Here is a 110894-nt window from a genome sequence, read left to right as displayed (position 1 = left end):
ACTCTGGGCTTTCGCTGGGGGTCGGTTCGCGCTGGGCCGTTGCGGGGTGGTCTCGATACGCAGGGACTTCGCAAGCTCGTCCCTGCTACTCGACCAGCGAACCCACCGCTGGTCGAGTAGTCGGGCTTGGCGAGGAACGAGCCTGAGCCCGACGTATCGAGACCACTCTGGGCCGTCGCTGGGGGTTGGTCCGCGCGGAGCTGTTGCCGGGTGGTCTCGATACGCAGGGACTTCGCAAGCTCGTCCCTGCTACTCGACCAGCGAACCCACCGCTGGTCGAGTGCCTCCACGAGCGTTAGCGAGGGGAGGTGTATCGAGACCACTCTGGGCTTTCGCTGGGAGCCGGCTCGCGCTGGGCCGTTGCCGGGTGGTCTCGATACGCAGCACGACGCTCGTTCCTCGCGCGTGCTGCTACTCGACCAGCGGGAGGTCTCGCCGCTTGACCACGAAAACTCTTCGCAGCGCTCGGGGCGGGCCGACGGCGTCCTGTGGACACCCGACCGACGGTGCGGAGGGGGCCGTCTAGGCTCGCTGGCATGCCTGACAGCCCGAGTGTCCGCGACGTCCTCCACGCCGCGGTCGGGGCGGTCGGGGGCACGGAGCGACCCGGGCAGGTGGCGATGGCGGAGGCGGTCGCGGAGTCGCTGGAGTCCGGGCGCCACCTCCTCGTGCAGGCCGGGACCGGCACCGGCAAGTCGCTCGGGTACCTCGTGCCGTCGCTGCTGCACCGCAAGCGTGTCGTGGTCTCCACGGCCACGCTGGGCCTGCAGCACCAGCTCGTGCAGCGCGACCTTCCCGCCCTGGTGAAGGGTGCGCACGAGGTGCTCGGCACCACACCCAGCTACGCCGTCGTCAAGGGACGCTCGAACTACGCATGCCTGCACCGGGTGCGCGAGGGGGTGCCCGACGACCAGGGCACGCTCGTCGACGTCCCGGAGGGGACGCTCGGTGCCGAGGTGCTCGAGCTGCGCGAGTGGGCCGAGGAGCTCGCCACCCAGCGGGGGAACGGCGACGGGTCGCACGGCGACCGCGAGTCGGCACCCTCGCACACCGACCGTGCGTGGCGGCAGGTCAGTGTCACGCACCGCGAGTGCCTCGGTGCCACGCGGTGCCCGCACGCTGCCGAGTGCTTCGTCGAACTCGCGCGGGAGGCCGCGTCGACGGCCGACGTCGTGGTCACCAACCATGCGCTCCTCGCCATCGACGCCATCGACGGCGTGCCCATGCTCCCGGAGTACGACGCGGTCGTCGTCGACGAGGCGCACGAACTGGCCGCCCGGGTCACCCAGGCAGCGACCGCCGACCTCGACCCGGCCATCGTCGAACGTGCCGCGCGGCGCGGACGGCCCTACACCGACGGCGAGACCGACGACCTCAGCGACGCGGGCGACGCGCTCGCGGCCGCGCTGGCCGGCGTCCAGCCAGGGCGGATCGACCACGTCGTCGACGAGCTGCACGAGGCGCTGGCGCGCGTGCGCGACGCCGCACGCGCCTGCCTGTCGGCGTTCCCTCGCGAGAAGGCGGAGGTCGAGGGTGATGCCGCACGGCAGCAGGCCAAGGCCGGACTGGAGGAGATCCGCCTGGTCGCCGACCGGATGGCGTCCCTGCGCGAGACCGAGGTGCTGTGGATGTCGGACGCTCGCGGACCGGTGCTGCACGTGGCACCCATCGACGTCTCGGGCAGCCTGCGCGACAAGCTGTTCGAGGAGAAGACCGTCGTCCTCACCAGCGCCACGCTGACCGTCGGCGGCGGGTTCGAGCCCGTGGCCGCGTCTGTCGGCCTGTGGCGCGACGATGCTGACCGGTGGACCGGGCTCGACGTCGGCTCGCCGTTCGACTACCGACGTCAGGGCATCCTCTACGTCGCGAAGCACCTGCCTCCGCCTGGACGCGACGGCATCACCGACGCGCAGCTCGACGAGATCGCCGACCTCCTCGAGGCCGCCGGTGGCCGGACCCTCGGGCTGTTCTCCTCACGTCGCGCCGCGGAGGCCGCGGCCGAGGGCGTCCGCACGCGCCTGCCGGGGCGGGAGATCCTCTGCCAGGGCGATGCGCACCTGTCGGAGCTGACGCGCCGGTTCGCCGCCGAGGAGGAGACCAGCCTGTTCGGCACGTTGTCGCTGTGGCAGGGCATCGACCTGCCGGGCGACACCTGTCGGCTGGTTGTCATCGACCGGGTGCCGTTCCCTCGCCCCGACGACCCGCTGATGAGCGCCCGTCAGCGACTGGTCGAGAAGCGGGGCGGCAACGGGTTCATGAGCGTCGCCGCGTCGCATGCAGCGCTGCTCCTCGCCCAGGGTGCGGGACGGCTGATCCGGCGCACCGACGACCGCGGCGTGGTCGCGATCCTCGACCCACGCATCGTCACCGCCAGGTACGGCAGCTTCCTGGCTGCGTCGCTGCCGCCGCTGTGGCGCACGACCGACCGTGCTGCCGTGCTCGGCGCGCTGCAGCGGCTCGACACCTGAGGGCCCCGAGAGCACGCAGACCCCGCACCTCACGGCGCGGGGTCTGCGGGTCGGGCGACGGCGACCAAAGGACAGGGTTCAGAGACGACGCAGGACCGTCGTGACCTTGCCCAGGATCGTGGCGTGGGTGCCGTCGATGGGGGAGTAGTCGTCGTTGTGCGGGAGCAGCCAGACCTGGCCGTCCTTGCGCTGGAACGTCTTGACAGTGGCCTCGCCGTCGAGCATGGCGGCCACGATCTCGCCGTTCTCGGCGACCGGCTGCTGTCGGACGACCACGTAGTCGCCGTCGCAGATCGCGGCGTCGACCATCGAGTCGCCGCGCACCTCGAGCAGGAACAGCGTGCCGTCACCGACGAGCGTGCGGGGGAGCGGGAAGATCTCCTCGACCTGCTCCTCGGCGAGGATCGGCCCGCCGGCGGCGATCCGCCCGACCATGGGCACGTACGTGGCCTCGGGGCGCTGGTCGCCGAATCCCGTCTCGTCGACGAGGGAGTCGTCGGCCGAGCTGAGCGTCCGTCGGGCCTTGACGACCTCGGGCAGGAAGATCTCGATCGCGCGGGGACGGTTGGGGTCGCGCTTGACGTAGCCGAGGCGCTCCAGCACCCGCAGCTGGTGCGCCACGGACGACGTGCTGGCCAGTCCGACGGCGCCGCCGATCTCACGCATGCTCGGCGGGTAGCCGCGCTGCTCGATCTGGTCGCGCATGAAGTGGAGGATCTTCTGCTGGCGTCCGGTGAGACCGGTCATCTCGTCGACCGGTCCGTCGGGGAGCTCGCGCACGGAGTTGCGTGAGCCCTTCGGGCGGCCGCGGCGCGGGGCCTCGCTGGACGGGTCGACAGCGTCGTCGGCTGGGTCGTCGGCTGGGGTGTCGTCGCTCATGGGGACCACGCTAGACCTCGGGAAGGACGTTTACAAACACATGTTCGACAGCGTGTCGCCGTTCGAACAAGACCCTCCACGGGGCTCCTCGCGGGTGCGCTCGAGCTTGAAAACGGTGGCAGGGACGGGTGTCATCGGTCACGATCGAACATTTCTTCGCATGACTTCTGCCTGGAATCGCAGTGGTGACCGGGCAGAGATCGACATCCTGTTCGACAGGGGGCTGCTTTTGTCGGCACCTTCCCCTACAGTCGTACACGTGTTCGATCGAACATCTGTTCGCCGGATTCGCTGAGCAACCGCCCGCGGAGGACCGACGTTCGAATGACATCGGCAGGCGTTCGATCGACACACCAGACCTCGCACGATCCTCTTCCTTCCCCGGAGGCCCCCATGAGCACCATCTCGATCACCACGTACGACCGTCGCAGCCTGCGTCGTCCCGCCGTTGCCGCTCCTGTCCGGCTGACCCGCCGTGGTCGCCTGGTGCTGGTGCTCGCGGTCATCGCCGCGCTCGCCGTGGGTGCGGTCGTGCTCGGCTCCTCCACGGTCGCCACCGACGAGGCCGGCGCCGTGCCCGCCACGCGCGTCGTCACCGTCCAGGAGGGGCAGACCCTCTGGCAGATCGCCGCCGAGGCCAACCCCGAGGGCGACGTGCGCGACACGGTCGACGACATCATGCGCATGAACTCCCTGCCGAGCGCCGGTGACCTGCAGCTCGGCTCCGACCTGGCGGTCCCGGTCTACCAGTGACCCGGCCGTCCGGCCCCGCGCGTCGGGCACCATGGGGGCATGGCTCCCGGACCTGACGCGCACCCCCTGGTCGTCCACGTCGTCGCAGATGCGACCGACCGCGACGGCGGGCACGTGCTGGAGCGGCTCGAGGAGCTCGGCGCCGAGATCGACTGGCTCGACCGCGACGACCTTCCGCCGCACTGGGACGCCAACGGCGTCGACCTGCTGCTCCTGCTCGGTTCGGAGCGCTCCGCGCACGACCCGCGGTGGGAGTCGGTCGTCGAGCAGGAGTCCGACATGGTCCGCGTCGCCGTCGGCACCGGGACGCCCGTGATGGCGATCTGCTACGGCGCCCAGCTCGCGGCACGAGCCCTCGGCGGCACGTCGTACCGCGGCGACGGAGCCGAGGCCGGCTGGAAGCGCATCGACACGATCGACGAGGTGCTCTGCCCGGAGGGCCCGTGGGCGCAGTTCCACCAGGACGTGCTGGCCCCGCCGCCGACCTCGACCGTCCTCGGCCACTCCTGGTTCGGGCCGCAGTGCTTCGTGGACGAGGCCTTCGGCGGGCGGGTCATCGCCTGGCAGTTCCACCCCGAGGTCACGACGGCGACGTTCGCCCGCTGGGTCGACGAGGACGCCGCGCTCGTGCGCGCGGAGGGCTCGTCGCCGGCCGAGCTCAAGCGCCAGGCGCTCGCCAATGCCGTGCGGAGCCGTCAGGCCGCGCACGACCTCGTCGACGCGGCGCTGGCGTACCTGCGCGTCCGGACCTCCTAGGCGTCCGGGTCAGGACGTCGTGACGTTGAACAGCCAGGCCACGCCGAACTTGTCGTTCAGCAGGCCGAACTCGTCGCCCCATGGCGCGGGCGCCAGCGGCACCACGACCTCGGCGCCGTCGCTGAGCGCGGTGAAGTAGTCGCGTAGGCGCTCGTCGTCGCCCGTGAGCGCGATGTTGATGGCGGTGCCCATCGCGGGGTCGTCGCCACCCGGTGGCGTGTCGGAGGCCATGATGTCCAGCCCGGCGTCGGACACGAGGTGGCCGTGCATGACCAGGTCGGCCCGCTCGGGGTCGTCGCTCATGCCGTAGTCGCCGAAGGTGGCGATCGTCAGCTCGCCTCCGAGGACGGAGTGGTAGAACTCCAGCGCCGCGCGCGACTGGTCGCGGAAGTTGAGGTACGGGTTCAGGCGGATCGTCATGGACCCATCCTGCTCGCTCCTGTTCCGAGATGGAACAGAACGGCTGGATCCGCTGACGAGACGTCCCGCGACACGCGCTCCGGGGCGCCGTGCAGGAGGAGTCGTAGCGCCCTGACCTGCGCAAATGCGACCCCTGCGAATTTGTCGGAGCAGATCGGTTGACTGGCTTGCACGACCTTGTGCCGAGGCGTACCGTAGCCACTACATCTAGTGATTACACCGATGTAGTTCTCCACATCTAGTCCCACAGAGAACGATGAGTTACCCACAGGAATGACGGGGAATCCACCGGGAATCCCCAGATCCGTCCCCAGGTCGGTCGGCCCCGACCGACCCGATCAGCCCACCGAGAGGAGAGCACGATGAACTGTCCCTTCTGCAAGGACGGCGACACCCGCGTGCTCGACTCGCGCGTGGCCGACGACGGCGGCGCCATCCGCCGACGGCGCGTCTGTGGGAACTGCCAGAAGCGGTTCACGACCATCGAGCAGATGCAGCTCACCGTGCTCAAGCGCTCCGGCGCCACCGAGCCGTTCAACCGCGAGAAGGCCGTCGCGGGTGTCCGCAAGGCGTGCAAGGGTCGCCCCGTCTCCGACGACGACCTCGCACGTCTCGGCCAGCAGGTCGAGGACGCGCTGCGCGAGAGCGGGGCGGCGGAGATCGCCGCCGACGAGGTGGGGCTGGCCATCCTCGAGCCGCTCAAGTGTCTCGACGAGGTCGCCTACCTGCGGTTCGCGAGCGTGTACAAGGCGTTCGACTCCGTCGACGACTTCGCGACCGAGATCGCCGAGCTCATGGCTCGCGCGGCCGACGGGGAGCTCGCCGAGCACACGGCCCACCGTGACGAGCCCCGTGAGCACGACAGCACCACGCAGCACCCCTGAACCACTGCTCGTCCCGCGGGACGAGCGGACGCACCACAGCAGCACGGCCTGAGCCTCGGGCCCACCTTTTACACACCCTCAGCGAGACCACAGGAGCAATCTCATGACGGAGACGGTCGACGGATCGACGAGCCGGGCACAGTCCGGGCGCGCGCGTGCACGGAAGGCCAAGGGCCTGTCCATCGAGCGCGTGTACACCACCGAGGGCGTGCACCCCTACGACGCCGTGACGTGGGAGCGTCGCGACGTCGTGCAGACCAACTGGAAGACCGGCGAGACCGTCTTCGAGCAGCGTGGCGTGGAGTTCCCCGACTTCTGGAGCGTGAACGCGTCCACCATCGTCACCACCAAGTACTTCCGTGGTGCCGTCGGCTCGCCCGAGCGTGAGCAGAGCCTGCGCCAGCTGCTCGACCGCGTCGTGCTCACCTACACGAAGGCGGGCAAGGAGCACGGCTACTTCGCCACCGACGCCGACGCCGAGGTCTTCGAGCACGAGCTGACCCACATGCTCCTGCACCAGGTCTTCAGCTTCAACAGCCCCGTCTGGTTCAACGTCGGCACGTCGAGCCCGCAGCAGGTCAGCGCCTGCTTCATCCTCGCCGTCGACGACTCGATGGACTCGATCCTCAACTGGTACCGCGAGGAGGGTCTGATCTTCAAGGGTGGGTCGGGCGCCGGCCTCAACCTCTCGCGCATCCGTTCGTCCAAGGAGCTGCTCCGCTCCTCCGGCGGCACCGCGTCCGGTCCGGTCTCCTTCATGCGCGGCGCCGACGCGTCCGCCGGCACCATCAAGTCCGGCGGCGCCACGCGTCGTGCGGCCAAGATGGTCGTCCTCGACGTCGACCACCCGGACATCGTCGAGTTCGTCGAGACCAAGGAGCGCGAGGAGGAGAAGATCCGCGTGCTCCGCGACGCGGGCTTCGACATGGACCTCGGTGGCGAGGACATCACCAGCGTCCAGTACCAGAACGCCAACAACTCGATCCGCGTCGACGACGCGTTCATGCGTGCCGTCGAGGAGGGCACCTCCTACGGCCTGCGCGCCCGCACGAGCGGCGAGGTCATCGAGGAGATCGACGCGAAGGAGCTGTGGGGCAAGGTCGCGAAGGCCGCGTGGGCCTGCGCCGACCCGGGCATCCAGTACGACTCGACGATCAACGACTGGCACACGACGCCGGAGACGGGCCGCATCACCGCGTCCAACCCGTGCTCGGAGTACATGCACCTCGACAACTCCAGCTGCAACCTCGCCAGCCTGAACCTGCTCAAGTTCCTCTCCGAGGACGGCACGACGTTCGACGTCGAGCGGTTCGTCAAGAGCGTCGAGCTGATCATCACGGCGATGGACATCTCGATCTGCTTCGCCGACTTCCCGACCGAGGCGATCGGCGAGACCACGAAGGCCTACCGTCAGCTCGGCATCGGCTACGCCAACCTCGGCGCGATGCTGATGGCCTCGGGCCTGGCGTACGACTCCGACGGCGGCCGTGCGCTGGCCGCGTCGATCACGTCGCTGATGACCGGCGTGTCCTACCGTCGCTCGGCCGAGCTGGCCGGTGTCGTCGGCGCGTACGACGGCTACCAGCAGAACGCCGCCCCGCACACGCGGGTCATGCGCAAGCACCTCGCCGCCAACGACGACATCCGCACGATGCACTCGATGGACATCGCCGTGCAGCGTGAGGCCACCAAGCAGTGGGCCGACAACCTGAAGATCGGCGAGAAGAACGGCTGGCGCAACGCCCAGGCGTCCGTACTCGCCCCGACCGGCACCATCGGCTTCATGATGGACTGCGACACGACGGGCATCGAGCCCGACTTCTCGCTGGTCAAGTTCAAGAAGCTCGTCGGTGGCGGCTCGATGCAGGTCGTCAACCAGACGGTCCCGGTCGCGCTCAAGAAGCTCGGCTACACGGGCGAGACCATCGAGGCGATCATGGAGTACATCGCCGAGAAGGGTCACGTCGTCGACGCCCCCGGCCTGAAGACCGAGCACTACGAGGTCTTCGACTGCGCCGTCGGTGACCGCGCGATCAAGCCGATGGGCCACGTGCGGATGATGGCAGCGGCCCAGCCGTTCCTGTCCGGCGCGATCTCCAAGACGGTCAACATGCCGGAGACGTCCACGGTCGAGGAGATCGCCGACGTCTACTTCCAGGGTTGGAAGCTCGGCCTGAAGGCGCTCGCCGTCTACCGCGACAACTGCAAGGTCGGCCAGCCGCTGTCCTCGCAGAAGAGCCAGGACGACAAGACGTCGGCCAGCGCGACCGCCGAGGCGACCCCCGAGGTCAAGACGGTCGTCGTCGAGAAGCCGATCCGTCGCCGTCTGCCGAAGTCGCGTCAGTCGATCACGACGTCGTTCAGCGTCGGCGGCGCCGAGGGCTACATGACTTCGGGCGCCCACGAGAACGGCGAGCTGGGCGAGCTGTTCCTGAAGCTCGGCAAGCAGGGCTCGACCCTGGCCGGCGTGATGGACGCCTTCTCGATCGCGGTCTCGATCGGCCTGCAGTACGGCGTGCCGCTGGAGACGTTCGTGCAGAAGTTCACGAACCTCAAGTTCGAGCCGGCGGGTCTGACGGACGACTCCGACGTCCGCATGGCGCAGTCGATCATGGACTACGTCTTCCGCCGTCTGGCGCTGGACTACATCGACTACGAGACGCGGTCGGCGCTGGGCATCCACTCGGCCGAGGAGCGTCAGCGCTACCTCGACACGGGCAGCCACCAGCCGATCAGCAAGGGTTCGACGGCTGCAGAGCTTGTCGAGACCCAGCCGGAGACCCTGAAGGAGGCCGCGACCGCCGAGGCCGCGACCACCGCCGAGGTCCCCGCGGACGTCTCCGCGGAGCAGGCTCAGGCCGACACGGCCAAGCCCGCCCCGAAGGCGGCGCACACGTCGGCCGAGCTCCTCGAGGTCATCACCGGCTCCGCCGTCGACTCGCCCCTGTGCATGACCTGCGGCACCAAGATGCGTCCCGCCGGCTCCTGCCACGTCTGCGAGGGCTGCGGCAGCACCAGCGGCTGCAGCTGACAGTGTTCCGCATTCCTGGCGGGTACCGAGCTATGGGCTCGGTGCCCGCCAGGTCTTGCTTGCAGCCGTTCGGAGGCGGCGAGGCAAAGACGTTCCACGTCAATGCACCACCGAGCGCAGGTTCGGGTGTCAGCCCGTCGCTTGAAAGCGCTCGAAACGAACGGCGAGGCGCTCCGCGTCGGGCCGGTCACCGTGGTTCTTCGGAAGTTTGATGTGACGCCCGTCCATGTGCTGAAGTCCGTACTTCAGCATGGGCCCGTCTACTTCTTCGAGGACCGACGGATTGATCCTGACCTCGAAGTCAGGAGAGACGCCGAGAATGTCACTGTCGTAGGCCGCGTGGTGGATCTTGCACAACGCGAGGCCGTTTTGGACGACCGGTTCGCCGGAGTCCTCCGAATCTCCGATGATGTGCGCTGCGTCCAAGAGCCGGCCGTGGCGCAGAGCGCACACGGCGCACTGGGTTTCGTAGGCGCGGAGTACACGGCCGCGGAACTCGGCTTGGTGCAGGCGCTGCCTCGTGACGCGCGAGATGTAACGGCGTTCGGCTTCCGTCGGGTTGGATGGGTCCGCCAGGAACCGGATGCTCTCATCGAGAGCGAGCAGGAAGTAGCGCTCCTCGATGACGTCAGCTGCCACGTAGACGGGGAAGATCGGAACGTAGATCTTCGGCTCGATCTTCCGCAGGAGGATGATCGGACTACCGAGCTCGTAGGCGCGACGCAGCTTCCTGTTATCGCCGTCGGTCCCGCCTGCGCGGTAGTCGTATCGGAAAAGACTGCCGTCGAGCTCCGCATCTGCATAGGGGCCCGTCGGCGACGACATGACCGTGAGCGTCGCTTCCATCTCTTTCGGGTTCCGGATCCCCCGCGAGTAGTCGATGAGCTTCCAGCTCATATCGGCGACCGGAAGCGCGCTCAATTGCTCTCGGGTCACAGTCCCGGTCTCGGCAGCGGTACGCGCCAATGCGTCCATGATCAGGCGCCGCAGCTCGAGTTCCGCGGATTCTTCGCTCATCGGATGATCATCGCGCAGAGCCGCCGGCGCCGACGCAGAACGTGGGACTTCAGCTATTGGAACGCATGACGTCGCAGCCGCGCGCTGGCACTATGAGCGAAAACCATCGAGCTACCGGAAGGCGCGGGGGAGTCGCAGATGCAGGACAAGATCGAGGCGCACGAGCAACCGTTCCGAAGGATCTTTTCGAGCGACTTCGAGTTCGAGATCCCGGACTATCAGCGGCCGTATCGGTGGGGCAAGGAGCAGGCGCTTCAGCTTCTCGAGGACCTCCAGGAGTGCCTCGAGCGTGGAGACGGCGATGACCCGTACTTCCTCGGCTCGCTGGTACTCGTACGTCGGGAGGGCGCGAAGTACGACGTCATCGACGGGCAGCAGCGCCTGACGACCACGACCATCCTCTTCGCGGTGCTGCGCGATCTCGCTACCGGGAGGTTGAAGGACGATTTGGCAGACCGGGTCCTCGAACCGGGCAGCGAGCTCGACGACATCGAGCCCAGCCCCCGACTGAGACTGAGAGAGCAGGACGCTGTCTTCTTTCGCCAGTACGTGCAGTCGTCGGACCAGATTGAGCTGCTGATCGGTCTCAGCGACAACGCCGCGGAGAGCGAGTCGCAGCGCGCCATCCGGGACAATGCGAGGGCGCTCCGGTCCCGGCTGCTCGACTGGTCGCCCGAGAAGCGCAAATCTCTTGCGACGTTGATGAGCTCGCGTACATATCTGGTTGTCGTCATCACGCCCACCCTGGACAGTGCCTACCGCATCTTCAGCGTAATGAACGCACGAGGCCTGGACCTGACGCCGGCGGACATCTTCAAGTCGACGATCATCGGCGGGCTGTCGCCCGCGGACCGGTCCGGGTACTCGGCGAGGTGGGAAGAATCGGAGGAAGCGCTGGGTAGCGGGAACTTCACCGAGCTCTTCCGCGACATCCGGACGATCGAGTCGGAGGAACGTGCGAAGCGCGAGCTGCTCGAGGAGTTTCCGAAACAGGTCCTGGACTCGTACAAGAACTCTGCCCGAGAGAAGGACTTCGTCGACGACTTGCTCCTCCCGTACGCGCGAGCCTTCGAGCACACGATGGAGCGGGACTTCGGCCCGGGCGACGAGTGGATCCCGGTGAACCGGTGGCTGAAGCGTCTCGCGATGATCGACAACAAGGACTGGCGGCCGTGCGCGTTGTGGGGCCTGGTGCATCACGCCGACGATGCGGCCTTCCTGACGGCCTTCCTCGAGCTTCTGGAACGTCTTGCAGCCAGCATCCTCCTTCGCGAGGCTTACGCGACTCCCCGCATCGGTCGATATCTCGAGCTCCTCAAGCAGCTCAAGCGTGGCGACGGCTTGTCGGCCAAGGCCTTCGAGCTGACTCCCGAGGAGAAGCGGCAATCGCTGGAAGCTTTGAACGGTGAGATCTACCAGATGCAGCCACGACGATCCCGTTACGTCCTGCTGCGTCTCGACGAGCTGGTGGCGCGAGACCCGGGGGTGACCTACAACCACCGAATCATCTCGATCGAGCACGTGCTACCGCAAACGCCGGACGCGGCCAGCCGATGGATGCAGGACTTCACGGAAGAAGAGCGCAAGAAGCACACGCACCGCCTGGGCAATCTCGTGCTGTTGAACCATCGCAAGAACAGTCAGGCGAACAACTACGACTTCGACGTCAAGAAATCCAAGTACTTCACCATGAACGACGGTTCGGCTGTCTTTGCGCTGACGACGCAAGTCGTGAGCGCTCCCATGTGGACTCCCGACATCGTTGAGAAACGCCAGAGGAACCTCGTTGATCTGCTAGCTAGCGAGTGGCGACTGCGCTGATGATCACGCGGCCTGATCCCGACTCCCGATGCAGCGAGAGGCAGCGCCTGACCGCCGAAAGCGCCGGAGCGATTGACGAGGCACGTTTGGTCCGCGTCGACCGCCACTAGCGCGCCAGCGATGTTCCATTGTTCGACGCTCTGGGGTGGAGCTGGCGACAACTTGCAGAGGGGAGGCGCTCCCCACGCCACGGCAGAGGTCGGTCGCCGCCCTCAGGGACTCGACGCTCCAGGACGCGGCTCTGCTGCCGGGGTTCGACGGTGTCGACGCGACTTACGAAGCGGTGGACGAGTCCGAACCCGCCCTTCTGTAGATGTCACGGCTCGAGCCCCTCTGGCGCAAGGCCCTCCTTCGACAACCACCGAAGGCCTGCAGAGAGCGCCTTGGACTTTGCGTGGAGTTCCTTCACAAGTGCGGCGTCCTTGTCCGTCACTCCGCGATGACGGGCCTTCTCCCGCTCCACTTCGCCATGCATCGTCGCGAGGGCCTGCCAGTGGCGCAGATCGACGAGTCTCCCCGAGTCGTCGCGCAGACCGATCTCCCGCTTGGCTCGAGCCAGGGCCAGCTGCCTGATGACTTCTGTTTGGAATTCCGCGAGAGACGACTCCCGTGCAAGCACCCCGGCAGCAGCCGCCATACCTCCCGCCGAGACCAGCGTTCCAGACAGCACGAGCCCTCCGACCATCCCGCCCGGCCCGAAAGCGGCAAGCGCTGTCGTGAGAGCGGCCGCACCTGCGAGCGCGCCACCACCGAGCGCGATGCCCACGCCGGGTATCGCCATGACGGCGATGCCGGCACCGATCAGGCCGACTCGCTTCCAGGTCTCTGAGGGCGCGACCGCGGACCGAGCCGACCGGATGGACTCCGCGATGTGCCTGCCGTGCGAAGTGGACCGTCCGAGCTCGGACCAGATCCGCGGCACCGTCCTCAGAGAGGCATCCTCGGTGTCGATCTCGTACGGCGCGATGAGATTCGAGGTGGCGCAGGTGACGACGGCGGAGAGTTGCTCGGAACGGACCGATTCGGCGTCACCGTTTGCGCCGAAGAACGCCGTGCGCCAGACATCCGAACGCGTGTCGATCAGCGCTGCCGGGATCGACTTGTGGTGGCTTCGCCGTTTGGCGATGAGCATCTCCCGCACCTGGCTCTCGACGTCGATTCGAGCAGCTTGGTATCGGGGACGGACAGATCCCTTGAGCTCGTCCCCCGTCATGGAGCTGAACCTCAGGGCGAACAGCACCTGGAGCTCTGCAGCGTTGGGGCGGGTATCGATCGCGGAGCCACTCGACAGGGGACCGGTATCGGGCTTCTCCAGCGAGTCCGAGAGCGCCGCGCGGACCACGTCGTTCCGCAGGTACTGGTGCACACCGTGGGTGGCCGTTGGAAGCTTGACGACGAGGTCGAGCGCCTCAGGGTGGGCAGCGCCGCTCAGACCACCCACCCCGACGAGGTCGGTCGAGCCGATCATGTTGACCCAGGCGCCGACGCGACCGAATGGGAACTTCTCGCCCAGCAGCTGTGCGCCGTCGAGTGCGCGGAACTTGGGGAGTCCGAGGGGGCTTCCCAACGTCAGCAGGCGCGAGACGTGGATCCTGTCGGGAAGGTGGTTCATCAGATCGATGGCGATCACCGATCCGAGGCTGTGAGCGACGATGACGACCTCGTGCTCGTCCTTCAGGACGGTGATGAGTCGATTGCGGATCGCGATGCGGGAGGGCTCCGACTTCAGGTAGTGCTTGGCATCCGCCACGGCGTTGATGCCGATGTCGCCCCCGAGCGGGAAGCGCAGGACCTGGCGCGGCAGTGACGGCAGAAGGCGCTCCAGCCGAGCGATCTCCCGGAAGTAGGCGGTGCGATGGACCGCAGCGTTCTCGGGATCGTGCCTTGTCTTGTGCTTGATCGGGCGGACGTCAGCCGGGGTCGTGCGCAGCAGGTCGACGTATGACGGTGTGAGCACTCGTGACACAGGCAGATTCGGACCCAGTGCCGCCGACAGATCCTCGTGGAAGTCGCTTCTGAGGTTCCGTTCACCCACGCCGTGCAGGTAGATCACCGAGACCACGATCCGTACCTCGCCTTCGCTTCTACCCTTGTTGCGGCTGGAACCGTGTCGCGGTCGCAGCAGGACGGAACGATAACCCGCGTCGTGCCGACATTCTTCGGTTTCACGTGGCTCGGCTCTTGGGCGTGACGACATCTTGCACACCCGGAAGTTCAGAATGACTCGATCGAGCCATGCTCGCCGGCGAAAATACCACTGGAGTGGCCCTTCCTCCGTCTAGGGTCGTGCACGTGAGCGGGGGAATCGACACGGCAGAGACAGCAGTCCGGACCCCTGGCACCGATGTGCCGGACATCGGTCAGATCGTCACAGTGCGCGGGTCCAACTGGGCGGTCGTCGACGTGCAGCAGCAGGGCCTGGGACGGAGCACCGCCGACGATGCCGCCGCGCAACTCCAGCACGCCGTGACCCTCCAATCCGTGCAGGAGGACCGCCTCGGACACGAACTGCGAGTCGTGTGGGAGCTGGAGCAGGGCAGAAGTGCGCTCGCGCACAGAGGGCTCCCCGAGAAGATCGACGCCGGCAAGTTCGACGACCCGAACCGCCTCGCAGCCTTCATCGACGCTCTGCGGTGGGGTGCGATCACGAGTGCCGACGACGGCACCGTCCAAGCCCCGTTCCGCAGCGGAGCCAACGTCGAGCCCTACCAGCTCACGCCGCTCAAGCGAGCTTTGGCCAGCCCGCGTGCGAATCTCTTGCTGGCCGACGACGTAGGTCTGGGCAAGACCATCGAGGCAGGCCTGGTGATCCAAGAGCTCCTCCTGCGGCACCGCGCGCGCACGGTGATCGTGGTGTGTCCTGCCGGCTTGGTCTTCAAATGGCAGGACGAGATGCAGGAGAAGTTCGGGCTCGACTTCACCGTCGTCAACTCGGACACGATGAAGGCAGTACGCCGATCCCACGGCGTGCACGCGAACCCGTTCACTCTCTTCCCACGGATCATCGTCTCGATGGCCTGGTTGCCGGGACAGCGTGCCCAGCGCCAGTTGCGGGATGCGTTCGCCGGCAGCACCCATCGGTTCGCCTTCGACATCCTCGTCGTCGATGAGGCACACCACGTTGCCCCGAGCAGTCCCGTGCGCGCAGACAAGGTAGGGCAGGAGCGTCGCGGCTACGCGGTCGATTCGCAGCGCACCCGCGCCGTCCGCGAGATCGCAGAGCGCTCAGAACACCGACTCTTCCTCAGCGCCACCCCGCACAACGGATACACGGAGTCCTTCACGGCTCTGCTCGAGATGATCGATCCGCAGCGTTTCGTCCGTGGCAACAAGATCGACCCGGCTGCCCTTGAGGAGGTCGCTGTCCGCCGCCTCAAACGAGACCTCAAAATGGCGAAGGGCTTTGTCGATCGCAAGGTCAGGCAGCTGCCCTACACTTCGGCCGCTGATGAGTCGACGGCATACGACCGACTGCTCGCCTTCACCCAGCGTCGGGACAAGTCGGTCGCGGCAGGCGGCGGGAACAGGTCGGCCCGCGACATGGCGACGCTGCTGCTGAAGAAGCGCTTCTTCTCCTCACCGGTGGCGTTCGCCCGCACTGTCGATGTCTACCGCGACACCCGGACCAGAGGGCTGGACGTCGACTTCGATCTCGACTACGAGGAGATCTTCGGCCCGGACACCGACGAGCTCGAGGAGGGCAAGTCCGACCAGCCTGAGCTGGACGCCCTCCGCGAAGCAAAGAACTCGCTGCCGCCGCTCACGGACGCTGACATCGAGGACCTCGACTGGTTCAGCGACTGGGGTCACCGCTTCGAAGGCCGACCCGACTCCCGTCTCAAAGCACTGCTCACCTACATCGAGGGCACCCTTCGTTCGCACGGCGACTGGAACAACGAGCGCCTGGTGGTCTTCACCGAGTACGTCGACACTCTCCGCTGGATCCGTGACATCCTCCGCCAACATGGTTTCGAAGACGAGCGCATCGAGATCATCGAAGGCAGCACAGATGCTGAGACCCGTGAACTCATCCGCGCTCGATTCAACGAGAGCCCGACCAAGACCCCCGTCCGGATCCTCTTGGCGACCGATGCAGCAGGAGAGGGGATCGACCTCCAGAACCACTGCCACCGACTTGTCAACTTCGACATCCCCTTCAACCCGAACCGCCTCGAGCAGCGGATCGGCCGCGTAGACCGGTATGGGCAGACCAAAGCCCCTGACATTCGCCACTTCGCGCCGGTCATCGGAGGCGACACGGCCCTCAGCAAGGACGTCGATCTGCTCGCGCGAGTCGCGCTCAAGATCGACCAGATCATGCGAGACCTGGGCTCGGCGAATGAGATCATCGCCCCCGATCTGCAGCGGCAGTTCGGCGGCCATGTGATCAAGAGCCGTCGAGCCCAGGCGGAGAAGGACCCGATCGCCGGCATGATGAGCGGCGAGAAGGTGCTCAACGCCGAGTTGGCCCGCCTGGAGCAGAACCTCGCCGAGAGTCGTGAGCGGCTTCACCTGCGCCCCGAGAACCTCCAGCGCGTCGTCGAGACTGCGTTCGAGCTCAACCACCTCCCGCCGCTCAAACTGGTCGGTTCTGAAGACACCGACGTGCCCGTGTTCCAGCTGCCGAACCTCGACAACTCCTGGGAGCAGGTCACGCGAGGCCTCTACGCACGGCTCGATCAGAATAAGCCCCGGCCGATCGCGTTCGATCCCAAAGTGCTGACCCAGGACGCGAACGTTGTCTACATGCACCTCGGATCGCCGCTCCTCCAGCGCGCCACTCGACGGCTCCGCTCAGCGCTGTGGGGCGGTGACCGCTCATTGGAGCGGGTTACCGCGACGGTCGTCCCGGGGCTCGAGGAGTCGTACGCCGTCGCGGTCACCCGACTCGTTCTGGTCGGTCGCGCCGGCCTGCGTCTGCATGAGGAGGTGTTCCTAGCAGGCACGCGGCTCGCCCGCCGACAAGCGGTGGGCGAACAGCGTGCGGAGGAGCTCTTGGAGTCGGCACTCGACCACGCAGATCTCGAGACTGTTCCGGCGCATATCGCGGCGCAGATCGCGGCCGCCTGGAACACCGCTGGAGACCAAGGACTCCGTGCCCGCGTCCAGCAGGCGGTCGAGGACCGCGCCCAGCGGCGCCGGAGGGAGGTCGAAGGCCACCTCGCCGAACGCAAGGCAACAGACCGGTCCCGCGTGAACGAGATTTTCGACCGGTTCGAGCAGACCCTGCGTGACGCGCTCCGGGAGGCGGAAGCGCTCGAAGGCGATCCCCAGCTCGGCCTCTTCGACGACGAGCGTCGCCAGAGTGAACGCGACCTTCGAGAGATCCGGCGGCGCATCGACGCGCTGGACGAGGAACGGGAGCGCGAACTCGCTGCCGTCGAGGCCCGCTACGACGACATCCGCACCTGGGAGTTCCCCGCAGCAGTGATCTTCGCCCTCGCCGCGCGCGACTTGGAGAACGGATTGGCGATTCGATGAGGCAGCGCACGAGCAAGAGCTCCGACGTCCACAGCGACTGGCTCGCCCAGGTCGACGTCGACGGGCCGTTCCTCGCCTACCCCGTGCTCAAGGACATGTGGCCGAACGGGGTGGATCGCCTTGGAGACACCGACGACCGCCTGGTCACGTTCAAGCAGGCCTACGCTCAGTGGCAGCGGTCCTTCGATCGGTACGTCGAGCAACCCAAGACTCCGGAGTCGAAGAGCACCTACGACTCGGTTCGCCGCGCCTGGATCGACGTGGTGCTCGACGACATCGCCGAGTGGGACGAGTTGCGCACGGAATCGGACGTGACGGTTCGATCACCTGGCGAGCAGATCACAGTAACAGCGACTGGCGCGCTTGAGGGCCGGGACGGCAACCCCGCGGCACTACTCCTGATCTGCGAGCCGACGTCCGGGCTGCGCGACGCCGGCCTCGACGGATGGGCAGCCAACGACATCGACCGTCTCGCGATCTTGCTGCGAAAGGCAGAGGTCGAGGTCGGCATCGTCACCGATGGCCAGTGGTGGGCGTTGGTCTGGGCGAAGGAAGGCAAGCCGACCGGTTCGGGCATGGTGAACGCGATGACATGGGCCGAGGAGCCCTTGCTGCGCGACGCCTTCTTCACCTTGATCAACCAGCGGCGCTTTCGCGCCACCGACGCCGAACAGCGCCTGACCCGACTCTTCGAGCGGAGTGAGCTTGAGGCGGAGGAGATCACCGAGGCTCTGGGCACCCAGGTCCGCCGCTCCGTAGAACTGTTGGTCCAGGCTTTCTCCGAGGCTCGGCTCAAGGCAGCTAAGGCCGGTGACCCTGATCCGCTCACCGAGAAGCCCGACGACATCTATCAAGCCGCCGTCACGGTGATGATGCGCATCGTGTTCCTACTCTTCGCCGAGGAACGCGACATGCTCCCAACCGAGCAGCTCTATTGGGACTCCTACGCCATCAGAGACCTCCTCGACGACCTCTGTGCCCAGGCCGCAGGCGGAGAGGAGCACCTCGACGAGACCTTCGATGCGTGGCACCGACTCCTTGCCGTCAGCCAAGCGCTGCACGGGGGAGTCAACTACGACGAGATGCGCATGCCCGCCTACGGTGGCTCGCTCCTGGACCCGGAGCGCTTCCCATGGCTGCACGCCACTGACGCCCACGGGCTCCGCCTCAAGGTCTCCGACCGCGTCATGCTGCACGTGCTCAAGTCCGTCCAGACCGTCATCGCCAAGGGCGAACGACGCCGGATCTCCTTCCGCGAGATCGACGTCGAGCAGATCGGTTACATCTACGAGGGCCTCCTCGGGTACTCCTGTGCCGAGGTGACTGACGACATCATCCTCGGTCTCGTCGGCAAGGACGGTGCAGAGCCGGAGATTCCGCTCAGCACCATCAACGACCTCTACGACGAGCACGATGGTGACTCCAAGAAGCTCGCCACTGCCTTGGCTGCCTGGGTCAAGGAGCAGCAGCCAGCCGCAACCGGCAAGACCGCCACAGCGTTGGCCAAGCTCGTCGAGAAGGAGCCGACCGGCGAGGAGCGCGCTGAGCTAGTGCGGCTACTGACGCCAGTGGCCGACGGGGACACCGATCTGCTGGACACCTTGGTGAGCTGGGGCAACCTGATCCGCCGCGACCTGCGCAACATCCCACTCGTCTTCCCGCGCGGCGGCCTCGTCGTGATCGAGACGCCGTCAAGGAAGAACGCAGGAGCGCACTACACGCCGCGCTCGCTGGCGGAAGAGGTCGTCCTCCATGCGCTGCGGCCCCTCGTCTACGAGCCGGGACCGTTGCAGACCAACGACGAGGCCAAATGGCGACTTAAGACGTCGTCGGCGATCCTCGACCTCAAGGTCGCCGACATCGCCGCTGGCTCCGGCGCATTCTTGGTAGCCGCGGCGCGATACCTCTCGGAACGTCTCATCGAGGCGTGGATCGCTGAAGGCATGCTCGACGAGGCTGCTTCGGCAGACGCAGAGGAACTCGGCCGCCGCGCGATGAGAGAGGTGATCGCCCGCTGTCTCTACGGCGCCGACATCAACCCGATGGCGGTCGAGATGTGCAAACTCTCGCTGTGGTTGATCTCCATGGACAAGACCAAGCCCTTCTCCTTCGTGGACGACAAGATCTTCTGCGGCAACTCACTGCTTGGCCTGACCTCTCTCGACCAGCTGCGCTACCTCCACGTCGCCCCAACACCGTCGACGATGCAGCAGCAACTCCTGGTCGACATTGATGCCAAGATCGCTACGGCCAACCAGGTGCGGCACGACCTAGCCAGCCCGGTCGACCAGATGGACCCGATGCGCTCGTCTCGTGCAAAAGCACGGCTGCTGGGGCAGTTTCACCAGCTGACGGCCGATCTGCGACTAGTTGCAGACGGCATCGTCGCCGCTGGTTTGCCGCTTGGCGGAAAGTTGGGAAGACAGCTTGACGACTCGTTCACGACACTGTCGTGGAACCTCCAGCAGGCTTTCCCTCCCGACGGGTCCTCTGGTGACCGAACGAGACTGCTAGAGCGAGTATCTTCAGGGCTCAGGCCGGCCGTGGAGACTGACTATGAGCGGTGGGAGCCCCTCCATTGGGTGCTGGAGGCGCCAGACGTAATGGTCGAGTACGGGGGGTTCGATGCTGTTATCGGGAACCCGCCATTCCTGGGTGGCAAGAAGATCACTGGGGCGATGGGCGTTCCGATGCGTGAATGGTTCGTGCACCAGCTCGCCGGTGGTGTCACTGGCAACGCGGATCTTGTTTCCTACTTCATTCTGCGTGCTTCCGGACTGCTCACATCCGCCGGGGTCCTCGGACTCATCGCTACTAACTCAGTAGCGCAGGGAGACTCGCGGAAGGTCGGTCTTGACCAACTGGTGGCGCGCGAGTTCCAGATCTTCAGGGCAGTGCAGAGCAAGCCGTGGCCATCCGAAAGTGCAAGTCTGGAGTACGCGGCGATCTGGGGTACCTATGGCGATGTGTCGCCACACGCTGAGCGAGTTGCCGATGGCGTTGCGGTGCCCCACATCTCAGCCCTGCTTGAGGGTTCAGCGGGGGTGGAGTCGATGCCGCGGAAACTGGTTGCGCAGACTGGTGTCGCATATCAGGGTTGCGTGATCGTCGGCAAGGGATTCATCGTTGACCTTGAAACCGCACGCGCATGGACCGACCAAGACGCAGGTGTTGCTGCGGTTGTCCGGCCCTTCCTGACGGGCGACGACATCAGCTCTCGTCCCGACTTGTCCGCCTCTCGGGCGGTGATCGACTTCAACGACCGAAGTGAAGAGCAAGCTCGGGCGTTTGGTGTGCCGTTCGCACGTGTTGAGGAGTTGGTGAGGCCGGAGCGCGCCAAGGTCAACCGGAAAGCGCACCGTGAGCGATGGTGGCAGTTCGGTGACAAACGACCAGCGCTGAGGCAGGCCATTGCAGGCATGCAAACAGTCTTGGTAATCGCCAGGACGAGCAGTAACGTAATGCCGGTTCGAGTCTCGGCAGACGTGGTTTTCGGCGACTCGTTGAACGTTTTTGCAACCGACAGCTACGCGGACCAGGCTGCGCTCTCGTCGTCACTCCATCAGCTCTGGGCGATCACTTACGGCGGGACTTTGGAGACAAGGATTCGCTACGTGCCGTCCGATGTATTCGAGACATTTCCCGCGCCATGTGCTACTGAGCGGCTGATGGCCGTCGGCGCGGAGTTCGAAAAGCGCCGGCGCGAGATGATGATCCGTCGCGAACTTTCGCTCACCGCTCTCTACAACCTAGTCCATTCTCCATCGGTCCAGGGCGACGCGGATGTCGATCTGCTTCGTGACATGCATGTCCAGCTTGATCTGGCAACGCTGGCGGCCTACGGGTGGGACGATGTCTCGCCGAATCCTGGCTTCCATACGTACCGTCAGTTGCAGCGCTGGACGGTTTCTCCAGATTCACGCGCGGAAATCCTTGGGCGCTTGCTCGGGTTGAACCATGAACGCGCGCGCGCCGAGGGCCAAGACGTGCCCGGCCGCAGTTCATCGAGTGGACAGGACACACTTTTCGCATGACCGTCAGCGCATCCACCACAGTGCGGTCCGACCTCGTGGCGCTCATCGAACAGGAGCTTCTTGGTCCGCGGAACGGCCCCGAGGAGGAGATCAAGGGGACTCCGCGTGCGGCGTACATGGTCGGTGCTCTCGCGCCGGTCACTATCGACCCGACGCTGGCGGTTGCGGCCGGTCGTGACGAAGGCGCGGATCCCGCCGAATCGGGGCTGGCCGTTACTGACTTGGATCTGATCACCAACGGCCAGTCGGGCGTGCCGGTTCCCACGGATGAGGATCCGGCCGAAGAGGACGAGGAGCGAGATGAGGGCGCGAAGGGCGCGTTGACGCACCCCTCGTCGATGGGGCTCCGATTCCAGGTCCCACGCGAATGCGGAGTCCTCAGTGTGACTGGGTCGTGGGGCCGGTATGGGTCGTTCCGTCAGGAGAACGAGGATGGTCGCAAGGTTCAGTTCTCCCGACGGATCCCGTTCGAGCGCACCGTTGAGATCGATGTACGCGACCACGCGGAGCACGTCGTACTCCCGCCGATGACCCTCGACTCAGATGTCACGCTTCGCGTCGAGCTCTACCCACGCGCCGATCGCACGATCGTCGAGCTTGCGCTCTCGAACGACCGGGTGACGGCACTGGACGCGCCGCCGGGGGACTGGCTCTTCCAAACCAAGCTGAAGGTCGAGGCCAACAGTGGCGACGCGGTGTTCCTCCCGACGCGGGACGTCCTTGCCGACGGCTATGACGAGGTCGACCCCGAGCGTCAGCGGCTCGACCTGCAGTATCGGCATCGCCTGGAGTTCGCGATCGGCCGCACCGCATCGGTGAACTGGGCCGAAGGATTCGATGCCGACGGTGAGTCCCTGCGCCGTGCCACGTCTGTCCAAACGACGTGGCTGCCCACAGCGGACGTTGCACAGACCGTTGCGGGCAGTGCCGGGAAGGCCGAGACGGCTATGCGGGTTCTCATGGAGCTTGATCTGGCCAGCGTGGATGAGGCGTTCATGCCGCTCATCGACGGCTACCGAGAATGGCTCGACAAACAGTCTGCGCTCGCTGAGCACTTGCCCAGCCACCTGACCGAGATCGCTGATGAAGCGATTGCGGAGGCGGGTTTGGTCGTCACCCGGCTCGAGTCTGGGCTTGAGCTTCTCAAGACGAACTCTCAAGCGCTCGAGGCGTTCCGCTTCATGAATCGCACGATGCGTGACCAGCGGATGCGTTACCAGGTCGCCGCCAAGCGCTCGGAGCGGGCGACGTTGACGATCGAGGACGCCGTCGCCGAAGTGGAGAAGGCTGGCGACGCCGCAGCGTCGTGGCGTCCGTTCCAGCTCGCGTTCATCCTGCTCCAATTGCCGGCGCTCACCGATCCGACCGATGGCTTCCGCAGCGGTCCCGCCGCCAACGTGGAGCTGTTGTTCTTCCCAACCGGTGGCGGCAAGACCGAGGCGTACCTCGGCCTTGCGGCCTTCGCCTTCGCGATCCGCCGCCTTCAGGGCGTCGTCGAGACCGACGACGGACCACTGGATGGTGGCGACGGCGTCGCGGTCCTCATGCGCTACACGCTCCGGCTTCTCACCTCCCAACAGTTCCAACGTGCGGCGGCGCTCGTCTGCGCAGCGGAGCTGATGCGTCAGGCCGATCCGGCCACATGGGGGGAACGCCCGTTCAGCATCGGCTTGTGGGTGGGCTCAGCGGTCAGTCCCAAGCGCTACACCGACGCGAAGCAGCAGGTCGAGACCGCTCGGCAGGACACCGGCAAGACGCATGGGCTGACGGTGCTCCAACTTCAGCGCTGTCCATGGTGCGGATCCAAGATCGACCCGAAGCGCGACCTGCGCACCGTCGGAGCCACCGAGCGGATCGAGGTTCGCTGTGGTGACCGCAAGGGTCACTGCCCGTTCTCGCTCGACGGTGACGCCGGGCCTCTGCCGATCACGACAGTCGACGACGAGCTCTACCGAAACCCGCCCTCGTTCCTCCTCGCGACCGTGGACAAGTTCGCCCGGCTCGCCCGCGAGGGTGAAGCAGCCAGCCTCTTCGGCTACGTCTCTGAATACTGCCCTCGCCACGGGTACCGGCACCCGGACTCACGCGGAAGCTGCACGGGCAAGTCCCACAACCACAAGGACGAGGGCGGCAGGGCCTACCCGCCTGTCCAGGTCGCGAAGGTGGGCCGCCTGCGGCCGCCGGATCTGATCATCCAAGACGAGCTGCACCTCATCACGGGTGCGCTCGGCACGGCCGTCGGCGTCTTCGAGAACGCCGTCGACGTCCTCTCCTCCTACGAGCGGGACGGCACGACCGTTCGCCCCCTCGTGGTTGCATCCACGGCGACAGTGCGCAACGCCCTCAACCAGGTCACCGCGCTCTACGGTCGGGGAGTCGCGGTGTTCCCGCCACAGGTGCTCGACGTTCGCGACACATTCTTCTCCAAGGAGAAGGCGGTGTCGGACGAGGATCCTGGGCGCAAGTACCTCGGCGTGTGTGCCCACGGCATCCGGCTGACGCTGGCCGAGATCCGTATGTCCGAGGTGCTTCTCCTCGCCGGCCAGAAGCTTCTCGATCAACACGGCGATGCGGCGGACCCGTACATGACGACGGTCGGCTACTTCTCCGCGACCCGTGAGCTGGCAGGTATGCGGCGCTACCTCGATGACGACGTCACCACCCGCGTCGCCGGCAACACCGAACCGTTCCCTCGCCGTACGACCGACTGGACCCGGCTGTCGATCGGTGAGCTCACCGCACGGATCTCGGCAGAGGAGATCGCCAAGACGCTCGACCACCTCGCGGTGCCCTTCGGCGACCGCTGGACCACTCGCGGAAAGGCCGCCAACGGCAAGGCATACCAAGCAGCGATCGAGGCCAAGCAGGCACCACCGAAGTCCCCGCCGCGCCCCTACGACGTCGTACTCGCGACATCGATGCTCCAGGTCGGGGTCGACGTTCCACGGCTTGGCCTGATGCTGGTCGTGGGGCAACCGAAGAACACCGCCGAATACATCCAGGCGTCCTCTCGCGTCGGCCGCGATGCCCGCAAGCCTGGCCTCGTGGTGTCGTTGGCGAACTGGTCGCGCCCTCGCGACATGTCCCACTTCGAGTCGTTCCGGCACTACCACGACACGTTCTACGCCCAGGTCGAAGCCTTGAGCGTCACGCCGTTCTCGGACACCGCCATGGAGCGCGGATTGATGGGCATGCTGGTCAGCGCGATACGGGTTGCGGACGAAGGACAGCCCGCGTCACTGTCGCCGGCGGATGGTGCCGGTGAGGTCCTCAGCAAGCTTCCCGCAGCCCAGAAGCTCATCGATAGGTTGATCGCACGCGCAGCGCCCGCGGCACCTGATTCACAGACGCTCGAGCGGATGCGCCAGAAGCTGCTCCAACGCGTTGACCGGTGGTACGACAAGGCCAAGGAGTACGGCGGTGCGCTCGTCTACGAGCGTCCGCGGAAGGGCCATGTCGAGTGGCCGCTTCTGATCAGCCCTGAGACGACCGTGCCGACACCGGCCGATCGCGTGTTCGTCGTAGCCAACTCCATGCGCGAGGTGCAGCCGGAGTTCAACCTCTTGGTCAGCCCCGCCCCAGCCAATCTCGCGTTCAAAGAGCCGGCCACAGCTCCAGACTGGGACTTCCCGAAGGGAGATGACGCATGAGCGAGACATCTCTTGACGCCGACGCCTCCGATCAGGGTCTTGCGCCCGTGACGATCGGTCTCGCCGAACTTGATCCCATCGCCGACGTCGAGGCCAAGGTCACCAAGAACCGAAGCAAGGTCGGCTCCGTCCGACCGTCTGCCCTGCTCTACACCTCGGGCGTCGGAGCCACTGTCGATCTGCCCCACCTGTCCGTGATGCCACATGGCCTGGACGCTTGGCGGCGCTATTACGACCGCCGAGCCGGCGGCGCGGACGTCATCGTCGAGCCCCGTCTCCTCGATCTGGTCCAGGCATACCTCGGCGACCAGGTCACCCAGCTGCGCAAGGCGCCCTGGGCGCCCGAAGCGCCAGGCGGGTTCGGTGACGAGGCGATCGACCTCGGGATCCCGGCGCGCATCTTCCCGCAGTGGCTTCGCTGCACCGGGTGCAACCTGCTCGCGCCGGTGAGCCACCCGATCTTCGAGTTCAAGAACGTTCTTAAGTACCGACCCGACCAGGCGACGTTCGTCCACAAGGACTGCAAGGGCTGGAGCCCCGGCACAAGCAAATCGAAGACAAGGAAGGGACGTGAGCAGGCCGCAGTGCCTGCGCGCTACCTGATCGCTTGCATCAACGGGCACCTCGACGAGTTCCCGTACGCCGCCTGGGTCCACCGTGGTGGCTCCTGCCCGAACGCCAAGGTCCCGCAACTCCGGATGCGGGAGTGGAAGAGCAACCTCGGCCCGGATGTTCAGATCATCTGTCTGTCTTGCGATGCTCGGCGCGGGATGCTGGAGGCCACTGGGCCCAAGGCAGCAGACAAGTTGCCTCGGTGTCGCGGCCGGCATCCACATCTCGACGCGTTCTACCAGTGCGACCAGCCGGGCAAGCTGATGATGCTTGGTGCGGCCAACCAGTGGTTCGCCTCCACGGTCGGTCTTCTCGCGCTTCCTCGCGAGGAGGTGGCCACCGTGGCCGATCTGCTCCCAATTCTCCAATCGCTGCCGCCAGAGGTACTCGCCGCGGCAACCGGGAAGGACGCGCTCGCTGGATTCCGCGGATGGGCTGGCAGCGTCACGCAGAGCGACCTGTTCGGGAACGCCACCGACGACGTCCTGTGGGAAGCGATTCAGGCGCTCAAGGGCGCTGGTGCCCCGCCTCCGACGGCCGCGGCGAGCACTGACCCGACCGACATCTTGATTCCGGAATGGCTGGTACTCACCGATGAGGAGAAGTACACGAAGCACTCGGGTGCTGCGGACTTCCGCGCCGTCCGCCGGAATGTCCCCGCCTCCCTGAAGCCCGTCGTCCGGGAGGTCGTTGCGGTCGAGAAGCTCAAGAAGGTCAATGCCTTCCTCGGATTCACTCGGATCGACGCCCTCGACCGCATCGAGGACAGCAGGAGCCGCGTCGCACCCCTGGGCCGCGACGGCCGACCTACATGGGTCCCAGCAACCGAGGACCGTGGAGAGGGCTTCTTCATGCAATTCGACGAAGCAGCAGTCGTCGCCTGGGAAGAGCGAATTCTCGACCTCGACATCTGGGAAACCTACCGACGCGCCCACGAGCTCAACTTCAAGCGACGGACCAGCAAGACGGCAGACAGCATCGATCCCGACAGCCGATTCCCCGCGCCGCGGTACTGGGCCCTCCACACCCTGTCCCACCTGCTTATCCGCGAGGCGGCCATGTCGAGTGGCTACGGATCGGCCAGTCTCACCGAGCGCATCTATGCATGGCGCGAGGACGGCGAGCGGCCAGCTGCTGCGGGACTGCTCATCAGCACAACCGCGTCCGACAGCGAAGGGACACTGGGCGGGTTGGTCGACTTGTCGAGGCCCGAGCGGCTCGGCCCCCTCGTCCACGATGCCGTCCGGCGGGGAGGGCGGTGCTCCAGTGACCCGGTCTGTTCCCACCGACGCCCCCGAGGCAAGGAGGATTTCCTCCACGGCGCGGCATGCCACTTCTGTCTGTTCGTCAGCGAGACCAGCTGCGAGCGGATCAACCGCTTCCTCGACCGACGCATGCTACTCGACCTCCTGGTCGATCCAGACATCGCCACACCCTCGCTGTTGCAGCCGATCCTTGGAGCCTGAGCCGTGTCGCCTGTCGCCCGGTTGGGCGAGATGCTGGCGCCCGCCGAGGCTCAAGCCATCGCGGCCACCCTGCGTCAGCAGGGCCTCCCGCACCTCGCGGCTCAGCGTGCCTTCGCGGTGAACCGACGCGAGGTCAAGTTGCTGCTCGTGGCACTGATCAAGGAGGCCGGGGGCGCCGAACTAGCAGCAGCTGTCCTTGACGGGATCGCCGCCGTTCCCCGCAGACCGGGCCCCGAACCGGTATGGACCGCCCCGACCGTGCCGGGATTGGGGGGCCGAACGACGCTCGCCGTCGCCGATCTGATCAACAGGGCGACGGCGACCGTGTACGCTGCGACCTACTCGGCCGGCGCAGGATCGGACTATGTCCAGGCTTTAGCACACGCCATCGATCGCGGGGTCGCCGTCACCGTCATCGTCGACCGAGGGATGCAGGAGACGAACGGTGGGGCGGTTCCCAAAGCGCTCCGCGGCGCGAGAGTCTGGGCCTACGCGCCCGCGGCCGAGGGGGAGTGGATGCCACGTCAACATGCGAAGCTCGTGGTGGTCGACCGAACCGCAGCGCTCGTTACTAGCGCCAACTTCTCGAACGCCGCTGCCAAGCTCAACCTCGAGTGCGGGCTCCTCAGTCACGACGTGAACGTAGCCGAGAGCGTCGTGCAACAGCTGGAGACGCTTCATGACCACGGTGCGCTCGTCGACTACTGACGACCCGCGTTCGGACCGGGGGGACGCATGCTCGAGGATGTAGGCATGCGTTCGGTGGGCCTCTTCGCCGGTATCGGCGGTTTCGAACTCGGTCTGCAGCGTGCCGGGATCGTTCCAGACTTGCTCTGCGAGTACTGGACGCCCGCGTCTGAGATCCTGAGGGCGCGATTCGACGCCGATGTCGTGGGCGACATCCGTGAACTTCGTTCTATCCCGAAGGTCGACGTCGTCACGGCAGGGTTTCCTTGCACTGATCTGAGCCAGGTTGGACGCACAGCCGGAATCGAAGGTTCTGAGTCCGGGCTGGTGAGGGAAGCGTTCCGACTCATCGAGAATGCGGCGTCGACGTGGGTGGTGCTCGAGAACGTCCCGAACATGTTGAGCCTTCGCGGCGGTTCTGCGATGACGTACATCGCTGACTGGTTTGAGGAGCGCGGCTGGAACTGGGCCTACCGGACCGTCGACTCGCAACACTTCGGACTTCGGCAGCGACGACGCCGGGTGTTCCTCGTCGCTTCGCGAAGCGAAGATCCGCGAGCTGTGCTTTTCGCTGAGGATGCCGGTCCCACCACTGCTCGAGCCAACCACTCCGCTTATGGCTTCTCCTGGACGGAGGGCAACCGTGGTGTCGGCTGGGGTGACGGAGTCACCCCGACCCTCAAGGGGGGATCGAAGGTCGGCATCGCCTCACCCCCGGCGATCTGGCGTATCGACGGCGAACCCGGCCGTGCGATCATTCGCCCCAGCGTCCGCGCGGGGGAGAGGCTGCAGGGCTTCCGGGCAGGTTGGACGGAAGGTTCGAAGGACGGTGTGCGATGGAAGATGGTCGGCAACGCCGTCTCGGTACCTGTTGCGGCATGGATCGGGCGAGGCCTGACCTCGCCCGGCGATCCGCTGGACGTCGACAGACGAGCCCTCCGTCCGGGCGATCGGTGGCCGTCTGCAGCCGCGTCGATCGGCGGCGTCCGGGAAAGCTGGAGTCTGAGCGATCGGCCCATTCACGCAAAGCCGCCGTCGACACTGTCAGGGCTCATCGACCGACACGGCGGGACGCCCTTGTCCTTTGGAGCCACCAAAGGGTTCTACAGCCGTCTGCATGCAAGCTCGCTCCGAGTCCGCGATGATTTCGAGACGGCGCTCGTCGACCACCTCGAATCCTTCCAGTGCTGACGGCGCTGCGTCGATCGCGACGAGCGCAAGATCGGGGGGCGTGAGTTGACGGACTCGTGGGCCTCTTCCCCGGCTGTACGCCAATCGATGCAAGGCAATCGCGGTCGAGACACGAAGCCTGAGATCGCTGTGCGACGCCGCGTGCACGCGGCGGGCCTTCGTTACCGCGTTGACTTCAGGCCTCTTCCGAGGTTGAACCGCCGAGCGGACCTCGTCTTCACCCGCCGCCGCATCGCGGTGTTCATCGATGGTTGCTTCTGGCACGGATGTCCCGAGCATCACACGATCGCCAAGTCGAATCGATCGTTCTGGGCGGAGAAAGCCAGGCGCAACCGCGAGCGTGATCGTGAGACCGATCAGATTCTTCGCAGCGAGAGCTGCTGTGTCCTTCGGTTCTGGGAGCACGAGAACCCGGCAGAGGTTGCATCACAAATCGTCGAGGTGGTCCGGTCTGCGTCGGAGTGAAGTTCTGGCGCCATCACTCAGGCGGCATGGGCCGTTCCAGTGAGGTGCCGCCGACGATCAAGTTTCTGGAGAAGACGAAGGAAGCACTGACGGGTCGGAGAACAACCTGCGCCTCGCGAACGACAGGCGCAGGACATCTTGATGAAGCGGTCGACGAGGAAGAACCCCACGATGGCAGCCAAGTTCGCAGAGCTCGCGCAGGGTTCCGCCGACGAGCCTGGCCTTCTCTGACTCGAGACTCCGAGGGTGCCGGGCGTGCTCGACGGCGCCTGCTGGGTCGGTGCGCCGCACCGACCCAGCAGGCTTCGTGCCGTCACCGACGCGACGACGCCGGTGCGCGGTGGCCGAGCCCTCAGACGACCGCGCGGACGATCTCGTCCGCACCGACGACGACGCGTCCTGCCTCCTGCGCACGGCGGAGCGCTGCGAGCACGGGCGTCGTGAGGGCGTCGGTGCGCCGCCGCCATCCGAAGAGCAGCAGCGTCTCCTTGAGCAGCTCGTCCTCGGTCATGCCGTGGGCGTCACGGCACAGGGCGACGATGGCGTTGACGATCTCGGTGGGGTGGATGTCGGCGATGGGTCGCGGGTCGTCGAGCGTCGCCGTCCGGAAGGTGGTCCACGACGCGCGGTCGACGCCCATCGGCCACACGAAGCCCTCGTCGTCGCGCATCTCCCGCGGGATGCAGCGCACGATGGCCTCGATCCTCGCCGCGTTGAGCCGTGTCAGGTCGAAGGCGCCCGCGGCCAGGCGAGCCGCTCGCTCGGACGACACCGGCCCTTCTTGCTCGGCGATCCCGCGGAGCACCTGTGCGACCTTCTGTGCGGCCTGGTGGCCAGGGAGTGCGTCGAGCGTGGACCTGGGGCCGGCCTTGCGCGGCGCCCATGGACGGAAGGGTTCGGCGCCGGGAAGCTGCTGGTCGCCCAGGAAGCTCGACGGAGTCGCCGAGGCGAACGTGTGCGACGCCGGACTCGGATCTGTCACGACGCTCGCGGCTGCCGATACTGCAGGCTCAGACCGCTGCGGGACGCCCTGCTGCGGATGGTCCTGCTCGACGTCGGCAGACGTCGAGGGCGCCGGCTGCGAGACATCGGGGACGCGCCGCGGGGCGGTGCGCGCCGTGTCGACCTCGTTGACGAGCCTGCGCACCACCGACCCCCGGTCCTCCAGCCACTCGGGCATCCAGACCCGCTGCACCGACCGCCAGCCCATGAGGTTCTCGAGGACCGACACGGGCAGGCCGTCGCGGTCACCGACGGTGCGGCGCGCAGCCCACCCCTCCCCGTCGAGGAGCACCGCCACCAGGGGTGAGTCGGGCGCCGACGGGTGCGCCAGCGCGAGGTCGATCTTGAAGTCGGAGAGACCGAGGTCCGTCGTCACGACCAGACCCGCCTCCCGGCACGCCTCAGCGATCTCGTCGCGGTGGCGATCGACCACGGCGCGGTGGGACGTCTGGTCGGCTCCCGAGGTCCTGGCAGCGGCAGCGTGCATGTACGCGGCGAGGTGCTTGATGCCGATCGAGCCCGTCGCGTCGACACGCAGCTCGCTCGGGTCGAACGACGTGAAGATGACCACCTGGGTGCGGGCGCGCGTGATGGCGACGTTCAGCCGACGCTCGCCGCCCCGGTTCGTCAGAGGACCGAAGTTCAGGGGCAGCACGCCCTTGTCGTTGCGGCTGAAGGCCGTGGAGAACAGGATCACGTCCCGCTCGTCGCCCTGGACATTCTCCAGGTTCTTCACGAAGAGGCCTTCGCCGTTGGTGCCGTCCATCGCCTCGAGGATGCGGGCGTCGTCGAGGTCGCGGAGCATCGACTCCACGAGCGTGCGTTGCGGCATGTTGAAGGTCACGACGCCGACCGACGGGACCCGGCCCGGCGAGGCCGCGAAGCGACGACGGATCTCCGTGACGATGGCCTCGGCCTCGACCCGGTTCGTGCCTTTGTCCCGACCGGGCGTGCGCACGAAGGTGCCGTCGAGCTTCACGAGGCTCACGCCCGCCACGGGGCGGCCTTCGGCGTCCAGGCCCGGGTCGGGCGCGGGGAACGAGGAGAGCCGGCTCTCGTAGTAGTGCTCGTTGCTGAAGGCGATGAGGGACTCGTCCTTGCTCCGGTAGTGCCAGGTGAGGGCGCGGCGACCGACTCCCGCCTGGGCGACCTCGGTGAGGATGCTCTCCTCGTCGGGCTGCACCAGGAGGTCGTCGACCGTGGCGGTGTCATCCGTGCCGGGTTCCGCGAAGGAGGTGGGTGGCATCTGCTTGCTGTCGCCGACCACGACGGCAGAGGTGGCGCGTCCCATGGCGCCCACCGCGTCCGCCACGCGGATCTGCGACGCCTCGTCGAACACCACGAGGTCGAACGTGATCGACCCGACGGGGAAGAAGCGCGCGATGGAGTCCGGGCTGACCAGCACGCACGGCATCACCTGGGTGACCAGGTCCCCGTACGTGGCGAGCAGCTCGCGCACCTTCATGCCTCCCCGGCGTCGCTCCAGCTGGCGACGGAGCTCACCGACCTGGCCCTTCTCCGAACCGGACCGGAACGGTCGAGCCGCGAGGACGTCTGCCGCGACGGACCGCTGGAGGTGGGTGCGCAGGTCCACCATCGAGGACGCGAAGCGATGCACCGACGTGCCGTGCGCCTCGGCGTCGAAGCCGTCGAGACCGGAGGCCAGCATGCGCTCCTGGGTCGAGGCCAGCGCCAGACCCTTCTCCAGGGACGCCACGGCGGACGTGCTGCCGACGCGACCCTCGAGCACGGCGTCGAAGGCCTGGTCGAGGTGCAGCTCGCGCAGCACGGCGGCCGCCGAGACGAAGGCGAGCCACCGGTCCAGCGACCTCTCGGCCTGGGCCGGGTTCGAGCGCGTCGCGACGCCCGTGGTCCAGACCGGGACGAACGCAGCGTCGTCCAGCCAGTCGTGCACGTCGCGGTCGCTCGAGCCGGACGCCGACACCAGGTCGCGCGCCGCGGTCTCGAGAGCGCGCAGGGCGCTGCTCTCCTTGTCGCTCAGCACGAGGTCCGCGTCGAGGAGCGCACGCAGCGTCTGCCCGAACGGGGTGACCACTCCGTCGGGGCCAGGAGCGATGAAGGCCGCCTGCACCTGCAACCACTGCAGCTGGTGCTCCACCGCGTCGAGCGACGCGTCCTGGTAGGGGTTCCACCCAACGACGGGGCGGGTGCCGGTGACTCCGGAGCGCTCGGGGGCGACGGCGTCCGCGCCGGCCCTGATGCCGACGAGCTGCTCGAGCAGGGCAGGGGCCTCCTTGGGCTTCACGGGGGCCTTCAGGTGCTGGTCGAGCGGGGCGAGGGCAGCGAGCACCCGCTTCCTGCGACCGAAGAAGCCGGTCGCGGCGGCTGCGACCACGGCATCTCGAACGTCCTCGACCGGCAGGTCCAGTGCCGCGGGTGCGACTCGTTCCAGCGCCGGCGGGTTGGTGCCCGCCAGCGCGCTGAGCGTGCTGACGTAGGCGTCGCGACGCTCGACCCAGGAACGCGTACGGACCTCGTCGAGCTCGGCCGCCGTGACCGCGGGTCCGTGCACGAGGCTGACGAGTCCCGCCAGGTCCTCGAGGGTCCGCGCCTGGTCGACAGCATCCCGCAGCGGTCCGGCAGGGGGCAGCTCGGCCACGGCACGGTCGAGGTCGGCGGCAGCGGCCAGGACGCCGCGGCGATCGTCGACGGCACGGCGCACGAAGCCCCAGGGATGGTGCTGCTGCGGACGAGCGAGGTCTGCGGTGTCCTCGAGGTAACGGAGCGAGCCGCGGAGTCGCGCCAACGACTCGGCCTCGAGGCTCGTGAGCTCCTCGGAGGTGATCGGCAGCGCCGGCAGGTCATCGGGGTAGGCCAGGAGCTGCGTGCGTGCCGAGTAGTAGGAGAGGCCGGCCGTGTTCTTCTCGTGCAGCCGCGTCGCGTACCGCTGGAGTGCCCGCCTGGAGCTGCTCACCGACTCCTGCTCGGCCGTGAGGCCCTGCCGGTCGAGCTCGAGGTGCAGGTCGAGTGCCTGCTTGATCTGGTCGCGGACGACGGCAGGCTTGCTCGACTTGTCGTGCAGGTCGAGCGAGAACGGACCCATGCCCACGGACTCGAGGCGCGAGGACACGACGTCGAGAGCAGCCCGCTTCTCGGCCACGAACAGGACCCGCTTGCCGGAGGCGATGGCGCGGGCCAGCAGGTTGGTGATCGTCTGGGACTTGCCGGTCCCGGGCGGTCCCTCGAGCACGAAGGTGTGGCCCGCGACCGCGGCGGCGACCGCCTCGAGCTGTGAGGCGTCGGCGGGGATGGGGCAGCTGGCGTCGAGCTCGTCGAGGTCGGCCATCGACGCCTCGCCGTGCGGGTCCTCGAACTCACCCGTCGGGTTCTCGACGAGGTGGCGGACGAGCGGAGCGTCCATCAACCCTTCCCAGTCGTCGTCCAGGTCCTTCCACAGGCGGAACTTGGCGAACTGCAGGACGGCGACGTCCGCCGACTCCTCCACGCGGTAGGGCAGGTCCTTCTCGATGATCACCTCCCGGACGGCCTCGAAGGTCGCGGCGAGGTCGATGCCGTGCTCGTCCTCCGTGGGGTTCTCCAGTCCCGGGATCCTGATGCCGTCCACCTGGCGGAGCTTCTCGATGAGGCAGTAGTTGGGCGTGCTGGCACCGGACTCGTCGAGCTGGAGACGGTACAGACCGCGGCGGGACCCGGGCACGAGGAGCACCGGCAGCAGGATGAGCGGCGACTTGAGCGGGCGGTCGTCGAGCTGCCAGTGCAGCGACCCGAGCGCAAGGTACAGGTTGTTCGCGCCGGTCTCCTCCTCGATGGTCCGCGCCTTGTAGGCCAGGTTCCGCATCCTGCGGAGGTAGGTGTCGAGGGTCTGGCCCGTGCGGACGTCGGTGAAGAGACGCTTCGTGTCGAGGTACTCCTTGAGCTGCGACGCGGGAAGGTCGGCGCCGAAGCGCACACCCTGCGCCTCGCTCGTCGCGGGGACCGCGTCGCCGGGGAGCAGGGTCACCGCCTGACCTGCGCTCAGCAGGTCCTCGACGTGGCCGATGCTGCCCGGTGCGACGGCGAGCTGGATCGCCGACCGCTCGGTGAAGTTGATCAGCTTGTTCCGCAGGCTGAGGTCGAGCAGCGCGTTCTTCCACGACTGGACCCGAGGTGGGACGGATGCGACGACCGCACCCGTGCGCTCGTCCACCTGCGGTGTCGTCGACACCACGTGGTGCCCCGAGTGCTCGGTCGGGACGTACTCGACCAGCGTGGCGGCGCCAGAGCTCTCGACCCGGTGGGCGGGGAGGGGGAGCACCTGGCTCTGGGCGCGCACGACCCGCACGTCCACGACCCCCTCGAAGCGGGAGAGGTCGCCCGAGAGGTAGCGGCCGCGCGTGACCTGGTGGACGTCGTCGTCGACGTCGGCGGAGTCAGAGCCGCCGGTTACGCTGGTGGTCTCGAGGACGCGCAGGCGACCGCTGTCGACGGCATTCACCGCGCTCTCGAGCGCCTCGACGGACGCGAAGCCCAGCTCCTCCGTGCGCCAGTAGCCGAGGAAGGCGTGGCCCTCGACGATGAACAGCACGGGGTGGAGGCCTGCGTGCTCGATGGCGGCGGCCAGCACGACCGAGGTGTCGAGGCAGGTGCCGACCCTGCCGTCCAGGACCTCCTCGGGAGTGCGGACCTTCTGGCCTGCGGACCAGCTGGCTGGAGGATTGCTGTAGGTGATGCCCCGCTCGCGGGCCTCGTCCCAGATCGCGCGCACGATCGCGTCGACGCGTTCGGGCCCGGCCTGGTATCCCTGCGTGGAGCCCGAGCCGGTGGTCCTCTCGAGTCGTGTTCGGACGGCGTCGAGGAAGGCTCCGACGCTGGGGTCGTTCGGTTGCACGAAGGCGGCCAGGGTCTCCGTCGCGAGAGGGTTCAGGACGGCACGGCCGTCCGCGGCCCGGGAGAAGATGGTCCTCCAGGTCCGCGCCGACCCGAGCAGCACGTCCTGCCGGTGGCTGGTCACGATGTCCTGCTGGTGGACCTCCACCACCAGCTGAGCCGTGACGTCCTCGGCGACCTGGCTCATCGCTGCCACGTCGACCTGCAGCTGCACGGGATCGACCGTTGCGCTGCCGTCCGCGTCCGGCTCGAGCTCGGTGGCGAACGGGTGCGTCAGAGCCACGCCGCGGTCCTCGAGCCGGACGTGCAGGACCGCCGGCGCGTCGTGCCCGATGTCGTCCACCCGGACGGTGTGCACGAACGGGATCCGGTTGTAGACGAGCGCGTAGCTGGCCCACTCGTTCGCCTGGACGGTGATGGACAGGGTCATGAAGTTTCTCCCGATCTTGGCTGCCCTGAGACTAAAGGTCCTCGTCGGACGGGGTGTCGGATCCGAGAATGTCGCTTCAGATTCGGGCCTGTCGTCCTAGATCAGCTTTCGATGGTTTCAACGTGCCAGCTTCGGGATGTGAGGTTTGTGCCGTAGACGAACTCCCTCCTGAGCGCGCTCTCGTGCGGCACCCCCAACGCGTCGCCGCAAGCCTGCCCCAGCAGCACGCCGGCGGCACGGTCCCGCTGTACCTCATCCATCTCGCCTCCCGTGGTGCGACGTCATCATCGCTGTGCGCGGTGGGACGGACGTCTGACGTCGCCTAGTTCGTCTGAGTCATCTTCCCAGGATCGTCCGACGCGTGACGCGATCCGACCTAGCGTCGAGGATCGACGAAGGAGAACACGATGAAGCGACGCGCAAGCGCCCTGGTCCTCGCCACGGCCCTCTCGATCGGGACGCTGGGTGCCGTCGCGGCCCCGGCCGAGGCCGCCACGACCTACAAGAACTGCACCGAGCTGAACAAGGTCTACAAGCACGGCGTCGGCCTGCCGGGCGCGCGCGACAAGGTGCGCGGCAAGACGAAGCCGGTCACGAACTTCACGAAGAACAAGGCCGTCTACAACGCCAACAAGAAGTCCGACCGCGACAAGGACGGCATCGCCTGCGAGAAGCGGTGACGCCGTCGGTGGGACGGAGTAGAACGGACGCATGAGTCGCGTCCGCATGCACAACATCTCGATCTCCCTCGACGGATTCGCAGCGGGGGAGCCGCAGGCGCTCGAGACGCCGATGGGTCACGCCGGGCAACGTCTGCACACCTGGATGTTCGACACCGCCTTCGGCGCCGCGATGATGGGCCGCGCCGGCGGGTCGGACGGGGTCGACCAGGCGTTCGCGCAGCGCTTCGCCGACGGGATCGGCGTCGAGATCATGGGGGCGGGCAAGTTCGGGCCGCCCGGCTGGCAGGACGACCCCGACTGGCGCGGATGGTGGGGTGAGACGCCGCCGTTCGGCATGCCGGTGCTCGTACTCACCCACCGCCCCCGCGAGCCCCTCGTCCTCGACGACACGACGTTTCACTTCCTCGACGCCGCTCCAGTCGAGGCTCTGGAGAAGGCTCAGGAGATGGCCGGCGGCCTCGACGTGCGCATCGGCGGAGGTGCCGACGTGGCGCGCCAGTTCTTGGCCGAGCGGCTCGTCGACGTCGCGCACGTCGTGCAGGTTCCGATCGTGCTCGGTCGTGGAGCGCGCCTGTGGGACGGGCTCGCAGGGCTCGAGGACGACTACGACATCGAGGTCGTGTCGTCGCCGTCGGGCGTCGTGCACCTGACCCTGCAGCGCAGGGCGTGAGTCAGTCGCAGTAGTCGCAGAGGCCGGTGGCGGGGAGCGCCGTGAAGCACGTCGGACAGACCTTCACCGGCTTCGTCTCGACGGCAGCGCGTGCCCTGCCGGGGCGGGTCGACGTCGTGCTCGAGCTCGCGCGGCGCACCTTGGCGGGCCGCGGCACGCCACCGTCGGCGGGTAGGTCGGTGGCGAGAGCGCGATAGCAGAGCAGCCGGTCCTCGGCCGCTCGCGTCTCGACGTCGCGCACGACGTCACCGGTCGTCGCCAGCACGGCCCGTGCGTAGACGTCGCCGACCGTGCCGTCACGCTGGACCGCGAGCGACGTGAGCGGCGGGTCACCTGCGCGTGCGGCAGCCAGGGCGGTGATCTCCATGAAGTCGCCGAGCCACGTGCGGCGCGACGTCGGACTCTCCACACGGGTGCGCACGAGGACCTGGTCGGCCAGGTCGCTGACGGTGATCACGGCGCCGTAGCGGCTCGCTGTCTCGCGGAGGATGTCGAGTGCTGCGGGGGTCCACCGGGCGAACTGGGGGAGGAGCTTGGCCACGTCTCACAACGTTAGACGACCGGTCCACGGCGTCGTCCTGGCGGATCGCTCAGAGCGCCCTCCGCACGCGGATGGGCCCCTTGGCCGTCGACGGATCGACGACATGCCCGCCCTGGGTGATCTCCACGGTTCCGTCGGCGACGAGCCGTCGCGCTGCCCGTCTCGCGGGTTCCATCAGCTCGCGCCAGCCGTCGGGGTCGACACGCCGGGCCGCCTCCGACGGGCAGATCGTGGCGCCGCCGGCCCGCGCGTCGAGGAGGTCCACGATGGCCGCCTCCAGCTCCTGGTCGGTGCGCGTCACACCGCGCTTGCGGCAGGCCTGCGAGCAGTAGCGCACCTGGTCCCAGTCGCGCTCCCACTTCTTGCGCCACTCGATCCGACGTCCGCACGACGCGCAGACCTTCGGCTCGGGGGACATGTCTCCAGTCTCGGGCCAACTCGACGATCCTGCCCGGCGCAGGCTGCCTGCTCGTGGCTGCGTTCGGCGATGTCGTCACGCCGCGGGAGCGAGCGGTCGTCCAGGCCGCGTGGACGCCGTTCGTGCCCTTCGGTGTGCCGGTGGGCGCGGTGGTGTGACCGCCAAGTCGACAACAGTTCCTAGGAGAGCAGTAACCACGCCGCGTGCACGTCGTTGGCAGTGCTACACGCGCTCCGGTTCCGACGGAGCGCACGTTCGGGGGAACGATAGACATGCGTCGACGCATCATGTCCACATCCATCGGAGCGGCCGCCTTGGCGCTGGCTGCTCTCACCGTCCCGGCGCAGGCCGGCGCCGACGACCAGGCTCGTCTGCAGCCGTTCCTGGCCGACCAGCTGTCGACCTTGAAGGGCGGCGCCGCCACGACCGTGCTGGTCCACGGCCGCACCTTGGTCGACGCCGAGCGAGCGGTACGCGACTCCGGTCTGGAGCGCGCCGGCAGCTTCGACAAGATCGGCGTGGTGATCGCCAGCGGAACGCGCAGCGAGATCGAGGCTGCCCGATCGGCCGAGGGCGTCACCTATCTCGAGGGCGACCAGCCCATCGAGTACCACCAGGAGACCTCGAACATCGCCACGCGTGGTGCCGAGGCCGCCGCGACGCTCACGGGAGCGGACGGCACGGCCCTGACGGGTCGCGGCGTCAGCGTCGCCGTGATCGACTCCGGCGTCGATCCGACGCACCCGTACCTGAAGGGCGCGACGGTCGCGAACCTGAAGTCGGTGTGCTCGCCGCTCGACGAGACCGGCTGCCAGGTCCTGCGGGTGCCCAACGCGCTCGACACGGACACGACGTCGCTCGGCGGCCACGGGACGCACGTCGCGGGCATCGCGGTCGGTCGGCCCACGACGTTGACGAGCGGGGAGAAGCTGCAGGGCGCGGCGCCGGGCGCGAGCCTGGTGTCGCTGTCGACGGGCGCGGGGATCCTCATCCTCGGCGCGGACGCGTCGCTGAACTGGGTCCTGGAGAACCACGCGAAGCCGTGCGGCGACGGGGTGTCGGCGGCCGAGTGCCCGCCGATCAAGGTCACGAACAACTCCTACGGGCCGTCGGGTGGTGGAGCTTTCGACCCGGAGTCGGCGACCGTGAAGCTTCAGCGTGCGCTGGCTGCGGAGGGTGTCGTGACGGTGTGGGCGGCCGGCAACGACGGTGGTGACGGCAGCGAGAGCCTGACGAACCCGCCCGGTCAGGACCCGACGGGCGGCATCATCTCCGTCGCGTCCTACTACGACCTCGACACCGGCACCCGCGACGGCCGGGTCTCGTCGTTCTCCAGCCGCGGTGCGGCAACGGACCGGTCCACGTGGCCGGACGTGTCGGCGCCGGGGGAGGACATCACGTCCTCGTGCCGTCCGTACCTCGTGATCTGCGCGACGGGTCTGGACCCGAAGGACGGGCCTGGTCCGCTCGACGTGGGCACGTTCAACACGATCAGCGGCACGTCGATGGCCGCGCCGCACGTGGCGGGTATCGTCGCGCAGCTGTTCCAGGCTGACCCGACGGCGACGCCAGCCGAAGTGGAGGCGGCGTTGACGTCGACGGCGTACAAGTACACCGACGGCAGTGCCTACGTCGACGGCTCGTCGTTCGACAAGGGTCACGGTCTGGTCGACGTCGTGGCTGCGGTCTCGGCCCTGCGCTGAGCCGGACCGGCGAGGTCCCGGGACACCCCTGGCGGGTCCCGGGACCTCGCCGTCTCTCGGTCAGCGTCGCGGTGAGACGAGCACCGGAGCGGCCTCGGCGACTTCGAGCGGAGTCGCTGTACCGGCGGCGGTGAGTGGCTGGCCGAGGGGTGTCCACGCTCCACCGTCGACGCGGTACCGGACGGTGTAGGTGGTGTCGACGCGGATGCTGACCCGCTCGGCGGTGCGCTGGTAGGTGTGCGTGACGTCCTTCGCCGGGTAGGGCCGACCGGGTCGCGTGGTGGTCCGGCTCGTCCCGTCCCCGTGGTGCCAGGTGTAGCCGGTGGGCGTCGCCTCGACGTCGATGTCGTGCCCGAGCAGGGTGATGCTCTCGCGCACCGGCCGCGGGTCGGTGTGCAGGATCGTCGGCACGTTCACGAGAGTCCGCCCGCCCGGCTGGACGGTGACCCGCAGCGCCGGCATCGGGATCTCGCTGACCGCCCGCCGCACATCACCCTCGGTCAGCTCCGGCTCCTCCTGCGGCGCGACCTCGTCGGGCTCGGAAGCAACGGTGCCGCGGGCTCCGCAGCGGAAAGTTCTCTCGAAGCGTCGTTCTTGAACGTCGCCGGAGTCAAAGAAACACCTTGTCTGCGCGCGGGGTGCGGCTGCTCCGGTGAAGGCACTCTCCGAGGAACGCGTTTGATGACTTCGGCGCGACTCTCCGCCAGAAGACCAGTCGCGTGCCGTCAGACTGAGATTCGGGTTGAGGCCGTCGGGCAAGACATCGACGTCGCTACCAGCGGCTGCGGGCCACACCAAGATGCTGATCATCATCGACGACGCGAGAAAGTTCATGATTTGACTCTGTAAAGGTCGGTGATGGTGAACGGTGCATTGGGGGTCATCTCGAAGGCGACGGTTGACCTCTCGCCTCCAAGCAAGACGAGGTCGAACTTGACGTCGGTGGCTACATCGTAACGCGAAACCACCATCGAACGGATTTTCCAGGTCGGGCCTTCGGGACGCTCGCTGGGCTTCAGGTCTCCGATTGAATCCGCAAAGCGGGTGCATGCGTCGCACTGACGGCTCAGCTGACGCAGTGTCTTCTCGTCGCCAGTGATGGCTGCGTAGTTGAATGCGTCGACCCAGTACGAAGCGAAGGCCACGGCGCCTTCGTCTGTTGATTCTCGCGCCTGGGAAGGAAAAGTTGGCGGAGCAGGTAGTTGCGAGGAACTCGGAGTGGGTTCGACTTCAGGCTCACGGACTTCCGATGTTTTGCTGCAAGCCAGGAGCGGCAGGAGCAGCGCTACCGCGCCGACGGTCAAGGCTTCTCTCATGTTGGATCCCCCGATCTGACGCGTCAGAAGTTAGCGAAATCCCGACGCCGGGTGAAGTCTCGATCCACAACGCTCGGATGTCCGTCCGAAAGCGCATACGTGAGCGATCGCTCTCGACGACTCTGAGCTGAACTGGCGAGCACAACCCAGGTTAGAGGTAGGCAGCACTCGAAAAGAGTCGTCCTTGACGCGCCTTACCTACCTCCCGCTGGCCTGATGCGCGCGTTACCTACCTCCTGCCGACCTAATGCGCGCCTCAGCTACCTCGCGCCGGTCCGGTGCGCGCCTTGTCTACCCCGCAAGCACTGCGGGGCCGGCTGCCCTCGCGCTGACCGATCGGCTGGAGCCGCAGGGTGCTGTGGACGGGGTCGCGACTCGTGTCCGCCCCTACGGCTAGGTTCGTCGTGTGGCGTTGACGATCCATCGGGCGGAGCGGGCCGACGTGCTCGCGGAGGGGCTCGCGGGGCTGCTGGCCGAGCCGCCCGAGGACCCCTTCGAGCGCGACCTCGTCGTGGTCGCGGCAGCCGGGGTGGAGCGGTGGCTCGCCCAGACCCTCAGCCACCGGCTCGGCACGGCCCCCGGACACGAAGACGGCATCTGCGCGGGCGTCTCCTTCGTGCGGCCCCTCCACCTGCTCACCGAGCTCACCGAGAAGGAACGCGACGACCCCTGGGCGCCGCGGCGTCTCGCCTGGGCAGTCCTCGACGTCATCGAGCAGCACCTCGACGAGCCCTGGCTCGCGATCGTCGCCCGACACGTCGGCCACGGCCTCGAACCGGGGGAGGAGGCCCTGCGGCGCAGTCGGCGCTACCCGACCGCCAAGCGCATCGCCGCCCTCCTGCACGGCTACGCCGTCCAACGACCCTGGATGGTGCAGGCCTGGACGGCCGGCGACGACGTCGACGGAGTCGGCTCGCCCCTCGTCCACGAGGTCCGCTGGCAGGCCGAGATCTGGCGGCGCGTCCACACCCTCCTCGACGGCCACCCCTCGCCCGACCTCCGCCTCGCCGACACCGCCGCGGCCCTCCGTCAGCGCACCCTCGACCCCGACCTGCCCCAACGACTCTCCTTCTTCGGGCACACCCGCATGCCGCACGCCGAGCTCGACGTCGTCGGCGCGCTCGCCCACACCCGCGACGTGCACCTCTGGCTGCCCCACCCCTCACGCAGCCGATGGGACGACGTGGCCGCCACCACCACCGACGCCCCGCGACAGCCGGCCCGTCGCGACACCGTCGACGCCCCCGACACCGGCAACACCCTCCTCGCCGCGTGCGCACGAGACGTCACCGAGCTCGAACGCAGCCTCCTCGCGTTGCCCGGCGAGGCGACCACGGTCCATCTGCCCGCTCCGGAGCGCCCCCCGACCCTGCTCGGTCAGCTCCAGGCCGACCTCGCCGCCGACCGCGACGGCCCGGCCGACGACATCCGCACCCTCGACCCACTCGACCGGTCCGTGCAGGTGCACGCCTGCCACGGTCCCGCCCGACAGGTCGACGTGCTGCGCGAGGTCGTCGTCGGCCTCCTCGCCGACGACCCCACCCTCGAGCCGCGCGACGTGCTCGTCATGTGCCCCGACGTCGAGACCTTCGCGCCGCTCGTCGAAGCCGCGTTCGGGCTCGACGACGTGCCCGACGTCGACCACCCCGGCCACCGGCTCCGCGTCCGCCTCGCCGACCGCGCCACCGGCGCCACCAACCCCGTCGCCGACGTCCTGCAGAAGGTCGTCGCCATCGCGGCAGCACGTCGCACCACCGCCACCGAGGTGCGCGACCTCCTCAGCCTCGCACCCGTCCGACGACGCTTCGCGCTCACCGACGACGACCTCGAGCAGGTCGACGAGTGGACCGTGCAGACCGCCATCCGCTGGGGCGTCGACGCCGACGCCCGCGCAGCCTGGCAGCTCGGCGGACTCGCCCAGAACACCTGGCGTACCGGCCTCGAGCGCCTCGCGCTCGGCGTCGTCACCGACGGTCACGACGACCCGGACGCCCAGGACGACACCCACACCGGCAACCGGCTCGGCGGGGTCCTGCCGCTCGACGACCTCGGCAGCACCGGCGTCGACCTCGTCGGCCGTTTCACCGAGGCCGTCGAACGACTCGCCGCGGTGCTCGAGTCGTCTCGCCCGCAGCCCGTCGACGACTGGGTCGAGCTGCTCACCACCGCCGTCCAGACGCTCACCGACGTGCCCGCCCGCGACGCGTGGCAGCGCGAGCAGGTCCTCCGCGTCCTCGCCGACCTCACCCGCGCCGACACCGGCCCCGTCGCCCGCGGCACCCTCACCGTCGTCGAGGTCGCGGCGTTCCTCACCGACGCGTTCGCCCCGCGCCCGACCCGCACCAGCTTCCGCACCGGGTCCCTCACCGTCTGCACGATGGTGCCGATGCGCTCCGTGCCGCACCGCGTCGTCTGCCTCCTCGGGCTCGACTCCGGCGCCTTCCCGCGCACGCCCACCCCGCTCGGCGACGACGTGCTCGCACGCACCCCGCTGGTCGGGGAGCGCGATGCGGCAGGGGAGGACCGGCAGCTGTTCCTCGACGCCGTCCTGTCCGCCACCGAGCACCTCGTCATCACCTACACCGGCGCCAGCGAGCACACCGGGCGCTCGCTCCCGCCGGCCACCCCGGTCGGGGAGCTGCTCGACCAGCTCGCGCGCACCGTCCCCACCGCCGACGTCCGCAGCCAGGTGCTCGTGCAGCACCCGCTGCAGGCGTTCGACACAAGCTCGTTCATCCCCGGCGCCCTGGTCCCGGGCTCCGCCTTCAGCTTCGACACCGCCGCCTACGCCGGTGCCCGTGCCACCGTCCGACCGCAGGTCCCGGAACCGCCGTTCCTCCCGGCCGCGTTGCCCGGCGACGCCGACCCGATCACCACGCTCGACACCCTGCGCGACCTGGTCCGCCACCCCGTGCGCTCGTTCGTCACCGGCCGGCTCGACGTGCGTCTGCCCTACGAGGACGAGCCCATCGACGACAGCGTCCCGCTCGGGCTCGACCACCTCGAGCGGTGGAAGGTCAAGGACCGCGTGCTCGCCGCCGTGCTGGCCGGCGTGCCCGGTCACGACGCCGAGGCCGACGAACGCCGCCGCGGGCTCCTGCCGCCCGGTCCGCTCGGCGACGCCGAGCTCGCGCGGGTGCGCCCGGAGGTCGGCACCCTCTTCGCCCTCGCCGCACCCCTGCGCACCGACACCGCCCGCAGCGTCGACGTCGACGTCGAGCTCGGCGACGGCCGCCGCGTGATCGGCACCGTCGCCGGCGTCCACCCGCACCACGCACTGCGCGTCACCGCGTCGACTGTCCAAGGACGTCAGCTCCTCGAAGCCTGGGTCGACGTCCTCGCCCTCGCCGCGGCAGGCCAGGGTCGACCCGCGCACCTCGTCGGTCGCGTGCCGAGCGGCTACCGGAAGGCACCAGGCGTCATCACCCTCGCCGCACCGTCGCAGGACGAGGCACGCTCGGTCCTCGCCGAGCTGCTCGACCTCCATGCGATCGGTCGCACCACGTTCCTGCCGTTGCCGGTGAAGACCTCCCAGGCCTACGCCGACCTCGCGCGGCGCACCCGCCCCGAGATCGCGCTCGCCAAGGCCGAGCGCGAGTGGGTCGGCAGCCGCGACGTGCCCGGCGAGGTCGCCGACGCCTACCACCGCCTCGTCCTCGGCCCCGACGCGCCGATCGCCGACCTCGTCGAGCGCGGCTTCGAGCAGCACGCGGCCACGCTCTGGTTCCCGCTGCTCGACCGGATGGAGGTCGACGCATGAGCGCCGACGCACCGGTCGTCGAGTTCGACATCGCCGACCCGCTGCCCACCGGCACCACCCTGCTCGAGGCCAGCGCCGGCACCGGCAAGACGTGGGCGATCGCGGCCCTCGTCACCCGGCTCGTGGCCGAGGGGGTCGCCACGCTCGACCAGCTGCTCGTCGTCACCTTCGGCCGGGCGGCCAGCGCCGAGCTCAAGGACCGCGTGCGCGAGCGGCTCGTGCAGGCCGACGCCGTCCTCGCTGCCGGGCACGGCGACGAGCGTGACCCCCTGCAACGGCTTCTCCTCGACGTCGACGACACCGAGCGCACCGCCCGTCGTCGGCGCCTGCGTGCGGCGGTCGCGCGGTTCGACGAGGCCACCATCACCACGACCCACGGGTTCTGCCAGGCGGTGCTGCGCAGCCTCGGCACCACCGGCGACGTCGAGCCCGGGTCGGTCCTCGTGGAGGACGACACCGACATCGTCGACCAGGTGGTCTCCGACCTCTACCTGCGAGCCGTCGGTCGAGGTCAGACCCCGCCGTTCGACCACCAGGAGGCGGCCGTGCTCGGTCGGCGCGCGGTCGAGGACCCGTCGGCGCACCTGCTGCCCACCGACGCCGAGCCCGGGTCCGCGCCCGACCTGCGTCGACGGTTCGCGTCGGCCGTCCGCGACGAGTCGGCGAGACGCCGCCTGGCGGCCCGCACCCTCTCCTACGACGACCTGCTCCAACGTCTCGCCGAGGCGCTCGAGCCCGACGACTCACCGGCCCGCACGGTCATGCGCGACCGCTGGCGGGTCGTGCTCGTCGACGAGTTCCAGGACACCGACCCCGTCCAGTGGCGCATCTTGGAGCGCGCCTTCGTCGGCCACGCCACGATGGTGCTGGTCGGCGACCCGAAGCAGGCCATCTACGGGTTCCGCGGCGGCGATGTCGACACCTACCTGCGCGCCGCCGCGCAGGCCGACACCCGACGCACCCTCACCGTCAACCATCGCAGCGACGCCCCCCTGGTGAGCGCCGTCGACGCCGTGCTCCGGGGCGCCGCGCTCGGCGACCCCGCGATCGTCGTCCGTCCGGCAAGCGCCTCGCTCGACGGGTCACGGCTCCACGACCCCCGCGGCGACGCCCCCTTCCGGCTGCGGGCCCACCTGCGCAGCGACGCCGGCTCCGACGACGACGCCCTGCGCATCGGCGACGTCAGGCCGCGGGTCGCGCGCGACGTCGCCGCCGACGTCGCCGCGCCCGCCGTGCGCACCGGTGGCGCGGACGTGCTGCAGAGCCGGGCGGGCCAGGACTGGGTCACGCTGCTGACCGCCATGGAGGCGCCGCACCGCAGCGGCTACACCCGCGCCGCCGCGCTCGGACCGTTCCTCGGCCTCACGGCCACCGAGCTCGCGGCCGACGACGGCGACGCCCTCACCGACCGCGTCTCCTCCCGGCTGCGCGACCTCACCGACCTGCAGCGCGAGCGCGGCACCGCCGGCATGGTCGAGGCCCTCACCGCCGACGCCTCCGTGGTCGAGCGACTGCTGCGCCACCAGGGCGGTCGACGTCGACTCACCGACCTCGAGCACGTCGGCCAGGTGCTGGCGATCGCCGCACGCGAGCACGGACTCGGCCTGTCCGGCCTGCGACGGTGGCTGCTCGACCGGCGCAGCGAGACCTCCCCGGCCGCCGACCGCACCCATCGCCTCGACACCGACGCCGACGCCGTGCAGATCGTCACCACGTTCGTCAGCAAGGGTCTGCACTCCTGGACCACGCACGCCCGCCGCTCCGACGTCGAGCGCGCGGGGGAGTCGTTGCGGCTGCTGTACGTCGCGCTCACCCGCGCGCAGTCGCGGCTGGTCGTGCACTGGTCACCCACCTTCAACGCGCGGCACGGCGCCCTGCACCGCCTGCTGTTCCGGCCCGACCCGACACGGCCCGAGGTGCCCGACGTGCAGGCCGTGCCGTCGGACCACGACGCCGTCGCGCGCCTCCGTGCGTGGCAGGAGCGTGGCGGGCCGGTCGTCGAGCAGATGGTCACGGGCGACGCCGAGCTGGCACCCGCGGCCGGAGAGGCGGAACGACTCGAGGTCCGTCACCTGCGTCGCGACGTCGACACCGTCTGGACCCGCACCTCCTACACCTCGCTCGTCCGGCGTGACGAGGGACCCAGTGTCTCGAGCGAGCCGGAGCCGACCGCCGCGGACGACGAGGTCGACGTGGTCGCCGACGTCGCCGCCAGCCCGGTGCTGGGCCCGTCGCCATGGGCCGAGCTCGCCGGCGGAGCGGCGCTCGGCACGCTCGTGCACGGCGTGCTCGAGCACGTCGACGTCGGCGCCGACGACCTCGACGCGGAGGTCCGCCGGCGGGTGGAGGAGGAGCTGGCGTCGCGTCCGCTCGCCGTCGACGTCGACGTGCTCGCACCGGCGCTCGTCGGTGCCCTCAGCACGCCGCTCGGGCCGCTCGCTGACGACCTCACGCTGGCGGAGGCGCTCGGCCGACGCCCGTTCCGGGAGATGGAGTTCGAGCTGCCGCTCGCCGGCGGCGACTCGGTCCGGGCGGCAGGTCGCACCGGCACGCTCGCCGACGTCGCCGACCTCATGGAGGCGCACCTGCCGTCGGGCGACCCGCTGCGGCCCTTCGCGGCAGAGCTGCGCGACGCCAGCCTGCGCGGACGCACCCTGCGCGGCTACCTCACCGGCTCGATCGACCTGCTCCTGAGGCTCGACGGCGACCGTACGCTCGTCGTCGACCACAAGACCAACCGGCTCGAGAGCGGCGCGCTCGTCGAGGCCGGCGGCGGCCTGGAGGCGTACGCACCCGAGCGTCTGGCCGACGCCATGCTGCACACGACCTACCCGCTGCAGGCCCTGCTGTACGCCGTGGCGCAGCACCGGTTCCTGCGGTGGCGGCTGCGCGGGTACGACCCCGACGTGCACCTGGCCGGGGTGCTCTACCTGTTCGTGCGAGGCATGACCGGCCCTGATGGACCACGCGGTGCCGACGGGAGCCCGTTCGGCGTGTTCGCGTGGCGGCCCCCGTCGGCGCTGGTGCTCGACCTCAGTGCGCTGCTCGACGGCAGCCCGACCGACGGAGGTCCGCGATGAGCGACACGTCTGCGCCGCCCGCGGTCGAGGTGTCGGCGGGCGACCCGTTCGACCGTCAGGTCGTCCAGGGTCTCGACGTCGAGAGCGACGCGATCCTGGCCGTCCTCAACCGGGCAGGTGTCCTGGCCGCCGCCGACGTCCACGTCACCCGCACCGTCGCCCGACTGGCGGACGAGGACGACGAGGCGGTGCTGCTCGCCCTGGCCCTCGCCGTCCGAGGAGTCCGCCTCGGGTCGTCGTGCGTCGACCTCGGCGGCGTGCTCGACGACCTGCGCCTCGAGGCGCCCGACGTCGAGTGGCCGACGTACGTCGACGACCTCGACGCCTGGTGGGTCCGCGTCGACGCCAGCCCGCTGGCGTCCGGGCGCGACCGTGTCCTCGTCGTCGAGCGTCCCTTGCTGCACCTGGTGCGCTACCACGCACTCGAGGTGTCGCTGTGCCGACGGCTGGGGGAGCGGCTCGCCCTGCGACCCCCGCCCGTCGACCGGGCCGCCCTCGACGCCGACCTGCGACGTCTGTTCGGCGACCCCGGGTTCGCCGAGCAGCGGGCGGCCGCGGCCCGCGCCGCGCACTCGTGGACGACGGTGCTCACGGGCGGCCCAGGGTCGGGCAAGACCACCACCATCGCGCGACTCCTGGCGGCGCTCGCGAGCCAGCACGCCGCGACGGGGCACGACCGACCCCTGGCCGTCGGACTGGCTGCACCGACCGGCAAGGCCGCGGCCCGGATGCGTGAGGCCGTCGCCGCCGCGTCGACCAATCCGGTGTTCACCGAGGCGGAGCGCGACTGGCTGCGCACGCTGCCGGCGGGCACGGTGCACCGGCTGCTCGGCTCGCGGCCCGACCATCGGACGGCCTTCCGGCACCACGCGGGGCAGAAGCTGCCCTACGACGTCGTGGTCGTCGACGAGACGTCCATGGTCTCGTTGCTGCTCATGGAGCGGCTCGTGCAGGCCGTGCCGTCCGGCTGTCGGCTGGTGCTCGTCGGTGACGCCGAGCAGCTCGCCTCCGTCGAGGCCGGCGCGGTGCTGCGCGACGTGGTGGAAGGCCTCGGCGGCGACGACAGTCCCGTCGTCACGCACCTGCAGCAGTCGCACCGCTTCGACGGTGGCATCGGGGCCCTCGCCTCGGCGGTGGTCGAGGGCGACGCGGACCGCGTGCTCGACCTCCTGGCCGAGGGGGTCGACGGGGTGTCACTGCGGCACCCCGACGAGGTCGAGGATGTCGTGTCCGGACGTCCCGCACAGCAGGCCCGTGCCGTGGCCCGCGCCGCAGCCGAGGGCGACGTGCCCACCGCGCTGGCGGCCCTCGGCGAGCACCGGCTGCTCTGCGCGCACCGTGACGGTCCGTACGGCGTGAGCCACTGGAACGAGCGGCTGGAGCGGGAGGTGCGCATCTTCCCGGACCCGGCCCGGCCCTGGTGCGTCGGCCGCCCCGTCCTCGTCACCCGCAACGACGCCTCGCTCCGGGTCAACAACGGCGACGTCGGCGTCACCCTCGACAACGGCCACCGGCTCGTCGTGCACCTGGACTCCACGACGACCGTCTCCTCGACGCGACTCTCGTCGGTGCAGAGCGCCTACGCCAGCACCGTCCACCGCAGCCAGGGCAGCGAGTTCGACCACGTCACCCTGCTGCTGCCCGACGAGGACTCGCTCGTGCTCAGCCGCGAGCTGCTGTACACCGCGATCACCCGCGCACGCACCAGCCTGACGATCGTCGCCACCCCCGAGGTCCTCCGGCGCGCCGTCGAGCGCCGCACCGCCCGCGCCAGCGGCGTCGCCCGTCGCCTCGCCGCGATCGTCGCTCCGTGAGGGCAGGGTCCGACACGCCCCACTTCGTCCTGGGATGCAGGTCGCAGCGAGCCCTGACAGGCTGGTCGTCACGGACCACGAGTCGGGAGGAACCCCATGAAGAAGATCGTCTACGCGCTGGCGTTCGGCATCGGCTACGTGCTCGGCGCCCGAGCCGGCCGCGAGCGGTACGAGCAGCTGCGTGACGCGGCGGAGCGCTTCCAGTCCGATCCGCGCGTGCAGGACGCGGTGCACAAGGCCGAGGCGTTCGCCGAGGACGCCGTGCACGCCGTCCGCGACGAGGACAAGCGCCACGAGGTCGTCGACTCGCTGAAGGGGACGGTCGGCACCGTCCGCGCCCAGGCCACCGGCGCGGCCGAGGCGGTCAAGGAGACCGTCGAGGACGCCACGGACGGAGACCTGTCCAGCACCGTCGAGAGCGTCAAGGACACCGCGAAGGACCTGAAGGACGAGGCCGTCTCCAAGGCCGAGGACGTCAAGGACGCCGCCGACGAGGGCGGGCTGTCCGAGGCGGTCGACACGGCCAAGGACGCCGCGAAGGACGTCAAGGACGAGGCGGCCGAGCAGGCCGGAGAGGTGCGCGAGAAGGTCGCCGAGGCCGCGCCGCGCTCGAGCGACGAGGACGCGATCGCCGACGCCGTCGGATCGGCCCAGCAGGGCGCCAAGCACGTGCGCGACGAGTCGGCCGAGGCGGTCGAGCGCGTGGCGCAGAAGGCCCAGGGCGCTGCCGACGAGACCGGCACGCCTGCGGCGCTCGAGGACCCCGACGCGCACATCCCCGAGGTCGAGGACGAGATCGTCCACACCTCAGGTCCTGACGACCAGCGCTGATCCTCAGCGAGGAAGGCCCCGCACGGACCCACGTCCGCGCGGGGCCTTCGCGCGTCGTGTCGCCGACTCAGGTCGACGGCTGACCGAGCCGCGCGCGGACCTGGTCGAGCACCCGCGGCGGGAACTCGTGGGTGCGGCGACAGCGCTCCACCAGGTAGAGGATCTTGTTGAGTCGGGGGCCCGGCAGCTCGACGCCGCGCGACTCCAGGGCCGGTCGCAGGACGTTGCGGTCGAACGCGCCGTCGCTGCGCTCAGGCTCCTCGCGCCAGCGCGCGAACGCCTCCTTCAGCTGCGCGTGCCCGACCACGCCGTGCTCCGGCGACAGGGCCACCGCGATCGCCGCCACGAGCCAGGCGTCGTCGTGCTGCAGCGCGTCGACGTCGAGCTGGACGGTGCCGGTGCCCGCCGGCGCCAGCGTCGGCGGGTCGAAGTCGACGACGAGGTCGATGCTGAGGTCGGGGAAGCGCAGGCTCACGCGCGTGCCGGGCGCCGTGAGCGACATCCGCTGACCAGGGACGGGTGTCGACGCGTCGCCGTCCGGTGTCACGACCTCCACGACCACGCCGTTCGCGCGCTGCCCGCGGTGGAGCACGGGATGTCCGGCGCCGGCCTGCACGACCACCGCGGGGTCGCTGAGGTAGGGGAGTCGGACGAACACGTACGTCGAGCCGGCGATCTCCTCGACGGCCACGGACCTCTGCTCGGGCAGCGTCATCCGTCGCGCGAGCACCAGCTTCCCGCCGGGGTCCACGACCGTACGACCCGACGACTCGGGTCCGACCGACCAGCCGATGCGCAGCACGCTTCCGTCCCTCCTGTCTCGACGACGACGATCATGCCAGCACCCGGCGGACACGCCTGACCGCTCAATGCATTGCACACGATGTAATTGTGTGCAATGATAGTGCCGAGGGTGCGGCACGGGCCGCCCCGATCCCCGACTCCCAGGAGGAACCATGGACGCGATCTACACCGCCGAGGCACTCGCGACGGGCGGCGGCCGCGACGGCGGGCACGTCGTGACGAGCGACGGTCGCCTCGACCTGCACACGGCACTGCCTACCAGCATGGGCGGCAACGGCGAGGGCACGAACCCCGAGCAGCTCTTCGCGTCCGGCTACGCCGCCTGCTTCCACGGCGCCTTCCAGCTCGTCGCCCGTCAGGCCAAGGCCGACGTGAGCGACTCGAGCGTCGGCGCGAAGGTCGACATCGGCTCCAACGGCAAGGGCGGCTTCGACCTCGCCGTCACGCTCGAGGTGACCGTCCCGACCCTGCCGCACGACGAGGCGCAGGCCCTGGCCGACAAGGCGCACGAGGTGTGCCCGTACTCCAACGCCACGCGCGGCAACATCGACGTCCAGATCGTCGTCGTCGACGACTGAGAGACCCGCACGCCACGTCCTGGCCGGGGCGTGTCGTGCCCTGGGAAAGAGCCGCGGTGGAACATGTTCCACCGCGGCTCGCCTGTTCCTGGCGCCTCGTCCGACGATGGCAGCATGACCACGCTCACCTCCCTCGCCACGAACCTGTTGATTCTCGTCGCCTTCGTCGGCGTGGTCCTCGTGGGACTGCGCGTCGCCCAGAGCATCTTCGGCACCGGCTCCAAGAAGGCCGCGGCCACCGAGGCCGCGGCGCGTCTCGTCGCGTACCCGACCGGCTCGGCCGCGGTGCTCCGCCGGCGGTTCGTCAAGGCGCTCACCGGCCAGCACGTGGTGATGCCGAGCGGCGACCGGGTGGCGTTCAGCGAGCTCGTCGTGCGGGTCTCGCCGGAGGACCTCGAGCGGCTCGACCCCGACGGCGACATCGACCGGCTCGGCGAGGACGCGGCGAAGCTGTACCTGACGCACGCCGAGCGCGAGGGCTGGAGCACGCCCGAGGAGGTGCGCGTGGAGGTCGAGGTCGACCCCGCGCTGCGACCCGGCTGGGTGCCTCCGGCCCGGGGCAGTCGCACGGGCGCCTCCGTGCGACGTCCGCTCGAGTCGTCCGCTCGACCCGAGCGGCAGCCCGTCGTCCCCGACTGGGACGTCGTCGCCGACCTCACGCCCACCGCGTCGACCGCTCCGGCCGCGCCGACGCCGCTGCCCGCGCGGACCGACGTGCCTGCCGCGCAGGAGACGATGGCCTTCCCCGTCCTCGTGCCGGCCGACGCCACCCCGACCGTCGCCGGCGCACGCGACCTGTTCCTGCACCGAGGCGCCCACAGCGTCCGCGTGCCGCGCGACGGCGTCACCGTCCTCGGACGGCTGCCCGAGAGCCCGTTGCCGCTGGAGGAGCCGGAGATCTCCTACCGTCACGCCGAGCTGCGGCTGCTCGGCGGCTCGTGGCAGGTGCGCGACGCCGGAAGCACCAACGGCACCTCGGTCGACGGCGAGCGCATCGGCGACACGTGGGTGACGGTGCGTGACGGTGCCGTCCTCGCGCTCGCCGGGATCAAGGTCGCCGTCGGCTCCGACACGCACGGCACGGTGGCCGTGTCAGGCGTTTCGCGTCGGCCGTGACAATGGTGCCCATGGCCGACCAGCGTGACCGTCGCTCCCGACGGTGGAGGAGGCGTCGCACGACGTCGACGCCTGGCCCTGCCACGACACCACGGCCCGACGGGGCGTCGACCGCGCCCGTCCCACTCGCCCCAGCCATCAGCACAGCGGCCGGCACGATGCCGGTCGGCGGGTCCGACGGCCGCGACACGGTCGAGCCGCAGGTCGACGCGTCACGCTTCGAGCTGCAAGGCCGGATCGGTGCCGGGAACCACGGGGTGGTGTTCCGCGCACTCGACCGTCATCTCGGCCGCCAGGTCGCCATCAAGCGGTTCTCGCACTTCCTGGCCGACGACCCGCGGGCGATGCGGCGCATCACGCGCGAGGTCGAGACGCTCGCCCGGGTCTCGCACCCCAACGTCGTCACGGTGCACGATCTCGTCCGGATGCCCGACGGTGACGGCGAGGTGACTCCGCACCTCGTCATGGAGCTCGTCGAGGGCACCTCTCTGCGCGACCTGCTCGCGCTGCGCGGTCCCAGCCCACGCTCGGTGGTCGTGGTCGCCGGCGTGCTCGACGGGCTCGCAGCCTGTCACCGCGCCGGGATCCTGCACCTCGACATCAAGCCGGCCAACGTGCTCGTGACCGACTCCGGCGGCATCAAGATCGTCGACTTCGGCATCGCGCGGGCGGCCTCCGAGTACAGCGGGGTGGAGGCGATGGCGCGCGCCCTGCGGTCGGCTGCCGACGACGTCACCGGGTCGGCGGCGTCCGCGGTTCCGGCCCCGACGAGCGCCCCGGACGCTGCGGTGAGCCCGCCCGTGCGGTCGGTCGCGACGCCACCTGTCGTCCTCGCGCCGCCCGCAGCCGCGGCCGCCCCTCTCGTCCGGCCGTTGAGCCGTCCCGCCGACCTCGGCGACCGACCCGACGCCGTCGCCCGTGCCGCGACCCCCGACCACACGTCGGAGCCTGCGACTCCCGCGCAGGGCCCCGCCGTCACGCGCTGGACGCGGCTCGTCTCTCTGCTGCTCGGTCTCGGCATCAGTGCCGTGGTCCTCACCGTCGTGCCGATGCTGGCGTGGGCGAGCCTCGAGCTGGCGCCCGCTCGCGTGCGCCCGGAGGCGATGGACCAGATGTCCGCCGACGCGTGGTGGATGCTCTCGGTGGGCCTGGCCCTCGTGCTCCTGCTCGTGCGCCGCCGTCGCTTCTTCCGCCACCTGGCGGGCCCGGAGGTCGGGAGCCCGCTGCCGGACGGTCCGCTCGCGCCGACGGTCGGCCGCGGCGTCCGCATGGCGCTCGGGGCGGCGCTCGTCGGCACGCTGCCGCTGCTGGTGCCCTGGTACGTCCTGGGTCTGCTCGCCGGGCTGACTGCCGCCGGCGCACCCGCGCCGGGCGACCCGTTCGCGGACGTCTGGACGACGGCATGGGTGCTGGCTCCGCTGGTCGCGGTCGTGCTCGGTCTCCGCGGCATCCTCGGCATGCGTCCGCGGCTCGGGGCCCTGGCGTTCTCGTTCCTGCTGCTCGTGGCGGCCGGGGGAGCGGCGGCGTTCTTCCTGCTCGCGGGGCCCTACGTCCTCTGACCGAGCTCAGCGGGCCAGGAGGCGGCGGGCGCCGGTGGGCCACCAGGTGCCGGCGTTCGGGCCGCCCTCGCACTGACCGTCGGACTCGCCGGGCCGCTTGACCCACAGGTAGGCGTCGAGGCCGTTGCGGTCGACGATCGTCGGCGTGTGCCCGAGGCGCGCGGCCGGCGGGTTGCACCAGACGCCCGGCGTCACGGGCTTGGCCGCGCCGTTGCGCGAGGTGTCGACGACGTACCGCTTGCCCTTGACGCCGAGCTTCGCGAGCTCGGCCACGACGGCGGCGCCGTAGGTGCGCTCCTCGCTCGTCGGCCGGAAGTTGGAGGTGTTGGTGGCCAGGCCACGCGCGTCGCGGACACCGGCCGACACCAGGCGCTTCGCCATGTCCTGCGGCGTGATCCACCGGCTGTGCCCGGCGTCGATGTAGACCCAGACACCTGCCCGCGTCAGGCTCCGCGTCGCGTACCGCAGCAGTGCGGTGCGATCGCCCTGGCCGGAGCACGCGCCGAGCAGGGCGAGGGCGTCGGGCTCCAGCACGACCATCGCGTACCGGCCGCGCAGCCCCTTGGCGACCTGGTCGACCCAGGCCTTGTACTGGGTCGGGTTGAGGCCGCCGGCGGAGTGCTGCCCGCAGTCGCGTCCGGTGATCGCGTAGACCGCGAGCAACGGGGTGCGCTTCGCGCGACGCGCCCGGTCGGCGTACTCGGCGGCGACCGACGCCACCTTGGAGGCCGGGTACCCCTCGGTCAGCCAGAAGGCCTGCGCGCGCGACCCGATGGGCGCATAGCGCTTGTCCTTCACCGCCGCGCGCGCCGACGCCGTCGTGGGGTCGACGTAGACCGCGCGGGTCAGGCGCGGGTCCTTGGCCGCCTCGGCCGGGGCGGTGGCAGCGAGCACGGACAGCACGAGGCACACCAGCGTCAGCACCGACACCGGCGGCCCGACGCGTCGCACGGCTCCCACCACTCGGCCGATCCTACGGCCGCCGGGTCGTGCGCGCCGACTTTGCGCCGAACCCGACCCGTTCAGACCCGTGCCACGCCGTCGAAGCCGTCGCGCGGCGCTGACAGCCCGAAGATCTTCGCGATCGTCGGAGCGACGTCGATCGTCGCGGCGCGCTCGCTGAGCACCGCCGGTCGGACGGCGCCGCCGGTGAGGAAGAACGGGATGGCCTCCGTCGCCGGGTGGCCGTGGTTGCCCGGGATCGGGTTGGAGTACAGGTCGGGGTCGGAGAAGCGGTAGCCCGACTTGCAGTAGACGACGAGGTCGCCCGCCTTGGCGCCGAGGCGCAGCTGCGCCGTCGTACGGACGCTGAGCACGCCCGGCGTCGCCAGCGCCACCCGCGTGGCCTCGGCCAGCGCACGGGACCGGTCGGCGCTGCGGCCGAGGTAGCTGATCACGTCGGCGCCGCCGTTGTCGGCGATCGCGACCTGGCCCTCGAGCAGGGCGTTGCCCTGGAAGGCGCGGGTCAGGCTGATGAGCCGGTCGGGGTCGCTCCAGTCCATGGAGTGGTCCGCCAGCACGACGACGGTCGTGGACGACCAGGTGCTGCGGGTGCGCAGCCAGGAGACGAACGAGCGGATCTGCGCGTCGGTGGAGGTGAGCGCCGTGCGGCGCAGCACCTGCAGGTTGGAGCCCGTGAGGTCGCTGTGCCCGAAGCGGTCGATGTCGCCGAAGTTCGCGAACACGAGGTGCGGGTCGGCCTCGGAGATCATCGTGCGCAGCGCGCTCATCGTGAACACGTCGAGGGCGTGGTTGGTCACCGGCAGCAGCGGGAACGGCTCCCAGCGGTAGGTCGCCCGCGTGCCGAACACGCTGTAGAGGTAGTCCTTGCTGAGCACCGAGCCGGTGGTGAGCCCGCGCTCGCGCAGGCGCTCGAGCATGGTGGGGAAGACGATGTCGGTCGGCTCGCCGCACGTGCGCACCTCCTGCCGCGCACGGTCGTAGATCGAGTTCGCCGGGACGCCGCTGCGGTCCGGACGCACGCCGGTCATCATCATCACGTGGTTGGGGATGGTCTCCGCGATCGGCATGGATCGGGCCTGCGGGAACCACCGGCCAGCAGCGCGCAGCGCGTGCAGGTTCGGGGTCGACTCGGGCGTGATCTCGTCAGGTCGGCAGCCGTCGATGACCAGCACGTACACGCGCTTGGACGTGACGGGCGCGGCCGAGGCCCACGGGGCGCCGGCAGCGCCGGAGAGGACGACGGCACCACCGGTGGCGGCGGCCGCGCGCAGCACGGTCCGTCGGTCGAGCTGGGGGGCGCTCATGCGCTGGCTCCTGTCGTGGGCTGGCTGACCTTGCGGACCTTCTGGGCCGAGGCCGGGACCTCGTAGGACGTCGACCAGCTGGCGGTCGCGGCGCGGTCGGCGCGGCTGCTGATGACGTACCAGTCCATCTGCACGCGAGCCGGTGTCACGTCCAGGACCGAGAAGCCGTGGTTGTCGAAGTCGAGGTGCTTGACGTGACGGTTCGCCGTCTTGATCGCCTCCTCGACCCCCACCGACGCGGTGCGCGGGGGTGCCCCGAGGATGTCCTTGAGGTTGTTGCTGGTCACCGACGTGCAGACGAGCTCGGTGCCGACGGTCGTGCTGAACGGGTAGGTGCCGGGGTTCGTCGGCAGGTCGCAGGCCCACGCCGAGTGGATGTCGCCGGTCAGGAAGACCGTGTCGGTGATGTTCTGGTCGGCGAGGTGCTCGAGCACCTGCCGACGCTCGACCGTGTAGCCGTCCCACTGGTCGGTGTTGTACTGCACGCCCTCCGCGGGCAGCAGCCCGATGGAGTCCTGGAGGCCGTCGCGCACGCGGTTCGGCAGCGGCGGGACCAGCACGGGGGAGATCATCACCGGGTTGCCCACGAGCTTCCACTGCGAGGCGGTCGTGCTGAGCCCGCGCTTCAGCCAGGCGATCTGGTCGTCGCCGGCGATCTTGCGGCCGGCGTCGTCGCGCGACGGCACCTGGGTGAATGCGCCTCCCGGGGCGGTGCGGTAGCTGCGCAGGTCGAGCATCGAGAGCTCGGCGAGCCGGCCGAACGTGAACCGGCGGTAGATCTGCGTGCCGTCGCCGAGCCGGGCCGTGCCGCTCAGCCGCACGGGCATCCACTCGTCGTAGGCGCGGTAGGCCGCGGCCCGACGGGCCGCCCAGGAGCCCTCCGTGGCGGGGTCGTGGTTCTCCGCGCCCTGGAGCCAGGCGTCGTTGGCCGACTCGTGGTCGTCCCACGTGCAGATGAACGGGACGGAGCGGTGCAGGGTCTGCAGGTCCGGGTCGGTCTTGTAGAGCGCGTGCCGACGGCGGTAGTCCGAGAGCGACACGATCTCGTGCGTCGGGTCGGCCTGGCGCACGACGACGTTCTTCTGGCCCATGGCGTACTCGCCGGTGCCGTACTCGTAGATGTAGTCGCCGAGGTGCAGGACGACGTCGACCTGCTGCTGCGCGAGGTGGCGGTAGGCGCTGAAGTAGCCGGCCTCGTAGTTGGCGCAGGACACGACGCCGAAGCGCATCCGCGCGGGTGCGGCGTTCGTCGCCGGCGCGGTGCGGGTACGGCCGGTCGTTGAACGCTCCCGCTGGTAGGAGAAGCGGTAGTAGTACGTCGTGCCGGGGGCGAGCCCGGTCACGTCGACCTTGACGGTGTGGTCCTCGGCGGCGCTCGTCGTCGCGGTGCCTCGACGCACCACGCGCCGGAAGGCACGGTCGAGGGCGACGACCCACGAGACCTCGGCACGCGGTCCGCGGCCGGAGCCGGGCGTGGCGCTCGCGGTGGGGGTCACCCGCGTCCACAGGACGACGGCGGTGGGCAGGGGGTCGCCGGAGGCCACCCCGTGGCGGAAGAAGGTCACGGTCATCTCAACGACGCACCCTGGCAGAGGTCCCTGTCCTGGAGGTGAACAGTCGGCGACCGGCCGACGCGTCGATCGCCGCCGTCGGTTGCTAGCGTCGCCGGGTGAGCCAGCACGCGTACGCCGCGCACGAGCGGGAGGTCGTCCACCGGGTCATCGCGGAACGTCGCGACATGCGGCACTTCGCCGGCGGCGAGGTCCCGGCCGACGTGCTGGCGCGGCTGCTGGAGGCCGCCCACCGGGCGCCGAGCGTGGGACTCATGCAGCCGTGGCGCTTCGTCCGGGTCACCGACGGCGCGCTCCGGCAGCGTCTGCACGCGCACGTCGACGCCGAGCGTCGGCTGACCGCGGAGGCGATGGGGGAGCGGGCCGAGGAGTTCATGCGGCTGAAGGTCGAGGGCGTCCTCGACTGCGCCGAGCTGCTGGTGGTCGCGCTGCCCGACGGACGAGAGGAGCACGTGTTCGGCCGACGCACCATGCCGCACATGGACCTCGCCTCGGCGGCGTGCGCCATCCAGAACCTCTGGCTGGCGGCGCGGGCCGAGGGCTACGGCATGGGCTGGGTGTCGATGTTCGACCCCGCCGTCGTCGCGCGCGAGCTCGCGATGCCCGACGGTGCGGAGCCGGTCGCGCTGCTGTGCCTCGGGCCGGTCGAGGCCTTCTACGAGCGCCCGATGCTCGAGGAGGAGCACTGGACCAGCCCCCGCCCGCTGACGGACCTGGTCGCGGAGAACCACTGGCCCGCCGAGCGGTGACGCCCAGACCCTTGACCTGTCGTTGACGGTCGGTTCTCATGGAGGAGCCGTCCGACGCCCTCCTCACCGGCGCGGGCGAGGGAGGATGACCTTCTCTCGGGACGGGCGGCGGGGCCGGGTCGCTTCCCCTGGGCCGGTCCTGCCGCCTCTCACCGGACGTCCGACGGCGACGTCGTCGCCAGCGCGTGACCTCCGTCAGTCCTGCGGAGTGGGGTCGGCGCCGAACCAGCCGCTCGGTGCAGGTCGGGTGTTGTGCCAGATGTGCTTGGGCTCGCGGTAGTCCTCGAGCCCGGCGAGGCCCAGCTCGCGGCCGATGCCGCTCTGCTTGAAGCCGCCCCACTCCGCCTGCGGCACGTACGGGTGGTAGTCGTTGATCCAGACCGTGCCGTGGCGCAACCGCGACGCGACCCGCTCGGCGCGACCGGCGTCCTGCGTCCAGACGGCCCCGGCGAGACCGTAGATCGTGTCGTTGGCGATCGAGACGGCCGCGTCCTCGAGCGCGTCGGCGTCCTCGCCCGTGAACCGCTCGACGGTCAGGACCGGCCCGAAGCTCTCGTCCTGCACGCAGGACATGTCGGCCGAGCACTCGTCGAGGATGGTGGGCAGGTAGTAGAAGCCGTCCGCGAGGTCCGGGTCGTCGGGCCGGGCCCCGCCCACGCGCAGCACGGCCCCCTCCGCGACGCCGGCCGCGACGTACGCCTCGACCTTCTCGCGGTGGGCTGCGCTGATCAGCGGGCCGGTCTCCGCACGCTCGTCGTCGGGTCCGCCCAGCCGGATGCGTGCAGCGCGGGCGACCAGCTCGTCGACGAACCGGTCGTGGATCGAGTCCTCGACGACGAGCCGTGTGCCGGCCGAGCAGACCTGGCCGGAGTCGAGGAAGACCGCCGTGAGCGCGTTGTCGACCGCCGCCTCCCAGTCGGCGTCCGCGAAGACGACGTTCGGGTTCTTGCCGCCGAGCTCGAGGGCGACCTTCTTGACGGTCGGCGCGGCCGCGGCCATGATCCGTCGACCGGTCACGAGGCCACCGGTGAACGACACGAGGTCGACCTCGGGAGCCTCGGTGAGCGTCGGGCCCACGCGGTCCCCGGCACCGAGGACGAGGTTGGCGACGCCGTCGGGCAGGCCGAGGTCGGCGAGGGTCCGCACCAGCCAGATCGCCGTCGACGGGGTCAGCTCGCTCGGCTTGAGCACGAACGTGCAGCCCGTCGCGAGCGCCGGAGCGACCTTCCACGACGTCTGCAGCAGAGGGAAGTTCCACGGGGTGATGAGCGTGCAGACGCCGACCGGCTCGTGCACGACGCGGCTCGCCACGTGCGGCTGCCCGGTGTCGACCACGCGGCCGGCGTCCGCCTGTGCCAGGCCGGCGAAGTGCCGGAACACGCCCACGACGTCGTCCATGTCGATGCGGGCCTCCACCATGCGCTTGCCGGTGTCGAGGGCCTCCAGCCGTGCGACGTCCCCCTTCTCCGCCTCGAGCCGGTCGGCGAGACGGCGGAGCAGTGCGGCGCGCTCCGGTGCGGGCGTCCGGGGCCAGGGGCCGTCGTCGAAGGCACGTCGGGCGGCGCGGACGGCGTCGGCCGCATCGGCGGAGGTCGCCTCGGCGACGGTGGTCACGGTGCGGCCGTCGGCGGGACAGCGGATCGTGCGGCTCTCGCCGTCCGACGCGTCGCGCCACCGGCCGTCGATGAACAGGGTGGTCAACGGGTCCTCCTGGGTCGGTCGGTCCCTCGACCCAACCGGTTCTCGAAGACGTCCGCAATCCAGCCCCGCACGGGCCGGCCACCGCCCGCGACGTCGGACGTCCGCCCCTTCGCCCCCACCTCGATGTTGACCTGTGATGTAACTCACCGTCACACTGGGCGGGCGCGACCGAGGGTGTCGCGCAGAGGGGGTCCCACCATGTCTCAGTCCGTCCTGTCCCGACGACGTCCGTCGCGGGGGCGTCGTGTCCTGCTCGCCCTCGCCGCCACGCTCGGCGCGGGCCTCGTCGCCGCGCCACCCGCGTCGGCCGACGACTTCTACACCCCGCCCGCGGACACGTCAGGTGCGCCGGGCACGGTCCTGCGCAGCGAGCCGTCGGTGTTCTACCTCGACCCGCTCAAGGCGCTGCGGGCTCCGGCCGACGTCACCCGCGTGATGTATACCAGCGCCAACGCCCAGGGCCCGACGGTCGTGACGGGCACGATCCTGAAGCCCAAGGCAGCCTGGTTCGGCGCGGGGGAGCGTCCGGTCGTCGCGTACGCCGTGGGCACGCAGGGCATGGCCGACCGGTGCGCGCCCTCGAAGCAGCTCGCCGCCGGCACGGAGTACGAAGGGGCGTTCATCAAGGGCCTCCTCGCCCGCGGCTACACGGTGGCCGTCACCGACTACGAGGGTCTCGGGACCCCCGGCGTGCACCCGTACGTCGACCCGCGCTCCCTCGGGCGCAACGTCCTCGACTCGGTGCGTGCCGCGCAGCGCCTCGGCATCGTCACGAGCACGGCGCCCGTCCTCGTGTCGGGCTACTCCGAGGGGGGCAACGCCGCCGCCGGTGCCCTCGAGCTGGCGTCGTCCTACGCGCCGGAGCTCAAGCTGAAGGGCGGCTACGCCGGTGCGGTGCCCGCCGACCTCTCGCGCGTGGCCCCGAAGCTCGACGGCTCGCCGTACGCGGCGTTCCTCGGCTACGCCGTCGCGGCGCTCGACGACGCCGAGCCGCAGCTGCGGATCCGCGACCTGCTGAACGAGCGAGGACAGCAGTTCCTCGACCGCGTCCAGGACTCGTGCCTCATCGACGGGGTCGCATCCTTCGCCTTCACGCAGACCTCGACCCTGACGAAGGACGGCCGTCCGATCGCCGACTACCTGAGCCGACCCGACATCGCCGCTGCGCTCGCCGAGCGACGTCTCGGCACGGTCCGCCCGACGGTGCCGAGCCTCGTCGCGCACTCGGCGCTCGACGACGTCGTCGACTACGCGCAGGACCGCGACATGGCGCGGTCATGGTGCTCGCAGGGCGCGAAGGTCCGCTTCCAGACACTGGTGACGCCGACCCACGTCGGCGGGGCCGTCGCCGGGTTCCCGAGTGCGTTCGCGTTCCTCGAGGGCCGGGTGGCCGGCACGCCGTTCGTCTCGACCTGCGGCACCTTCTAGCGCAGCGCGGCACCGCGTCCCGCGAGGGCGCGCACGGCCTCGACGCCCCGCTCGACCACGACGTCGAGCGGGGCGTCGACGTCGATCGCGGTGCCGAGCTCGTCGGGCTCGAGCGGCTCGAGCGTGGCGAGCTGGCTGCGCAGCAGGCTGGGGGGCATGAAGTGCTCGCGCTCCTCCATGCGTCGGTGCAGCACCTCGGGCTCGGCCACCAGGTGCAGGAAGCCGACGGTCCCTGCCGGCAGGCCACCGCGGAGCAGGTCGCGGTAGGTGCGGCGCAGCGCCGAGCACCCGAGGAGCGTCGAGGTGCCGGCACGCTCCCTGCTGGCGAGCACCTCGGCGAGCTCCTCGAGCCAGGGGCGGCGGTCGTCGTCGGTCAGCGGCGTCCCCGCGGCCATCTTCGCGATGTTCGCCGCCGGGTGGTGCTCGTCGCCCTCGACGTACGGGACACCCAGCCGTTCGGCCACCCGCGACCCGACGGCCGACTTGCCGGTGCCCGAGACGCCCATCACGACGACCTGCAGCGCGCCGTTCATCGTCGGCCCCCGCACGCCCTAGAGTCCTCCTCATGCCGACGGCGCACGAGGAGGTCCTGGCCGACCTCGGTCCACGCATCGTGGACGGTCTTCTCGCCCCGGGCGAGGCGCTGACGCTCGAGGCGATCCGCGCGGACTACGAGGTCTCGCGCACCGTCGCGCGCGAGGTCGTGCAGGTGCTCGCGTCGATGGGGCTGGTCGAGAGTCGTCGTCGTACGGGCGTGACCGTGCTGCCCGAGGAACGATGGGACCACTACGCACCGTCCGTCATCCGCTGGCGCCTCGCCGGGCCCGGTCGCGGACGTCTGCTGCACCAGCTGGCCCAGCTGCGGGCGGCGGTCGAGCCGACGAGCGCGGCGCTGTCGGCCGCCCACGCGACGCCCGAGACGCGGCGTCGACTCCTGCGCCTCGCCGACGACCTCGAGCGCACCGGGGCCGGTGGCGACCTGCAGGCCTTCCTCGAGCTCGACGTGACCTTCCACCGGCTCCTCCTGGACGGCACCGGCAACCCGATGTTCCGCGCGCTCGGCGACGTCGTGGAGGAGGTGCTGCGCGGGCGCACCGACCACGACCTCATGCCCTCCGAGCCCGCGCCCGAGGCCCGACGTCTGCACGCGGAGGTCGCTCGCGCGGTGGCTGCAGGGGAGGCCGAGGCAGCGCGCGCGGCGATGCACGCGATCTGCGTCGAGGTCGTCGGTCAGCTCCGACCGGACTGAGCCACTCATGCGACCAGAGGGTAGGCGACGGCGGCGAGCGCGAGGGCGCTGAGTCCCAGCGTCGTCTCCATGACGGTCCAGGTCCGCAGCGTCGTGCGGACGTCCAGGCCGAAGAACCGGCTGACGAGCCAGAAGCCGGAGTCGTTGACGTGCGAGAGCACCGTCGCGCCGGCAGCGACCGCCGTGACGAGCAGCGCGACCTGCACGTCGGAGAGGTCGGCGGTCTGCGCGGCGACGAGGCCGGACGCGGTGGTGAGGGCCACCGTCGCTGATCCCTGCGCCACGCGCAGCGCCGCCGCGAGCAGGAACGCCTGCAGCAGCAGCGGGACGCCCAGCCCGCCGAGGGAGTCGGTGAGCGCCGCGCCGACGCCGCTGGTGCGCAGGACGCCGCCGAGCATGCCGCCCGCGCCCGTGATGAGGATGACCGAGCAGACCGGTCCGAGCGAGGCGTCGAGGAGCGCTCCTGACTCGGCGAGGGAGCGGCCGCGTCGTCCCAGGGTCCCGATGGCCAGCAGCAGCGTGAGCAGCAGGGCCACCGGCGTCGTCCCGACGAGCACGAGGGCGTCGACCCAGGCCTGGCCCTCGGCGAGGGTGCCTCCGGCCACGAGGGTGGTCAGCACCGTGTTGAGCCCGATGAGGACGAGGGGGACGAGCAGGATCGAGAGCACGAGCGCGACCGGCGGCGGCGTCGAGTCGGGTCCGCCGTCCTGCTCCTCGCCCAGCAGGAGCGTCGGGACGTCGACGTGCACCCGCGCCCCGACCCACCGCGAGAACAGGTACACGCCGACGTACCAGGCGACGACCGCGATGGGCAGGTTGACCAGCAGGACGACGCCGAGGTCGCCGCCCATGACCGTGCCGGCGGCGACGGGTCCGGGGTGCGGCGGCAGGAGCGCGTGGGTCGCGGCGAAGGCGCCGGCGGCGGGTAGCGCGTAGACCAGCACCGACCCGCCGAACCGGCGGGCCACCGTGAGCACGATGGGCAGGAAGACCACGAGGCCCGCGTCGAAGAAGATCGGCAGCCCGAAGAGGAAGGCCGCGACGCCGAGGGCGAGCGGCGCGCGGCGTTCGCCGAAGCGCGACACGAGGGTGTCGGCGAGCACCTGGGCCCCGCCGGATGCCTCGAGGAGGCGGCCGATCATCACGCCGAAGCCGACGAGCAGGGCCACCGACGCCAGCGTCGAGCCGAACCCCGACGTGAGCGCGGTGGGCACGTCGACGAGCGGGATGCCGGTGGCGACGGCCGTGAGCAGGCTGACCAGGACGAGCGCGATGAAGGCGTGCAGCTTGACGCGGATGATGAGGACGAGCAGCAGGACGACGGCGGCCAGCGCGATGGCCAGCAGGACGCCGGTCCCGTGCACGGGGTCGATGGGATCCACGGGGACTCCGGACGTGAGGGGACGACGGCCACCCGAGCGGGGCGACACAGGACGTGAGGCAGGTCACGCGAGCGTGCCACGAAAGGTAGTACCAAGGCAAGTCGGCAGGGCCCCCGGCTCGCGGCGACCCGTCAGCGGCGCAGTCGCACCAGCTCGACCAGCTCGGCGTCGGTCAGCTCCGTCAGCGCGCTCTCGCCCGCGTTCACGACGGCGTCGGCGAGCGCCCGCTTCGACGCGATCAGCTCGGCCACGGACTCCTCGATGGTGCCCTCGGCGATGATGCGGTGCACCTGCACCGGCTTGGTCTGCCCGATGCGGTGGGCCCGGTCGGTGGCCTGGTCCTCGACGGCGGGGTTCCACCAGCGGTCGTAGTGGATCACGTGGTCGGCGCGGGTCAGCGTGAGGCCGGTGCCTCCGGCCTTCAGCGACAGCACGAAGACCGGGACCTCGCCCGCCTGGAAGCGCGCGACCATCTGCTCGCGCGTCGGCACGGGGACGCCGCCGTGCAGGAACTGCACGGGGATGCGCCGCTCGGTCAGGTGCCGGGTGAGCAGGTGTCCCATCTGCGCGTACTGCGTGAACACGAGGGCGGCGCCGTCGCTGGCGACGATCTCGTCGAGCAGCTCGTCGAGCATGTCGAGCTTCCCGGAGCGGCCCGTCAGCGTGGCCCGCGGCTCGCGCAGGAGCTGCGCAGGGTGGTTGCAGACCTGCTTCAGCTGCGTGAGCAGCCGGACTACGAGCCCGCGGCGCTGCATGCCCTCGCTGGACTCGATCTCCGTCATCGTCTCGCGCACGACGGCCTCGTAGAGGCCGACCTGCTCCCGCGTCAGGTGCACCCGGTAGTCGGTCTCGGTCTTCGGGGGCAGCTCGGGCGCGATGCCCGGGTCGCTCTTGCGACGCCGGAGCAGGAACGGGCGGACGAGACGCGACAGCTCGCCGGCGCGGTCGCGGTCCTGGCCTCGCTCGATCGGTCGCGACCACTGGCGCCGGAACTCCTCGAGCCCGCCGAGCAGCCCCGGGGTGGTCCAGTCCAGGATCGACCACAGCTCGGTCAGGCCGTTCTCCACGGGCGTGCCCGTCAGGGCGAGGCGGACCGGCGTGGGGATCGAGCGCAGGGCCTTGGCAGCCGCGGACCGGACGTTCTTGACGTATTGCGCCTCGTCGGCGACGACGACGCCCCAGCCGGTCTCGACGTCGGCGAGGTCGACGGCGTCCCGGCGCAGCGTGGCGTAGGTCGTGACGACGAAGCCCTCGGTCACACCGACCAGGCTGCGCCCGGTGCCGTGGTGGCGTCGGACCGGGACGCCCGGCGCGAACCGCTCGATCTCGCGGACCCAGTTGCCCACGACGGACGCGGGGCAGACGACGAGCGTGGGGGCCACGGGGCGTCCGGCCGCGCGCGCCTGGTCCTCGAGGTGGAGGTGCAGCGCGATGAGCATGACGGTCTTGCCCAGGCCCATGTCGTCGGCGAGGATGCCGCCCAGGCCGAGGTCGACGAGCTGGGCCATCCAGCGCAGGCCGTCGCGCTGGTACTCGCGCAGGGTCCCGTGCAACGTGCTCGGCGAGCCGGCGGCGCACGTCGTCGAGCCAGCCCTCGGTGGAGACCTCGGTGCGCACGTCGTCGATCTCGATCTCGCCGGACACGGCGGCGCGCAGGGCCTCGACCGCGGTGAGCTCGTGCGTGCGTCGCTCGAGCAGGGCCTGGGTGCGGGCCGGGTCGACCAGCACCCAGCGCTCGCGCAGGCGCACCAGGCCGTGCTGGGCCTCGGCCAGCACGTCGAGCTCCTCGGCCGTGAGCGTCTCGTCGCCGAGGGCGAGGTTCCAGTCGAAGCGGAACACCTGCGAGCGGCCGAACGCGCGGGGCCGGTCGTGCGGCATCGCGTCGCCGACCCGGCGGACGGTGGGGCGCGAGTCGAGCGAGCGGACCAGTCCGTCGGGCCACAGCACCTCGACCCGGTAGGAGCGCAGCAGGCTGGAGACGCGGGTGCGGCCGAGCTCGCCGACCTCCTCGGCCGTGAGGGGTACCGAACCCTGGTCGAGCCGGCCGAGCATGCGCGTGAGGGTCGGCCAGGCCGCGGCGGCGGTGCTGACCAGCGTCCGCACCCCGGGTCGTGCGCCCGCGCCGAAGTGGTGGTCGTCGCGACGCCACAGGTCGGCGACGTCGACGGCCGACCAGGACGCGTCGAGCGGCTTGACCTTCAGGCGCACGTCGGCCACGTGGCCCTCTGCGTCGGCGGACTGCCGGAAGGTGACCACCAGCTGTCCGCTGAACGTGCGCGGCCGGACCGGTGCCTGCTCCACGAGCGGTGGCGCCACCGCGCCGCTCGGGCGGCTGCGGCGACGCATGCCCTGCGGGTCCGGCACCGCGTCGTCCTGGGGCTGCGTGGCGACGGCGGGCGCGTCGACCGCGAGCGCCGCGAGGAACCCCCGGACCTTCGCCTGGCCCGACGCTGCGTCGGAACCGACGGAGCGCGCGGCGTCCTGCAGCTGGGACGCCGAGGACGAGTCGGGCGCGGCCAGCCGCCCCGTGGCCATGAGCCGCAGTGCGAGGATCGCGGGCGTGGCCCAGGCCCGGACCGACGGGTCCGCGTTCATCGTGCGGATGCCCTGGCTCAACGGACCGATGGCGTCGTTCGCCGTCACCTCGTGCTCCCCGTCGGGGGCGGTGAAGACGAACCGCGAGGCGGCGGGGTCCTCGGCGACCACGAAGTCGACCGGGTGGCGCAGCAGCACGCGCAGGTCGGTGGTCGTGGGCATCCCTCTAGTGTCCCTCACGCGGTCGGGCGACGGCGCAGGGGCCCGTGCGCGTTCAGTCGACCTGGAGCTCGCCCATGCGACCCCAGCCGTCGACGGGGATCGTGTGGCTGATGATCTGCGGCGTCGACGTGAGCAGCGGACGCATCGCCTCGAGGCCGTCGGCGAAGTGCTGGCTCGAGACGTGCGCCTCGGCGGCATCGTCCTGGAAGCCCTCGACCAGGACGAACGTGTTCTCCTCCTCCAGGCTGCGCGACCACTCGAAGAACAGGTTGCCCTCCTCGGCGCGCGTGGCCTCGGTGAACGGGCGGACGGCCTCCGGCCACCGCTCGACGGCCTCGGGGCGCACGGAGAACTTGACGTTGATCAGGATCATGGGGGTCCCTTCCGGTGGTGGTGTCGCGCCCCTCGGCGCGACGCGCCGCCGCCCGAGGTCAGGGCGGTGGGCTCGTGGGGGCTCGGACTCAGGCGTTCGCGTCGGGCGTGCCCGGCTGCTCGGCGGCGCGCGCCTCGGCCACCTGACGGTGGACGTCGTCCATGTCGAGGTCGCGGACCGCCTGGATCACCTGGTCGAGCGCCGGCGCGGGCAGCGCGCCGGGCTGGCTGAAGACGAGCACGCCGTCGCGGAACGCCATGAGCGTCGGGATCGACGTGATGCCGGCGGCTCCGGCGAGCTGCTGCTCGGCCTCGGTGTCGATCTTGCCGAAGGTCACGTCGGGGTTCTGCTCGCTCGCGGCGTCGTAGACGGGTGCGAACTGCCGGCACGGACCGCACCACGACGCCCACCAGTCCACGAGGGTGATGCCCTCGCCGGTGACGGCTTCCTCGAAGCTCTGGGCGGTGAGGTCGATGGTCGACATGGGGTTCCTTCCGGAGACGTCGTGGGTCGTACCCCAGCGTGAACGACGCGTCGCTCGCCCGCATTCCCTGTGATCCACGTCCCGTCGCGTCATGGATCGCGGGTCGTGGTCTCTGCGTACCTGTCGAGGAGCGGCATCACAGGGGATCGGGAGGTGCGATGAAGTACGACAAGCCAGTCTGGCAGCTGATGTACGAGTGCGCCGACGCGATGCCCGACCCGTTCGGCTACGAGCACGTCCACCGGTGGTTCGCCCGACGCTACCCCGAGGTGAGCCAGGCCACCATCCGCGCGCACCTGGTGGGCCTGTGCGAGGGCGGTCGGCCCAAGCAGCCGCAGTTCGCGGTGAGGTCGTCGCTGTTCCGGCGTGTCGCCCGCGGTCTGTACGAGGTGATCCCGCCCGAGGAACGCAAGCTGGACCCCGACCTGCCCGAGGACCCGGCCGACCTGCTGCCCCCCGCTGCACCCGTCGACCGGGCCCGTCGCGAGGCGAGGCTCGCCAGGTCGGCCTTCACCGAGGCGACCGTCGTCCAGGCGCGGCCCGAGCCCGACGTCGAGGCGCGGCACGACGCTCCGGGGCCCTCGGCGCGGTTGGCGACCTTCGAGGACATCGTCGAGCGAGCGGGGCTCGCCGGGCCTCGCCTGGAGGTCCGCGACCCGACCGCCGAGTCCGCCGACGTGCTGCTGCTCGCCGGTGCGGGGGAGCGGGTGCTCGTGCCGGCCCCCGCCCGCGAGGTCTACCGCGCGGACCGCTTCCAGGCCGCCCGACTCCGTGCGCAGGCACGAGGCGCGACGTGGTTCGTGCTCTCGGCCGAGCATGGGCTGCTCGAGCCAGGGGAGTGGGTCTCGCCCGACTCGCGCGACCTCGCCGACCTCGCCCCGGTCTACCGCGGCGTCTGGGCGCAGTGGGTCCTGGTGCGTCTGGAGTCCCTCGACGGGCCGGTGGCCGGCAGGCGGGTGCACCTCGTCGCTCCCCAGGCGTACGTCGGACCCCTCGCCGCGGTGCTCCAGGACGCCGGTGCGGAGGTGACGGTCGGCGGCGACGAGCCACGTCCCGTGCCCGTCGTCGCCGAGCCTCGGGTCGCTGTCGAGGAGGCCGTGCCCGTGCCCGTGGTCGAGACCGAGGCCGAGGTCGAGGAGGAGCCCGTGACGCCCCCGGAGCGTCGCGCCGAGCAGGCACCTCTGGCACAGGCAGGTCCGATGCAGGATGGTCCCGGCGACGCCGTGCTGGCGGCGGTCGAGCATCTCGCCAGCGCCGAGCACGCCGTGCGGCCCCAGGACCTCGACGCGATCCAGGAGGTCGCGGGGGTGTTCGCCTGGCACGTCGACGCCGAGGGCGCCCGGGTGCTCAACCGCAGCCTGATGCTGCCTGTCGGCGCCGGCGTGCTGCACGTGGGCCACGCGGGAGCCGTGGGCCGCACCGACGACGTCGTCACGACGGTGCGCCACCTCGTGCAGACCGTCCAGCTGCACGGGCGGTCGCGTTCGTCGACCTTCCGTGCCGCGCTGGCCACGATCCTGCAGGAGCCGCTACGAGCACACGGCCTGGACGACCCGGTGGTCGCCGACTGGATGCAGCAGCACCTGCGGGTCGTCACCTGGCCGATGCACGACCGCGAGGCGATCCGCGAGCTCGCCCAGCACGTCGTGGAGCAGCTCGAGCCGCCGTTGAACGTCGACCACCTCCGTGCCGGCGAGGTGCGTCGACGTCTCGGCGAGCTACGCCGCGCCGTCCGCTGAGCCGCCGCCGAAGACTACCGTCGGGTAGGGGTGTCGGACCGCCGAACATGAGACTAGCCTCATGAACATGGACGATCTGACCTTCGACTTCCGCCCCTCCGACGTCGCTGCCGCGTCCGCCCGGTTCCCCGGGCGTCCGCTGGGCGTCCTGGACCGACCGGTCGCCACGGACGCGACGCAGGCGGTCCGCGAGCGGGGCACCGACTTCGCCCAGCACGCCTGGGACGAGTCCGGTCACCTCTGAGACCTGACCCGGTGCGGTCGCCGCGTGTCCCTCACGCGCCGGCGACGTGACACGGCCCCGCGAAGCATGCGCTCCGCGGGGCCGTGTCGTCGGTGCTGAGGTCAGTCCAGCGGACGGATGTTCGCCGCCTGCAGGCCCTTCTGGCCCTGCTCGACGTCGAACTCGACCTTCTGGTTCTCGTTGAGCGAGCGGTAGCCGCTCGTCTGGATCGCGCTGAAGTGGGCGAAGACGTCCTCGCTGCCGTCGTCGGGCGCGATGAAGCCGAAGCCCTTGTCGGCGTTGAACCACTTGACCGTTCCGGTTGCCATCTTTCCTACTACTCCTTCGGGTGCGTCCACGACCGTCGTGGACGCGTCGTCCGTCGTTTCACCCGCTGAGCAGAGCGCCCGGTGTGCGGTCCCCGAGCTGCCGGCACGGTTAAATCCAACGGCAACGACACCAGCCTAGGACACGGTCGCGACGCGGGCCGAACGCCGTCTCGGCGCGTCGGAGGCCCGACCCGACGAGGGCGACTAGCGGGGCTGTCCGTACAGCGCGACGGAGTAGTAGCGGTCGTTGCTGTCGCGCCACGCGCCCACGCCGATGCGGCGGAACGCGGCGTTCATCTGGTTGGCGCGGTGACCGCCGGAGGTCATCCAGTTGACCTTGGAGCACGAGGACGAGCAGACCTTGTCGGTGGAACGGCCGACGACGCTGCGACCGTCCGGGTAGCCGAACGCCAGGTTCTCGCCGATGCTGCGCAGGCCGCACTTCTTCATGATCGCCTGCAGCGACGCGGACGAGCGGTGGACGAGCGCCTTCTCCTGCGTGGCGAGGTGCTTGGCCCAGGAGTCGGCGTAGCCGTCCATGCAGCTGTTGAGCGCGAGCTTGGGGCGGTCGAACTTCGCCCGGACCCCGTTGGTCTGCTCGAGGATCTGCTGGGAGTACACGCTGACCCGCACCACGGCGTGGGCGGAGCCTCCCGTGAGGCTCACGAGGAGCGCGGTGAGGACGACGGCGATGGTGGTACGCATGCTGCTCCTGGTGACGGGGACCGAACCTGGTCAGTCTCACACCTTTAGGTCCCGGGCACTAGGTCCTCACCTGAGATCGGCCGAAGAACTAGTTCGTTAGTACTAGTCACCGGTGAAGTCAAGACTGTCGTCGTCCTCAGGAAACGTTTAGGTTGGCCCGAGCCTCGTGTCGGACGAGCCCACCGGCCCGCCGATGCGACAGGGGGCCGACCGGCCCCCGAGACATCAGTTGTTCCTAGGGGGGACCACGTGAAGCGTGTCACGTCATGCGTGCTCGGGATCGGGCTCGCGTCATCGCTCGGACTCACGTTCGCAGCACCGACCACGGCGGCCGAGGCGCCGCCGCAGCAGGGGGTCGACCGCGTCCAGAAGGACCACGACCTGCCGAACCCGCTCGAGGACAAGCGTCGGGAGCTGCGCGAGCAGGCCGTCGCGTCCGTCGTGAGCGGTGAGGCGAAGCCCGTCACCCGCAACGGCAGCACCGTCGTCAAGGTCGGCGAGGCAGCCGCACCGGCCGACGCCGCGACGCTCGCGAGCCCGAAGGCGTCGCGCGGCGCGAAGGAGCGCGCCGCGAGGGGCAAGCGCAAGGACCAGTACGTCGAGCTGTCGCAGGAGCGCGCCGACAAGGTCTTCGTCATCCTCGCCGAGTTCGGCGACGAGCGGCACCCCGACTACCCGGACGCCGACACCGATCCGTCGACGCCCGGACCCGAGAAGTTCGACGGTCCGCAGCACAACCAGATCGAGGAGCCGGACCGGACGAAGGACAACTCGACCGTCTGGCAGCCCGACTACGACCGTCAGCACTACCAGGACCTCTACTTCAAGGAGGGCAAGGGCGCCGAGTCGGTCAAGACGTACTACGAGACGCAGTCGTCGGGTCGCTACACGGTCGACGGAACCGTCTCGGACTGGGTGAAGGTGAAGTACAACACCGCCCGCTACGGCCGCGACGACGCCTCGACGTGGAACCTGATCCAGGACGCCACGACCCAGTGGGTGGCCGACCAGCGCAAGGCGGGCCGCACCGACGCGCAGATCAAGCAGCAGCTCGCCGAGTACGACGTCTACGACCGCTACGACTACGACGGCGACGGCGACTTCAACGAGCCCGACGGCTACATCGACCACTTCCAGATCGTCCACGCCGGGCACGGCGAGGAGGACGGCGACGCGACCTACGGCGAGGACGCCATCTGGTCGCACCGCTGGTACGCCTTCCTCACCGACCAGGGCGTCACGGGACCGTCGCAGAACCGCCTCGGCGGCACGCAGATCGGCGACACCGGGCTCTGGATCGGCGACTACACCGTCCAGCCGGAGAACGGCGGTCTCTCCGTCTTCGTCCACGAGTACGGTCACGACCTCGGCCTGCCCGACGCGTACAGCACGGCGGGCGGCGACAACAGCAACGAGTACTGGACGCTCATGGCGCAGTCGCGACTCAACGCCAAGGGCGAGGCCCTCGGCGAGCGCGCGGGCGACCTGGGCGCGTGGGAGAAGCTGCAGCTCGGCTGGCTCGACTACGAGGTCGTCGGGGCCAAGGAGAAGCGGACGCTCGAGCTCGGGCCCCAGGAGTACAACACCGCGAAGGCGCAGGGAGCCGTCGTGGTGCTCCCGAAGAAGGAGGTCACCCGTGACCTGGGTGCACCGGCAGCGGGCTCGAAGCAGTTCCACTCCGGCTCCGGTGACGACCTCGCCACCACGATGACGACGAAGGTCGACATCCCGGCGGGCGCGAGCGACGCGACGCTGACGGCGAAGGTCAGGTACGAGATCGAGGAGGGCTACGACTACGCGTACGTCCAGGCCTCGACCGACGGCGGCTCGACGTGGACCGCGCTCGACGGGACCGTCGGGGGCACGCCCATCGGCGAGGACACGTCCGGTCGCCCGGGCATCGACGGTGAGCAGAAGACGTGGACCGACCTCTCGGTGCCGCTCGACGCCTACGCAGGTGAGAGCGTCCAGCTGCGGTTCCTGTACAAGACCGACGGCGGTCTCGCGCTGCCCGGCCTGTTCCTCGACGACGTCGCGGTGACCGCCGGCGGTTCGACGCTGACGTCGGACGGTGCGGAGGACGGTGCGGGTGCCTGGACCCTCGACGGGTTCAGCGTCGTGGGATCGTCGACGACGGACCTCTACGACAACTTCTACGTCATGGGGCACCGCTCGTACGTCTCCTACGACCGGTACCTGCGGACGGGGCCGTACAACTTCGGCTTCGCGAGCACGCGCCCCGACTGGGTCGAGCACTACGCCTACCAGCAGGGTCTGTTGATCTCCTACTGGGACACGTCGCAGGCCGACAACAACACCATCACCCACCCGGGCGAGGGTCGGAACCTGCCGATCGATGCCCGGCCCCGACCGATCATCGACCGGACGACGGGCAAGCCGTTCCGCGCCCGCGTGCAGGTCTACGACGCGCCGTTCTCGACGCGCAGGGCCGACTCGATGACGCTGCACACCGACGGCAAGCCCACGTACGTCCGTGGACAGGCCGCCGCTCCGCTCTTCGACGACACGAAGAAGTACTTCTACGCGGAGGCGCCGCAGCACGGCGTGAAGCTGCCCGGTGCGGGGGTCAAGGTCCGGGTGCTGTCGGAGAAGGGGGCGTCGGTGAAGGTCCGGTTCAACTGACCTGACCTGACCGGCCGGACCGGGGTCCCGAGCAGACGGGGCGCGCACCACGAAGGTGCGCGCCCCGTCGTCGTGGACCGGCTCAGCGGGCGTGCAGCGCCTCGTCGATGGCGCCGGGTGCGCCGCCGAACTCGTCGGCGACCTCGCCCGCGACGTCGTCCTGGTCGGTGACGACGTGACCGTCCTCGTCGAGCCCGGCGTCGGCGTCGCGCAGGGCCCGGTGGGCGGTGGACAGGACGACCGCGGCGCCCAGCACGGCAACCGCCGCGACGGCGAACGGCACGTGCACCGACCAGGCCTGCACCATCCGGCCGGCGGCGAACGGCGCGAGGCCGCCGCCGATGAAGCGGACGAAGCCGTACGCGGCGGACGCCACGGGACGCTCGACCGGCGAGATGGTCATGACGGCCTGCGTCATGAGCGTGTTGTTGATGCCGATGAAGATGCCCGCCGCGATGACGCAGCCGACCATGAGCCGCTGGTCGGTGGGGTCGGTCGCCATCAGCGCGAGGTCGATGGCGAAGAGGGTGAAGGCGGCGTAGAGCGAGACCGACGTGCCGAAGCGCTGCTGCAGCCACGGGGCGGCGACCACCGAGAAGAACGCGACCAGGACGCCCCAGGCGAAGAAGACCCAGCCGAGCTGGGTGATGGACAGCGCCATCGGGAACGGGGCGTACCCGAGCATCGTGAAGAAGCCCCAGTTGTAGAGCAGGGCGGCCACGCTCATCGTCGCCAGGCCGCGGTGGCGCAGCGCCTTGAGCGGGGCGCTGATCGGCGTCGCGTGCGTGGGCTTCGGCGTGGACGGCAGCAGGAGCACCGTCGCGACGAGCGCGATCGACATGAGGACGGCGACGCCGTAGAACGGGCCGCGCCAGCTGATGTTGCCCAGGGTGCCGCCGACCAGGGGGCCGGCTGCGATGCCGAGGCCGAGCGCCGCCTCGTAGAGGATGATCGCCCCGGCGAACCCGCCCCGCGCGCTCGAGACGATGGCGGCGAGCGAGGTGGCGATGAACAGGGCGTTGCCCAGTCCCCAGCCGGCGCGGAAGGCGACGATGCCCTCGATGCTGCCGCTCGACCCCGCGAGCGCCGAGAAGACCACGATGATGGCCAGACCGACCACGAGCGTGCGCTTGGCGCCGAAGCGGCTGGAGACCGCGTTGGTCACGAGCATGGCGACCGCGGTGACCACGAGGTAGCTGGTGAAGAGCAGCGTCACCTCGCTCTCGGTGGCGTCGAGCTGCTCCTTCAGGGCGGGCAGGATGGGGTCGACGAGACCGATCCCCATGAAGGAGATCACGCAGGCGAAGGCGACCGCGTAGACGGCCTTCGGCTGTCCGAGCAGGCTTGCTCGGGCGGAGCCGTGGCCGCCGGTGTCGGGTGTCTGGTCAGTGGGGCTGGTCATGGTCCTCCTGGGTCAGCTCGACGAGCGCGTCGACGGCGTGGCCGAGGGCGTCGAGTCGGTCGGGTGAGAGGCGGCCGAGTCGGGCGGCGATCAGGGCGTCCTGGCTCCGGCGTCGTTCCGCGAGGGCGGAGCGTCCGGCGTCGGTGATCGCGACGAGGGTCGCTCGGCGGTCGCTGGGGTCGCTCGTGCGGCTGACGAGGCCGGTGGCCTCGAGCCGCTGGACGAGTCCGGTCATCGCGGGCTGGCCGACGGCCTCGAGCCGGGTCAGGTCCGAGACGCGGCTCGGACCGTGCCGGTCGAGCGCGGACAGCGTCCCTGCCGCCGTGCGGCTCAGGCCTCGCGTGGCCGAGTCGCGGGACACGACCGCGACCAGCTCCCGCAGGGCCTGGGACAGGCGCGCGACATCAGGTTGCTGCATGCAACCAACTATATCAGCACCTGATGTATTGCGCTGAGCCCGCACTCCCACTCCACGAAACGCGGGGAGTGGGAGCAGCGGGCGGCTCAGGCCGCGGCGCGGCGGAGGGTGAGGCGGCCGGCGGCGAGACCGGCGACGACCACCGCGAGCGTCCAGAGCACGCCGGCGACCGGCAGGGAGAGGACGAGCAGGAGGCACCCGAGGAGGCCCGCCGCCGCGAGCACCCGCAGGACGGTCCCGTCGAGCGTGAGTGCCGCAGCGTTGGTGAGGGCGTAGTAGACCAGCACGCAGCCGCTCGAGGCAGCCACGGCCTCCGCCGCGTCGACGAACGGGAGTGCGGCCACGACGACGACCGCCACCGCGACCTGGGCGGCCGCGGGCACGCCGCGCGACGACTCGCGCGCGAGCGCCCGCGGGAGGTGACGGTCGCGGCTCATGGCCAGGGTGGTGCGGCTGACCCCGCCGAGCAGCGACAGCAGCGCGCCGCCCGCCGCGACCACGGCCGTGACGGCCACGGCGGTGGTGAGCGCGGGGTGACCCAGCGTGTCGACCGCGTCGGCGACGGCCCGGTCGCTGGCGTCGGCGACGTCCGGGGGCAGCGCGTGGGCGACGGCCGCAGCGGCGACCACGTAGAGGGCCGTGACCACCGCGAAGGAGACGGCGACGGCGCGCGGGATGGTGCGCGCCGGGTCGCGCACCTCCTCGCCGAGCGTCGCGAGGCGGGCGTAGCCGGCGAAGGCGAAGAAGAGCAGCGCGGCGGCCTGGGGGACCGCCTGCAGGTCGATGGCGTGGCCGACGCCGTCCTCGCGCGGCGTCCCGCCCAGGACGAGGAGCGACGACGCCCCGACCACCAGCACGACCAGCACCGCCGACACGGTGAGCGCATCAGCCGAGCGGCGGGCGCCGGCGAGGTCGACGGCCGTCAGCACGGCGACCGCGACGACCGCGAGCGTGGTCGCGTGACCAGGCGCCAGGTGAGCCCCCACCGCCAGCGCCATCGCCGCGCACGATGCGGTCTTCCCGACCACGAACACCCAGCCCGCGAGGTGCCCCCAGGCAGGCCCGAGCCGCTCCCGCGCGAACACGTAGGTGCCGCCCGCGGCGGGGTAGCGGGTCGCGAGGCGGGCCGACGCCAGGGCGTTGAGCCCCGCGACGAGCGCCGCGAGCAGCACCGCCCACACGACGAAGACGCCGGTGCGACCGACGGCCGGGCCGAGCGCGACGAACACGCCGGCCCCCAGCATCGACCCGGCCCCGAGGCCGGTCGCTCGGACGGGTCCGAGGACGCGGGCGAGTGCCACCGTCAGAGGGCGTAGTCGACGACGAGCGGTGCGTGGTCGGAGAACCGCTCCGCGTAGGTCGCGGCACGGTCGACGCGGGCGGCGCTGACCGAGGCGGCCAGCTCGGGCGTGGCGAGCTGGTAGTCGATCCGCCAGCCGGTGTCGTTGTCGAACGCCTGGCCCCGCCACGACCACCAGGTGTACGGGCCGTCGACCTCGCCGGCGTGCACCCGCGCGACGTCGACCCAGCCGAGCTCGTCGCGCACGCGGTCGAGGTACGCGCGCTCCTCTGGGAGGAACCCCGCCTTCTTGAGGTTGCCCTTCCAGTTCTTGATGTCGAGCTCGGTGTGGCCGATGTTGAAGTCGCCGGTGACCACCGCGTGGTCGGCGTGGTCGCGCAGCTCGCCGAGGCGCACCAGCAGCTGGTCGAGGAAGCGGTACTTCTCGTCCTGGCTCGGCGTGCCGACGCCGCCGGAGTGGACGTAGGCCGACACGGCCGTGAGGAGACTGCCGTCGGGCAGCACGATGTCGGACTCGACCCAGCGGCCGGCGTCGTCGAAGGACGGGTCGCCGTGCCCGACGCGGTGCGCCTTGGGCTCGGTGCGGCTGAGCACCGCGACACCCGCGCGGCCCTTGGCGGCCGCCTCGGTGTGCACGACGTGGTAGCCGGTCTCGGCCATCAGCTCGTGCACGAGCGCGTCGGGCGCGCGGACCTCCTGCAGGGTGACGACGTCGGCGTCGGCAGCCTCGAGCCAGGGACCCATGCCGCGTCGGAGGGCGGCGCGGATGCCGTTGACGTTGACCGTGGCGATGCGGAGCACGCGAGCAGCCTACGAGCCGGCACCGACATCGGTCGCAGCCGGTCGGGGCTCGTGGGGCGCCCCGACGACGTCGATGATCCACGCCAGCTCCCAGGCCCGCTCGTGCCAGGCCGCGTAGCGTCCGCTCACGCCGCCGTGGCCCGCGTTCATCTCGGTCTTGAGCAGGGCGGGGACCTCGCCGGTCGACCGCTCGCGCAGCCGGGCGACCCACTTCGCGGGCTCCACGTAGAGCACGCGCGTGTCGTTCAGGCTGGTGACCGCGAGCACCGGCGGGTAGGCGACCTCGCCGACGTTCTCGTAGGGCGTGTACGACTTCATGTAGGCGTAGACGTCGGGGTCGTGCAGCGGGTCGCCCCACTCGTCCCACTCGATGACGGTCAGCGGCAGGCTCGGGTCGAGGATCGTCGTGAGGGCGTCCACGAACGGGACCTCCGCCACGACGGCGCCGAACGCCTCGGGCGCCAGGTTCAGGGCGGCGCCGACGAGGAGCCCGCCGGCGCTGCCGCCCTCCGCGACGAGCCGCTCGGGCGACGTCCAGCCCTCTGCCACGAGGTGACGTGCCGCGGCGACGAAGTCGGAGAAGGTGTTCTTCTTGTGGGTCAGCTTGCCGTGGTCGTACCAGGCGCGACCGAGCTCGCCGCCGCCGCGGACGTGCGCGATGGCGAACACGAAGCCGCGGTCGAGCAACGACAGCCGCGGCACGGACATGCCGGGGTCGATGCTGATCTCGTAGGAGCCGTACCCGTAGAGCAGGGCGGGGGCGGAGCCGTCGCGCGGGGTGTCGGCACGGGCCACGAGCGAGATCGGCACCAGCGTGCCGTCGTCGGCGGTGGCCCACGTGCGGTGCTGCACGTAGTCGGCGGGGTCGTAGCCGCCGAGCACCGTCTGCTGCTTGCGCACGACCAGCTCGCCCGTCTCGACGACGAGGTCGAGCACCGTGCTGGGCGTGACGAGCGACCCCATCCCCAGGCGGATCACGGGCTGGTCCCACTCGGCGTTCGCGCCCACCCCCGCGGTGAACAGCTCCTCGCCGAAGTCGATCTCGCGCGGCTCGCCGAGACCGTCGTCGTCGATGCTCGCGATGGCGACACGCGTCAGCGCCTCGCGACGGTAGGAGAGCAGGAGCGACCGCGCGAAGACGTCGATGCCCTCCAGGCGTGTGCCCGGGCGGTGCGCCACGACCGTCTCGAGCGCCTCGCGCAGCGGTCGATCGACCGGTGCGGCGTCGACGGGAAGCGCACCGAGCTCGAAGTCCTCCGCGCCGTCGTTGTGCAGCACCAGGAACAGGTCGCGTCCGGCGACCACCGCGTGCTCGAGCGAGTACTCGACGCCGTCGCGCCGCGGCACCACGACACTGAAGTCGCCGGTCGGGTCGTCGGCCTCGAGGACGAGCACCTCGCTCGTGATCTTCGACGACGCACCGATCACGAGGTAGCGCTCGGACTGGGTGCGCCCGACCCCGGTGAAGAACCGCTCGTCGGTCTCCTCGTGCACGAGCACGTCGTCGGCGTCGGAGCCCAGCCGGTGCCGCCAGACGCGGTGCGGGCGCCACGCGTCGTCGACGGTCGTGTAGAAGAGGTGGCTGCCGTCGGTGGACCACGTGACGCCGCCGCTCGTGCCGGCTATCTCGTCGGCGAGCAGCTCGCCGGTGCGTAGGCCCTTGACGCGGATCGTGTAGCGCTCGTCGCCCACCACGTCGGTCGACCACGCGAGCAGGCTGCCGTCGTCGCTCAGCGAGAACCCGCCGAGGGAGAAGAAGTCATGCCCTTCGGCCTCGACGTTCGAGTCGAGCAGGACCTCCTCGCCGGGCACGGGCTCGCCCGGCACGAGCGTCGGCGGGTCCCAGTCGTCGGGGGAGGAGACCGCGGTGCGGCACCGGATGGCGTACTGGCTGCCCTCGACGGTGCGCGAGTAGTACCACCAGCCGCCGTGCCGCACGGGCACGGAGAGGTCGGTCTCGAGGGTCCGCGAGCGGATCTCCTCGAACAGCCGGCCGCGCAGGTCGGCGAGGTGCGCCGTCCGGGCCTCCGCGTACGCGTTCTCGGCCTCGAGGTGCGCCAGGGTGCGTGGGTCGTCCTTGTCGCGGAGCCACTCGTACGGGTCCTCGACCTCGTCGCCGTGGTGGCGGCGGACGACCGGGTGCTGAGGGGCGACGGGCGGTTCGTGCGTCGACGTCATGCGGTGACGCTATCGCCCGGCACCCAGGCCCTCGTCGCTCGACCGCTCCGCAGCGATCGGCGCGGCCAGCTCGTCGGGTCGGCGCGGGCGCGTGGGCCCGGTGTGACCGGGGGTGAGGGCGTCGTCGTCGGCCGCGAAGGTGTGCACGGGCCCGGGGCCGGTGAGTCGGGTCTCGAAGCGGACCGTCACCCGGCCGAGGCCCGCGCCCCACACCCAGCCGTCGCCGTGGTCGCGGTGGTGGACGTCGGCACCGGGGCTCCAGGCCGGGCTGGGGTCGGGGGAGCGGAGCGCGGGTGTGGCGTCGGGCTCGGGACCGGCGGACGGCTCGTCCGCGGTCTGCGTGTCGGGGTCTGGCTCGGGCTCGGCGAAGAGGTCGTCCTGCACCCAGTCGGCGAGCCCGCTGACCCCGACGCCGACCAGGCGCAGGCCCCCGGACAGGTCCGTGGCGGCGAGCAGGCCCTGCGCGCTCGCGGCGAGCAGCGTGGGCGAGTCGGTGGGGCCCGCGAGGGTCGTGGAGCGGGTGTGGGTCTCGAAGTCGTGGTAGCGGATCTTCAGGGTGACGGTGCGGCCGGACAGCCCCGCGCTGCGCAGCCGTCCGCCGACCCGCCGTGCCATCGTGTCGACGACCCCCTCGAGCCGGGCGCGGTCGGTGACGTCATCGGGAAAGGTGTCCTCGACGCTGATCGACTTCGCCTCGCGCTCCGCGACGACAGGACGGTCGTCGTCGGCGCGGGCGAGGCGGGCGAGGGAGCGCCCCGACGCCGATCCCAGCAGCCGGACCAGCTCGTCCTCGTCGCGCTCGCGCAGCTCGCCGACCGTGCCGACGCCGATCCGACGCAGCCGCTCGGCCGTGGCGGGACCGACGCCCGGGATCGCCCGTACCTGCATCGGTTCCAGCAGCGCGAGCTCGGTGCCGGGGGCCACGACGAACACGCCGTCGGGCTTGCGCAGCTCGCTGGCGATCTTCGCCATGAGCTTGGAGGACGCGACGCCGACCGACGCCGTGAGGCCCTCGGTGATCTCGGTGATGTCGCGGCGCAGCGTCTCGACACGCTCGAGGACGGCGTCGGGGGAGAGGTCGTCGTCGGCGCCGGCCGCGAGGTCGACGTAGGCCTCGTCGAGCGAGAGCGGCTCGACGAGCGGCGACTCCTCGCGCAGGCGTCGCATGACGAGGGTGCTCGCCTCGCGGTAGGCGTCGAAGCGACCCGAGAGGAACGCCGCGTGGGGGCACCGCGCCCGGGCCTCCGCCATGCGCATCGCCGAGCGGACGCCGTGCACGCGTGCCTCGTAGGAGCAGGTGGAGACCACGCCGCGCTGGCCGATGCCGCCGACGATCACCGGCCGACCGCGCAGCGACGGCTTGTCGCGCTGCTCCACCGAGGCGAAGAAGGCGTCGAGGTCGAGGTGGAGAACCGACGCCGTGGACCGCATGGCCCCATTCTGCTGCGGACCGCCGACGGTCGCTGCGTCCACACCCTGGGTCGCCGGGGGCGTCCCCGCCTGCCGTCCGTCCACAGGCGGAGGACGAGCGCCGCCACACGCCGTCCGCGAGCAGCAGGTTGGGTCCATGACCTCCCAGCCCGTGTACACGGCCCACGACGTGGCCGACCTCTTCAACCTCCTGCCCGCCGCGCTCGGCTTCGCCCCGCACGAGTCGATCTGCGCGATCGCGACGAGCGGGCCTCGACAGCGTCTCGGCTTCACGATGCGCGTGGACCTGCCGGACCAGGACGACCACGTGCAGCACGTGGGCCGCTTCGTGGCCGGACACCTGCGCGCCCAGGGCGCCGACGGCGCCATCGTGCTCGTCGTCTCGACCCGGGTCGAGCGAGCCGCCCAGGCAGCGCGCGCGGTCGAGGGCGCGCTCGGCGCGATCCGACCCGTCGTCGTCGCCTGGACCGACACCACGCGCTACTGGACCGCGTCGGACGACGATGAGACCGGGACGCCGCTCGACCTCAGCCCGCACCACCCGGCGGTGCTCGAGGCCGTCGTCGCGGGCCAGGAGGTGCTGCCCGACCGCACGGTGCTGGAGGACCGCTGGCGCCCCTGCGACGGGCCGGGCTCGACGTGGCTCGTGACCCAGGTGGTCCAGGTCGAGCGGGAGCTGGTGGAGCAGGCGTGGCGCGAGCCGATCGACCTCGCCGTCACCGGGTTGCAGGAGGTGCAGGACGTCGTGCGCACCGCCGAGGACTCCGGGGTCGACGCGGTGGAGGCTCGGTCGTTGCTGCGCCTCGGTGTCTGGCTGACCCTGGGGGCGGTCCGCGACGGGCTCTGGCCGACGCTCGAGGACGCAGGTCCCGAGCGGCTCGTCACGTGGCGCGAGCTGGCCCGGCGCTCGCCCGGTGTCTACGCCGCCGTGCCGTACACGGTGGCCGGCTACCTCGCGTACCTGCGGGGCGACGGCGCGCAGGCCGCCATGGGGTTCGACAGGGCCACGAGCGCGGACCCGGGCTACGCGATGGCAGCGACCCTCGGCGACGCGCTCCGCCTCGGCACGCACCCTCGGCGGCTGCGGGAGATCGTCCGTGCGGCCTACGCGGGTGCGGGCTCGCTGCGATGACGCGCACGGGACGAGCGTCGCCCCTAGGGTGAACGCATGGGTCAGGACGTCGACGACAGGACCTTCACGCGTGAGGACCGGACGCGCTACCGGGAGAAGGTACGACGCTGCCTCGACGTGTTCGCCCGGATGCTCTCCGAGCACGACTTCTCCGTGGGCGAGCCGCAGATCGGCGTCGAGATCGAGCTGAACCTCGTCGACGACGCCGGCGACCCTGCGATGAGGAACGCCGAGGCGCTGGAGGCGATCGCCGACGAGGCGTTCCAGACCGAGCTCGGGCTGTTCAACATCGAGATCAACGTCCCCCCGCAGCCGGCCAGTGGTGACGGCTTCGCCGTGCTGGAGCGGACGGTCCGCCGCGACCTCAACGAGGCGCAGGGGAAGGCGGCACGCGCCGAGGCCGGACTGCTGATGGTCGGGGTGCTGCCGACGCTGCGCTCGGAGCACCTCGGTCAGGAGTCGCTGTCGCCGAACCCGCGCTACCACCTGCTGTCGGACCAGATCCTCTCGGCGCGTGGTGAGGACATCGCGATCGTCATCGACGGGGTCGACCGGCTGGAGACCACGGCCGACACGATCGTGCCCGAGGCGGCCTGCACGAGCACGCAGCTGCACCTGCAGGTCGAGCCCGACGACTTCGCGGCCACGTGGAACGCCGCGCAGGCCATCGCCGGCGTCCAGGTGGCCGTGGGCGCCAACTCCCCGTTCCTCCTCGGCCGTCAGCTCTGGCACGAGACGCGGATCCCGTTGTTCGAGCAGGCGACCGACACGCGCAGCGAGGAGCTGAAGGCTCAGGGCGTCCGGCCGCGGGTCTTCTTCGGCGAGCGGTGGATCACCTCGGTCTTCGACCTCTTCGAGGAGAACGTCCGGTACTTCCCGGCGCTGCTGCCGATCGTGGAGGACGAGGACCCGGTGGCCGAGCTCGAGGCCGGGCGCGTCCCGTCGCTCGCCGAGCTGCTGCTGCACAACGGGACCGTCTACCGGTGGAACCGGCCGATCTACGACGTGAGCGACGGTCGTCCGCACCTGCGGGTGGAGAACCGACTGCTGCCCGCCGGTCCGACGGTGGTCGACACGGTCGCCAACGCGGCCCTGTTCTACGGCCTCGTCCAGGTGATGCGCCAGAGCGAGCGTCCGGTCTGGTCGCAGCTCTCGTTCAAGGCGGCCGAGGAGAACTTCCACCAGGCGGCGCGGGTGGGCATCGAGGCCGACCAGTACTGGCCGTCGGTCGGCACCGTCTCCGTCCGCGAGCTGGTGCTGCGTCACCTCCTGCCGCTCGCGCACGAGGGTCTCGCCCAGATGGGCGTCGACGCGGCGGTCTCCGACCGGCTGCTCGACGTCGTGGAGCAGCGGTGCGTCCGCGGCGCCAACGGCGCGACCTGGCTGGTCTCGGCCGTCGAGCAGGAGCTGGGGCGGACGGGTGACCGCACCGAGGCGCTGCGTGCCGTCACCCGGCGCTACGCGGAGCTCATGCACACCAACGAGCCGGTGCACACCTGGCCGCTCGACTGAGGTCGCAGGGCGCGCGGACCATCCAGGGGGTCCGACCACGCCGGTTGTGTCCCGTGGCACACTGGGTCACGCAGAGGTTGACCGCAGGCCTCTTTGGTGCGCCCTCAGACAGGTCAGGGAGGTGAGTCCTCGGTGAGTTCCGTCATCGGACGCAGGTGTCAGATCCTGCCGTCCCGCCACGCCGGAACCGTCGTCGACCCCCTCGCCGAGACCGTCCGGGGTAGCGCGCAGCACGATCGTCCAGCCCACCCGCGAGATCAGAAGAGCCCGTGACGAAGACTTCCAAGAAGACCGCCGCCCCCGCTCCCGCGAAGAAGGCGCCGGTCAAGAAGACGGCCGCCAAGAAGGCGCCGGCCAAGAAGGCCGCGGCGAAGAAGACTGCCGACGCGCCCGTCGACATCGCCGACGCGCTCGACGTGCCGGAGGGCGGTCAGGCCGCGAAGGTCGACGCCCAGGGCAAGAAGGTCCTGCCGGACATCTCCGACGAGGAGTTCGTCAAGGACCTCAAGAACGACCCGACGCTGAAGGAGGACGAGGAGTCCAGCTTCACGCTGTCGGCCGCCGACGAGTCCGACGAGCCGGTGCAGCAGGTGCTCGTCGCCGGCGCCACGGCCGACCCGGTCAAGGACTACCTCAAGCAGATCGGCAAGGTCTCCCTGCTCACCGCCGGTGAGGAGGTCGAGCTCGCCAAGCGGATCGAGGCCGGCCTGTTCGCCGAGGAGAAGCTCGGCAAGGGCGGCCGCATCTCCGAGAAGACGCGCGAGGAGCTCGACTGGATCGTCGTCGACGGTCGTCGGGCGAAGAACCACCTGCTCGAGGCCAACCTGCGTCTGGTCGTCTCGCTCGCGAAGCGCTACACCGGCCGCGGCATGCTCTTCCTCGACCTGATCCAGGAGGGCAACCTGGGTCTGATCCGTGCGGTCGAGAAGTTCGACTACACCAAGGGCTTCAAGTTCTCCACGTACGCGACGTGGTGGATCCGCCAGGCGATCACCCGCGCCATGGCCGACCAGGCCCGCACGATCCGCATCCCGGTGCACATGGTCGAGGTCATCAACAAGCTGGCCCGCGTGCAGCGCCAGATGCTGCAGGACCTGGGCCGCGAGCCCACCCCGGAGGAGCTGGCGCTCGAGCTGGACATGACGCCGGAGAAGGTCGTCGAGGTCCAGAAGTACGGGCGCGAGCCGATCTCGCTGCACACGCCCCTCGGCGAGGACGGCGACAGCGAGTTCGGTGACCTCATCGAGGACTCCGAGGCGATCGTCCCGGCCGACGCCGTGTCGTTCACGCTGCTGCAGGAGCAGCTGCACGCGGTGCTCGACACGCTCAGCGAGCGCGAGTCGGGCGTCGTCTCGATGCGCTTCGGCTTGACCGACGGCCAGCCGAAGACCCTCGACGAGATCGGCAAGGTCTACGGCGTCACGCGTGAGCGCATCCGCCAGATCGAGTCCAAGACGATGAGCAAGCTGCGCCACCCGTCCCGCTCGCAGGTGCTGCGCGACTACCTGGACTGAGCCCACAGCCCGACACGACGACGGCCCGCCCCGAGATCCTCGAGGCGGGCCGTGGTCGTGTATCAGCCGAAGGTCGGACCCTGTCCGTGCGGCGCGGTCAGGCCGGCGGCTCGACTCCCAGCTCGTCCTTCGGGAGGTCGGTGAGTCGACGGATCTCGTCCTTCGGCACGTCCAGGCACCGGCTCCGGACCGAGAGGTTCATGGCTGCGGACCCGTACTGGGCGCGCAGCCGCAACCCGTCCTTGCGGCCCTCGAGGGTGTCGCCGGCGACCTGCTCGACGCTCCAGCCCTGCGCCTCGGCCTGCTCGCGGACGACGGCACCGTACTGCGACGGCGGGACGTTGCTCTGGGTCACGGCGATCTCTGCCACGTACTGCGTGCCGTTGGGACTGGGTTCCATGCCGCAGATCACCCAGCGGCCCGCGCCGGTGCTGGTGTAGCCGAGCACCTCCACGCCTCGACCGATGGCGTCGAACGTCTCCTGCGCGGCGCTGCGGGTCTGCGCGGCCACGCGCTCGGCGTCCGCCGGGTCGTCGGCCCCGCCGCCACCACCGCCACACCCGAACAGGCTGGCCATCATCACGACTCCCACCACGATCCTCGAACGTCTCATCCCGGCCTCTCAGTCGAAGGGGTTCAGCCAGCTGCCGGCGTCCTTCGCCCGGTCCCAGGCCCAGCCTGCCCCGTCGGCGACGCGTTCGCCCGTCCACTCGACACCGTTCCACACCTGCTCACCGCCCGAGGCGAGGCTCGTCCCGACCAGGAGCGTGTCGAGGGGCTGCGTGTTTCCGAGGGTGCGGCCCTCCACCTCGTCGGGCGTGCGGCCGGCGACCACGTCTGCCATCGCGTCGAGCGACGTCGAGCCCTCGTTGAAGTACGACGAGTGGTTCTCGAGCAGGTCCTGGACACGGTACGACCCGGGATCGACCTCGAAGCGGTGAGCCCCGAAGTCGGCCTGCGCCGGGTCGTGCCCCAGCGCGCCGATGCCCGGCGCGCCCAGCAGGGTCACCGGGTCGTAGTCCGCGGAGCCGACGAACAGGTGGCCCTCCGGCATCAGGTCGGTCGCGGTCTGGGCGGAGCCGGTGCCGGGGCTGCCGATGAGGACCATGTCGTCGACCTGGAGGTCGTTGTCGGTGGCGGCGTGCGAGACGGTGGTCGAGCCGTAGCTGTGTCCGATGGCCGTGAAGTGGGCATCCTCGCCGGGTGGACGGTGGTCGCTCGCGCGCAGCCCGTCGACGAAGTCCGCGAACCTCTCGCCGCCGTCCGTGGCCTTGCCCTGGCCGGCCACCTGGACGAAGTCCCAGGGGTCGTCGGTGAGGCCCTCGGCGCTGCTGGGTGCGTCGTAGTCGATCCAGGTGATCGCGGCGACGGTCCGATCACCGTTCTTGTCGTCGGCCAGGTCCATGAGCCGCTCCATGGAGCTGACGTTCGAGCCGAGCGACGTCGCCTCGTTGGTGAGGCCGGGCACGAACGAGGTGACGTCGTCCGCGGTGTCGGGGTTGCCGAGGCTCATGGCGACGCCACCGTCGCCGTTGAACGCGTCGGGCCGGTACACCAGCAGGAACGCCTGGTCCTCACCTGTCTCGGGGTCGACACGATCGGCGTTCTCCTCCAGCACGGAGCGCGCGTCCTCGGCATTCATCAGCTGCTGGCGCTCGAGCTCCGTCAGCTGGCCGTCGTCGCGACGTTGGGTGAGGTAGTCGATGTCGCTCAGCATCGACGTCCGGTTGGCCTCGTCGCGGACCTCGCTCGGGACGCCTCCCGCGTTGCCGACGAGCTGAGGGGAGTGCATGACCAGCGCGGCGACCTGGTCGGGGCTCAACCCTCTCCACCAGTCGGCGACGGCCTCCGGGTCGCCGGCGTCCACGCGCTGCTGCAGCTGGTCGGCCAGCGCGTCGGCGTCGGGACGGTTCGGGTCCGACGCCGCGCTCGCGCCCTCAGCGACGGTGTCCACGCCCTGGAGTCCCGTGATCACGGTCTGCTCGGCCGACTCCTGGTCGCGGTTCCAGGCGTCGACGTCGGCCTGGAGGGCCGTGGCCTCGCGCTCGAGGTTGGCCGACCTCTGGACGAGCGCCTCCTGCGCGGTGGCGTCGTCCCTGTCCGACGCGGCGACATCGGCGTCGTAGGTGTCGATGCGGCCGTTGAGGTTCGAGACCTGCTCGAGCAGGTCGAGCCTCCGCGACCTGAGGGTCTGGACGGTGTCGTCGAAGGCGTCGAGCACGGTCACGGCCCGTACGAATGCCGCCGAGGCGGAGTCGAGGCGACCGGACAAGGCGGTGAACTCGTTGCGGGCGGCCTCGGACGCGTCGCCCGACCACGATGACGGAGTGCCCTGCCCGGCGAGCGACTCCTGGGCGTCACTGACGCTCTCACCCGTCGCACGCACCCCGTTGGTGACGGCGGCGACCGCCGAGGACTCCGTGCGCAAGGGGTCGGGCTGACTGACTCGCACCAGGGCCACGTCAGTCACCTCCCGTCGGGCTGGGCGACGGCGTGGGCGACGGGCCGGGCGAGGGCTGTGGCGTGGCGGGCGCCGAGTCGGCCGGGGGAGCGGGGGTGGGGCTCGGACCCGCCGAGGGCGTCGGCATCGGCGGCGGACCGCCGTCGGGGTCGATGCTGCTGTCGCGGTACGACCACGGCATCAGCGACCTGATGCGCTGGTAGGCGGCGTCGTCGACGGCCGAGTAGGTCGCGGCGGCGTCGTCGAGGGACTCCGCGTGCGCCTGCGCGGTCGTCGCGACGTCCTTGACCTCGTCGACCCACGCCTCGCGGAACGTCTCGAAGGCCGCTGCGACGTCGGGCGCCATGGGGGAGCCGGTCGTGCCGTGCAGTCGTCGCCACGCACCGTCGAGCCCGTCGGCCGCGCCGTCCCAGATCCTGGCTGCGGCGGTGATGGCGTTCCAGTCGGCCTCGACGCTGCTCATCGCTCGGCCTTCAGGGTCGCGAGGTCGTCGGCCCGCACCGGCACGACCGGGCCGGCCATGAGCAGCTGCGTCGCCGCGGCGCCGCTGCGGACGTCGAGGTCGATCCAGCCGTTGGTGGCCATGAGGTGCGGCCGGTGCTCGTCGCCCGTCGCCCCGATCTCCCAACCACGCTCCTGCAGGGAGCGTGCGAGGGCACGGAGGGTGACCACGGCGCGGGGTCCGGCCAGGCCACGCAGCGCCTTCTCGTTCAGGTACGCGTGTCCGCCGTCGGCCGCCCGCCAGAGCCGCGTCGGCGACGGCGTGTCCGGCGGCAGCAGGTGACGGATCGACGCGTACGCGTCGTCGACGCCACGCTCGATCTTCCGCGCCTCGTCGAGCGTGATCGCGTCGTCCGGCTCGGCCGGGGGAGGGTCGAGCGGGGAGCGGCCGGTGAGGAGCACCAGGTCGACGTCGGGACGACGCCGACGCACGACGCCCCAGAACGGATCCTGGGCCACCGGCCCCTCCCCGACACTCATGTGGATGACGTTAGCAACGTGTTCGGGTTGCTGGCCAGCCTCCGGCGGCGACCGGGACGGTCAGCGGGGCGGCGGCAGGTCGCGACGCGTGCGCGTGCCGAGGATGAGCGACAGCACCAGACCGAGCGCGCCGACGGCGATGAGGATGTAGCCGACCATCGTCAGGTCGACGCCGCTGATGCGGTCCTGGACGGCGAAGGACAGGATCGCGCCGACCGCCAGCAGGAAGAGCGAGGTACCGATCTGCATGAGGACTCCTCGGACAGTGGTCGACGCGTTGCCGACCGGGTGCGGCGAGCGTGGCACGCGTCGACTCGTCCCGCACGTCCAGACGACGAGAGCCCCTCGCCGCAGTGCGGCGAGGGGCTCTCGGACGAAGCCTGTCTCAGGCCTCGGCGTCCGGCCGTGGTCTCAGACCTCGGTGTCGGGGGCCGGGGCGGGGACGCCGGCGAGGCGGCCCGTCTCGTCGTGGATCGACACGGCGATCTCACGCAGCTTGTCCTCGTGCTCGCGGGCGTGGTGTGCGCAGAAGAGCAGCTCGGTTCCGCCGGCGAGCTCGACGCGGACGTACGCCTGTGCTCCACACCGGTCGCAACGGTCGGTCGCGTTCAGACCGGGAAGCTCGGCGACTGCAGCCATGATGTTCTCTCTTCCTCAGCGGCGTCGGGGGTACGTCTGTCACAACATCCAACCACGGCGGCCTGTTCCGCACAGGCCCAGGTGACATACGACATAGATACTGCCGAGCAGGGTCAAACGCCCGGACGCACGTCGGCGTGCCGCGTGTCAGACGGGTCACCGACGGGGCGCTGACTAGGCTGGCAGCGGGACGTCGTCCGCCCGTCACGCGGGCAGCCCGGACGTCTCACGATCCCCCCTACGTCTCCTGGAGGTCCTGGACGTGTCGACCTACGACGCTCGCAACCTGCTCGTCCTCGAGGGCCTCGAGGCCGTGCGCAAGCGTCCGGGCATGTACATCGGCTCCACCGACACCCGCGGTCTCATGCACTGCCTGTGGGAGATCATCGACAACTCCGTCGACGAGGCCCTCGCGGGGCACTGCGACCGGATCGACGTCGTCCTGCACGCCGACGGCTCGGTCGAGGTGCGCGACAACGGCCGCGGCGTGCCCGTCGACATCGAGCCGAAGACCGGCCTGACCGGCGTCGAGGTGGTCTACACCAAGCTGCACGCGGGCGGGAAGTTCGGCGGTGGCTCCTACAACGCGACCGGGGGTCTGCACGGTGTCGGCGCCTCGGTCGTGAACGCGCTCTCCTCGCGCCTGGACGTCGAGGTCGACAAGTCCGGGGCCACGTGGTCGATGTCGTTCCGTCGCGGCGAGCCCGGCGTCTTCGCCGGTGAGGGCCCCGCCGCGGACTTCACGCCCGACAACACGCTGCACAAGGGCGGACGCGTGAAGAAGACGGTCACGGGCACGCGGGTCCGCTACTGGGCCGACCCGCAGATCTTCATCAAGACCGCGACCTTCGCCTACGACGAGCTGGTCAACCGTGCGCGCCAGACGTCGTTCCTGGTGCCCGGCCTGCAGATCGTGCTGCGCGACGAGCGGGGCGAGGAGCCGGTCGAGGAGTCGTTCAAGCACGACGGCGGCATCACCGAGTACTGCGACTTCCTGGCGCCCGACGAGCCGGTCAGCGAGGTGCTGCGCCTGCAGGGCGAGGGGTCGTTCAAGGAGACCGTGCCCGTGCTCGACAGCAAGGGACACATGACGCCGCAGGAGGTCGAGCGCGAGCTGGGCGTCGACGTCGCCCTGCGCTGGGGCACCGGCTACGAGTCGGAGCTGCGCTCGTTCGTCAACATCATCGCCACCCCCAAGGGCGGCACGCACGTGCAGGGCTTCGAGCGGGGCGTCACGAAGACCTTGTCCCTCGAACTGCGGCTCGGCGAGCCGCAGTTCGAGGGACAGACCAAGGAGGTGCTCGGGACGCCGGCCGTCACGCGCATCGTCAACCAGGTCGTCTCCCGCGAGCTCAAGGCGTTCCTGACGTCGACGAAGGCGGCCGAGAAGGCGAAGGCGCGGCAGGTGATGGAGAAGGTCGTGGCCGCGTCGCGGACCCGTCTCATGGCACGCCAGCAGCGGGACAACCAGCGCCGCAAGAACGCCCTGGAGTCCAGTGCCCTGCCGGCCAAGCTGGCCGACTGCCGCGCGGGCGACGCCGAGCGCACCGAGCTGTTCATCGTCGAGGGCGACTCGGCGCTCGGCACGGCGAAGTCGGCGCGCGACTCGGAGTTCCAGGCGCTGCTGCCGATCCGCGGCAAGATCCTGAACGTCCAGAAGGCCAGCGTGGGCGACATGCTGAAGAACGTCGAGTGCTCCTCGATCATCCAGGTCGTGGGTGCGGGGTCCGGGCGCACGTTCGACCTCGACCAGGCCCGCTACGGCCGGATCATCTTCATGGCCGACGCCGACTCCGACGGCGCCCACATCCGTTGCCTGTTGGCCACCCTCTTCTTCCGCTACATGCGCCCGCTCGTCGAGCAGGGTCGGGTGTTCTCGGCCGTACCGCCCCTGCACCGCATCGAGCTGACGAACCCGAAGAAGGGGCAGGACAAGTACCAGTACACCTACTCCGACGCGGAGCTCCAGCGCACGCTGGCGGACCTGAAGCGGCGCAACGTCCGCTGGAAGGACCCCATCCAGCGCTACAAGGGCCTCGGCGAGATGGACGCCGACCAGCTGGCGGAGACCACGATGGACCCCCGCCATCGCACCCTGCGTCGGCTCACCGTCGACGACGCCGAGCAGGCCGCGGCGGTCTTCGAGCTCCTCATGGGCAACGAGGTCGCGCCGCGCAAGGAGTTCATCGTGCAGAGCGCCTACGACGTCGACTCCGACCTGATCGACGCCTGACCGGAACCGGACGTCCGTCCCGCTACGCTGCCGCCGTGAGCGACATCAGCGACCCCAGCGGCGCCAGCCGCGGCGACCGTCGGCGGGCACGCCGGATGGTGGACGAGGCGTACGCGGAGGGTCGCATCACGGCCGCCGACCGGGCCCTGCGCCTCGAGCAGATCGACGCCGCCTCCACCAAGGGCGACCTCGCGATGGTCCTGCGCGACCTCGAGAGCCGCCCGCCGACGCCGACCTCGCCGGACCTGGGTGCACCGCCCTTCGGGATGCCGCCCCCGGTCGCCGACCTCGACCCGGTCGCCCCGCGGGACCTGCCGACCCCCTCGGCCCCGTCCCTGCCGCCTCCCTCGGCAGGTCTGCCAGCCTCGGCCGGGCAGGGTCCCAGCTGGGCGCCGCCCTCCTACGGCGGCTCCGGCTCGGGAGCCGCGGCGGGCCCGCAGCCCAGCGGGTGGACGACGGAGCGCAAGATCGGGTGCGGCGTCATCGCCGTCATCGCGGTCTTCCTCGTGCCGCTGATCGTCGCCGTCGTGGTGTTCGTCGGCGTCGCCGGCTCCATCGACGACGGCTTCGACTCCGGGTCCTCCGACGACGTCGGGCTCGCGGACGACGGCTACACCGAGAAGGACGGCGTGACGGTGCCCGACGCCGCGACGTGGTGGGACCTGCAGGTCGCGGACCTCGACGACGACGCCGGCGCGGCGACCGTCACCACGTACGACGTGCGCGACGGCAGCGGCACCGCCACGGTCGTCGACGGCACGACCGCCCGTCAGTGGGTCTTCCGAGGGGTCGAGTGGGAGCCGGTCGGCGAGCCGACCGGGCTCGACCCGGCGGCCTCACCCGTCGACCTGGCCGACGTCGCCCCGTCCGTGGTCCAGGACATCGTGGAGACGACGCTGCTCGAGGTGGGTCCGGACGCGTCGCCGGACGTGCAGCTGCACGTCGTCACGAGCGGCACCGAGCCGAGACTGGTCGTCGACGTCACCGACGGCTCCACGACCACACGCGGGACCTTCGGCCTCGACGGCACCCGCCTCGACTGACCACGGCTGCGGAGACGGTCCCCGCACGACGACGCCCTCCTCCCAGGCCGGGAGGAGGGCGTCGTGCAGTCGTCCTGGGGACGCAGGGGTCGTCAGACGACCTGCTCGAGCAGACCGGTGTCGACGTCGTAGATGAAGCCGCCGACCTCGACGCTGTCGGGGATGAGCGGGTGCGACGTCACGCGGTGCACGTCGGCACGGATCTGGCGCTTCTGGTCCGAGATCGGTCCGATCGACATCCAGGTGGCGTCGGTGCCGGTGCTGTCGGAGACCCGCTGGTGGATCTGCTCCTCGGTGGAGGAGGCCATCGCGCACCGCGTGTGCTCGACGACGAGCACGCGCTTGACCTGCAGCAGGTGCGAGCCGAGGACCAGGGCTACGAGCTCCGGGTCGTTGACGCGACCGCCGGGGTTGCGCAGGATCTTGGCGTCACCGGGCTGGAGGCCGATCATGCCGAGGGGGTCGATGCGCGAGTCCATGCACGTCACCATGGCGACGCCGGCACGCGCGATGCCGTCGAAGCCGGTGAGCGAGAAGGAGTCGGCGAAGGTCCGGTTGGCTGCGAGAAGATCGTCGAAGTCCGTCACACCGGCATCGTACCGCCGGTGTTTCGCGCCCGCCTGTTAGGTGCCTCACGCAACAACCACAGCGCGAGGACCGCTGCGACCGCAGCGCAGACGGCCGCCCCGACGAACACCGCGTGCAGCTGGGCGATCCCGGCGTCGCGCACCTCGTCGCGGTAGGCCTGGCACAGCTGGACCGCGCCCGAGCACACCTCCGATGCCGGGGGGATCTTCTCCGACGCCGCGTAGAAGGCGCGCAGGCCGACGGTCGTGAGCGCGGAGATGCCGATCAGCATGCCCACCATGCGCGCCACGATCAGCAGGGCGCTCGCCACCCCGTGCACCGCGTCGGCGGTGTGCTCGAGCAGCACCGCGTTCACCGGGGCGATCGCCAGGCCGAAGCCGAGACCCGCTGCGACGAGCGAGAGCGTCTCCCACCCACTCGCGAGCGACTGGGCGTCCCACGTCGCCATGTGCAGGAAGGCGAGTGCGCTCATCAGCATCGCCGCGGCGGTGATCCACGCGGCGGGCACGCGACGCAGCAGCCAGCCGCCCATCACCGCGCCGACGGGCAGGGCCACGAGGAACCGGACGAGCACCAGCGCGGCGTCGAGCTGGGAGTCGCGGTAGACGGTGAGACGGGCGAAGAACGGGATGTCGACGAGCGCCGCGATCAGGGAGGCGCCGACGACGAAGGAGACCACCAGCGCGCCCCAGGCGGGGCGGGACGCGAGGGCGCCGCGCGGCACGAGCGGTGTGGCGGCGGTCCGCTGGCGGTAGGCGAAGCCGGCCGCAGCCGCCGCGGCCACCGGCAGCAGCCAGGGGGCAGCGGGCGAGATCGCGCCCGACTCGGGCTCGGCCGAGGCGAACGTGATGATGACGGCGGCGAGCGCCAGCGTGAGCAGACCCGCGCCCACCAGGTCGGTGCTGCGCGCGACCTCGCCCCAGCTGCGCCACTGCACGAGCGGCCGTCGGGCGGTGGCCTGCCGCACCAGCAGAAGCGCCGCGAGCGCGTAGGTGACGAGCGCGACGGGTGTCAGCCACCGCGAGTCGCCGGTGACCGGCAGGAACGCCAGGCCCGAGGTGACGCCGGTGACGAGCCGCTGCGGCTCCAGCATCACGAGCGACAGACCGAGCAGCGAGAGGGCGAGGAGGCCGGCGCCCAGCAGGTCGGGGCGACCACGGTCGGTCGCCGTAGCTTCTTCCGTCGACGGGGCCGCGTCCCGCAGCCGCAGCATGACCGCGGCGAGCAGCAGGCCGACGGCGGCGTTCACCCAGAAGATGTCACGCCACGACCCGAACGCCAGCACCACCGCGCCGTAGAGCGGTCCGAGGACGCTGCCGAGCTCCTGCACCGCACCCACGACGCCCAGGGGGAGGCCGCGCCGCTTCGGGGGCCACAGGTCCGCGACCAGCGCGAGGGTCGGGGGGATGAGCCCGCCGCCCCCGACACCCTGCAGGAGACGTCCCGCGACGATGGTCTCCAGGTCGTAGGCCGCGGCGGTCACCAGGGACCCGACGGCGAAGACGACCAGCGACCCCAGCAGCACCGGCACCCGGCCGCGCAGGTCGGAGATCCGTCCGATGAGGGGCAGCACCCCGACGTAGCCGAGCAGGAAGCCCGAGACGATCGGGGCCGCGCGCTGGAGCTCGTCGACGTCGAGGCCGCTCGCCGACATCATGTCGGGCAGCGCGAGCACGACGACGTACGTGTCGGCCGCCGCGAACGCGATGGCCACCGCGGCCAGGCCGAGCAAGGTGCGCGAGGCCAGCCGGACGTCGCCGGGGCCGCGGGGTTCCGCCACGGGTCAGCGGCCGCCGGTCGCGGCGGGAGCCGTGATCGTGACGGGCTCGTCCGACGTGGCGAGCTTGACCGTGTAGGTGACCTTCGAGCCCTCGCCGTAGAACGGCCCGGTCATCTTGGCGTCGCGCAGCTCGTCCTCGTCGGTCAGCCGGTACGTGACCGTGAACGTCCCCTGCCGGGAGGCCGACGGGATGATGTCGGCCACGACCGAGCCGGGGAGCGTCCCGGTGACGGAGGTGAGCACGTCGCGGCCGTCGCGCGACTGGTCGCCCGTCTTCAGGTCCTCCGTGGAGGCGAGGATGCTCGTGAGACCGGAGTCGGGGTCGAGCAGGCCCGCCGGGTCGGGTGCCTTGAGCGACGCGGGATCGATCGTGAGGTAGCCCGGCGTGATGCCCGTGTTCGCGTAGACGGTGCCGTCGACGGCGATCACCTTGGCGGTCAGCGTGGCACCGCCGGAGGAGACCTTCACGTCACCCTCGAAGGCGGGGGAGTGGTTGCCCTTCCCCGTCGCGGAGAGCAGGCCGGACACGCCGTCCGGCACCGACGACGTCGTCAGCGAGACGTCGACCGTCTCGGCGTCGTCGATGGTCCTCTTGGCAGCGTCGAGCCGCTTCTGCACGGCGGCGGTGTCCGTGGAGCCGCCGTCGTCACCGCCGCCCGTGCAGCCGGCGAGCAGCACGGCGAGGACGAGCGCGAGCGGCAGCAGGGCCGCCCGGAGCGGCGAGATGGACGCGGTTCGGGTGAGAGGGCGCACGGCGTCAGTCTCGCACGACGGGGAGTCCCGGCAGGAGTGCCGCGGGCGACGCGGCGGCCAGCACGGGCTGGGCCACGGGCACGCCGGAGCCGTCGCGCCTGGGGTCCACCGCAGGCAGGTCGACCGGCGACCCGCTCGTGGCGCAGGCGAGGGGCACGCCGTCGCCCACCCACGCCAGGATCAGCCCGTCCTCGCCCTTCAGGAGCCGCTGGCAGCGCACCCCTCCCGTGGCGCGTCCCTTGGCCGGGAAGGCCGACAGGGGCGTGACCTTGGCCGCGCCCGTCTGCGTGCCGGGGAGCGCGTCACCGGAGCCGGCGATGGTGAGGACGTGCGCGGAGTCGACGTCGCCGACGACGCCGAAGCCGACGACGCGCTGTCCGGGTGCGAGCTTGACGCCGGCGACCCCACCGCCGCCACGGCCCTGGGGCCGCACCAGACCGGCCTCGAAGCGCAGGAGCTGGGCGTCGGACGTGACGAAGACGAGCTGTTCCTCGCCCGTCGCGAGCGGCGCGGCGCCCACCACGACGTCGCCGTCGGCGAGGCTGACGACCTCCCACGCGTCGCGGGTGAGGACGGGGTCGGGCTTGACCCGCTTGACGACACCCGCGCGGGTGCCCAGGGCGATCCCGGGCCCGTCGTCGGACAACGACATCAGCGTGATCGGCGCGGCAGGGGTCGACAGCAGCTCACGCAGCGGGATCCCCCCCTGCACGTGCGGCGCCGACGCGGTCGGCGGCAGCGCGGGGATGTCGAGGACGTCGAGCCGGTGGACCACGCCGTCCTGCGTCACGAGGCCGACCTGCCCGCGGGCCGTCGTCGCGACTGCGGAGACGATCACGTCGTGCTTCGCGCGGTTCCCGACGTCGCCGAACGGCGTCGCGTCGGTGGTGCGGGCCAGCAGGCCGGTCGCCGACAGCAGCACGAAGCACGGGTCGTCGGCGACCTCGAGCGACGCCGTGGCGGTGACGGTCTGGCCCGCGGACTCCAGGAGGACGGTGCGGCGCGGCGTGCCGAAGCTCTGGGCGACCTCGGCGAGCTCGTCGGAGACGACGCCGCGCAGGACGGTGTCGTCGCCGAGGATCTCCTCGAGCTGCTCGATGGTGGCGCGCAGCTCGTCGGCCTCCTTCTCCAGCTCGATGCGGGAGAACCTGGTGAGGCTGCCGAGCGTCCGGTCGAGGATGAAGTCGGCCTGCGCCTCGCTGAGGTCGAACACGCCCATCAGGCGGGTGCGCGCCTCGCCGCGGTTGTCGCTGCTGCGGACCAGCTGGATGACCTCGTCGATGTCGACGATCGCCACGAGCAGGCCCTCGACGAGGTGGAGCCGGTCGGCCGCCTTCGCCCGACGGAACTCGCTGCGGCGGCGCACGACCTGGAAGCGGTGGTCGAGGTAGACCTCGAGCATCTGCTTGAGGCCCAGCGTCCGCGGCTGCCCGTCGACGAGCGCGACCGCGTTGATCGAGAACGAGGACTCCATCGGCGTCTGCTTGAAGAGCTGCTCGAGCAGCGCCTCGGGCACGATCCCGTTCTTCACCTCGATCACGAGGTGCAGGCCCTTGTGACGGTCGGTCAGGTTCTTGATGTCGGAGATGCCCTGCAGCTTCTTGGCCTGCACGAGCTTCTTGATCGCCTCGACGACCTTCTCCGTGCCGACGTTGTAGGGCAGCTCGGTGACGACGATGCCCTTGCGACGGGGCGTGATGTTCTCGATCCGGGTGGTCGCGCGCATGCGGAACGAGCCGTTGCCGGTCGCGTAGGCGTCGCGGATGCCGTCGAGACCGACGATCTTGCCGCCGGTGGGCAGGTCGGGCCCGGGCACGAAGCGCATGAGGTCGTCGAGGTCGGCTCCGGGGTGCTCGATGAGGTGGCGCAGGGCCTGCACGACCTCGACGAGGTTGTGCGGGGCGATGTTGGTGGCCATGCCGACGGCGATCCCCGACGCGCCGTTGACCAGCAGGTTCGGCAGCGACGCCGGCAGGACGCTCGGCTCGAGCTCGCGGCCGTCGTAGTTGGGGCGGAAGTCGACGGTGTCCTCGTCGATCGACGCGGTCATGGCCTCCGCGGCGGCGTCCATGCGGCACTCGGTGTAGCGCATCGCGGCCGGCGGGTCGTCCGGCGAGCCGAAGTTGCCGTGCCCGTCGACGAGGGGCAGACGCATCGACCACGCCTGCACGAGCCGCACGAGGGCGTCGTAGATCGCGCCGTCGCCGTGCGGGTGCAGCCGACCCATGACCTCACCGACGACGCGGGCGCTCTTGACGTGGCCGCGGTCGCTGCGCAGGCCCATGTCGTCCATCGTGAAGAGCGTGCGGCGCTGCACGGGCTTGAGACCGTCGCGGGCGTCGGGGATGGCCCGCGAGTAGATCACCGAGTACGCGTACTCGATGTAGCTGGCATTCATCTCGTCCGTGATGTCGGTGTCGATGATGTGCTCGTCGAACTCCTCGGGGGGGCTCGGGGTGCTGCTGCGGGCCATGCAACCTCTCTCGATCACTCAGGAGCCGGAGTCCTCCGGCTTCCACTCAGGCGTCACCCATCATCCCTGGCCCGGCTCGCGCCCGGTGCGTCGCCACGCCGCACCGGCGCCTGGGGCGAGGTGACCGTCGTCAGCGCGGTGGCGCGTCGAGCGGCTCGTCGACCAGGGTGCCGTCCGCGCCGATGCGCCAGGTCGGCCTGAACCGTGCGTACTCGGCGGGAATCGCGTCGTACTGGCTCCACACCTGCGCGAGGGTGTCGACGAAGCACCGGTAGCCGTAGCGGTCCGCGAGGTAGGGCAGGCCGAACGGAGACAGGAGCGGTGTGTACGTGTCGAAGGCTGCGGGCGTGTGCTCGGGGATCTTCGCGAGCGACGTCGAGAGCCGCTTCATCCATGGCTCGACCTCTGCTTCGGTGGCGTGGGCGGCGTACCCGCGGACCGCCGTGAGACGAAGGTCGTGCAGCATCTTCTCCCGCTTGATCGCTGCCAGGAAGAAGTCCCCCAGGTCCTGCTCCTCGCATCGAAGGACGAGCGCCTTGAGGACCTGGTTGCGTGTGAAGAGGTCCCTCGTCGCCCAGTAGAGCTCGACGAGGAACCCTCGATCGACCTCGTCGATCGAACTCCGGTGGATCTGCGCGACGGCCTCACGGTAGCCGGGAGCGCGCTCGATGCTGCCGGCCCCTCGCCGCACCATGACCCGCAGCGTTTCGATGGGTGTCACGGTCGGCCTCTCGTAGGGGACGCACTGATGGACCTCGGCCCCGGCGTGTCGTCGTGGGAACTCTACGGCGCTCGGGTGGAGCGAGGACGCAGCAGCCGACCGGTAGGTTGGAGCAGTGCACCGAGAGCCCACGACCTACGAGGACGGACGACCGCCGTCGTGGGACGCCGACGTCCTCCTGAAGGACGGTCGCGTCGCGCAGTTGCGGCCGATCACGCCCGAGGACACCGACGCGTTCGTCGCCTTCTACTCCCGGGTCTCCGACGAGTCGAAGTACTACCGGTTCTTCGCCCCGTACCCGACGCTTTCGGCGCGCGACGTCGAGCGGTTCACGCATGTCGACCTCGACCGTCGCGTCGCGTTCGTGCTCACGCTGCACGACGACATCATCGGGGTCGGGCGCTACGACGCCACCAGCGACGACGAGGCCGAGGTCGCGTTCCTGGTGGAGGACGCGCACCAGGGTCGCGGGGTCGGGCAGCTGCTGCTCGAGCACCTCGCGCAGGCGGGTCGCGAGCGCGGCATCAAGCGGTTCACGGCCGACGTCCTGCCGAGCAACAACCGCATGCTGCAGGTCTTCCGCGAGATGGGCTACTCCGTCGAGGGCGTCGTCGAGGACGGCGTGCAGCAGCTCTCGTTCCGCATCGACCCCACCGACTCCGCCGTGGGCGTCATGCGCTCGCGCGAGCAGCGTGCCGAGGCCGCCTCGATCGAGCGGATCTTCGCCGCGCGCAGCATCGCCGTGGTCGGCGCGAGCCGCCGCCAGCGCTCGATCGGCCAGACCATCGTGCGCAACCTCGTGCTGGGGGACTACCAGGGCAGCGTGTACGCCGTGAACAGCCAGGCGGAGGCCGTGTCGGGCCTGCCGGCGTTCAAGAGCGTGAAGGACATCCCGCACGAGGTCGACCTCGCGATCGTGGCCGTGCCGGCGGAGTCGGTCAACGACGTCGTGCTCGACTGCGCCGCCAAGGGCGTGCACGGGCTCGTCGTGATCTCGGCCGGCTTCGCCGAGGAGGGCCCGGAGGGTCGCCAGCGTCAGCGCACCCTGCTCGACCTGTCCCGCTCCTACGGGCTGCGCCTGGTGGGTCCCAACTGCCTCGGCGTCATCAACACCGCACCCGCCGTCCAGCTGAACGCCTCGCTCTCCACCGCCATGCCGCCCCAGGGTCGCGTGGGCTTCTTCTGCCAGTCCGGTGCGCTCGGCACGGCGATCCTGGAGTCGGTGTCGCGGCGTGGTCTCGGCCTCTCGACGTTCGTCTCCGCCGGCAACCGCGCCGACGTCTCCGGCAACGACCTCCTGCAGTACTGGCAGGAGGACGACGACACCGAGGTCGTGCTCCTCTACCTCGAGTCCATCGGCAACCCGCGCAAGTTCTCGCGGATCGCCCGACGCGTCTCGGAGTCCAAGCCCGTCGTCGCCGTGAAGTCGGGTCGCTCGACGCAGGGCGTCCCGGTCGGCCACGCCGTCAAGCGCAGCACCGCGCCGCAGGCGGCCGTCGACGCCATGTTCCGCCAGGCGGGGGTCGTGCAGGTCGACACGCTCGAGGAGATGTTCGACGTCGGGCAGCTCGTCGCGCACCAGCCGCTGCCGCGCGGCAACCGGATCTGCGTCGTCGGCAACTCCGACGCCATGGGCCTGCTGGTCGCCGACGCGGCCACCGCCACCGGCCTGCAGGTCGCCGACTCCGTCCCGCTCGGTGCCGACGCCGGCGCCGACGACTTCGAGGTCGCCATCGAGACGGCCCTCGCGTCCGACGACATCGACGCGCTCATGGTCGTCTACATCCCGCCGCTCAACACCTCCGGCGAGGAGGTCGCGAACGTGCTGGCGTCGATCGGCGAGCAGTCCGACAAGCCGATCGTCTCGACCTTCCTCGGCACCGAGGGCATCCCCGAGCTGCTGCGCGTCCCCGACGTGCAGGGTGGCTCGGCCGGACGCGGCTCGGTCCCGTCGTACCCGGCCCCGGAGTCCGCGGTCCGCGCCCTGGCCCGCGTGGTCACGTACGCCGAGTGGGCCGCCCGCGACCACGGCGAGTTCCGGGCTCACACCGACATCCGCACGGGCGACGCCCGTGCGCTCGTGCGCGACGTCCTCTCGCACGCACCGCGGGGCGCGATCCTGTCGACGGAGCAGGTGCACGCGCTGCTCGCCTGCTACGGCATCGACCTCTGGACGTGGATCAACGTGCACGACCCGGAGGAGGCGATCGCCGCGGCCGAGCAGCTCGGCTGGGACGTCGTCCTCAAGGCCGGCAGCGAGCACCTGCGCGCACGCCCCGACCTCGCGCACATCTGGCGCAACATCCAGGACCGCCAGGACATGACCGAGGCGTGGGACCAGCTGACCTCCTGGCCCGGCATGCGCGCCGACACCCGGTTCTTCGTGCAGCGGTCGGCACCGGCGGGCATCCCGCTGTCGTTCACGGTCACCGAGGACGCCCTCTTCGGCCCGCTCGTGTCGTTCGGCCTGGCCGGCGCGTCGAGCGAGCTGCTCGGCGACCGCGCCTACGGCATCCCCCCGCTCACCGACGTCGACGCCGAGTCGATGATCCAGGACCTGCGGTCCGCGCCGCTGCTCTACGGGTACCGCGGGTCGGAGCCGGTCGACACCGCCGCCATCCAGGACGTCATCCTGCGGCTGGCGGCGCTGAAGGACGACCTCCCCGAGGTGGCCGAGCTCGACCTCGAGCCGGTGCTCGTCCACGAGGGCGGGCTGACGGCGCTCAGCGCGCGCGCCAAGATCGTGCCCGCCACCGACCGGCGCGAGGAGCGGTACGTGCGACGACTCAGCACCCCGAGCAGGGATACGCTGGCCTGATGCGACGCGAGCGCCCCGCCGGCCCGAGCTCGGACGTCTTCACCGAGATCGCCCGCAGCGGCTACTACCCCGACATCGTCACCGCCGGTCTCCGTGACGCCCTCGCCGGCGAGGACGTCCTCGCGCACGTCGTGCACCACGAGCCGACGTTCGAGCGCGACGAGATCCGCCGTCACATGACCGTCCTGGTGATGACGCCGTCGCGCGTGGTGCTCGTGCACACCGACGAGCACCCGCCGGACGACCTGCTCCCGAAGCCCTACACCTCCACCACGAGCGAGGCGGTGTCGATCCACCGCATCCGGTCGGTGGTCGTCACCCGCATGGTCGCGACGTCGGGCAAACTCGAGGAGGCCGTGGTCACGATCGGCTGGGGTGCCGTGTCGCACCTCGACCTCGAGCCGGCGCAGTGCAGCGACCCCGACTGCGACGCCGACCACGGCTACACCGGCAACCTGACGGGTGACGATTTCTCGCTGCGGCTCAGCTCCGCGGCCGACGGCGGCGCGGCGGTGGAGCGACTGCTGGAGTTCGCGCGGCGGCTCTCGGCCGCCACGAGCGGCACCGCATGAGCCGACCCGGACCCGCGGGCCGCCACGGACTGCACGAGGTCATGACGTCCGCCGCGGCCGTCGTCGCCGGACCCGACCTCGGCTTCCACGACACGCTCGGCCTTCCCGAGGCGCGCCGCTACGTCGTGCTCCTCGTCGACGGGATGGGGGAGCAGCTGCTGCGCGAGCACGCGCACCTCGCGCCGTTCCTGTCGTCCCTGCCCTCGGTCCCCGACGTCGTCTGCGGCGTGCCGTCGACGACCGTCACGAGCCTCACGTCGCTCGGCACCGGGCTGCGCGCGGGATCGCACGGCGTCGTCGGCTACACCTCACGGGTGCCAGAGACAGGCCGTCGGTTCAACGCCCTCGCCTGGGACCAGCCGGTCGACGCCCAGCAGTGGCAGCGTCACCCCACGGTGCTCCAGCGTCTCCACGAGGCGGGACTGAACGCCGCCAGCGTCAACGAGTCGCGCTTCGAGGGCTCCGGTCTCACGCTCTGCAGCCAGCGTGGCGCGCCGTTCCACGGGGTCGGCTCCGTGTGGGAGCGTCTCGACGTCGTCGCCGACGTCGTCGAGGACGCCGACCGCTCGCTGGTCTACGCCTACGAGTCGCGGCTCGACCACGCGGGCCACGCGCACGGCTCGACGTCGCAGGAGTGGCGCGACGTGCTGGTCACGGTCGACCGCGAGACGGCGCAGCTGCGCGACCTCCTGCCCGACGACACCGTGCTCCTCGTGACCGCCGACCACGGCATGGTCGACCTGCCGGCCGAGGGCCGGTTCGACGTCGCCGACCGTCCCGACCTGCTCGAGGGTGTCGACCTGCTCGCCGGGGAGGCACGGTTCCGGCACCTGTACACGGCGCGTCAGGAGCGCGAGGCCGTCGCCGAGCGCTGGCGGGCCGCGTGCGGCGACCGGGCGGTGGTGCGCACCCGCGACGAGCTCGACGACTGGTTCGGCCCCCTGGCTCCGGAGGTCGCCGGACGGGTCGGCGACGTCGTCGTCGCCGCGCTCGGCGACTTCGGGGTCTTCAGCACCGACGACTTCCCGCTCGAGATGCGCATGAAGGGCTTCCACGGGTCGGTCACCGAGGCCGAGCTGCGGATCCCCGTGCTGCTCGCGACGTGACCCCGCTGGGAGGATGAGCCCGTGGCCGACCTGATCTTCTACTCCGGCACGATGGACTGCGGGAAGAGCACCCTCGCCCTGCAGCTCGACCACAACCACCGGGCCCGCGGGCGGGTCGGACGCGTCTTCGCCTCGCACGACCGCGCCGGCGAGGCGACGCTCTCCAGCCGGCTCGGCCTGTCGGTGCCGGCCACCGAGGTCGAGGAGCACCTGCACTTCTGGGAGCACGTCGTCGACGAGCTGACCCGCGGCGGACGCATCGACTACCTGGTGTGCGACGAGGCGCAGTTCTACACGCCCGAGCAGGTCGACCAGCTCGCCAAGATCGCCGACGAGCTCGACATCGACGTGTTCTGCTTCGGCATCCTCACCGACTTCCGGACCCGGCTCTTCCCCGGAGCCGCCCGGCTGGTCGAGCTCGCCGACCGGGTCCTGCCGCTGCAGGTCGAGGCGCTGTGCTGGTGCGGGGAGCGCGCCACGCACAACGCCCGTACGGAGGACGGCGTGATGGTCACCGAGGGCGAGGTCATCGTCGTCGGCGACGTCGACGACCCCGAACGACCGACCCCGTCGGTCGGCTACGAGGTGCTGTGCCGGCGCCACCACCGTCGGCGCATGACCGCAGCGACGGCCAAGGCCGCGGCGCTCTCGCCCGACGTCCTGCCGTTCCCCTGAACGGCGGGGCCGCTACTCCGGTCGGCCGCCGAACATGATCTCGTCCCAGCTCGGCACCCGCCGACGCTCGGGGCGCTTCTTGCCCCGCGGGGCGACGGTGTCGGGGACGGCCACGTGCTCCTCGACGTCGTCGTCAGCCTGCGCGACCTCCGGCTCGGGTGCCTCGCTCGGGGGCTCGTCCCGGCCCTGCGGCTCGTCACGACGCTGGGCAGGACGCACCGGCTCGGCAGCGGGCTCGTCGGTGAGGGAGAGCTGCTCCATGGCCCGACGGTCGCGGGCCTCCTTGAGCGAGTGCACCAGCGCGTGCGGCGCCTCGTCGGGCAGGTGCACGAGCAGTTGCTCCTCCGGCTCCGCCTCGGGGGCCGTCGGCTCCTCGACCCGCTCCTCGTCGGCACGCAGCGCGTCGGCGATGGCCATGTCGGTCGCCTCCGGTGCGGCGACGTCGCCCACGAGCAGGCGGGCGGCCTCGTCGTCGGGCAGGACGTAGCGGCTCTTGGCGTCGAAGCAGAACCGGGCCGGCTCGAGCGCGTCGGGCGCGAAGACCTGCACGGTCCAGCGACCGTCCTCGCGTCGCCACGCGTCCCACGCAGCCTCCTCGGGCACGCCGCCCTGGGCCGCGACGCTCTCGTCGACGGCCGCGCCGAGCAGCACGCCCGGTCCGGCGGCGTGGCGGCGACGGATCGTCGTGGTGCGGGCCTGCTCGGCCATGTAGGCACGTTCGGCGAGCACCGGGGTCGCGAAGCCCTCGATCTGCTCGGTGGGCACGCCGGCGGACTCGGCGACCTGGTCGGGGGACTCGCCGCGCCGGATCCGGGTCTGGATCTCGCGCGGGGTGAGGCTGCTCTCCATCGTGATCTCCATCTGGCCGTGGGCACGGCCCCGGGCACGGGGGGAGGCCTCGACGAGGGCGGCGAGCCGCCGGTCGACGGGCACGCGGAACAGCTCCGGTCGACCGGGCTCGCGCAGGACGAGGTACCGTCCGTCGTCGCTGAGCCGATCGGGGCCGAGTTCGCGCATCGAGCGTCCTCCCACTGGTTGCACTGCCATCGTAGGCGTCCGTCGAGGCCCCGCTGCGGCGACACGCTCGCCCGCCACCGGGGCGACGTCCTAGGCTCTCGGTGTGCCCGAGGTGTGGATCGTGACGCTCGACCTGGTCGGGATCGCGGTGTTTGCATGCACGGGCGCGATCGTGGCCGTCCGCAAGGAGCTCGACGTCTTCGGCGCCGCAGTGCTGGGACTCGTCACGGGCCTCGGCGGCGGCGTCCTGCGCGACGTGCTCATCGGTGCCGTGCCGCCGGCGGCCCTGCTGGACTGGCGCTACCTGCTCGTGCCGGCCGTCGCGTCGGTGGTGGTCTTCGCCTTCCACCCGACGTTCGGACGCCGGGAGTCCCAGATCACCGTGCTCGACGCGGTCGGAGCGGCGGTGTTCTGCGTGGCCGGCGGGGTCAAGGCCGCCGAGTACGGCCTCGGGGTCCTGCCCGCGGCGCTGCTGGGCATGGTCACCGCGATCGGCGGCGGGATCCTGCGCGACGTGCTCGCCGGGCGGGTGCCCGTGATCTTCCGCGAGGAGCTGTACGCGACACCGGCATTCGCCGGCGCGCTGCTCGCCGTCCTCGCGCACGGGGCCGGCCTCGGCTGGTGGGCGTACGTCGGCGCCGGGGCGCTCTGCGTCGGCTGGCGCCTCCTGGCCCTCTGGCGGGGCTGGCGCGCACCCCTGCCGCCGGGCCTGCAGCAGGGCTGAGACCTCAGGAGCGGGGCAGCACCCGGTCGAAGGCGGGGTCGTGGTTGCCGAAGCGGTGCGCCGTGATCGTGACGGCCTGCTCGCGCACGAACGGCAGCAGCTCGACCCGGCCGGACCACGTGACCTCGTCGGCGTGCACGGCGACGTCGGGGTCGCCCTCGACGGCCTCCGCGAGCGGTCGGGCGAGGGACGGGTCGAGCAGGCGCACCACGCCCGGCCGCTCGCCGGCCATCCGACGCAGCCACGCCTGCGCGTCCTCGACGACGTGGTCGTCGGCGAGGCCGTCGGGCAGCGGCACGGGGGAGGAGACCGTGACGGTCGCACCCGAGCGACGGGCGGCCAGCAGCACACGGGCGGCCAGGACGAGGTCGTCGCCCAGCCGCACGTGGACGCTGCCGGCGCGGTACCGGAACACGTTGCGCTCGACGCCCAGCCCGCTGACGTCCTTCTCGCGGCCGAACTCCCGCTGCCAGGCGACCTCGTCGGACCCGGCGGCGGCGCGCAGCTGGGCCAGCGGGTCCTGGAGCACGTGCGGGGCGACGGCGTCGAGCAGCGCGCCGACCTCGGGCGCCAGTGCCACGTCGTCGGGCACGTGGCGCAGGGGTCGACGGTGCCAGGTGCCGAGGTGGCAGAGGTAGTTGGGCCCGCCGGCCTTGCTCGTGGCACCGACCTTGGAGCGCTTCCAACCGCCGAACGGCTGACGCTGCACGATCGCGCCGGTGATGCCGCGGTTCACGTAGAGGTTGCCTGCCTCGACGGTCTCGAGCCAGCGGTTGACCTCGTCGGGGTCGAGGGAGTGGATGCCGGCGGTGAGGCCGAAGTCGGTGGCGTTCTGCCACGCGATCGCCTCGTCGAGGTCGGCGGCGTGCATGAGGCCGAGCACCGGACCGAAGTACTCGGTTCGGTGGTACGTGCTGCCCGGCTGGACGCCGACCTTGACGCCGGGCGACCAGAGCCGACCGGTCTCGTCGAGGCGACGGGGCTCGACGAGCCACTCCTCGCCCTCGCCGAGCACGGTGAGCGCGTCGAGCAGCTTGCCCGTCGGTGCCTCGACGACGGGTCCGACGGAGACGTCGGGATCGTCCGGCCAGCCCACCTTCAACGACGTGACCGCGTCGACGAGCTGGCGACGGAACCGCTCGGACGTCGCGACCGAGCCGACGAGGATGCCGAGGCTGGCGGCGGAGCACTTCTGCCCGGCGTGCCCGAAGGCGCTCTTCACGAGGTCGGCCACGGCGAGGTCGAGGTCGGCGCTGGGCGTCACGACGAGCGCGTTCTTGCCGCTCGTCTCGGCCATCAGCGGCAGGTCGGGCCGCCAGGAACGGAACAGGGCGGCGGTCTCCCAGGAGCCGGTGAGGATGACCCGGTCGACCGACCGGTGGGACACGAGCGACTGGCTGAGCTCGCCCTCCTCGAGGGTGACGTAGCGCAGCACGTCGCGCGGCACGCCTCCCTGCCAGAGCGCCTCGACCATCACGGCCGCGCAGCGGGGGCTCTGCGGCGCGGGCTTGATGACGACGGCGCTGCCGGCGGCGAGCGCGGAGACGACGGAGCCGCAGGGGATGGCGACCGGGAAGTTCCACGGCGGCGTGACGACGGTGAGGGCGACCGGCTCGAACCGTGCGCCGTCGACCACCTCGAGCCGACGCGCCGACTCGGCGTAGTAGTGGGCGAAGTCGATCGCCTCGCTCACATCCAGGCGCGCACCTCGGCGCCCCGCGCAGCCCAGTCGCGACCGGCCTCGCGAGCACCGACCACGAGCGTCTCGAGCGAGGCCGGACCGTGGACCCGGTTGGTCTCGATGGTCGACAGGCCGACCTGCGTGTACGTGGAGCGCGACAGCGCCTGACGTCCCCACACCCGGTTGCCCGCTGTGGACGGGTCGGTGTCGGGGGTGTTGGAGAAGCCGTCCGTGTGCGCGTGCACGTGGTGGTCGGTCGCGTCGGTGCGGCGGTCCTGCACGCGGTGCGGCGGGGGCACGACGTCGTCGAGGGCCTTGACGGAGTCGAGGAAGCGGCTCGCCTCCCGCTCGAAGGCCTCGGGGTCGTCGGCGAGGTCGAACGCGGCCGACATGAAGTTCTCGGGGCTGGCGTTCTCCTCGAGCCGGCGGACGAGGTAGGAGATCGCGACGTCGAACTCGTCGGGGTGCACCACTGGCGTGTACAGCAGCAGGGCACCGACGTCGTCGCGGACCGCGGCGACCGGGCCGGCGTCCATGCCGAGCAGCATCTCGACGTCGACCGCGTCGCGCACGCCGCGGTCGCCGGCGAGCAGCCAGGCGTAGGCGACGTCGAACAGGTTCTGACCGGCGACGCCGATGCGGACGGCGTCGACCCGCTCGGGCGTGAGCGCCCAGCGCAGCACCCGCTTGTAGTGGGTGTCGGTCTCCTGCTTGCTGCCCCAGGTGGCCAGCGGCCAACCGTGGAGGGTCGCGTCGACACGCTCCATGGCGAGGTTGGCGCCCTTGACGACGCGGACCTTGATGGCGGCGCCGCCCGCCTCGCGCCGGGCCCGTGCCCAGCCCTGCAGACGCTGCATCGCGGAGAGCGCGTCGGGCAGGTAGGCCTGCAGCACGATCCCCGCCTCGAGCTGCGGGTGCGCCTCGAGCACGCGGGTGAACACCGCCACGGTGAGGTCGAGGTCGCGGTACTCCTCCATGTCGAGGTTGATGAACGAGCCACGCTCGGCGGCCACCTCGTACAGCGGCTCGAGCCGCTCGACGACCCGGTCGACGGTCTCGTCGAAGGCCCACATCGACAGCTGGCTGGCCACCGCGGAGACCTTGACCGACACGTAGTCGACGTCGTCGCGGCGCAGCAGCTCGAGGGTGCGGTCGCGGCGGCGCACCGCCTCCGCCTCGCCCAGCACGGCCTCGCCGAGCAGGTTGAGGTTGAGCCGGTCGTCGCGCCGACGCAGCGTGGCGATGGCGCGGCCCAGCTTCTCGGGACGTGCGTCGACCACCAGGTGGCCGACCATGCGTCGCAGCGTGGCCCGTGCCGTCCGGACCACCAGGCCTGGCATCAGCACCGACACGACGGCGCCGAGGCGCAGCAGGAACCGCTGGGTCCAGGGCAGGAACGTCGGCAGCGACCGCGCCAGGTCACGCAGGTTGCGGGCCGCGACGTCGACGTCCTCGGGTCGGACGACGCGGTCGACGAAGCCGATCGTGAAGTCGAGTCCGGCCGGGTCCTTCAGGAGCGTCGCGAGGCGTCGAGCGGCAGGGTCGCTGCGCCGCTTTCCGGTGGTGGAGACCCACCGTCGCACGAGCGCGACGGCTCGCTCGTCCAGCGGGGCGTCGTCGAGCAGGGCGTCGGGGGGCGGTGCGGCGGAGGTGCTCATCTCCCGGAACAGCCTAGTCCGCGACGGCACCGGGCACGAGGGCACGGTCGGGTCGGGGCGGCGGTCGGAACCACCAGGCGACGGCCGCCGCCGCGAGGCCTGCCACGAGGGGCACGGCGAACCCGGCGGAGGCACCGAACCGGTCCACGACGGCGCCCGCGACGGCGGCGCCGGGTGCGACCCCGACGGCCAGACCGGTGCTCGTCCAGGTGAGCGCCTCGGTCAGGCGGCTCGGCGGGACGTACTCCTCGACGACGCTCGTCGCGGCGATCATGGTCGGGGAGATCATGACGCCCGCCAGGAAGAGTCCGGCCGTGAGCCAGGGGGTCGTGGGCGCGAGGAGCAGCGGCGCGAACAGCAGACCCAGGACGAGGACGGTCCACCGCAGTCGCGCGACGGCGTCGGCCGGCGCGGGCAGCGCCCCGATGACGACACCGGCGAGCAGGCTCCCGGCAGCCCAGACCGCCAGCACGAGCCCGGCCGCCCCGCGCTCTCCCTGGGCCTCCGTGAAGGCGACGACCAGTACCTCGGTCGAGCCGAAGAGGACGCCGATGCCGACCGCGGCCACGAGCACGGGGCCGAGCACCGACCAGCCCATCGCGACGCGCGGACCGGTGCGGTGACCGCCGGCGGGCGGCTCGGTCGCGGTCTGCGCGGCGAGCGCCCAGCTGCCCAGCGTCGCGGCGGCGGCAGCGGTCGCGAGGCCCGCGACGTCGGCCACCTGGAGGGTCAGGAACGTGACGAGCACCGGCCCGACGATGAACACGGCCTCGTCGATGACCGCCTCGATGGCGAACGCCGTGGTCAGGAGCGGCCGGTCGTCGCGCAGCAGGTGGGTCCAGCGGGCCCGCACCAGCGACCCGGTCTGTGGCGTGAACACCCCGGCCACGGCAGCCGCCAAGTGCGGCAGGGGAG

General features: G+C 70.7%; 80 protein-coding genes and 2 pseudogenes. 39 read left to right on the top strand and 43 right to left on the bottom strand.

Annotated features, from left to right (window positions below; all coding sequences use genetic code 11):
* The first annotated feature begins 536 nt into the window (after window positions 1–536).
* The gene (locus tag A6Q81_RS16270) at window positions 537–2468 is read left to right on the top strand and encodes an ATP-dependent DNA helicase (RefSeq protein ID WP_286691112.1); all 1932 of its coding nucleotides are present in this window, start codon (window positions 537–539) and stop codon (window positions 2466–2468) included.
* 78 nt (window positions 2469–2546) lie between these two features.
* Here the strand turns inward: A6Q81_RS16270 and lexA are convergent, their stop codons facing one another.
* Complete coding sequence (lexA, locus tag A6Q81_RS16265) at window positions 2547–3347, bottom strand: transcriptional repressor LexA (protein WP_083516344.1); 801 nt, start codon at window positions 3345–3347, stop codon at window positions 2547–2549.
* A 393-nt stretch (window positions 3348–3740) separates the two neighbouring features.
* On the opposite strand from lexA, the gene A6Q81_RS16260 reads away from it, so the two are divergent.
* Together A6Q81_RS16260 and A6Q81_RS16255 are read left to right on the top strand one after the other, a co-directional pair.
* Window positions 3741–4100, top strand: a complete 360-nt coding sequence (locus A6Q81_RS16260; RefSeq protein ID WP_067856903.1) for a LysM peptidoglycan-binding domain-containing protein — start codon at window positions 3741–3743, stop codon at window positions 4098–4100.
* 39 nt (window positions 4101–4139) lie between these two features.
* Window positions 4140–4856 (top strand): type 1 glutamine amidotransferase, encoded by a 717-nt coding sequence (locus tag A6Q81_RS16255; protein WP_286691111.1) that lies wholly within the window; start codon window positions 4140–4142, stop codon window positions 4854–4856.
* Window positions 4857–4865: 9 nt separating this feature from the next.
* On the opposite strand, the gene A6Q81_RS16250 is transcribed toward A6Q81_RS16255, so the two are convergent.
* Window positions 4866–5276, bottom strand: a complete 411-nt coding sequence (locus A6Q81_RS16250) for a VOC family protein (RefSeq protein ID WP_286691110.1) — start codon at window positions 5274–5276, stop codon at window positions 4866–4868.
* A gap of 362 nt (window positions 5277–5638) precedes the next feature.
* On the opposite strand from A6Q81_RS16250, the gene nrdR reads away from it, so the two are divergent.
* Both nrdR and A6Q81_RS16240 read left to right on the top strand, forming a co-directional pair.
* On the top strand, window positions 5639–6160 hold the full coding sequence (gene nrdR / locus A6Q81_RS16245) for a transcriptional regulator NrdR (protein ID WP_286691109.1): 522 nt from the start codon (window positions 5639–5641) through the stop codon (window positions 6158–6160).
* A gap of 103 nt (window positions 6161–6263) precedes the next feature.
* On the top strand, window positions 6264–9191 hold the full coding sequence (locus A6Q81_RS16240) for a vitamin B12-dependent ribonucleotide reductase (RefSeq protein WP_286691108.1): 2928 nt from the start codon (window positions 6264–6266) through the stop codon (window positions 9189–9191).
* A 129-nt stretch (window positions 9192–9320) separates the two neighbouring features.
* Here the strand turns inward: A6Q81_RS16240 and A6Q81_RS16235 are convergent, their stop codons facing one another.
* The gene (locus A6Q81_RS16235; RefSeq protein WP_286691107.1) at window positions 9321–10208 is read right to left on the bottom strand and encodes an HNH endonuclease; all 888 of its coding nucleotides are present in this window, start codon (window positions 10206–10208) and stop codon (window positions 9321–9323) included.
* A gap of 138 nt (window positions 10209–10346) precedes the next feature.
* Between A6Q81_RS16235 and A6Q81_RS16230 the strand changes: the two genes are divergently transcribed.
* Window positions 10347–12029 carry a DUF262 domain-containing protein gene (locus A6Q81_RS16230; RefSeq protein ID WP_286691106.1) on the top strand — a complete coding sequence of 561 codons (1683 nt, stop codon included), beginning with the start codon at window positions 10347–10349 and terminating at the stop codon, window positions 12027–12029.
* A gap of 316 nt (window positions 12030–12345) precedes the next feature.
* Here the strand turns inward: A6Q81_RS16230 and A6Q81_RS16225 are convergent, their stop codons facing one another.
* Window positions 12346–14091 (bottom strand): hypothetical protein, encoded by a 1746-nt coding sequence (locus A6Q81_RS16225; protein WP_286691105.1) that lies wholly within the window; start codon window positions 14089–14091, stop codon window positions 12346–12348.
* A 230-nt stretch (window positions 14092–14321) separates the two neighbouring features.
* On the opposite strand from A6Q81_RS16225, the gene drmD reads away from it, so the two are divergent.
* From drmD to A6Q81_RS16190, 7 genes are read left to right on the top strand one after another with little or no spacing between them, the layout of a single operon-like run.
* On the top strand, window positions 14322–17510 hold the full coding sequence (gene drmD, locus A6Q81_RS16220) for a DISARM system SNF2-like helicase DrmD (RefSeq protein WP_286691104.1): 3189 nt from the start codon (window positions 14322–14324) through the stop codon (window positions 17508–17510).
* Window positions 17507–21544 carry an Eco57I restriction-modification methylase domain-containing protein gene (locus A6Q81_RS16215; protein ID WP_286691103.1) on the top strand — a complete coding sequence of 1346 codons (4038 nt, stop codon included), beginning with the start codon at window positions 17507–17509 and terminating at the stop codon, window positions 21542–21544. Before drmD ends, A6Q81_RS16215 begins: the two co-directional genes overlap by 4 nt.
* Window positions 21541–25194, top strand: coding sequence for a DISARM system helicase DrmA (gene drmA, locus A6Q81_RS16210; protein WP_286691102.1), 3654 nt, complete (start codon window positions 21541–21543; stop codon window positions 25192–25194). Before A6Q81_RS16215 ends, drmA begins: the two co-directional genes overlap by 4 nt.
* Window positions 25191–27272, top strand: coding sequence for an MrfA Zn-binding domain-containing protein (gene drmB, locus A6Q81_RS16205; protein WP_286691101.1), 2082 nt, complete (start codon window positions 25191–25193; stop codon window positions 27270–27272). Before drmA ends, drmB begins: the two co-directional genes overlap by 4 nt.
* Window positions 27273–27275: 3 nt before the next feature.
* Entirely contained in the window at window positions 27276–27980 is a 705-nt protein-coding gene (gene drmC / locus A6Q81_RS16200; RefSeq protein ID WP_286691100.1) for a DISARM system phospholipase D-like protein DrmC, read from the top strand.
* 45 nt (window positions 27981–28025) lie between these two features.
* Window positions 28026–29150 carry a DNA cytosine methyltransferase gene (locus tag A6Q81_RS16195; RefSeq protein WP_286691099.1) on the top strand — a complete coding sequence of 375 codons (1125 nt, stop codon included), beginning with the start codon at window positions 28026–28028 and terminating at the stop codon, window positions 29148–29150.
* A 45-nt stretch (window positions 29151–29195) separates the two neighbouring features.
* On the top strand, window positions 29196–29615 hold the full coding sequence (locus A6Q81_RS16190; RefSeq protein WP_286691098.1) for a very short patch repair endonuclease: 420 nt from the start codon (window positions 29196–29198) through the stop codon (window positions 29613–29615).
* A 352-nt stretch (window positions 29616–29967) separates the two neighbouring features.
* Here A6Q81_RS16190 and proA read toward each other — a convergent pair whose 3' ends face one another.
* Together proA and A6Q81_RS17410 are read right to left on the bottom strand one after the other, a co-directional pair.
* The gene (proA, locus tag A6Q81_RS16185; protein ID WP_286691097.1) at window positions 29968–35895 is read right to left on the bottom strand and encodes an anti-phage protein ProA; all 5928 of its coding nucleotides are present in this window, start codon (window positions 35893–35895) and stop codon (window positions 29968–29970) included.
* 101 nt (window positions 35896–35996) lie between these two features.
* Window positions 35997–36155 (bottom strand): ADP-ribosylglycohydrolase family protein, encoded by a 159-nt coding sequence (locus A6Q81_RS17410; RefSeq protein WP_502692830.1) that lies wholly within the window; start codon window positions 36153–36155, stop codon window positions 35997–35999.
* Window positions 36156–36302: 147 nt separating this feature from the next.
* Here A6Q81_RS17410 and A6Q81_RS16180 point away from each other — a divergent pair, with 147 nt between their 5' ends.
* The gene (locus A6Q81_RS16180; protein ID WP_067861487.1) at window positions 36303–36575 is read left to right on the top strand and encodes an excalibur calcium-binding domain-containing protein; all 273 of its coding nucleotides are present in this window, start codon (window positions 36303–36305) and stop codon (window positions 36573–36575) included.
* A 31-nt stretch (window positions 36576–36606) separates the two neighbouring features.
* Window positions 36607–37248, top strand: a complete 642-nt coding sequence (locus tag A6Q81_RS16175; protein WP_286691096.1) for a dihydrofolate reductase family protein — start codon at window positions 36607–36609, stop codon at window positions 37246–37248.
* Window position 37249: 1 nt separating this feature from the next.
* Here A6Q81_RS16175 and A6Q81_RS16170 read toward each other — a convergent pair whose 3' ends face one another.
* Together A6Q81_RS16170 and A6Q81_RS16165 are read right to left on the bottom strand one after the other, a co-directional pair.
* The gene (locus A6Q81_RS16170) at window positions 37250–37789 is read right to left on the bottom strand and encodes a hypothetical protein (RefSeq protein ID WP_286691095.1); all 540 of its coding nucleotides are present in this window, start codon (window positions 37787–37789) and stop codon (window positions 37250–37252) included.
* Between the two features lie 49 nt (window positions 37790–37838).
* Entirely contained in the window at window positions 37839–38207 is a 369-nt protein-coding gene (locus A6Q81_RS16165) for a DUF2256 and DUF3253 domain-containing protein (protein WP_286691094.1), read from the bottom strand.
* A gap of 287 nt (window positions 38208–38494) precedes the next feature.
* Here A6Q81_RS16165 and A6Q81_RS16160 point away from each other — a divergent pair, with 287 nt between their 5' ends.
* Window positions 38495–39910, top strand: a complete 1416-nt coding sequence (locus A6Q81_RS16160) for a S8 family serine peptidase (protein WP_286691093.1) — start codon at window positions 38495–38497, stop codon at window positions 39908–39910.
* Window positions 39911–39970: 60 nt separating this feature from the next.
* On the opposite strand, the gene A6Q81_RS16155 is transcribed toward A6Q81_RS16160, so the two are convergent.
* On the bottom strand, window positions 39971–40744 hold the full coding sequence (locus tag A6Q81_RS16155; RefSeq protein ID WP_286691092.1) for a hypothetical protein: 774 nt from the start codon (window positions 40742–40744) through the stop codon (window positions 39971–39973).
* Window positions 40741–41226, bottom strand: coding sequence for a DUF6318 family protein (locus A6Q81_RS16150; protein ID WP_286691091.1), 486 nt, complete (start codon window positions 41224–41226; stop codon window positions 40741–40743). Before A6Q81_RS16150 ends, A6Q81_RS16155 begins: the two co-directional genes overlap by 4 nt.
* Before the next feature lie 406 nt (window positions 41227–41632).
* Between A6Q81_RS16150 and recC the strand changes: the two genes are divergently transcribed.
* The 4 genes from recC (at window position 41633) to A6Q81_RS16130 (ending at window position 50711) form a co-directional block, all read left to right on the top strand.
* Window positions 41633–44986, top strand: coding sequence for an exodeoxyribonuclease V subunit gamma (gene recC, locus A6Q81_RS16145; RefSeq protein ID WP_286691090.1), 3354 nt, complete (start codon window positions 41633–41635; stop codon window positions 44984–44986).
* On the top strand, window positions 44983–48066 hold the full coding sequence (locus A6Q81_RS16140; RefSeq protein WP_286691089.1) for a UvrD-helicase domain-containing protein: 3084 nt from the start codon (window positions 44983–44985) through the stop codon (window positions 48064–48066). The genes recC and A6Q81_RS16140 overlap by 4 nt, the downstream gene beginning before the upstream one ends.
* Entirely contained in the window at window positions 48063–49880 is a 1818-nt protein-coding gene (gene recD, locus A6Q81_RS16135) for an exodeoxyribonuclease V subunit alpha (RefSeq protein WP_286691088.1), read from the top strand. The genes A6Q81_RS16140 and recD overlap by 4 nt, the downstream gene beginning before the upstream one ends.
* Window positions 49881–49976: 96 nt before the next feature.
* Complete coding sequence (locus A6Q81_RS16130) at window positions 49977–50711, top strand: hypothetical protein (RefSeq protein ID WP_286691087.1); 735 nt, start codon at window positions 49977–49979, stop codon at window positions 50709–50711.
* A gap of 67 nt (window positions 50712–50778) precedes the next feature.
* On the opposite strand, the gene A6Q81_RS16125 is transcribed toward A6Q81_RS16130, so the two are convergent.
* Window positions 50779–51513, bottom strand: a complete 735-nt coding sequence (locus A6Q81_RS16125; protein ID WP_067856960.1) for a hypothetical protein — start codon at window positions 51511–51513, stop codon at window positions 50779–50781.
* Between the two features lie 154 nt (window positions 51514–51667).
* Here A6Q81_RS16125 and A6Q81_RS16120 point away from each other — a divergent pair, with 154 nt between their 5' ends.
* The 3 genes from A6Q81_RS16120 to A6Q81_RS16110 all read left to right on the top strand — a co-directional run bounded on the left by A6Q81_RS16120 (window position 51668) and on the right by A6Q81_RS16110 (window position 54768).
* Entirely contained in the window at window positions 51668–52093 is a 426-nt protein-coding gene (locus A6Q81_RS16120) for an organic hydroperoxide resistance protein (protein ID WP_067856962.1), read from the top strand.
* Between the two features lie 114 nt (window positions 52094–52207).
* Window positions 52208–53209 carry an FhaA domain-containing protein gene (locus A6Q81_RS16115; RefSeq protein ID WP_286691086.1) on the top strand — a complete coding sequence of 334 codons (1002 nt, stop codon included), beginning with the start codon at window positions 52208–52210 and terminating at the stop codon, window positions 53207–53209.
* An 11-nt stretch (window positions 53210–53220) separates the two neighbouring features.
* A complete protein-coding gene (locus A6Q81_RS16110) occupies window positions 53221–54768 on the top strand; it encodes a protein kinase domain-containing protein (RefSeq protein ID WP_286691085.1) in 1548 nt (515 codons plus the stop codon).
* A gap of 6 nt (window positions 54769–54774) precedes the next feature.
* Here A6Q81_RS16110 and A6Q81_RS16105 read toward each other — a convergent pair whose 3' ends face one another.
* From A6Q81_RS16105 to A6Q81_RS16095, 3 genes are all read right to left on the bottom strand, one after another.
* A complete protein-coding gene (locus tag A6Q81_RS16105; RefSeq protein WP_286691084.1) occupies window positions 54775–55728 on the bottom strand; it encodes a glycoside hydrolase family 6 protein in 954 nt (317 codons plus the stop codon).
* Window positions 55729–55790: 62 nt separating this feature from the next.
* Window positions 55791–57035 carry an alkaline phosphatase family protein gene (locus A6Q81_RS16100; RefSeq protein ID WP_286691083.1) on the bottom strand — a complete coding sequence of 415 codons (1245 nt, stop codon included), beginning with the start codon at window positions 57033–57035 and terminating at the stop codon, window positions 55791–55793.
* Window positions 57032–58606: an alkaline phosphatase D family protein gene (locus tag A6Q81_RS16095; RefSeq protein WP_286691082.1), complete on the bottom strand. Its 1575-nt coding sequence runs from the start codon at window positions 58604–58606 to the stop codon at window positions 57032–57034. Before A6Q81_RS16095 ends, A6Q81_RS16100 begins: the two co-directional genes overlap by 4 nt.
* A gap of 98 nt (window positions 58607–58704) precedes the next feature.
* On the opposite strand from A6Q81_RS16095, the gene bluB reads away from it, so the two are divergent.
* A complete protein-coding gene (gene bluB / locus A6Q81_RS16090; RefSeq protein WP_067856980.1) occupies window positions 58705–59355 on the top strand; it encodes a 5,6-dimethylbenzimidazole synthase in 651 nt (216 codons plus the stop codon).
* A 195-nt stretch (window positions 59356–59550) separates the two neighbouring features.
* Here bluB and A6Q81_RS16085 read toward each other — a convergent pair whose 3' ends face one another.
* Window positions 59551–61056 carry an aldehyde dehydrogenase family protein gene (locus tag A6Q81_RS16085; protein ID WP_067856982.1) on the bottom strand — a complete coding sequence of 502 codons (1506 nt, stop codon included), beginning with the start codon at window positions 61054–61056 and terminating at the stop codon, window positions 59551–59553.
* A gap of 198 nt (window positions 61057–61254) precedes the next feature.
* Between A6Q81_RS16085 and A6Q81_RS16080 the strand changes: the two genes are divergently transcribed.
* A complete protein-coding gene (locus A6Q81_RS16080) occupies window positions 61255–62484 on the top strand; it encodes a lipase family protein (protein WP_067856985.1) in 1230 nt (409 codons plus the stop codon).
* On the opposite strand, the gene A6Q81_RS16075 is transcribed toward A6Q81_RS16080, so the two are convergent.
* Complete coding sequence (locus A6Q81_RS16075; RefSeq protein ID WP_286691081.1) at window positions 62481–63032, bottom strand: gluconokinase; 552 nt, start codon at window positions 63030–63032, stop codon at window positions 62481–62483. The two genes, A6Q81_RS16080 and A6Q81_RS16075, sit on opposite strands and share 4 nt — an antisense overlap.
* A gap of 17 nt (window positions 63033–63049) precedes the next feature.
* On the opposite strand from A6Q81_RS16075, the gene A6Q81_RS16070 reads away from it, so the two are divergent.
* Window positions 63050–63733, top strand: coding sequence for a FadR/GntR family transcriptional regulator (locus A6Q81_RS16070; RefSeq protein ID WP_067856991.1), 684 nt, complete (start codon window positions 63050–63052; stop codon window positions 63731–63733).
* A gap of 5 nt (window positions 63734–63738) precedes the next feature.
* On the opposite strand, the gene A6Q81_RS16065 is transcribed toward A6Q81_RS16070, so the two are convergent.
* From A6Q81_RS16065 to A6Q81_RS16045, 5 genes and pseudogenes are all read right to left on the bottom strand, one after another.
* A complete protein-coding gene (locus A6Q81_RS16065) occupies window positions 63739–65115 on the bottom strand; it encodes a GntP family permease (RefSeq protein WP_286691080.1) in 1377 nt (458 codons plus the stop codon).
* Between the two features lie 131 nt (window positions 65116–65246).
* Entirely contained in the window at window positions 65247–66668 is a 1422-nt protein-coding gene (locus A6Q81_RS16060; RefSeq protein ID WP_286691079.1) for a DEAD/DEAH box helicase, read from the bottom strand.
* A gap of 151 nt (window positions 66669–66819) precedes the next feature.
* A pseudogene (locus A6Q81_RS16055) lies at window positions 66820–67167 on the bottom strand (SNF2 helicase-associated domain-containing protein); the annotation flags it as partial.
* Window positions 67168–67924: 757 nt separating this feature from the next.
* Window positions 67925–68245 (bottom strand): putative quinol monooxygenase, encoded by a 321-nt coding sequence (locus A6Q81_RS16050; protein ID WP_067856998.1) that lies wholly within the window; start codon window positions 68243–68245, stop codon window positions 67925–67927.
* Between the two features lie 88 nt (window positions 68246–68333).
* The gene (locus A6Q81_RS16045; protein WP_067857001.1) at window positions 68334–68729 is read right to left on the bottom strand and encodes a thioredoxin family protein; all 396 of its coding nucleotides are present in this window, start codon (window positions 68727–68729) and stop codon (window positions 68334–68336) included.
* Between the two features lie 158 nt (window positions 68730–68887).
* On the opposite strand from A6Q81_RS16045, the gene A6Q81_RS16040 reads away from it, so the two are divergent.
* A complete protein-coding gene (locus A6Q81_RS16040; RefSeq protein WP_286691078.1) occupies window positions 68888–70468 on the top strand; it encodes a DUF7669 domain-containing protein in 1581 nt (526 codons plus the stop codon).
* Between the two features lie 67 nt (window positions 70469–70535).
* A complete protein-coding gene (locus A6Q81_RS16035) occupies window positions 70536–70712 on the top strand; it encodes a hypothetical protein (protein WP_158509198.1) in 177 nt (58 codons plus the stop codon).
* 101 nt (window positions 70713–70813) lie between these two features.
* Here A6Q81_RS16035 and cspE read toward each other — a convergent pair whose 3' ends face one another.
* Together cspE and A6Q81_RS16025 are read right to left on the bottom strand one after the other, a co-directional pair.
* Complete coding sequence (gene cspE / locus A6Q81_RS16030; protein WP_055967782.1) at window positions 70814–71020, bottom strand: transcription antiterminator/RNA stability regulator CspE; 207 nt, start codon at window positions 71018–71020, stop codon at window positions 70814–70816.
* 204 nt (window positions 71021–71224) lie between these two features.
* The gene (locus A6Q81_RS16025) at window positions 71225–71725 is read right to left on the bottom strand and encodes a CAP domain-containing protein (protein ID WP_067857008.1); all 501 of its coding nucleotides are present in this window, start codon (window positions 71723–71725) and stop codon (window positions 71225–71227) included.
* A gap of 249 nt (window positions 71726–71974) precedes the next feature.
* Here A6Q81_RS16025 and A6Q81_RS16020 point away from each other — a divergent pair, with 249 nt between their 5' ends.
* Window positions 71975–74368, top strand: a complete 2394-nt coding sequence (locus A6Q81_RS16020; protein WP_286691077.1) for an immune inhibitor A domain-containing protein — start codon at window positions 71975–71977, stop codon at window positions 74366–74368.
* 82 nt (window positions 74369–74450) lie between these two features.
* Here A6Q81_RS16020 and A6Q81_RS16015 read toward each other — a convergent pair whose 3' ends face one another.
* From A6Q81_RS16015 to A6Q81_RS15990, 6 genes are all read right to left on the bottom strand, one after another.
* Entirely contained in the window at window positions 74451–75770 is a 1320-nt protein-coding gene (locus A6Q81_RS16015) for an MFS transporter (protein WP_067857014.1), read from the bottom strand.
* Window positions 75754–76188 (bottom strand): MarR family winged helix-turn-helix transcriptional regulator, encoded by a 435-nt coding sequence (locus tag A6Q81_RS16010; protein WP_067857020.1) that lies wholly within the window; start codon window positions 76186–76188, stop codon window positions 75754–75756. Before A6Q81_RS16010 ends, A6Q81_RS16015 begins: the two co-directional genes overlap by 17 nt.
* 86 nt (window positions 76189–76274) lie before the next feature.
* Complete coding sequence (locus A6Q81_RS16005; RefSeq protein WP_286691076.1) at window positions 76275–77489, bottom strand: APC family permease; 1215 nt, start codon at window positions 77487–77489, stop codon at window positions 76275–76277.
* Window positions 77490–77491: 2 nt separating this feature from the next.
* Window positions 77492–78289 carry an exodeoxyribonuclease III gene (locus tag A6Q81_RS16000; RefSeq protein WP_067857022.1) on the bottom strand — a complete coding sequence of 266 codons (798 nt, stop codon included), beginning with the start codon at window positions 78287–78289 and terminating at the stop codon, window positions 77492–77494.
* Between the two features lie 9 nt (window positions 78290–78298).
* A complete protein-coding gene (locus A6Q81_RS15995) occupies window positions 78299–80467 on the bottom strand; it encodes a S9 family peptidase (protein ID WP_286691075.1) in 2169 nt (722 codons plus the stop codon).
* A gap of 9 nt (window positions 80468–80476) precedes the next feature.
* Complete coding sequence (locus A6Q81_RS15990; RefSeq protein WP_067861493.1) at window positions 80477–81898, bottom strand: DNA polymerase IV; 1422 nt, start codon at window positions 81896–81898, stop codon at window positions 80477–80479.
* Between the two features lie 136 nt (window positions 81899–82034).
* Between A6Q81_RS15990 and A6Q81_RS15985 the strand changes: the two genes are divergently transcribed.
* From A6Q81_RS15985 to A6Q81_RS15975, 3 genes are all read left to right on the top strand, one after another.
* A complete protein-coding gene (locus A6Q81_RS15985) occupies window positions 82035–83030 on the top strand; it encodes a DUF4192 domain-containing protein (protein WP_067857026.1) in 996 nt (331 codons plus the stop codon).
* Between the two features lie 36 nt (window positions 83031–83066).
* A complete protein-coding gene (locus A6Q81_RS15980; RefSeq protein WP_286691074.1) occupies window positions 83067–84542 on the top strand; it encodes a glutamate-cysteine ligase family protein in 1476 nt (491 codons plus the stop codon).
* A gap of 269 nt (window positions 84543–84811) precedes the next feature.
* Entirely contained in the window at window positions 84812–86056 is a 1245-nt protein-coding gene (locus A6Q81_RS15975; RefSeq protein WP_083516350.1) for an RNA polymerase sigma factor, read from the top strand.
* Between the two features lie 97 nt (window positions 86057–86153).
* Here the strand turns inward: A6Q81_RS15975 and A6Q81_RS15970 are convergent, their stop codons facing one another.
* The 6 genes from A6Q81_RS15970 to A6Q81_RS15945 all read right to left on the bottom strand — a co-directional run bounded on the left by A6Q81_RS15970 (window position 86154) and on the right by A6Q81_RS15945 (window position 90137).
* Window positions 86154–86669: a hypothetical protein gene (locus tag A6Q81_RS15970; protein WP_144433728.1), complete on the bottom strand. Its 516-nt coding sequence runs from the start codon at window positions 86667–86669 to the stop codon at window positions 86154–86156.
* 9 nt (window positions 86670–86678) lie between these two features.
* Entirely contained in the window at window positions 86679–88517 is a 1839-nt protein-coding gene (locus A6Q81_RS15965; RefSeq protein WP_286691073.1) for an alpha/beta hydrolase, read from the bottom strand.
* Between the two features lies 1 nt (window position 88518).
* On the bottom strand, window positions 88519–88980 hold the full coding sequence (locus tag A6Q81_RS15960) for a hypothetical protein (RefSeq protein WP_067857044.1): 462 nt from the start codon (window positions 88978–88980) through the stop codon (window positions 88519–88521).
* Entirely contained in the window at window positions 88977–89498 is a 522-nt protein-coding gene (locus A6Q81_RS15955; protein ID WP_286691072.1) for a hypothetical protein, read from the bottom strand. Before A6Q81_RS15955 ends, A6Q81_RS15960 begins: the two co-directional genes overlap by 4 nt.
* Before the next feature lie 60 nt (window positions 89499–89558).
* The gene (locus tag A6Q81_RS15950) at window positions 89559–89747 is read right to left on the bottom strand and encodes a DUF6458 family protein (RefSeq protein WP_067857049.1); all 189 of its coding nucleotides are present in this window, start codon (window positions 89745–89747) and stop codon (window positions 89559–89561) included.
* A gap of 162 nt (window positions 89748–89909) precedes the next feature.
* The gene (locus A6Q81_RS15945) at window positions 89910–90137 is read right to left on the bottom strand and encodes a DUF7455 domain-containing protein (protein WP_286691071.1); all 228 of its coding nucleotides are present in this window, start codon (window positions 90135–90137) and stop codon (window positions 89910–89912) included.
* A 247-nt stretch (window positions 90138–90384) separates the two neighbouring features.
* On the opposite strand from A6Q81_RS15945, the gene A6Q81_RS15940 reads away from it, so the two are divergent.
* Together A6Q81_RS15940 and A6Q81_RS15935 are read left to right on the top strand one after the other, a co-directional pair.
* A complete protein-coding gene (locus tag A6Q81_RS15940; RefSeq protein ID WP_502692831.1) occupies window positions 90385–92370 on the top strand; it encodes a DNA gyrase/topoisomerase IV subunit B in 1986 nt (661 codons plus the stop codon).
* 35 nt (window positions 92371–92405) lie between these two features.
* A complete protein-coding gene (locus tag A6Q81_RS15935) occupies window positions 92406–93413 on the top strand; it encodes a DUF1707 domain-containing protein (protein WP_067857066.1) in 1008 nt (335 codons plus the stop codon).
* Window positions 93414–93505: 92 nt separating this feature from the next.
* Here the strand turns inward: A6Q81_RS15935 and A6Q81_RS15930 are convergent, their stop codons facing one another.
* The 5 genes from A6Q81_RS15930 to A6Q81_RS15910 all read right to left on the bottom strand — a co-directional run bounded on the left by A6Q81_RS15930 (window position 93506) and on the right by A6Q81_RS15910 (window position 99728).
* A complete protein-coding gene (locus A6Q81_RS15930) occupies window positions 93506–94000 on the bottom strand; it encodes a beta-class carbonic anhydrase (protein ID WP_286691070.1) in 495 nt (164 codons plus the stop codon).
* A complete protein-coding gene (locus A6Q81_RS15925) occupies window positions 93997–95781 on the bottom strand; it encodes an MFS transporter (protein WP_169795970.1) in 1785 nt (594 codons plus the stop codon). Before A6Q81_RS15925 ends, A6Q81_RS15930 begins: the two co-directional genes overlap by 4 nt.
* A 3-nt stretch (window positions 95782–95784) precedes the next feature.
* Complete coding sequence (locus A6Q81_RS15920) at window positions 95785–96534, bottom strand: LppX_LprAFG lipoprotein (RefSeq protein ID WP_286691069.1); 750 nt, start codon at window positions 96532–96534, stop codon at window positions 95785–95787.
* A gap of 4 nt (window positions 96535–96538) precedes the next feature.
* Window positions 96539–99007, bottom strand: a complete 2469-nt coding sequence (locus A6Q81_RS15915) for a DNA gyrase/topoisomerase IV subunit A (protein ID WP_286691068.1) — start codon at window positions 99005–99007, stop codon at window positions 96539–96541.
* A 130-nt stretch (window positions 99008–99137) separates the two neighbouring features.
* A complete protein-coding gene (locus tag A6Q81_RS15910; RefSeq protein WP_286691067.1) occupies window positions 99138–99728 on the bottom strand; it encodes a hypothetical protein in 591 nt (196 codons plus the stop codon).
* Between the two features lie 115 nt (window positions 99729–99843).
* On the opposite strand from A6Q81_RS15910, the gene A6Q81_RS15905 reads away from it, so the two are divergent.
* Genes A6Q81_RS15905 through A6Q81_RS15890 form a run of 4 tightly spaced genes read left to right on the top strand, consistent with a single transcriptional unit; the run spans window position 99844 to window position 104899 of the window.
* Window positions 99844–102546, top strand: coding sequence for a bifunctional acetate--CoA ligase family protein/GNAT family N-acetyltransferase (locus A6Q81_RS15905; protein ID WP_067857079.1), 2703 nt, complete (start codon window positions 99844–99846; stop codon window positions 102544–102546).
* On the top strand, window positions 102546–103118 hold the full coding sequence (locus tag A6Q81_RS15900) for a DUF5998 family protein (RefSeq protein ID WP_067857083.1): 573 nt from the start codon (window positions 102546–102548) through the stop codon (window positions 103116–103118). Before A6Q81_RS15905 ends, A6Q81_RS15900 begins: the two co-directional genes overlap by 1 nt.
* Window positions 103115–104224 carry an alkaline phosphatase family protein gene (locus A6Q81_RS15895; protein ID WP_067857085.1) on the top strand — a complete coding sequence of 370 codons (1110 nt, stop codon included), beginning with the start codon at window positions 103115–103117 and terminating at the stop codon, window positions 104222–104224. Before A6Q81_RS15900 ends, A6Q81_RS15895 begins: the two co-directional genes overlap by 4 nt.
* A gap of 21 nt (window positions 104225–104245) precedes the next feature.
* Window positions 104246–104899, top strand: coding sequence for a thymidine kinase (locus tag A6Q81_RS15890; protein WP_286691066.1), 654 nt, complete (start codon window positions 104246–104248; stop codon window positions 104897–104899).
* A gap of 12 nt (window positions 104900–104911) precedes the next feature.
* Here the strand turns inward: A6Q81_RS15890 and sepH are convergent, their stop codons facing one another.
* Complete coding sequence (gene sepH / locus A6Q81_RS15885; protein ID WP_067857091.1) at window positions 104912–105916, bottom strand: septation protein SepH; 1005 nt, start codon at window positions 105914–105916, stop codon at window positions 104912–104914.
* A gap of 103 nt (window positions 105917–106019) precedes the next feature.
* Here sepH and A6Q81_RS15880 point away from each other — a divergent pair, with 103 nt between their 5' ends.
* Window positions 106020–106640, top strand: a complete 621-nt coding sequence (locus A6Q81_RS15880) for a trimeric intracellular cation channel family protein (RefSeq protein WP_144433731.1) — start codon at window positions 106020–106022, stop codon at window positions 106638–106640.
* Between the two features lie 4 nt (window positions 106641–106644).
* Here the strand turns inward: A6Q81_RS15880 and A6Q81_RS17405 are convergent.
* Window positions 106645–109991: pseudogene (locus tag A6Q81_RS17405) on the bottom strand (proline dehydrogenase family protein).
* A 1-nt stretch (window position 109992) separates the two neighbouring features.
* Window positions 109993–110894: MFS transporter (locus A6Q81_RS15865; RefSeq protein WP_286691063.1), on the bottom strand; the 902-nt coding region annotated here is incomplete at its 5' end.

It is taken from the genome of Aeromicrobium sp. REDSEA-S38_B2 (assembly GCF_001628525.1).
Classification (GTDB): Bacteria; Actinomycetota; Actinomycetes; order Propionibacteriales; family Nocardioidaceae; genus Aeromicrobium; species Aeromicrobium erythreum.
This window is presented reverse-complemented; position numbering and strand designations above follow the sequence as displayed.

Bases quoted from the DNA above. Each gene is read 5' to 3' on its own strand.
- recD (WP_286691088.1), top strand. From the start codon at position 48,063: ATGAGCGACACGTCTGCGCCGCCCGCGGTCGAGGTGTCGGCGGGCGAC.
- A6Q81_RS16235 (WP_286691107.1), bottom strand. From the start codon at position 10,208: ATGAGCGAAGAATCCGCGGAACTCGAGCTGCGGCGCCTGATCATGGAC.
- A6Q81_RS15945 (WP_286691071.1), bottom strand. From the start codon at position 90,137: ATGGCTGCAGTCGCCGAGCTTCCCGGTCTGAACGCGACCGACCGTTGC.
- A6Q81_RS16160 (WP_286691093.1), top strand. From the start codon at position 38,495: ATGTCCACATCCATCGGAGCGGCCGCCTTGGCGCTGGCTGCTCTCACC.
- A6Q81_RS16260 (WP_067856903.1), top strand. From the start codon at position 3,741: ATGAGCACCATCTCGATCACCACGTACGACCGTCGCAGCCTGCGTCGT.
- lexA (WP_083516344.1), bottom strand. From the start codon at position 3,347: ATGAGCGACGACACCCCAGCCGACGACCCAGCCGACGACGCTGTCGAC.
- A6Q81_RS15990 (WP_067861493.1), bottom strand. From the start codon at position 81,898: ATGCGGTCCACGGCGTCGGTTCTCCACCTCGACCTCGACGCCTTCTTC.
- A6Q81_RS16015 (WP_067857014.1), bottom strand. From the start codon at position 75,770: ATGACCAGCCCCACTGACCAGACACCCGACACCGGCGGCCACGGCTCC.
- drmA (WP_286691102.1), top strand. From the start codon at position 21,541: ATGACCGTCAGCGCATCCACCACAGTGCGGTCCGACCTCGTGGCGCTC.
- A6Q81_RS15900 (WP_067857083.1), top strand. From the start codon at position 102,546: ATGCGACGCGAGCGCCCCGCCGGCCCGAGCTCGGACGTCTTCACCGAG.
- A6Q81_RS15970 (WP_144433728.1), bottom strand. From the start codon at position 86,669: ATGAGACGTTCGAGGATCGTGGTGGGAGTCGTGATGATGGCCAGCCTG.
- A6Q81_RS16130 (WP_286691087.1), top strand. From the start codon at position 49,977: ATGAAGAAGATCGTCTACGCGCTGGCGTTCGGCATCGGCTACGTGCTC.
- A6Q81_RS15980 (WP_286691074.1), top strand. From the start codon at position 83,067: ATGGGTCAGGACGTCGACGACAGGACCTTCACGCGTGAGGACCGGACG.
- A6Q81_RS15955 (WP_286691072.1), bottom strand. From the start codon at position 89,498: ATGAGTGTCGGGGAGGGGCCGGTGGCCCAGGATCCGTTCTGGGGCGTC.
- proA (WP_286691097.1), bottom strand. From the start codon at position 35,895: ATGACCCTGTCCATCACCGTCCAGGCGAACGAGTGGGCCAGCTACGCG.
- A6Q81_RS16050 (WP_067856998.1), bottom strand. From the start codon at position 68,245: ATGATCCTGATCAACGTCAAGTTCTCCGTGCGCCCCGAGGCCGTCGAG.
- A6Q81_RS16195 (WP_286691099.1), top strand. From the start codon at position 28,026: ATGCGTTCGGTGGGCCTCTTCGCCGGTATCGGCGGTTTCGAACTCGGT.
- A6Q81_RS16255 (WP_286691111.1), top strand. From the start codon at position 4,140: ATGGCTCCCGGACCTGACGCGCACCCCCTGGTCGTCCACGTCGTCGCA.
- A6Q81_RS16270 (WP_286691112.1), top strand. From the start codon at position 537: ATGCCTGACAGCCCGAGTGTCCGCGACGTCCTCCACGCCGCGGTCGGG.
- A6Q81_RS17410 (WP_502692830.1), bottom strand. From the start codon at position 36,155: ATGGATGAGGTACAGCGGGACCGTGCCGCCGGCGTGCTGCTGGGGCAG.
- drmB (WP_286691101.1), top strand. From the start codon at position 25,191: ATGAGCGAGACATCTCTTGACGCCGACGCCTCCGATCAGGGTCTTGCG.
- A6Q81_RS16025 (WP_067857008.1), bottom strand. From the start codon at position 71,725: ATGCGTACCACCATCGCCGTCGTCCTCACCGCGCTCCTCGTGAGCCTC.
- A6Q81_RS16115 (WP_286691086.1), top strand. From the start codon at position 52,208: ATGACCACGCTCACCTCCCTCGCCACGAACCTGTTGATTCTCGTCGCC.
- A6Q81_RS16035 (WP_158509198.1), top strand. From the start codon at position 70,536: ATGGACGATCTGACCTTCGACTTCCGCCCCTCCGACGTCGCTGCCGCG.
- A6Q81_RS16040 (WP_286691078.1), top strand. From the start codon at position 68,888: ATGAAGTACGACAAGCCAGTCTGGCAGCTGATGTACGAGTGCGCCGAC.
- A6Q81_RS16120 (WP_067856962.1), top strand. From the start codon at position 51,668: ATGGACGCGATCTACACCGCCGAGGCACTCGCGACGGGCGGCGGCCGC.
- A6Q81_RS15960 (WP_067857044.1), bottom strand. From the start codon at position 88,980: ATGAGCAGCGTCGAGGCCGACTGGAACGCCATCACCGCCGCAGCCAGG.
- A6Q81_RS16230 (WP_286691106.1), top strand. From the start codon at position 10,347: ATGCAGGACAAGATCGAGGCGCACGAGCAACCGTTCCGAAGGATCTTT.
- A6Q81_RS16080 (WP_067856985.1), top strand. From the start codon at position 61,255: ATGTCTCAGTCCGTCCTGTCCCGACGACGTCCGTCGCGGGGGCGTCGT.
- nrdR (WP_286691109.1), top strand. From the start codon at position 5,639: ATGAACTGTCCCTTCTGCAAGGACGGCGACACCCGCGTGCTCGACTCG.
- A6Q81_RS16095 (WP_286691082.1), bottom strand. From the start codon at position 58,606: ATGACCGTGACCTTCTTCCGCCACGGGGTGGCCTCCGGCGACCCCCTG.
- A6Q81_RS16165 (WP_286691094.1), bottom strand. From the start codon at position 38,207: ATGTCCCCCGAGCCGAAGGTCTGCGCGTCGTGCGGACGTCGGATCGAG.
- A6Q81_RS16240 (WP_286691108.1), top strand. From the start codon at position 6,264: ATGACGGAGACGGTCGACGGATCGACGAGCCGGGCACAGTCCGGGCGC.
- A6Q81_RS16100 (WP_286691083.1), bottom strand. From the start codon at position 57,035: ATGAGCGCCCCCCAGCTCGACCGACGGACCGTGCTGCGCGCGGCCGCC.
- A6Q81_RS15895 (WP_067857085.1), top strand. From the start codon at position 103,115: ATGAGCCGACCCGGACCCGCGGGCCGCCACGGACTGCACGAGGTCATG.
- cspE (WP_055967782.1), bottom strand. From the start codon at position 71,020: ATGGCAACCGGAACGGTCAAGTGGTTCAACGCCGACAAGGGCTTCGGC.
- A6Q81_RS15950 (WP_067857049.1), bottom strand. From the start codon at position 89,747: ATGCAGATCGGTACCTCGCTCTTCCTGCTGGCGGTCGGCGCGATCCTG.
- A6Q81_RS15995 (WP_286691075.1), bottom strand. From the start codon at position 80,467: ATGACGTCGACGCACGAACCGCCCGTCGCCCCTCAGCACCCGGTCGTC.
- A6Q81_RS16010 (WP_067857020.1), bottom strand. From the start codon at position 76,188: ATGCAGCAACCTGATGTCGCGCGCCTGTCCCAGGCCCTGCGGGAGCTG.
- A6Q81_RS16150 (WP_286691091.1), bottom strand. From the start codon at position 41,226: ATGAGAGAAGCCTTGACCGTCGGCGCGGTAGCGCTGCTCCTGCCGCTC.
- A6Q81_RS16140 (WP_286691089.1), top strand. From the start codon at position 44,983: ATGAGCGCCGACGCACCGGTCGTCGAGTTCGACATCGCCGACCCGCTG.
- A6Q81_RS16155 (WP_286691092.1), bottom strand. From the start codon at position 40,744: ATGAACTTTCTCGCGTCGTCGATGATGATCAGCATCTTGGTGTGGCCC.
- A6Q81_RS16070 (WP_067856991.1), top strand. From the start codon at position 63,050: ATGCCGACGGCGCACGAGGAGGTCCTGGCCGACCTCGGTCCACGCATC.
- A6Q81_RS16045 (WP_067857001.1), bottom strand. From the start codon at position 68,729: ATGTCGACCATCGACCTCACCGCCCAGAGCTTCGAGGAAGCCGTCACC.
- A6Q81_RS15985 (WP_067857026.1), top strand. From the start codon at position 82,035: ATGACCTCCCAGCCCGTGTACACGGCCCACGACGTGGCCGACCTCTTC.
- A6Q81_RS16215 (WP_286691103.1), top strand. From the start codon at position 17,507: ATGAGGCAGCGCACGAGCAAGAGCTCCGACGTCCACAGCGACTGGCTC.
- A6Q81_RS16180 (WP_067861487.1), top strand. From the start codon at position 36,303: ATGAAGCGACGCGCAAGCGCCCTGGTCCTCGCCACGGCCCTCTCGATC.
- A6Q81_RS15915 (WP_286691068.1), bottom strand. From the start codon at position 99,007: ATGGCCCGCAGCAGCACCCCGAGCCCCCCCGAGGAGTTCGACGAGCAC.
- A6Q81_RS16110 (WP_286691085.1), top strand. From the start codon at position 53,221: ATGGCCGACCAGCGTGACCGTCGCTCCCGACGGTGGAGGAGGCGTCGC.
- sepH (WP_067857091.1), bottom strand. From the start codon at position 105,916: ATGCGCGAACTCGGCCCCGATCGGCTCAGCGACGACGGACGGTACCTC.
- A6Q81_RS16175 (WP_286691096.1), top strand. From the start codon at position 36,607: ATGAGTCGCGTCCGCATGCACAACATCTCGATCTCCCTCGACGGATTC.
- A6Q81_RS16250 (WP_286691110.1), bottom strand. From the start codon at position 5,276: ATGACGATCCGCCTGAACCCGTACCTCAACTTCCGCGACCAGTCGCGC.